This window comes from Streptomyces sp. NPDC101776 (assembly GCF_044766845.1).
Lineage (GTDB): Bacteria > Actinomycetota > Actinomycetes > Streptomycetales > Streptomycetaceae > Streptomyces.
Genome location: NZ_JBIWMV010000008.1, coordinates 148,799 through 262,054, shown reverse-complemented (window position 1 = coordinate 262,054; position 113,256 = coordinate 148,799). Strand labels below are relative to the sequence as shown.

Annotated in this window: 103 protein-coding genes, 4 tRNA genes, 4 pseudogenes and 1 riboswitch (2 of these 112 only partly in view); of the genes and pseudogenes, 58 read left to right on the top strand and 53 right to left on the bottom strand. The window is 69.6% G+C overall.

What is annotated here, in order from left to right:
* Positions 1–5 carry the final stretch of an NADH-quinone oxidoreductase subunit M gene (locus tag ACIRRY_RS25835; protein WP_403976796.1) on the top strand. It extends 1,567 nt beyond the left edge of the window, so 5 of the gene's 1,572 nt are visible here — the last part of the coding sequence; its start codon lies off the left edge, out of view; it ends in the stop codon at positions 3–5.
* Positions 2–1,660, top strand: a complete 1,659-nt coding sequence (gene nuoN / locus ACIRRY_RS25830; protein WP_403976794.1) for an NADH-quinone oxidoreductase subunit NuoN — start codon at positions 2–4, stop codon at positions 1,658–1,660. The genes ACIRRY_RS25835 and nuoN overlap by 4 nt, the downstream gene beginning before the upstream one ends.
* Positions 1,661–1,718: 58 nt before the next feature.
* On the opposite strand, the gene ACIRRY_RS25825 is transcribed toward nuoN, so the two are convergent.
* Positions 1,719–2,228, bottom strand: coding sequence for a hypothetical protein (locus ACIRRY_RS25825; RefSeq protein ID WP_403976792.1), 510 nt, complete (start codon positions 2,226–2,228; stop codon positions 1,719–1,721).
* 263 nt (positions 2,229–2,491) lie between these two features.
* Here ACIRRY_RS25825 and recQ point away from each other — a divergent pair, with 263 nt between their 5' ends.
* On the top strand, positions 2,492–4,552 hold the full coding sequence (gene recQ / locus ACIRRY_RS25820) for a DNA helicase RecQ (RefSeq protein WP_403976790.1): 2,061 nt from the start codon (positions 2,492–2,494) through the stop codon (positions 4,550–4,552).
* Between the two features lie 157 nt (positions 4,553–4,709).
* On the opposite strand, the gene ACIRRY_RS25815 is transcribed toward recQ, so the two are convergent.
* The 8 genes from ACIRRY_RS25815 to fahA all read right to left on the bottom strand — a co-directional run bounded on the left by ACIRRY_RS25815 (position 4,710) and on the right by fahA (position 15,027).
* The gene (locus ACIRRY_RS25815) at positions 4,710–7,760 is read right to left on the bottom strand and encodes a fumarate reductase/succinate dehydrogenase flavoprotein subunit (RefSeq protein WP_403976788.1); all 3,051 of its coding nucleotides are present in this window, start codon (positions 7,758–7,760) and stop codon (positions 4,710–4,712) included.
* 11 nt (positions 7,761–7,771) lie between these two features.
* On the bottom strand, positions 7,772–8,491 hold the full coding sequence (locus ACIRRY_RS25810) for an ABC transporter ATP-binding protein (RefSeq protein WP_403977002.1): 720 nt from the start codon (positions 8,489–8,491) through the stop codon (positions 7,772–7,774).
* A gap of 487 nt (positions 8,492–8,978) precedes the next feature.
* On the bottom strand, positions 8,979–9,917 hold the full coding sequence (locus tag ACIRRY_RS25805) for an ABC transporter permease (protein ID WP_403976786.1): 939 nt from the start codon (positions 9,915–9,917) through the stop codon (positions 8,979–8,981).
* The gene (locus tag ACIRRY_RS25800; RefSeq protein WP_403976784.1) at positions 9,914–11,260 is read right to left on the bottom strand and encodes an ABC transporter substrate-binding protein; all 1,347 of its coding nucleotides are present in this window, start codon (positions 11,258–11,260) and stop codon (positions 9,914–9,916) included. The genes ACIRRY_RS25805 and ACIRRY_RS25800 overlap by 4 nt, the downstream gene beginning before the upstream one ends.
* A 15-nt stretch (positions 11,261–11,275) precedes the next feature.
* Complete coding sequence (locus tag ACIRRY_RS25795) at positions 11,276–11,503, bottom strand: ferredoxin family protein (protein WP_010986276.1); 228 nt, start codon at positions 11,501–11,503, stop codon at positions 11,276–11,278.
* 39 nt (positions 11,504–11,542) lie between these two features.
* Positions 11,543–12,331, bottom strand: coding sequence for a GntR family transcriptional regulator (locus ACIRRY_RS25790; RefSeq protein WP_403976782.1), 789 nt, complete (start codon positions 12,329–12,331; stop codon positions 11,543–11,545).
* 301 nt (positions 12,332–12,632) lie between these two features.
* Positions 12,633–13,571 (bottom strand): M56 family metallopeptidase, encoded by a 939-nt coding sequence (locus ACIRRY_RS25785; RefSeq protein WP_403976780.1) that lies wholly within the window; start codon positions 13,569–13,571, stop codon positions 12,633–12,635.
* Between the two features lie 241 nt (positions 13,572–13,812).
* Positions 13,813–15,027, bottom strand: a complete 1,215-nt coding sequence (gene fahA / locus ACIRRY_RS25780) for a fumarylacetoacetase (RefSeq protein WP_403976778.1) — start codon at positions 15,025–15,027, stop codon at positions 13,813–13,815.
* Positions 15,028–15,244: 217 nt separating this feature from the next.
* On the opposite strand from fahA, the gene ACIRRY_RS25775 reads away from it, so the two are divergent.
* Positions 15,245–16,483 (top strand): ATP-grasp domain-containing protein, encoded by a 1,239-nt coding sequence (locus ACIRRY_RS25775; RefSeq protein ID WP_403977000.1) that lies wholly within the window; start codon positions 15,245–15,247, stop codon positions 16,481–16,483.
* Positions 16,484–16,565: 82 nt separating this feature from the next.
* Complete coding sequence (locus tag ACIRRY_RS25770; protein WP_403976776.1) at positions 16,566–17,768, top strand: NAD(P)-binding domain-containing protein; 1,203 nt, start codon at positions 16,566–16,568, stop codon at positions 17,766–17,768.
* An 11-nt stretch (positions 17,769–17,779) separates the two neighbouring features.
* Here ACIRRY_RS25770 and ACIRRY_RS25765 read toward each other — a convergent pair whose 3' ends face one another.
* Positions 17,780–18,466, bottom strand: coding sequence for a formylglycine-generating enzyme family protein (locus tag ACIRRY_RS25765; protein WP_403976774.1), 687 nt, complete (start codon positions 18,464–18,466; stop codon positions 17,780–17,782).
* Between the two features lie 115 nt (positions 18,467–18,581).
* The gene (locus ACIRRY_RS25760) at positions 18,582–19,202 is read right to left on the bottom strand and encodes a TetR/AcrR family transcriptional regulator (RefSeq protein WP_403976772.1); all 621 of its coding nucleotides are present in this window, start codon (positions 19,200–19,202) and stop codon (positions 18,582–18,584) included.
* A gap of 36 nt (positions 19,203–19,238) precedes the next feature.
* Between ACIRRY_RS25760 and ACIRRY_RS25755 the strand changes: the two genes are divergently transcribed.
* From ACIRRY_RS25755 to ACIRRY_RS25740, 4 genes and pseudogenes are all read left to right on the top strand, one after another.
* Positions 19,239–20,036 (top strand): alpha/beta fold hydrolase, encoded by a 798-nt coding sequence (locus ACIRRY_RS25755; RefSeq protein ID WP_403976770.1) that lies wholly within the window; start codon positions 19,239–19,241, stop codon positions 20,034–20,036.
* A pseudogene (locus ACIRRY_RS25750) lies at positions 20,033–20,497 on the top strand (leucine zipper domain-containing protein); the annotation flags it as partial. The gene ACIRRY_RS25755 and the pseudogene ACIRRY_RS25750, both read left to right, overlap by 4 nt.
* 139 nt (positions 20,498–20,636) lie before the next feature.
* On the top strand, positions 20,637–20,864 hold the full coding sequence (locus tag ACIRRY_RS25745; RefSeq protein WP_403976768.1) for a hypothetical protein: 228 nt from the start codon (positions 20,637–20,639) through the stop codon (positions 20,862–20,864).
* Between the two features lie 355 nt (positions 20,865–21,219).
* On the top strand, positions 21,220–21,768 hold the full coding sequence (locus ACIRRY_RS25740) for a hypothetical protein (protein ID WP_403976766.1): 549 nt from the start codon (positions 21,220–21,222) through the stop codon (positions 21,766–21,768).
* A 5-nt stretch (positions 21,769–21,773) separates the two neighbouring features.
* Here ACIRRY_RS25740 and ACIRRY_RS25735 read toward each other — a convergent pair whose 3' ends face one another.
* The 4 genes and pseudogenes from ACIRRY_RS25735 to ACIRRY_RS25720 all read right to left on the bottom strand — a co-directional run bounded on the left by ACIRRY_RS25735 (position 21,774) and on the right by ACIRRY_RS25720 (position 25,570).
* On the bottom strand, positions 21,774–21,986 hold the full coding sequence (locus ACIRRY_RS25735; protein WP_403976764.1) for a DUF397 domain-containing protein: 213 nt from the start codon (positions 21,984–21,986) through the stop codon (positions 21,774–21,776).
* A 26-nt stretch (positions 21,987–22,012) separates the two neighbouring features.
* Positions 22,013–22,216: pseudogene (locus ACIRRY_RS25730) on the bottom strand (helix-turn-helix domain-containing protein); the annotation flags it as partial.
* Between the two features lie 110 nt (positions 22,217–22,326).
* Complete coding sequence (locus ACIRRY_RS25725; protein ID WP_403976762.1) at positions 22,327–23,484, bottom strand: arabinogalactan endo-beta-1,4-galactanase; 1,158 nt, start codon at positions 23,482–23,484, stop codon at positions 22,327–22,329.
* A gap of 79 nt (positions 23,485–23,563) precedes the next feature.
* A complete protein-coding gene (locus ACIRRY_RS25720) occupies positions 23,564–25,570 on the bottom strand; it encodes a beta-galactosidase (RefSeq protein WP_403976760.1) in 2,007 nt (668 codons plus the stop codon).
* 208 nt (positions 25,571–25,778) lie between these two features.
* Between ACIRRY_RS25720 and ACIRRY_RS25715 the strand changes: the two genes are divergently transcribed.
* The 5 genes from ACIRRY_RS25715 (at position 25,779) to ACIRRY_RS25695 (ending at position 30,988) form a co-directional block, all read left to right on the top strand.
* Entirely contained in the window at positions 25,779–27,116 is a 1,338-nt protein-coding gene (locus tag ACIRRY_RS25715; protein WP_403976758.1) for an ABC transporter substrate-binding protein, read from the top strand.
* Complete coding sequence (locus tag ACIRRY_RS25710) at positions 27,113–28,102, top strand: carbohydrate ABC transporter permease (protein ID WP_403976756.1); 990 nt, start codon at positions 27,113–27,115, stop codon at positions 28,100–28,102. Before ACIRRY_RS25715 ends, ACIRRY_RS25710 begins: the two co-directional genes overlap by 4 nt.
* The gene (locus tag ACIRRY_RS25705; protein ID WP_403976754.1) at positions 28,099–28,977 is read left to right on the top strand and encodes a carbohydrate ABC transporter permease; all 879 of its coding nucleotides are present in this window, start codon (positions 28,099–28,101) and stop codon (positions 28,975–28,977) included. Before ACIRRY_RS25710 ends, ACIRRY_RS25705 begins: the two co-directional genes overlap by 4 nt.
* 57 nt (positions 28,978–29,034) lie before the next feature.
* A complete protein-coding gene (locus tag ACIRRY_RS25700; RefSeq protein WP_403976752.1) occupies positions 29,035–30,063 on the top strand; it encodes a LacI family DNA-binding transcriptional regulator in 1,029 nt (342 codons plus the stop codon).
* Positions 30,064–30,169: 106 nt separating this feature from the next.
* Entirely contained in the window at positions 30,170–30,988 is an 819-nt protein-coding gene (locus ACIRRY_RS25695; RefSeq protein ID WP_403976750.1) for an HAD family hydrolase, read from the top strand.
* On the opposite strand, the gene ACIRRY_RS25690 is transcribed toward ACIRRY_RS25695, so the two are convergent.
* From ACIRRY_RS25690 to ACIRRY_RS25680, 3 genes and pseudogenes are all read right to left on the bottom strand, one after another.
* On the bottom strand, positions 30,985–31,452 hold the full coding sequence (locus ACIRRY_RS25690; protein ID WP_403976748.1) for a transglycosylase SLT domain-containing protein: 468 nt from the start codon (positions 31,450–31,452) through the stop codon (positions 30,985–30,987). The two genes, ACIRRY_RS25695 and ACIRRY_RS25690, sit on opposite strands and share 4 nt — an antisense overlap.
* Before the next feature lie 5 nt (positions 31,453–31,457).
* Positions 31,458–31,659, bottom strand: a riboswitch (cyclic di-AMP (ydaO/yuaA leader).
* Positions 31,660–31,890: 231 nt separating this feature from the next.
* A complete protein-coding gene (locus ACIRRY_RS25685; RefSeq protein ID WP_403976746.1) occupies positions 31,891–33,885 on the bottom strand; it encodes a CocE/NonD family hydrolase in 1,995 nt (664 codons plus the stop codon).
* 28 nt (positions 33,886–33,913) lie between these two features.
* Positions 33,914–35,426, bottom strand: a pseudogene (locus tag ACIRRY_RS25680) (peptide MFS transporter).
* A 208-nt stretch (positions 35,427–35,634) separates the two neighbouring features.
* On the opposite strand from ACIRRY_RS25680, the gene ACIRRY_RS25675 reads away from it, so the two are divergent.
* The 4 genes from ACIRRY_RS25675 to ACIRRY_RS25660 all read left to right on the top strand — a co-directional run bounded on the left by ACIRRY_RS25675 (position 35,635) and on the right by ACIRRY_RS25660 (position 40,956).
* Positions 35,635–36,645, top strand: a complete 1,011-nt coding sequence (locus ACIRRY_RS25675) for a polyprenyl synthetase family protein (RefSeq protein ID WP_403976744.1) — start codon at positions 35,635–35,637, stop codon at positions 36,643–36,645.
* Positions 36,646–37,810: 1,165 nt separating this feature from the next.
* Positions 37,811–39,034, top strand: a complete 1,224-nt coding sequence (locus ACIRRY_RS25670) for an outer membrane lipoprotein carrier protein LolA (protein ID WP_403976742.1) — start codon at positions 37,811–37,813, stop codon at positions 39,032–39,034.
* A gap of 37 nt (positions 39,035–39,071) precedes the next feature.
* Positions 39,072–40,085: an ABC transporter ATP-binding protein gene (locus ACIRRY_RS25665; RefSeq protein WP_403976740.1), complete on the top strand. Its 1,014-nt coding sequence runs from the start codon at positions 39,072–39,074 to the stop codon at positions 40,083–40,085.
* Positions 40,072–40,956: an ABC transporter permease gene (locus ACIRRY_RS25660; protein WP_403976738.1), complete on the top strand. Its 885-nt coding sequence runs from the start codon at positions 40,072–40,074 to the stop codon at positions 40,954–40,956. The genes ACIRRY_RS25665 and ACIRRY_RS25660 overlap by 14 nt, the downstream gene beginning before the upstream one ends.
* Positions 40,957–41,007: 51 nt before the next feature.
* On the opposite strand, the gene ACIRRY_RS25655 is transcribed toward ACIRRY_RS25660, so the two are convergent.
* Positions 41,008–41,631 carry a flavodoxin family protein gene (locus ACIRRY_RS25655; RefSeq protein WP_403976736.1) on the bottom strand — a complete coding sequence of 208 codons (624 nt, stop codon included), beginning with the start codon at positions 41,629–41,631 and terminating at the stop codon, positions 41,008–41,010.
* A 75-nt stretch (positions 41,632–41,706) separates the two neighbouring features.
* Positions 41,707–42,258: a DUF6668 family protein gene (locus tag ACIRRY_RS25650; protein ID WP_403976734.1), complete on the bottom strand. Its 552-nt coding sequence runs from the start codon at positions 42,256–42,258 to the stop codon at positions 41,707–41,709.
* Between the two features lie 151 nt (positions 42,259–42,409).
* On the opposite strand from ACIRRY_RS25650, the gene ACIRRY_RS25645 reads away from it, so the two are divergent.
* Positions 42,410–44,071, top strand: coding sequence for a tetratricopeptide repeat protein (locus tag ACIRRY_RS25645; RefSeq protein ID WP_403976732.1), 1,662 nt, complete (start codon positions 42,410–42,412; stop codon positions 44,069–44,071).
* A gap of 25 nt (positions 44,072–44,096) precedes the next feature.
* Here ACIRRY_RS25645 and ACIRRY_RS25640 read toward each other — a convergent pair whose 3' ends face one another.
* The 3 genes from ACIRRY_RS25640 to ACIRRY_RS25630 form a co-directional block, all read right to left on the bottom strand.
* On the bottom strand, positions 44,097–44,561 hold the full coding sequence (locus tag ACIRRY_RS25640) for a VOC family protein (protein ID WP_403976730.1): 465 nt from the start codon (positions 44,559–44,561) through the stop codon (positions 44,097–44,099).
* Positions 44,562–44,599: 38 nt separating this feature from the next.
* Positions 44,600–45,601 (bottom strand): EamA family transporter RarD, encoded by a 1,002-nt coding sequence (rarD, locus tag ACIRRY_RS25635; RefSeq protein ID WP_403976728.1) that lies wholly within the window; start codon positions 45,599–45,601, stop codon positions 44,600–44,602.
* Positions 45,602–45,745: 144 nt separating this feature from the next.
* Positions 45,746–46,600, bottom strand: a complete 855-nt coding sequence (locus tag ACIRRY_RS25630; protein ID WP_403976726.1) for an SDR family oxidoreductase — start codon at positions 46,598–46,600, stop codon at positions 45,746–45,748.
* A 90-nt stretch (positions 46,601–46,690) separates the two neighbouring features.
* On the opposite strand from ACIRRY_RS25630, the gene ACIRRY_RS25625 reads away from it, so the two are divergent.
* Entirely contained in the window at positions 46,691–47,089 is a 399-nt protein-coding gene (locus tag ACIRRY_RS25625; RefSeq protein WP_403976724.1) for a winged helix-turn-helix transcriptional regulator, read from the top strand.
* A 61-nt stretch (positions 47,090–47,150) separates the two neighbouring features.
* On the opposite strand, the gene ACIRRY_RS25620 is transcribed toward ACIRRY_RS25625, so the two are convergent.
* From ACIRRY_RS25620 to ACIRRY_RS25600, 5 genes are all read right to left on the bottom strand, one after another.
* A complete protein-coding gene (locus tag ACIRRY_RS25620; RefSeq protein ID WP_403976722.1) occupies positions 47,151–48,230 on the bottom strand; it encodes a 2-oxoacid:ferredoxin oxidoreductase subunit beta in 1,080 nt (359 codons plus the stop codon).
* The gene (locus ACIRRY_RS25615) at positions 48,223–50,160 is read right to left on the bottom strand and encodes a 2-oxoacid:acceptor oxidoreductase subunit alpha (protein WP_403976720.1); all 1,938 of its coding nucleotides are present in this window, start codon (positions 50,158–50,160) and stop codon (positions 48,223–48,225) included. The genes ACIRRY_RS25620 and ACIRRY_RS25615 overlap by 8 nt, the downstream gene beginning before the upstream one ends.
* 340 nt (positions 50,161–50,500) lie before the next feature.
* Positions 50,501–51,160 carry a LuxR C-terminal-related transcriptional regulator gene (locus ACIRRY_RS25610; protein WP_403976998.1) on the bottom strand — a complete coding sequence of 220 codons (660 nt, stop codon included), beginning with the start codon at positions 51,158–51,160 and terminating at the stop codon, positions 50,501–50,503.
* Positions 51,161–51,630: 470 nt separating this feature from the next.
* On the bottom strand, positions 51,631–53,004 hold the full coding sequence (locus tag ACIRRY_RS25605) for a sensor histidine kinase (RefSeq protein WP_403976718.1): 1,374 nt from the start codon (positions 53,002–53,004) through the stop codon (positions 51,631–51,633).
* Between the two features lie 142 nt (positions 53,005–53,146).
* On the bottom strand, positions 53,147–54,364 hold the full coding sequence (locus tag ACIRRY_RS25600) for a sensor histidine kinase (protein ID WP_403976716.1): 1,218 nt from the start codon (positions 54,362–54,364) through the stop codon (positions 53,147–53,149).
* Positions 54,365–54,623: 259 nt separating this feature from the next.
* Between ACIRRY_RS25600 and ACIRRY_RS25595 the strand changes: the two genes are divergently transcribed.
* The 14 genes and pseudogenes from ACIRRY_RS25595 to ACIRRY_RS25530 all read left to right on the top strand — a co-directional run bounded on the left by ACIRRY_RS25595 (position 54,624) and on the right by ACIRRY_RS25530 (position 68,441).
* Positions 54,624–55,046 (top strand): NADH-quinone oxidoreductase subunit A, encoded by a 423-nt coding sequence (locus ACIRRY_RS25595; protein WP_403976996.1) that lies wholly within the window; start codon positions 54,624–54,626, stop codon positions 55,044–55,046.
* A complete protein-coding gene (locus tag ACIRRY_RS25590; RefSeq protein WP_403976714.1) occupies positions 55,037–55,810 on the top strand; it encodes an NADH-quinone oxidoreductase subunit B in 774 nt (257 codons plus the stop codon). Before ACIRRY_RS25595 ends, ACIRRY_RS25590 begins: the two co-directional genes overlap by 10 nt.
* Positions 55,807–57,591 (top strand): NADH-quinone oxidoreductase subunit C, encoded by a 1,785-nt coding sequence (locus ACIRRY_RS25585; protein WP_403976712.1) that lies wholly within the window; start codon positions 55,807–55,809, stop codon positions 57,589–57,591. The genes ACIRRY_RS25590 and ACIRRY_RS25585 overlap by 4 nt, the downstream gene beginning before the upstream one ends.
* Positions 57,588–58,556: an NADH-quinone oxidoreductase subunit H gene (locus ACIRRY_RS25580; RefSeq protein ID WP_403976710.1), complete on the top strand. Its 969-nt coding sequence runs from the start codon at positions 57,588–57,590 to the stop codon at positions 58,554–58,556. Before ACIRRY_RS25585 ends, ACIRRY_RS25580 begins: the two co-directional genes overlap by 4 nt.
* Positions 58,556–59,233 (top strand): annotated as a pseudogene (locus ACIRRY_RS25575) (NuoI/complex I 23 kDa subunit family protein); the annotation flags it as partial. The gene ACIRRY_RS25580 and the pseudogene ACIRRY_RS25575, both read left to right, overlap by 1 nt.
* A 182-nt stretch (positions 59,234–59,415) precedes the next feature.
* The gene (locus ACIRRY_RS25570) at positions 59,416–60,213 is read left to right on the top strand and encodes an NADH-quinone oxidoreductase subunit J (RefSeq protein ID WP_403976708.1); all 798 of its coding nucleotides are present in this window, start codon (positions 59,416–59,418) and stop codon (positions 60,211–60,213) included.
* Positions 60,213–60,617 (top strand): NADH-quinone oxidoreductase subunit NuoK, encoded by a 405-nt coding sequence (nuoK, locus tag ACIRRY_RS25565; RefSeq protein WP_403976706.1) that lies wholly within the window; start codon positions 60,213–60,215, stop codon positions 60,615–60,617. Before ACIRRY_RS25570 ends, nuoK begins: the two co-directional genes overlap by 1 nt.
* Positions 60,614–62,608 (top strand): NADH-quinone oxidoreductase subunit L, encoded by a 1,995-nt coding sequence (locus tag ACIRRY_RS25560; protein ID WP_403976704.1) that lies wholly within the window; start codon positions 60,614–60,616, stop codon positions 62,606–62,608. The genes nuoK and ACIRRY_RS25560 overlap by 4 nt, the downstream gene beginning before the upstream one ends.
* 6 nt (positions 62,609–62,614) lie before the next feature.
* A complete protein-coding gene (locus tag ACIRRY_RS25555; protein ID WP_403976702.1) occupies positions 62,615–64,189 on the top strand; it encodes a NuoM family protein in 1,575 nt (524 codons plus the stop codon).
* Positions 64,186–65,709, top strand: a complete 1,524-nt coding sequence (locus ACIRRY_RS25550; protein ID WP_403976700.1) for an NADH-quinone oxidoreductase subunit N — start codon at positions 64,186–64,188, stop codon at positions 65,707–65,709. Before ACIRRY_RS25555 ends, ACIRRY_RS25550 begins: the two co-directional genes overlap by 4 nt.
* A gap of 189 nt (positions 65,710–65,898) precedes the next feature.
* A complete protein-coding gene (htpX, locus tag ACIRRY_RS25545; protein ID WP_403976698.1) occupies positions 65,899–66,762 on the top strand; it encodes a zinc metalloprotease HtpX in 864 nt (287 codons plus the stop codon).
* Positions 66,759–67,151, top strand: coding sequence for a YccF domain-containing protein (locus ACIRRY_RS25540; RefSeq protein WP_403976696.1), 393 nt, complete (start codon positions 66,759–66,761; stop codon positions 67,149–67,151). Before htpX ends, ACIRRY_RS25540 begins: the two co-directional genes overlap by 4 nt.
* Before the next feature lie 167 nt (positions 67,152–67,318).
* Positions 67,319–67,885 carry an SMI1/KNR4 family protein gene (locus ACIRRY_RS25535; protein ID WP_403976694.1) on the top strand — a complete coding sequence of 189 codons (567 nt, stop codon included), beginning with the start codon at positions 67,319–67,321 and terminating at the stop codon, positions 67,883–67,885.
* 289 nt (positions 67,886–68,174) lie between these two features.
* Positions 68,175–68,441: a GlsB/YeaQ/YmgE family stress response membrane protein gene (locus ACIRRY_RS25530; protein WP_403976692.1), complete on the top strand. Its 267-nt coding sequence runs from the start codon at positions 68,175–68,177 to the stop codon at positions 68,439–68,441.
* Between the two features lie 230 nt (positions 68,442–68,671).
* Here ACIRRY_RS25530 and ACIRRY_RS25525 read toward each other — a convergent pair whose 3' ends face one another.
* Positions 68,672–69,160 (bottom strand): YajQ family cyclic di-GMP-binding protein, encoded by a 489-nt coding sequence (locus ACIRRY_RS25525; RefSeq protein WP_019061142.1) that lies wholly within the window; start codon positions 69,158–69,160, stop codon positions 68,672–68,674.
* 233 nt (positions 69,161–69,393) lie between these two features.
* Between ACIRRY_RS25525 and ACIRRY_RS25520 the strand changes: the two genes are divergently transcribed.
* The 3 genes from ACIRRY_RS25520 to ACIRRY_RS25510 all read left to right on the top strand — a co-directional run bounded on the left by ACIRRY_RS25520 (position 69,394) and on the right by ACIRRY_RS25510 (position 70,816).
* Positions 69,394–69,475, top strand: a tRNA-Tyr gene (locus ACIRRY_RS25520).
* Between the two features lie 268 nt (positions 69,476–69,743).
* Positions 69,744–70,556 carry a polysaccharide lyase family 7 protein gene (locus ACIRRY_RS25515; RefSeq protein WP_403976690.1) on the top strand — a complete coding sequence of 271 codons (813 nt, stop codon included), beginning with the start codon at positions 69,744–69,746 and terminating at the stop codon, positions 70,554–70,556.
* 47 nt (positions 70,557–70,603) lie between these two features.
* Positions 70,604–70,816, top strand: coding sequence for a hypothetical protein (locus ACIRRY_RS25510; protein ID WP_403976688.1), 213 nt, complete (start codon positions 70,604–70,606; stop codon positions 70,814–70,816).
* Positions 70,817–70,845: 29 nt separating this feature from the next.
* Here ACIRRY_RS25510 and ACIRRY_RS25505 read toward each other — a convergent pair whose 3' ends face one another.
* Together ACIRRY_RS25505 and ACIRRY_RS25500 are read right to left on the bottom strand one after the other, a co-directional pair.
* Positions 70,846–71,502, bottom strand: a complete 657-nt coding sequence (locus ACIRRY_RS25505; RefSeq protein ID WP_403976686.1) for an NAD(P)H-binding protein — start codon at positions 71,500–71,502, stop codon at positions 70,846–70,848.
* 143 nt (positions 71,503–71,645) lie between these two features.
* Positions 71,646–72,923, bottom strand: a complete 1,278-nt coding sequence (locus tag ACIRRY_RS25500) for an amidohydrolase family protein (RefSeq protein WP_403976684.1) — start codon at positions 72,921–72,923, stop codon at positions 71,646–71,648.
* Positions 72,924–73,192: 269 nt separating this feature from the next.
* Here ACIRRY_RS25500 and ACIRRY_RS25495 point away from each other — a divergent pair.
* The 9 genes from ACIRRY_RS25495 to ACIRRY_RS25455 all read left to right on the top strand — a co-directional run bounded on the left by ACIRRY_RS25495 (position 73,193) and on the right by ACIRRY_RS25455 (position 78,921).
* Positions 73,193–73,265: transfer RNA gene (locus ACIRRY_RS25495), tRNA-Thr, on the top strand.
* A 46-nt stretch (positions 73,266–73,311) separates the two neighbouring features.
* A tRNA-Met gene (locus ACIRRY_RS25490) sits at positions 73,312–73,384 on the top strand.
* 88 nt (positions 73,385–73,472) lie between these two features.
* Positions 73,473–73,637: a 50S ribosomal protein L33 gene (gene rpmG / locus ACIRRY_RS25485; RefSeq protein WP_003948671.1), complete on the top strand. Its 165-nt coding sequence runs from the start codon at positions 73,473–73,475 to the stop codon at positions 73,635–73,637.
* 115 nt (positions 73,638–73,752) lie between these two features.
* Positions 73,753–74,205 carry a MaoC family dehydratase N-terminal domain-containing protein gene (locus ACIRRY_RS25480; protein ID WP_403976682.1) on the top strand — a complete coding sequence of 151 codons (453 nt, stop codon included), beginning with the start codon at positions 73,753–73,755 and terminating at the stop codon, positions 74,203–74,205.
* 1 nt (position 74,206) lies between these two features.
* The gene (locus tag ACIRRY_RS25475) at positions 74,207–74,635 is read left to right on the top strand and encodes a MaoC family dehydratase (protein WP_403976680.1); all 429 of its coding nucleotides are present in this window, start codon (positions 74,207–74,209) and stop codon (positions 74,633–74,635) included.
* A 164-nt stretch (positions 74,636–74,799) separates the two neighbouring features.
* Positions 74,800–75,372 (top strand): TetR/AcrR family transcriptional regulator, encoded by a 573-nt coding sequence (locus tag ACIRRY_RS25470; protein WP_403976678.1) that lies wholly within the window; start codon positions 74,800–74,802, stop codon positions 75,370–75,372.
* Between the two features lie 94 nt (positions 75,373–75,466).
* Positions 75,467–76,945 carry an MFS transporter gene (locus tag ACIRRY_RS25465; protein WP_403976676.1) on the top strand — a complete coding sequence of 493 codons (1,479 nt, stop codon included), beginning with the start codon at positions 75,467–75,469 and terminating at the stop codon, positions 76,943–76,945.
* Between the two features lie 132 nt (positions 76,946–77,077).
* Entirely contained in the window at positions 77,078–78,133 is a 1,056-nt protein-coding gene (locus ACIRRY_RS25460; RefSeq protein WP_403976674.1) for a UDP-N-acetylmuramate dehydrogenase, read from the top strand.
* A 122-nt stretch (positions 78,134–78,255) separates the two neighbouring features.
* Positions 78,256–78,921 carry a hypothetical protein gene (locus tag ACIRRY_RS25455; RefSeq protein ID WP_403976672.1) on the top strand — a complete coding sequence of 222 codons (666 nt, stop codon included), beginning with the start codon at positions 78,256–78,258 and terminating at the stop codon, positions 78,919–78,921.
* Here ACIRRY_RS25455 and ACIRRY_RS25450 read toward each other — a convergent pair.
* Complete coding sequence (locus ACIRRY_RS25450; RefSeq protein ID WP_403976670.1) at positions 78,902–79,942, bottom strand: adenosine deaminase; 1,041 nt, start codon at positions 79,940–79,942, stop codon at positions 78,902–78,904. The two genes, ACIRRY_RS25455 and ACIRRY_RS25450, sit on opposite strands and share 20 nt — an antisense overlap.
* A gap of 130 nt (positions 79,943–80,072) precedes the next feature.
* Positions 80,073–81,299: a pyridoxal phosphate-dependent aminotransferase gene (locus ACIRRY_RS25445; protein WP_403976668.1), complete on the bottom strand. Its 1,227-nt coding sequence runs from the start codon at positions 81,297–81,299 to the stop codon at positions 80,073–80,075.
* Positions 81,300–81,569: 270 nt separating this feature from the next.
* On the opposite strand from ACIRRY_RS25445, the gene ACIRRY_RS25440 reads away from it, so the two are divergent.
* The 10 genes from ACIRRY_RS25440 to ACIRRY_RS25395 all read left to right on the top strand — a co-directional run bounded on the left by ACIRRY_RS25440 (position 81,570) and on the right by ACIRRY_RS25395 (position 95,093).
* Positions 81,570–81,642, top strand: a tRNA-Trp gene (locus tag ACIRRY_RS25440).
* 113 nt (positions 81,643–81,755) lie between these two features.
* Positions 81,756–82,043 (top strand): preprotein translocase subunit SecE, encoded by a 288-nt coding sequence (gene secE, locus ACIRRY_RS25435; protein ID WP_200679112.1) that lies wholly within the window; start codon positions 81,756–81,758, stop codon positions 82,041–82,043.
* A 78-nt stretch (positions 82,044–82,121) separates the two neighbouring features.
* Entirely contained in the window at positions 82,122–82,979 is an 858-nt protein-coding gene (gene nusG, locus ACIRRY_RS25430; protein ID WP_403976665.1) for a transcription termination/antitermination protein NusG, read from the top strand.
* Positions 82,980–83,147: 168 nt separating this feature from the next.
* Entirely contained in the window at positions 83,148–83,582 is a 435-nt protein-coding gene (rplK, locus tag ACIRRY_RS25425) for a 50S ribosomal protein L11 (protein WP_019072313.1), read from the top strand.
* 79 nt (positions 83,583–83,661) lie between these two features.
* The gene (gene rplA / locus ACIRRY_RS25420) at positions 83,662–84,387 is read left to right on the top strand and encodes a 50S ribosomal protein L1 (RefSeq protein WP_403976663.1); all 726 of its coding nucleotides are present in this window, start codon (positions 83,662–83,664) and stop codon (positions 84,385–84,387) included.
* A gap of 158 nt (positions 84,388–84,545) precedes the next feature.
* Entirely contained in the window at positions 84,546–85,487 is a 942-nt protein-coding gene (locus ACIRRY_RS25415) for a hypothetical protein (protein ID WP_403976661.1), read from the top strand.
* A gap of 488 nt (positions 85,488–85,975) precedes the next feature.
* A complete protein-coding gene (rplJ, locus tag ACIRRY_RS25410) occupies positions 85,976–86,506 on the top strand; it encodes a 50S ribosomal protein L10 (protein WP_329255840.1) in 531 nt (176 codons plus the stop codon).
* A gap of 109 nt (positions 86,507–86,615) precedes the next feature.
* Positions 86,616–86,999 (top strand): 50S ribosomal protein L7/L12, encoded by a 384-nt coding sequence (gene rplL, locus ACIRRY_RS25405; RefSeq protein ID WP_403976659.1) that lies wholly within the window; start codon positions 86,616–86,618, stop codon positions 86,997–86,999.
* Between the two features lie 614 nt (positions 87,000–87,613).
* A complete protein-coding gene (gene rpoB, locus ACIRRY_RS25400) occupies positions 87,614–91,099 on the top strand; it encodes a DNA-directed RNA polymerase subunit beta (RefSeq protein ID WP_403976658.1) in 3,486 nt (1,161 codons plus the stop codon).
* Positions 91,100–91,193: 94 nt separating this feature from the next.
* Positions 91,194–95,093 carry a DNA-directed RNA polymerase subunit beta' gene (locus ACIRRY_RS25395; RefSeq protein ID WP_327401958.1) on the top strand — a complete coding sequence of 1,300 codons (3,900 nt, stop codon included), beginning with the start codon at positions 91,194–91,196 and terminating at the stop codon, positions 95,091–95,093.
* A gap of 71 nt (positions 95,094–95,164) precedes the next feature.
* On the opposite strand, the gene ACIRRY_RS25390 is transcribed toward ACIRRY_RS25395, so the two are convergent.
* The 16 genes from ACIRRY_RS25390 to ACIRRY_RS25315 form a co-directional block, all read right to left on the bottom strand.
* The gene (locus ACIRRY_RS25390) at positions 95,165–95,428 is read right to left on the bottom strand and encodes a hypothetical protein (protein ID WP_403976657.1); all 264 of its coding nucleotides are present in this window, start codon (positions 95,426–95,428) and stop codon (positions 95,165–95,167) included.
* Positions 95,415–95,642, bottom strand: coding sequence for a hypothetical protein (locus ACIRRY_RS25385; protein ID WP_403976655.1), 228 nt, complete (start codon positions 95,640–95,642; stop codon positions 95,415–95,417). Before ACIRRY_RS25385 ends, ACIRRY_RS25390 begins: the two co-directional genes overlap by 14 nt.
* A gap of 25 nt (positions 95,643–95,667) precedes the next feature.
* Positions 95,668–96,537, bottom strand: a complete 870-nt coding sequence (locus ACIRRY_RS25380; protein ID WP_403976653.1) for a peptidoglycan-binding protein — start codon at positions 96,535–96,537, stop codon at positions 95,668–95,670.
* 283 nt (positions 96,538–96,820) lie between these two features.
* Positions 96,821–97,255 (bottom strand): ATP-binding protein, encoded by a 435-nt coding sequence (locus tag ACIRRY_RS25375; protein ID WP_403976651.1) that lies wholly within the window; start codon positions 97,253–97,255, stop codon positions 96,821–96,823.
* Between the two features lie 16 nt (positions 97,256–97,271).
* The gene (locus ACIRRY_RS25370) at positions 97,272–97,967 is read right to left on the bottom strand and encodes a hypothetical protein (protein WP_403976650.1); all 696 of its coding nucleotides are present in this window, start codon (positions 97,965–97,967) and stop codon (positions 97,272–97,274) included.
* The gene (locus ACIRRY_RS25365) at positions 97,967–99,100 is read right to left on the bottom strand and encodes a hypothetical protein (RefSeq protein WP_403976648.1); all 1,134 of its coding nucleotides are present in this window, start codon (positions 99,098–99,100) and stop codon (positions 97,967–97,969) included. The genes ACIRRY_RS25370 and ACIRRY_RS25365 overlap by 1 nt, the downstream gene beginning before the upstream one ends.
* Positions 99,097–100,197, bottom strand: a complete 1,101-nt coding sequence (locus tag ACIRRY_RS25360; RefSeq protein WP_403976646.1) for a hypothetical protein — start codon at positions 100,195–100,197, stop codon at positions 99,097–99,099. The genes ACIRRY_RS25365 and ACIRRY_RS25360 overlap by 4 nt, the downstream gene beginning before the upstream one ends.
* A 39-nt stretch (positions 100,198–100,236) precedes the next feature.
* On the bottom strand, positions 100,237–101,427 hold the full coding sequence (locus ACIRRY_RS25355; protein WP_403976644.1) for a hypothetical protein: 1,191 nt from the start codon (positions 101,425–101,427) through the stop codon (positions 100,237–100,239).
* A complete protein-coding gene (locus ACIRRY_RS25350) occupies positions 101,424–102,647 on the bottom strand; it encodes a hypothetical protein (RefSeq protein ID WP_403976642.1) in 1,224 nt (407 codons plus the stop codon). Before ACIRRY_RS25350 ends, ACIRRY_RS25355 begins: the two co-directional genes overlap by 4 nt.
* A 67-nt stretch (positions 102,648–102,714) precedes the next feature.
* On the bottom strand, positions 102,715–103,908 hold the full coding sequence (locus tag ACIRRY_RS25345) for a hypothetical protein (RefSeq protein WP_403976640.1): 1,194 nt from the start codon (positions 103,906–103,908) through the stop codon (positions 102,715–102,717).
* A gap of 4 nt (positions 103,909–103,912) precedes the next feature.
* A complete protein-coding gene (locus ACIRRY_RS25340) occupies positions 103,913–104,842 on the bottom strand; it encodes a phage distal tail protein (protein ID WP_403976638.1) in 930 nt (309 codons plus the stop codon).
* 55 nt (positions 104,843–104,897) lie between these two features.
* Entirely contained in the window at positions 104,898–106,160 is a 1,263-nt protein-coding gene (locus ACIRRY_RS25335; protein WP_403976636.1) for a tape-measure protein, read from the bottom strand.
* Positions 106,157–107,353: a phage tail protein gene (locus ACIRRY_RS25330; RefSeq protein WP_403976634.1), complete on the bottom strand. Its 1,197-nt coding sequence runs from the start codon at positions 107,351–107,353 to the stop codon at positions 106,157–106,159. Before ACIRRY_RS25330 ends, ACIRRY_RS25335 begins: the two co-directional genes overlap by 4 nt.
* Positions 107,354–107,380: 27 nt before the next feature.
* The gene (locus tag ACIRRY_RS25325) at positions 107,381–108,349 is read right to left on the bottom strand and encodes a hypothetical protein (RefSeq protein ID WP_403976632.1); all 969 of its coding nucleotides are present in this window, start codon (positions 108,347–108,349) and stop codon (positions 107,381–107,383) included.
* Positions 108,350–109,130: 781 nt separating this feature from the next.
* On the bottom strand, positions 109,131–109,325 hold the full coding sequence (locus tag ACIRRY_RS25320; protein ID WP_403976631.1) for a DUF397 domain-containing protein: 195 nt from the start codon (positions 109,323–109,325) through the stop codon (positions 109,131–109,133).
* 9 nt (positions 109,326–109,334) lie between these two features.
* On the bottom strand, positions 109,335–110,186 hold the full coding sequence (locus ACIRRY_RS25315; RefSeq protein WP_403976629.1) for a helix-turn-helix domain-containing protein: 852 nt from the start codon (positions 110,184–110,186) through the stop codon (positions 109,335–109,337).
* A 160-nt stretch (positions 110,187–110,346) separates the two neighbouring features.
* Here ACIRRY_RS25315 and ACIRRY_RS25310 point away from each other — a divergent pair, with 160 nt between their 5' ends.
* Positions 110,347–110,868, top strand: coding sequence for an ATP-binding protein (locus ACIRRY_RS25310; protein WP_403976627.1), 522 nt, complete (start codon positions 110,347–110,349; stop codon positions 110,866–110,868).
* A gap of 21 nt (positions 110,869–110,889) precedes the next feature.
* Here ACIRRY_RS25310 and ACIRRY_RS25305 read toward each other — a convergent pair whose 3' ends face one another.
* Together ACIRRY_RS25305 and ACIRRY_RS25300 are read right to left on the bottom strand one after the other, a co-directional pair.
* Positions 110,890–111,270 carry a phage holin family protein gene (locus tag ACIRRY_RS25305; protein WP_403976625.1) on the bottom strand — a complete coding sequence of 127 codons (381 nt, stop codon included), beginning with the start codon at positions 111,268–111,270 and terminating at the stop codon, positions 110,890–110,892.
* 70 nt (positions 111,271–111,340) lie between these two features.
* Positions 111,341–111,547: a hypothetical protein gene (locus ACIRRY_RS25300; protein WP_033279999.1), complete on the bottom strand. Its 207-nt coding sequence runs from the start codon at positions 111,545–111,547 to the stop codon at positions 111,341–111,343.
* Positions 111,548–111,900: 353 nt separating this feature from the next.
* On the opposite strand from ACIRRY_RS25300, the gene ACIRRY_RS25295 reads away from it, so the two are divergent.
* Positions 111,901–112,719, top strand: coding sequence for a hypothetical protein (locus ACIRRY_RS25295; protein WP_403976623.1), 819 nt, complete (start codon positions 111,901–111,903; stop codon positions 112,717–112,719).
* A gap of 3 nt (positions 112,720–112,722) precedes the next feature.
* Here the strand turns inward: ACIRRY_RS25295 and ACIRRY_RS25290 are convergent, their stop codons facing one another.
* Positions 112,723–113,079, bottom strand: coding sequence for a hypothetical protein (locus ACIRRY_RS25290; RefSeq protein WP_403976994.1), 357 nt, complete (start codon positions 113,077–113,079; stop codon positions 112,723–112,725).
* A 65-nt stretch (positions 113,080–113,144) separates the two neighbouring features.
* Positions 113,145–113,256, bottom strand: partial view of a hypothetical protein gene (locus ACIRRY_RS25285; protein ID WP_200691634.1) — the final stretch only. Its footprint extends 179 nt past the window's final position; only the last 112 of its 291 coding nucleotides appear in the window; the start codon falls outside the window, past its right edge — the gene reads right to left on this strand; the stop codon is at positions 113,145–113,147.

Genomic DNA, 113,256 nt, shown 5'->3' with positions numbered 1-113,256 from the left:
AGTGAGCGCAACAGCCGTCCACAGCCTGTGGACAACGGCGGCGACCGCGGCCGACCCGATCTCGAAGATCCCCACGCCGAAGATCGAGTACGGGCAGTTGTCGCCCACCTTGATCATCCTCGGCGCGGCGCTCATCGGGGTGCTGGTCGAAGCGTTCGTCCCGCGCAAGTCCCGTTACTACGCCCAGGTGTTCGTGTCCGTCGTAGCGCTCTGTGCCGCCTTCGCGGCGGTCCTGGCGCTCGCGGCGGACGGGTACGGCACCACCAAGGCGCACATCGCGGCCATGGGCGCGATCGCGGTCGACGGACCGTCCCTGTTCCTCCAGGGCGTGATCCTGCTCTCCGGACTGGTGGGCCTGTTCACCTTCGCGGAGCGGCGGCTCGACCCGGAGGCGCACGGCAAACGGGTCGACTCCTTCGCCGCGCAGGGCGCGTCCGTGCCCGGCAGCGACAGCGAGAAAGCCGCGGTCAAGGCCGGGTTCACCACCACGGAGGTGTTCCCGCTCCTGCTCTTCGCGGTCGCCGGAATGCTCGTCTTCCCGTCCGCCAACGACCTGTTGACCCTGTTCGTGGCCCTGGAAGTCTTCTCGCTCCCGCTCTACCTCCTGTGCGCCCTGGCCCGCCGCAAGCGGCTCCTCTCGCAGGAGGCCGCGGTCAAGTACTTCCTCCTCGGCGCCTTCGCCTCCGCGTTCACCCTGTTCGGCATCGCGCTGCTCTACGGCTACGCGGGCTCGATGTCGTACTCCACGATCGCGCAGGTCGTCGACGGCTCCATCACGAACATCAACCCGGCCCTCGCGGACACCATGGGCAACGACGCGCTGCTGCTCATCGGCGGCGCGATGATCGTCATGGGGCTGCTGTTCAAGGTGGGCGCGGTGCCGTTCCACATGTGGACACCCGACGTCTACCAGGGCGCGCCGACCCCGGTCACCGGCTTCATGGCCGCCGCGACCAAGGTGGCCGCCTTCGGGGCGCTGCTCCGCCTCCTCTACGTCGTGCTGCCGGGCCTGCGCTGGGACTGGCGGCCCGTCATGTGGGGCGTCGCGATCATCACGATGCTGGGCGGCGCGATCGTCGCGATCACCCAGACCGACATCAAGCGGCTCCTGGCGTACTCGTCGATCGCGCACGCGGGATTCATCCTCGCGGGCGTCATCGCGACCACCCGGGACGGCGTCTCGTCGGTCCTCTTCTACCTGGGTGCCTACTCGTTCGTGACGATCGGCGCCTTCGCGGTCGTCACGCTCGTACGGGACGCGGGTGGCGAGGCGACGCACCTGTCGAAGTGGGCGGGGCTCGGGCGCAGGTCGCCCCTGGTCGCGGCCGTCTTCGCGGTGTTCCTGCTGTCCTTCGCGGGCATTCCGCTGACCGCCGGTTTCGCCGGGAAGTTCGCCGTGTTCAAGGCGGCGGCGTCCGGCGGCGCGGCCCCGCTGGTCGTGGTCGGTGTGCTCTCCTCGGCCATCGCGGCGTTCTTCTACATCCGCGTGATCGTGCTCATGTTCTTCAGCGAGCCGAGGCCCGACGGCCCCACCGTCGCGGTCCCGTCCCCGCTGACCATGGCGACGATCGGAGTGGCCGTGGCGGCCACGCTCGTCCTCGGTGTGGCCCCGCAGTACTTCCTCCACCTGGCGAACCAGGCGGGGGTCTTCGTCCGCTGACCGCATGCCGAAGGCCCCGGTTCCCTTTGTGGGGGCCGGGGCCTTCGCGTATGCGCGGTCAGCCCGTCGGGCAGACGACGTCGGGGTTCCACGGCGAGAACAGGCCCTTGGGGTTGGGCTTGTAGATCCAGGCGTGCAGGGTGAAGACGTCGGGGAACTTCGGGTCCTTCTGGAAGTCCTGCCCGAACAGCGTCGGCGGGACCTTCTGGCCCGTGTCCTTCACGACCCACTCGACCCCGACCAGCCGGCGCCCCTCGACGAAGTCGGACCCGTCCGCGTACAGCAGGGCCGCCGGTTTCGCCGGATCGAGTGAGTCGATGTTCTTGGTGTTGAGGTAGTGGTAGCCCATGCCGCCCTCGTCCGGGTCGTCGACGCAGATGTCGGTCCCTGCGTAGCCGCCGCCCGGGGCGAACGCCTCGTACCCGTACTTCGAGGTGGCCTGGTACGTCTTGCTCAGCGTGGTCCACACGGACGGGTCGGGGGCGGGGTCGGACGCGGCGTGGGCCGGGGCGGCGGTCAGCGCGAAGGCGGCGGCGGTTACCACTGCGAGGACGGTCCGAGAGGACATGGTGGGACTCCTTGGACTTTCGGAACTTTCGGGAGGCGTCCACACACGCGGCGCCGTCCGTTCGAGGGCATGACGGGGCTTCGCGGTCCCGCCCGAGCAGCATGTTCCGGCCGTATCGGTCGCGCCATGTGACGGGAGCCATTCGAATGACCACACCCGGTCACCGCCACCAGCCTGTGGATAACTCCGACGCTGTCAGCGCGGACGCCTATCGTGGACGCAGTGGTCGAGGGACGACGTACGGGGGACGAGCGATGCACGGGATGGGCGGGACGGTTGTGACGACCGAAGTACGGACGCCGGCGGCACAGGGCGAGAGCGAGGCGCTGGCCACGCTCCACCGGGTCTTCGGGTACGACAGCTTCCGCGGAGAGCAGGAAGAGGTCATCGAGCATGTGGTGGCGGGCGGCGACGCCGTCGTCCTCATGCCGACCGGCGGCGGCAAGTCCCTGTGCTACCAGATTCCCGCCCTGGTCAGACCCGGTACGGGAGTCGTCGTCTCCCCGCTGATCGCGCTGATGCAGGACCAGGTGGACGCGCTGCGGGCGCTCGGGGTGCGCGCCGGGTTCATGAACTCGACGCAGGACTTCGACGAACGACGCGTGGTCGAGGCGGAGTTCCTCGCCGGCGAGCTGGACCTGATCTATCTCGCGCCGGAGCGGCTGCGGCTCGACGCCACGCTGAACCTGCTGTCGCGCGGCAAGATCTCGGTGTTCGCGATCGACGAGGCGCACTGCGTGTCCTCGTGGGGCCACGACTTCCGCCCCGACTACCTGTCCCTCTCCGTGCTCGGCGAGCGCTGGCCCGACGTCCCGCGGATCGCGCTCACGGCGACGGCCACGGACGCGACGCACAAGGAGATCACCCAGCGGCTGAACATGCCGAGCGCCCGGCACTTCGTGGCGAGCTTCGACCGGCCCAACATCCAGTACCGGATCGTGCCGAAGGCCGACCCCAAGAAGCAGTTGCTGAGCTTCCTGCGCGAGGAGCACGCGGGCGACGCGGGCATCGTGTACTGCCTGTCGCGCAGGTCTGTCGACACGACCGCCGAGTTCCTGTCGCGCAACGGCATCGAGGCGGTGCCGTACCACGCGGGCCTGGACTCGGGCACGCGCGCGGCACACCAGTCCCGGTTCCTGCGCGAGGACGACCTGGTCGTCGTCGCGACCATCGCCTTCGGCATGGGCATCGACAAGCCGGACGTACGATTCGTCGCCCACCTCGACCTGCCCAAGTCGGTGGAGGGCTACTACCAGGAGACGGGGCGTGCGGGGCGTGACGGATCACCCTCCACGGCGTGGATGGCGTACGGCCTGAACGACGTCATACAACAGCGCAAGATGATCCAGTCCAGCGAGGGCGACGAGGCGTTCCGCCGCCGGGCCGCCGCCCACCTGGAGGCCATGCTCGCGCTGTGCGAGACCGCGCAGTGCCGGCGGGGCCAACTGCTCGCCTACTTCGGGCAGGACCCGGACGCGGCGGGCTGCGGCAACTGCGACACGTGCCTCACCCCGCCGGAGACCTGGGACGGCACGGTCGCCGCGCAGAAGGTGCTGTCGACGGTGGTGCGGTTGCAGCGGGAGCGGGGCCAGAAGTTCGGCGCGGTGCAGATCGTCGACATCCTCATGGGGCGCCGGAGCGCCAAGGTGATCCAGTTCGACCACGACCAGTTGTCCGTGTTCGGCATCGGGGAGGATCTCGCCGAGGGTGAATGGCGGGGCGTCGTACGGCAGTTGCTGGCGCAGGGGCTGCTCGCGGTCGAGGGGGAGTACGGCACGCTGGTGCTCACCGAGGCGAGCGGCACGGTGTTGCGGCGCGAGCGGGAGGTGCCCCTGCGCAAGGAGCCGAAGAAGCCGGCGGCCTCGCGGTCGGGGTCGTCCTCTGGCCGGGGCGAGCGCAAGGCCAAGGCTCCGGCGGTGGAGTTGCCCGAGTCGTTGCAGCCCGCCTTCGAGGCCCTGCGCGCCTGGCGTGCGGAGCAGGCCCGCGAGCAGGGGGTTCCGGCGTACGTCATCTTCCACGACGCCACGCTTCGGGAGATCACGACGATCTGGCCCACGTCGGTGGGGCAGTTGGGGGAGATCAGCGGGGTCGGCGAGAAGAAGCTGGCGACGTACGGGGAGGGTGTGATCGGGGTACTGGCGGGGCTCGGTGGGGCGCCGGGCGGGGATTCGGGGGCAGTTCCGGCCGCAACTGCGGCTGCGGCTCCGGCTTCCGCCCCGGTACAGGGTTCGGTGCCCGCACCGGCCCGGGCGGCGAGCGATGATCCCGGTGCGGACTACTGGCCGGAGATGGATGCGGAGCCGGAGCCGGAGGACTGGATGTAGCTGGTCGGTGGTGAGGGGGCCGAGTCCGTTGGTCGGCCAGTCGGCCAGTCGGCCGATCGGCCAGTCGATCGGTCGGTCGGTCAGTCAGTCGGTCGGTCACGGTTCGCAAGAGCCGTGGTGGGCGCGGGACTTGTGGGCTGCGCCCTCTCCCCTTCCACTACAGCGCGCGGGTCGCGTACGCCCTGACGTCCGCGTCCGAGTCGGTGGTCGCCGTGGCGAGGGCCGCGCGGGCGTCGGTGGTGCGGTGCCGGGTCAGCGCGAGGACGGCCGCCTTGCGTACGTCGGCGTTCGGGTCGGCCAGGATCTTGGCCAGGGCGGGGACCGCTGTTTCGGGATCCGCGGCGGACAGCGCGGTCGCGGCACCGGCACGGACCTGCCAGGCCGGGTCGGCAAGGGCGGCTACGGCACGGGCCGCGAGGGGGGTCGGGCAGCCGGTAGTGCCCAGGGCGGCGTAGGCGGCGGCGCGGACCAGGGCGTCGGAGTCGCCGGCGAGGGTGGTGAGGGCGGTGCTGACCGCAGCGTGACCGGAGCCGGAGCCGGGGTTGGCCTGTGCGCTGTCGTCCAGGCGCCCCGCCGCCACCGTCCCCAGCGCCTTCGCGAAGGTGACGCGGACCTCGCGGGACGGGTCCGACGGTGCCGCGTGGGCCAGCTCGCCGGTGGCGTCGACCGAGACGAGGGCGCGGACGGCCTCGATACGGACGGTGGTGTCGGGGTCGGTGAGGGAGCGGGCGAAGAGGGTGGCGTCGCCGAGGCGCAGGGCGCGCAGGACATCCAGCGCGGCGGCGCGGACGACGGGGTCGGGCTCGGTCAGGGCGGCGGCGAGACCGTCGCGCAGGGCGGGTGAGGGGGGCAGCGTCTCGACCAGTTCGCGCAGTGAGGCCGCGGCGGCCGTGCGGACTTCGGTGGCGGGGTCGCGGAGGGACTCGGCGAGGGCGGGGCCCGTTCCGGGCGGGAGGGTTTCCGTCAGGACGGTGATCGCCTCGCGGCGGACGGCCGGGGCCGGGTCGGTCAAGTAGGGGCGCAGGGCATCGAGTTCGGGCTCTTCCTCGGCGAGGGCGACGAGTTCGAGGAGGCGGGAGGAGGACTGGCCTGGCGCGGGAGCGGGAGCGGGCGCCGGAGTGGGCGTGGGTGTCGGCGTGGGCGCCGGAGCGGAAGTGGAAGCGGGCGCGGTGCCGGGAGTGGTGATAGCCGGACCCTGGCCCGGACCCGGACCCGGACCCGGACCCGGACCCTGGCCCTGGCCCTGGCCCGGAGCCGGAGCCGGAGCCGTATCGGAACCGGTACGGGGCGCGGTGGCTCCTGGAGCCGTGCCGGGCACGGGAGTTGAGGTCGCCGGGATGGTCGAGCCCCGCTCGTCAGGCAGCTCGGGCTGCTCGGGTTGCTCGGGTTGCTCCGGCGGGGACGCCAGTGGGGCCAGGTCGCGGGGGCCGGCCGTAGCCACGTTCTCGGGGTGGACCTCGCCGAGTCGGCGGGAGGGGCCGCCGGTCGGGGTGAAGTCCTCGATCGGGACCACATAGGGGGCCACGGGTCGGGCCGTGAACTCCATCGGACCAGAGGGGGACTTGTGCAGGTCGAGGTGGTGGAACCAGGAGACGTCGTCGCGGGCCGGATGGTCGAGGCGGTCGTGGTAGAGGCCCCAGCGGGACTCCGTGCGGGCCAGGGAGGCGCGGGCGGCCATCTCCGCGCAGTCGCGGATGAAGGAGACCTCGGCGCAGCGCATCAGTTCGTGCGGGGTGCGGGCGCCCATCTCGGCGATGTCCGCGCGCATCCGCTCGAACGCCTCCAGGGCGATCGACAGTCGGGCGCCGGACTTCGGCGGGGCCACGTAGTCGTTCACGAAGCGGCGCAGTTTGTACTCGACCTGGGGCTGCGGCGGGCCGTCCGGATTGTGCAGCGGGCGGTAGATCAGCTCGTGCGCGTCACGGAGCTGGGAGAGCGGCAACTCACCCTCGTACGCGGAGTATTGGGCCGCGTCCGCGCCCGCGAGGTCGCCGAAGACGAACGCGCCGATCATGTAGTTGTGCGGGACGCAGGCGAGGTCGCCGGCGGCGTACAGGCGGGGGACGGTCGTACGGGCGTGGTCGTCGACCCGTACTCCCGAGGCCGAGTGGCCACCGCACAGGCCGATTTCGGAGATGTGCATCTCGACGTCGTGGGTGCGGTAGTCGTGGCCCCGGCCTTCGTGGAAGGTGCCGCGGGTGGGCCGTTCCGTCGAGTGCAGGATGGACTCCAGGGCGGAGATCGACTCCTCCGGGAGGTGGCTCAGCTTCAGGTACACGGGCCCGCGGTCGCTCGCCACCTCCGCCGCGAACTCGGCCATCATCTGGCCGGACCAGTAGTCGGAGTCGACGAAGCGTTCGCCGTGCCGGTTGACCTGGTAGCCGCCGAAGGGGTTGGCGACGTAGGCGCAGGCCGGACCGTTGTAGTCCTTGATCAGCGGGTTGATCTGGAAGCACTCGATGCCGGTGAGTTCGGCGCCCGCGTGGTACGCCATCGCGTAGCCGTCGCCCGCGTTCGTCGGGTTCTCGTACGTGCCGTACAGGTAGCCGGAGGCGGGCAGGCCGAGCCGGCCGCAGGCGCCGGTCGCGAGGATCACGGCGCCCGCGCGGACCGAGACGAAGCCGCCGGTACGGGTGTTGAAGCCCGCCGCGCCCACCGCGCGCCCCCCGGCGGTGAGTACGCGCACCGGCATCACCCGGTTCTCGATGCGGATCCGCTCCCGCATCTCGCGCCGCCGCAGTTGCCGGTACAGGACCTTCTTGACGTCCTTGCCCTCCGGCATCGGCAGCACGTAGGAGCCGGAGCGGTGGACCTGGCGGACCGCGTACTCGCCGTGCTCGTCCTTCTCGAACTTCACGCCGTACGACTCCAGTCGCTGCACCATCGCGAAGCCGCGGGTGGCGGTCTGGCGGACGGTGGACTGGTCGACGATGCCGTCGTTGGCGCGGGTGATCTCGGCGACGTAGTCGTCGGGCTCGGCGCGGCCGGGGATGACCGCGTTGTTGACGCCGTCCATGCCCATGGCGAGCGCGCCGGAGTGGCGGACGTGGGCCTTCTCCAGGAGGAGGACGTTCGCGCCGTGCTCGGCGGCGGTCAGGGCCGCCATGGTGCCGGCCGTGCCGCCGCCGATGACCAGGACGTCGCAGGTCAGCTCTTCGGCCTCGGCGAGCGAGGGGATCTCCAGGGGAGTGTGCACGGAGGTGGTCACCAGGGGGCCTTTCAGGAACCGAGCGAGGAGAGGACGTCGCGACGCAGTGCCACGCGCGCGGGATCGTCGTGCGCGGCACGGTCCCGTGGACGCGGTACCTCGCGTACGGCGACGAGTCGGCCCGCGCCGAGGAGGGCGACGCGGTCGCCGAGGTACAGGGCTTCGTCCACGTCATGGGTGACGAAGACGACCGTGGCGCCGGTGCCGCGCAACACCTCGACGAGCAGGTCCTGCATGCCGGCGCGGGTCTGGGCGTCGAGGGCGCCGAAGGGTTCGTCCATGAGGACGGCGCGGGGGGCTCCGGCGAGGGCGCGGGCCAGTTGGGCGCGCTGGCGTTGTCCGCCGGAGACGCGATGGGGCAACTGCCGTATGTGCGCGGCGAGTCCGACCCGGTCGAGCCAGTCATCGGCCTGGGCCCGGCGCTCGGTGCGCGACAACCCCTTGATGGCCAGCGGGAGTTCGACGTTGGCGCGCAGGGTGCGCCAGGGCAGGAGGGCGTCGTCCTGGAAGACCAGGGCGCGGTCGGCGGCGGGGCCCGTGAGGGGGTGGCCGTCCTGGGTGACCTCTCCGGCGAGGGGGGACAGCAGTCCGGCGAGGGTGCGGAGCAGCGTCGACTTGCCGCAGCCCGAGGGGCCTACGACGGTGAGGATCTCGCCGGGGGAGACGTCGAGGTCGATGTTGTCCAGGACGGGGGCATTGGGGCGGCCGAGGGTGGCGGAGCGCAGCGCCAGGGCCGCGCCGGTAGGGGAGTTGACCCGGGGGTCGGCCCAGGAGTCGGTCCGGGGGCCCGGCTGCGGGGCGGTCGGGGTGTCGGTTCCGCGGTTGGTCCGGGCGCGGGTCCGACCGCCGGTCCCGGGGGTGGTCCGGGCATCGGTCGGGTCGTGGGTCTCGGGGGTGGGTCGGGGGCCGGTTGGGTTGTGGGTTTCGGGGGTGGTCCGGGCATCGATCGGGCCGCCGGTCTCGGGGGTGGGTCGGGGGCCGGTTGGGTTGTGGGTTTCGGGGGTGGTCCGGGCATCGGTCCGGCCGCCGATCCCGGAGGCGGAGCGGGTATCGGCGCCCGCAACTGCTCCCGCAACTGCTCCCGCGTCGGCTCCCGTGCCGGAGCCCAAGTCGCCCCCGGAGACGGCCTTTTCCGCGCCATCGGAGTCGGCCCTCGCCTCGGTCCCGGCGTCGGTCCTCGCCTCGGTCCCGGAGTCCGTCCCGGACGGCGACCTGACCTCAGACGAGCTGTTCATGGGGCACGCCCTCCTGGGTTGTGGGGCTCGCCGGTGCGGTCGGTGTGCCTACTGGAGCGCCTGCCGCGGTACCGCTCGCACGGCGCGGAGCGCGGCCCGTCGGGACGTACGACGTGCGCGGGAGCCAGTGGGTCAGGCGGCGGCCGAGGAGTTCGACGGCCGTGGACGTGAGCCAGCCGAGCAGGCCGATCGTGACCATGCCGACGAAGACGCCCGGGTAGTCGACGACCGTGTAGTCCTGCCAGGTGCGGTAGCCGACGCCGTACTGGCCGGAGATCATCTCGGCGGAGATCACACAGATCCACGAGACGCCGATGCCGACCGACAGGCCGCCGAAGATGCCGGGCAGCGCGCCCGGCAGGACCACCGAGAAGAGGATCCGCCACCGGCCGCCGCCCATCGTGCGAACCGCCTCCTCCCATACGGGAGTCAGCGCGCGGACGGCGTGGCGGGTGGAGACCAGGACGGGGAAGAAGGCGGCCGTGCAGGTGATGAAGACGATGCCCTGTTCGTTGGAGGGGAAGAGGAGGATCGCGACGGGGACCAGGGCGATCGCGGGGATCGGGCGCAGGACCTCGACGAGCGGGCCGAGCAGGTCCTCGGCGAGGCGCGAGCGGGCCACGAGCACGCCCGCCGCCACGCCCAGGACAGCGGCCAGGGCGAAGCCGGTGAGGATGCGGGTGAGGCTGTCGGTGAGGTCCGTCCAGTAGTCGTCGCCGGTGACGCGGTCGGCGAAGGCGCGGGCCACGTCGGCGACGGTGGGGAACTGCGAGAAACGCACCCACAGGTTCACGTTCAGGCTGGTCAGCAACTGCCAGATGCCGAGGGCGCCGGCCAGCGAGCCGAGCCGGAGGGCGTAGCGGCCCGCCCGCCGTGGATATCGCGGCACGTACCGGCCCGCCCGATTCGGACTCCCGCTCACGACGCCCCCTCCAGAGCCTCGGCGTACGTCACGACCCGGGCGCCCCCGTGCGCGGCGACGTACGCCTGCGCGGTCGCCGGTGCGACGAACGGCAGCGACTTCGACCCATCGCTCACCCACACCGCCTTGTCGGCGAACCAGAGCGTGCCGGTGGTGGCGTCGGGGACGTAGGCGGCGCGGATGGTGGTGGGGTGCGCGGAGACGTAACTCAGCAGCTGAGAGGGGGACTTGAAGGTGAGGGTCTTCTCGGAGCCCTTGGGCCAGACCTCGCTCGCGGCGGCCGGTGGCTTCGCGGCGAGTCGGCGGGCGTAGGCAGTCGCGCCCAGGGCCTGCTTCACGTACTGGTCGTCCACGAAGGCATCGACGTCGACGTCCCCGACGAGCTTCGCCGACTTCAGGACCGCGACGTCCTGCTGGAGGGCGGAGACCAGTTGGGGCTTGAGGGCCGGGTCGAAGGTGGCGATGCCGTGGGCGCCGTTGTAGAGGTACACGACCTCGGCGGGCAGGCCGGTGGCCTTGGCGACCTTCTCGGCGGCGGTCACCGGGTGGGCGGTGAGGTAGTCGGTCGCCTGGGCCTGGGCTTTGAGGAACGCGTCGAGTACGGCGGGGTGTTGCTTCGCGAAGTTCTCGCGGGCGGTGACGCCGTGGAAGGTGGGGAGGTTCAGTTGGGCACCGTCGTAGAGGGCTTTCGCCCGGCCCTGGTAGGCGAGCAGGCCGGGCCAGGCGACGAACTGGGAGAGCGCGTCCGTGCTGCCCGCCGTGAGGGCCGAAGCACCCACCGCCGGCTGCTGGTTGAGCTTCTCGATGCCCTTGTCGGGGTCGATGCCGGCGCGTTGCAGGGCGCGGACGAGGGTGCCGTCGGCGGCGGAGCCGACACTCGTGGAGACCTTCTTGCCCTTGAGGTCCTTCAGGGAGGTGAGGTGCGAACTCGGCGCGGTGACAATGGTGTTGAGGCCGCCGCGCAGGTTGTAGCCGGTGACGGAGACGAGGCGCGTGGGCTGGCCGAGCTGTTTGCCGCGGGCCGCGTTGATGAGGAGCGGGAAGTCGCCCATCGAGCCGATGTCGATCTTCCCGGCGGTCATCTGCGCGGTGATGGGGGCGCCGGTCGCGTAGTCCTGCCAGTCGACCTTGTAGGTGTGGCCGTCGTACAGGGCGTTGAGCTGCTGCTCGAAGTAGCCGAGGGAGCGCAGGAGGGTGCCGGCGGTGACGGTGTTGATGGTCTTCGACTGGTAGCCGATGGTGACGGTGACCGTGCTGCCGCTACCGGCCTCCGCGCTGCCGCCGCAGCCGGACAGGGGGAGCAGCAGGGCGACTGCGGACAGGGCGACTGCCGTGCGTTTCATGGGAGTTCGGGCCTCTCACCGGAGCAGATAGGGCATGTTGACCGTGACGGCTCCGGTGGGACAGCGGGCCGCGCACGGGCCGCAGTACCAGCACTCGTCGACGTGCATGTAGGCCTTGCCGTTGCTCTCGTCGATGGCCAGGGAGTCCAGCGGGCACATGTCGACGCACAGGGTGCAGCCGTCGATGCACTTCGACTCGTCGATCGTCACGGGCACGTCGGCCCGCTGGGGCGCCAAGGGCATGGCTGTCTCCAGGGAGGTGCTTCAGAGAACGGGGTGAGGTCAGAGGGAGCGGTGCAGCAGGCCGCTCATGGTGATGCGGTCGCCGCGGAAGCGGATGAACTCCAGGTCGACCGGGCGGCCGTCGGCGAGGTGCGTGAGCCGTTCCAGCATCAGGACGGCGGCACCGCGCGGCGCTTCGAGTACGGCGGCGGAGTGCGCGTCCGCGTTGACGGCCTCCAGGGTGATCTCGGCGTGGCCGAGCCCCTGCCCGGTGATGGTCTCCAGGAGGCGGAAGACGTCGGTGTTCTCCAGGTCGGCGTCGAGCAGCGCGGTGCCGATGTCGAGCGGGAGGTAGGTGAGGTCGAGGGAGAGGGGGATGCCGTTCAGGCGGCGCAGGCGTTCGATGTAGAGGACGTCGGTGCCGGGCTGTACGTGGAGGCGTTCGGCGACGGGGGCCGGTGCGGGGGCGGGGCCCAGGGTGCGGACCTCGTTGGTGACCCGGCCGTGTTCGCGCAGGGTCTCCGCGAGGCCCATCAGCCGGTCCAGGCCGTGCGGGTACTTCCGTGCGACGACGACCGTGCCGACGCCGGGGAGCCGGTCGACGAGGCCTTCCGCGCGGAGCAGGTCCAGGGCCTGGCGGACCGTGTTGCGGGAGGCGCCGTAGTCCGTGGCGAGGGTGGACTCGTGCGGGAGTGTGCCGTCCGGGAACCCGTCGGCGAGGAGCTCGTGGCGCAGCAGATCGGCGAGCTGCCGGGCCTGGTCGGCACGCAGCCGGCGCCGCGCGCGGTGGGCGGCGACGGTGGTCGCGCCCTGTCCGGCGTGGTCGCGGATGCGGTCCGTGGGTGGCATGTCTCGAACCATAGCGAGCCGGTAGGGAACCGAGTGTTGCTGGAGTGTTGCGCCACCGGGGACTCCGGCGGTGGGGCGGTTGAGCTGGGCGGATGGTTGGTCGCGGGGGACATCTGCCACGTTCGGGGTGGGGGCGGAGTTGGACGGGCGCCGGGTTGGTGTGGTCGGCCCGGAGACGTCAGCCGAGGGGCAGCAGCAACGTCCGGCAGGTCACGAGTGTCTACTGCGGTGCGGTGCGGTGCCGTGCCGTGCGGTCGCGGCTGAAGCTGTCGCCGGGTGCTGTCCCGAATGCCGCCGGCCGTCAGCCCAGCGCCGTCAACCCCGGTGCGAACACGATCAGCAGGGGCAGCAGCGGGACCAGTGCCGCGACCGTAGTCGTCAGGGCGCGGCGTCGGCGGCCCAGTCTCGGTCGGGGGTCCAGGAGGCGGTCCACTCGTTCGCCGAGGAGGCGGTGGCTGGAGGCGCAGGAGAGGACGCCTCGGTGGTTGTTCAGTTCGATCAGGGCCAGTGCCGTGGTCAGGTGCCCGCACTGCCGGGAGGCCGTGTCGTCCGCGGCCAGCTCGACCAGCCGGTGGGTCTGGTCGCAGAAGTGGGTGAACACGGGGACGCGCGGGAAACCCGAGGCCAGCGCGGTCGACAGGTGCAGCAGCCAGTCGTGGTGGGCGCGGGCGTGACCGCGTTCGTGCGTGAGGACGGCGTCGAGCTGGTGGCCGGTGAGGCGGTGCAGGGCGCCCGTGGTGACGACGAGTTGGGGCGGATGGCCGGGCATCCACCAGGCGTCCGGGTACTCGTCCTCCAGGACCAGGAGGGGCCCGCGCGCCGGGGGCAGGCCGGCCGGCAGGTCGGGGGCGCGCTCGCGCAGATGCGCGCGGGCCTGGCCGCGACGGCGCCGGGCCTCGGCGAGTTCGCGGGCCAGCATCGCCGTCGTCCAGGCCGCCCCGCACGCCAGCGACAGCGTGAGGGCGACCGCCCAGACGGGGGCGGCGGAGAGGTCGTAGGCCGCGGTGACGGCGGGCGGCGCGGGGGCGAAGACATGGTCGCGGACGGTGTGGAAGACGGCGGCTGCGCCGAGGACCAGGGCGGCCAGGCAGCAGAGCAGGACCGTGGCGACCAGGCACTGCCACACCCACAGGCCGACCACGGGTTCCCGTTCGGGCCACACGGCCCGGGTCAGCGCGCGCGGAGCCGGAACGGCGGCCGAGAGGGCGACGACGCTCAGCAGGAGCAGGCAGACGGTCATGCCACGGGCTCCGGATCCTGGTCGGGGAACAAACAGAACAAACGGAAGGAAGAGAAAGGAAGGGAAAGGAGGAGAAGGGAGGAGAAGGGAAGAAAAGGGACTGAAGAGCGGGGTGCGAGAGGTACGGGTGCGGCTTACCCGAGGGCGAGCGCACTTCTCGTGTGTCGCCCGCCGTCAGTATGACTGCCCCGGCGCCCGGCGTCCCTGGGACGACGAGCACCGGGCACACCCGCGACCCGCCTCAGCCCCGCCCCACGATCCGCCCGGTCACCTCCCCCAGACCCACCCGCGTCCCGCCCACCCCCGGCGCCCACGCCGACAGGGTCACCACATCCCCGTCCTCCAGGAACGTCCGCTTGCCGTCCGGGAGTTCGAGGGTGTCGCGGCCGTTCCAGGTCAGCTCCAGCAGGGAACCCCGCTCGCGTTCCGTCGGTCCGCTGACCGTGCCCGAGCCGTACAGGTCGCCGGTGCGCAGGGACGCGCCGTTGGCCGTCATCTGGGCGAGTTGCTGCGCGGCCGTCCAGTACATGGTGGAGAACGGCGGCTCGGAGACGACATGGCCGTTGATCGCGACCGAGATGCGGAGGTCGTAGCCGCCGGGTTCCTCGGACGAGTCGTCCAGATAGGGGAGAAGGGTGTGTGTGCGCTCCGGCGGCGCCACCCGCGACTCCTCCAGCGCGTCCAGCGGGGTGATCCACGCCGACACCGACGTCGCGAAGGACTTGCCGAGGAACGGGCCGAGGGGGACGTACTCCCAGGCCTGGATGTCGCGTGCCGACCAGTCGTTGAGGAGGCACAGGCCGAAGACGTGTTCGCGGAAGTCGGCGAGGGCGACCGGCCGGCCCAGCTCCGACGGTGCGCCGACCACGAAACCGACCTCCGCCTCGATGTCCAGGCGGACGGACGGGCCGAAGACCGGCGCCGGGTCGGCCGGGGACTTCCGCTGCCCGGACGGTCGTACGACATCCGTGTCCGAGACCACGATCGTGCCCGCGCGGCCGTGGTAACCGATCGGCAGGTGCTTCCAGTTGGGGGTCAGGGAGTCGGGCGCGTCGGGGCGGAAGATGCGGCCGACGTTCCGGGCGTGGTTCTCCGAGGCGTAGAAGTCGACGTAGTCCGCGACCTCGAAGGGGAGGTGCAGGGTCACCGCGGAGAGGGGATGGAAGTACGGGGTGATCGTCTCCTGGTGGGACGGGACCGTCACCCATGCCGTCAGCGCGCGCCGGACGTCCGACCAGGCCGTGCGGCCCGCGGCGAGCAGCGGGCCCAGGCTCGGGTGCGCGAGGAGGGAGACGTACGGCGAGCCGAGCGCCTCCGCCGCCGCGCCCGCGTCGAGCACATGGTCGCCGAGCCGGACGCCGACGGTCCGCTGCTCCGAGCCCACGGGCGAGAAGACGCCGTAGGGCAGGTTGTGCGGGCCGAAAGGGTCGCCCTCGGGAAGATCGAAGGGGGGCATGGGTGCTGCCTCACTCTCGTACGTACTCGCATGTGGCCGCGCCACACGTTACGGGTGAGTTGCGGCAACCGGCAGTGTCTAAAGAGTTCGCAATGTCCGAATAGGCCTTGTCGGAAGGGGCAATTCCGGCTTAGCGTCCTTTGGGGGACATGGACGGGGTGGGTCCGGTCCGTAGGGGGGACACGTGGGGGGACCCGTGGCCGATCGCACCAGTGGCGTGCCTTTCGAGGCCGACCGCGAAGTGCCGGGCCTGATCGTCAAGTTCGGCGCCTATCCGCTGCATCACGGCGGCGTGGGCGCGATCCGCAGTCTGGGGCGCCTCGGCGTGCCGATGTATGCGATAACGGAGGACCGTTACACGCCGGCGGCCGCGTCCCGTTATCTGGAGCGCGCGTTCGTCTGGCCGACGACCGGCACGGAGGAACCAGGACGACTGGTCGAGGGACTGCTGCGCATCGGGCGCCGGATCGGCCGTCCGACCGTCCTCATCCCCACCGACGAGGAGGCCGCCGTCCTGATCGCCGAACACCAGGACGCGCTCGGCCACCGCTTCCTCTTCCCGCGTGTGGAACGGGAGTTACCCCGCCACCTCGCGAGCAAGCAGGGGCTGCACGAACTCTGCGTGGAACACGGCATACCCAGCCCCACGGCCGCCTTCCCGCGGTCGTACGACGACATCGTCGACTTCGCGGAGAAGGCCCGCTTCCCGATCGTGGCCAAGAACAGGGAGGCGTTCGTACGACGCTCCCGGCCGGCCGTCAGCGGTACGACGAGGATCGCGACCCGCGAGGGGCTGCTCGCGCTCGCCCGGGACTGGGGCGAGCACCCCGGGGTGATCCTCCAGGAGTACCTGCCGAGGGAGGACGCCGAGGACTGGATCGTGCACGCCTACTTCGACCAGGACTCCACCCCGCTCGCCATGTTCACCGGCGTCAAGGTCCGCTCCTGGCCGCCGCACGCGGGGATGACCGCAAATGCATACGTGGTCGACAATCCGGAACTCTCGGACCTCGCCGCCCGTTTCATCAAACAGATCGGCTTCACCGGAATCATCGACCTCGACCTGCGCTTCGACCGGCGCGACGGTCGGTACAAACTGCTCGACTTCAACCCCCGTATGGGCGCCCAGTTCCGGCTCTTCGAGAACGAGTCGGGGGTGGACGTCGTCCGCGCCATGCACCTCGACCTGACCGGCCGCTCCGTCCCGGAGGGGGAACAGCGCGCCGGCCACCGGTACATCGTGGAGAACATCGACCTGCCCGCCCTCCTCGCCTACCGCCGCAGCGGCTATACGACGCCGCACGCGCCGGCTAGGGCGAGCGGGACGGAGCTGGCCTGGCTCGCGGGTGACGACCTGCGGCCGTTCTTCACGATGCTCGCCCGCTTCGTACGGCCGGGCGCGAAGCATCTGTATCAGCTGTGGCGCACCAACCGCCGTGGCAGCGGCACGAGTTAGCAGCAGCAGCCCACAGCAGCCAATGACCTCTGGCAGCAGCACCAGAACGAAGTGACGAATTGACGTCCTGGGGAGGGACTTCGTGATTCAACCGGTAGCAATCATCGGCGCCGGGCCGTTCGGCCTGTCCACCGCCGCGCATCTGCGGGCGCGCGGCATTCCGGTCCGTGTCTTCGGCGAGCCCATGGTCAGTTGGCGTGACCACATGCCCGCCGGGATGCTTCTCAAGTCGACCCCGGCCGCCTCCAACTTCGACGCCCCGCAGCCCGGCCACAACCTCGTCGACTACTGCGACGCGGCCGGCATCCCCCGCCTGGTCACCGACGAGGACATCATCCCCATCGAGACCTTCATCGGCTACGGCGAGTGGTTCCAGCAGAAACTGGTGCCCGAGCTGGAGCGGGTACGGGTCGTCTCCGTGGATCAGAACAAGGGCGGCGGCTTCGAACTCAAGCTGGACTCGGGAGAGTTGTTCACGGCCCGCGCGGTCGTGGTCGCGACCGGGCTCTACGGCCTGGCCCACCTCCCGCCGGAGCTGGCGGCAGCGGCGGCCGACGGACCGACGCCCACCGGTCCCGTCTCGCACAGTTCCCAGCACCACGACCTGAGCGGGTTCAAGGGCAAGGACCTGATCGTCGTCGGCGCCGGGCAGTCCGCGCTGGAGACGGCGGCGCTCGCGGCGGAGGCGGGCGCGCAGGTCCGGATCGTCTCGCGCGGGCGCGGCCGGGTCGCCTTCGGCGCACCGCCGTGGGACCAGCCGAAGCTGCGCCCCGAGTCGCCCTTCGGGCGTGCCTGGTCGCTGTGGGCGCTGAGTTACTACCCCCAGCCGTACCGCTACCTCCCCGAGCAGACCCGCCACTACCTGGTGCGCCGGGTGCTCGGTCCGCTCGGCGCGTGGTGGCTCAAGGACCGGTTCCAGGGCAAGGTGCAGGTCAGCGAGGTCGACCGGATCGTACGGGCGGACGCGACGACCGGCAGCCCGGTCCTGACGGTCGCCGCGCCGGGCGGCGGCACCGAGCAACTCGCCGCCGACCACGTCATATCGGCGACGGGCTATCGGGTCGACATCGCGGCGATGGACTTCCTGGGGCACGAGCTGCGCACCCGACTCGCGGTGAGCCGGGGCACGCCGAAGCTCGGGGCCGGGTATGTGTCGTCCGTGCCGGGGGTGTACTTCACGGGGCTGCCGGCCGCGTCGTCGTACGGGCCGGTGATGCGGTTCGTGTGCGGCACGGAGTTCGCGTCACCGCGACTGGCGAAGCATCTGGCGGCGGCACACGGGTAGTTGACGGGCTGTCAGTTCCCTGCGGTCGACGATCGGGCGACGCGGAAGCCCACGTCGTCGACGCGGAAGGTCGGGTGGCTGCGGCGTCGTACGGAGGCGCGGCAGCTCCAGTGCTCGTCGAACCAGCCGCCGCCGCGCAGTACGCGGTAGCTGCCGTAGACCTCGGGGTCGTAGAGGTCCCAGCACCACTCCCACACGTTGCCCAGCATGTCGTGCAGGCCCCAGGGGTTGGGCAGTCGGCCGCCCGGTTCGTGGGGCCGCTCCTCGGAGTTGCCGCGATGCCAGGCGATGTCGTCGAGCGGTCCGTAGCGCGGGCCGCTCGTGCCGGCCCGGCAGGCGTACTCCCACTCGGCTTCGGTGGGGAGACGGTAGCCGTCGGCGGAGGGGTCCGCCCATGCGACGGCCTCGCCGTGGGCGTCCAGGGCGTACGCGGGCGTCAACTCCTCTTGCCGCGAAAGGGAGTTGCAGAACAACACCGCGTCCCGCCACGACACGGTCTCCACGGGGAGGTGGTCGCTGCCGTGCGCGGTGCTGGGGTGTTCGCCGGTGACCTGGGCGTACTGCGCCTGGGTGACGGGGAGGGTGCCGAGGTGGAAGGGGGCGAGGTCGACCGTCCAACTGCGTTCCGTGCGGCGGTCGGAGAGGGTGACCTGCCCGGACGGTACGGGGGTCAGCTCGATGTGCGGGGTGGTGCCCATGCGTTACGTCAGCTCCAGGAGCATCGGGCGGAGGCGGGTCGCCAACTCCGGTGCGGAAAGGTCCGGTTTGGCCGTGGCCGCAGTGATCGTCGCGGTCGGCGCGCGGTGTCGCGGGTCAGGGCGTTGGTGACGCGAGTTGTCGGCAGATCAGCTGGTGAGCGAGTTGTGCCGTCGCGAGCAGGTCCTCGCGAGGCGTGTCGACGTTGGACCGCACTGACAATCCGTGCCAGACGGATTGGATGAGCCCGGTCAGGACCGCTGCGTTGGTACCCGCGGCCAGTTCCCCGTCCTGGACCGCTCGTTGGATGCGTACGAGGAGGGCCTGCTCGTTCGAGCTGTGCAGGTCGGCGACGTAGGCGCTGGTATCGAGCGTGCTCGTGCTGTCGGTCATCACGGCGCTGCTGATGAGACATCCGGGGTGCGTGTCGCTGGGCCGGGTGAACTCGTGGACCGAGTCGGTGAGGATGCGTTCGATGACCGTCTGGATGTCCTTCTCGGCGACAGCCTGCTGGTAGATCTCGCGGTAGCGCTCGGCGTAGGTCCGCACCGCTTCCTCGAACAGTCCGGCCTTGCTGCCGAACGCGGCGTAGAGGCTGGAGGTGGAAAGCCCCAGGGTCGCGGCCAGGGTGCGGGTCGAGGTGCCGGAGTAGCCGCGTCGCCAGAAGAGGCGAGCGGCGTCAAGGACCGCACCGTCGCGGTCGAAGGCTCGGGGGCGTCCGCGGTTGCGTTCGGTCACGCTTGCATTGTAGATCGTTCGCTCCATAATGGATTTATGGAGCGAACGATTCAAAAGAAGCTTGCAGTCGGCGGGGACAGCTGGGTCACGGTCGATGTGTACGGGGAGCCGGATGCCCCGGGCCTCGTCGTCGTCCCGGGCGTGATGAGCGACGCGCATACGTGGCGCCACGTTGCGGGCGCCATCGACGCCTGGCCCTCAGTGGTAGTCGTAAACCGTCGGGGACGTGCCTCCTCAGGGCCGTTGACCGATTCCTACTCGCTGCGGACGGAGGTTGAGGACCTCGGCGTGGTCCTTGACGAGTTCGACAACGCGAGGGCCCTCTTCGGCTGGAGCTACGGCGGCTTGATCAGCTTGCTGGCAGCCAACGATCGCCCGATTCCCCAGGTGATCGCCTACGAGCCGGTGATGCGGCCATTCGGACGCCATGCACTGCCGGACCTGAAGAACGCGGCGGAGACCGCGGACTGGGATCGCTGCGTCGAGATCGTCAATCGGCAGATCTCCGGCTTCTCCGCCGCGCATGTCGAGGATCTCCGGGCCGACCGGCAGAGTTGGGCGATCCTGCGCCGCCTGAGCGGACCGCTGTACGCCGAACTCGGCGCGCTCAACACGGCACCGCCTCCGGATGCGATGGCGCGACAGGCGGATCAAGTCGACCTGATCATCGGGCAGAGCAACCGCGGAACGGCCCCCTACGGAGTGTCGTTCGACCACGTGCGAGAGCACGTCGCTCACGCCGGAGTCCACGAACTCCCCGGCCAGGGCCACCTGGCCCACATTCAGGCGCCGGCAGAGCTTGGCCACCTGCTCAACAACCTCGCCGCCGTCTGACGGGCACCCATGCCGACGCGCCGTTCTCCATTGAGGGCCGCAGACGACTCGTCGAACGATGCGTGTCACGTCCGATCGCCCACGGTGCCGCGGAGACGGGCATCTCCAGGGCATGCGCGTCCCAGTGGGTCAACCGGTACCGTCGGCATGGTCAGTTCGGCCCGCACGACCGGTCCTCCACACTCCACCGTCACCCCGCAGCCATACCGGGCGAGGTAGCCGAAACAGCGACCACCCCGGGCAGTCAGCCGGAACAACAAGAAGACCGGCCGTGGAGGGTATGTGTACCCACACCCCGCGATCGACGGGCACACCCGCCTCGCCTGCACCGAGCCAGGGCGTGGTTTGCCGCACACGGCATCACCCGCATCGAACGGTTCGTCACCGACAATGGCGCCTGCTGCGGCGCCGACGCGTTCACCCACGCCCTGCTCGGCTCACGGCACCAGCGGATCCGACCGCGGCGACACTCGGCCGGACCGTCACCGTGCTGATCGGGTTTGGCTTGTGCACCACGGCAGTTGGGCATTGTCGCCGGAGGTTGGGCACCAGTAGGTTCGGGCCACCGATGTTCGAGCGACGGGGAATGCGGGGCCTGGCGTGGCACTGCTGGACACACTGCTGACAACGGGCGTCGGGGCACTGTCCGCCACGGCCGGGGTCCTGGTCGGGGGCATCGTCACGCACCGGGCCCAGGACCGTCAGTGGCTGCGGGACAAGCAGCTGCTCGCCTACCAGGAACTGATCAGCCACTACGCCAAGTTCACGATGACCATCAGCCGCGCCCACGCCGGCCGGCAGGGATGGGACTACGACTGGAGCGAGTAGAGCGCGGCCCTGACCCGCGCCAGCCTGGTCGCCCCCGCGGCCGTCGCGACCGAGATCGACAACTTCGGCAAGGCCGTCAACGGGTTCCTGAACACGGTGGCGCGCGACCCGGCGCGCGACCCGACGCGTGATCCGTTGAGTCAGGAGGAGTTCACCCAGGCCGGCAGGGCGCCTGCCCGAGCGCAGGTGCAGTTGGTCAACGCCATACGACGCTCACTGAGCAAAGACCAAAAGGCATTGTCCTTCGGGATGGGCGGATCCCTCGCGGGCAGTTCCGACGACACCTGACAGACGCGGCACGGCCGGACGGTTCCCCTGTCCCGTCGTTGTCAGTGGGGCACGGCATGCTCCGGGGATGCGCTACCCGACGTGGACCTCGGATCGCATGTTCGTCTCCTACTGGCAGTACTGCCTACAGGGCGACGAATTCCTCGGCGAGTACGACGACGCCGACACGGTCAGGCGGATCTTCGAGGGAAACAGCCTGGCGGCAGGCGGCCCGGAACATCTCACGGTGCTCGCGGGCACCCACACCGGCTGGATACGCCTGACCACTCGGCAGTGCGCGGACGCACCCCCGCTGCCGGGTCAGGAGTGGGAGACCGTGGTGGACGTGAGCATCTGCAGTACGAGTGGCAGCCTGCGGTTGTTCCGGTGGGGCGGTGACGTCGAGGAGGACGCGGGGAACTTCGCGACGGCCGGGGCGGGTTGGTACCGGGTCCGTGTGCAGGCGCGGGAACGCGACGAGGGCGCCGGGCACGAAGGGGACACCCCGGTGGAGGAGCACTTCCTCGGCGTGTGGCCGGCGCCGCCCGAACCCGACACGGTGCATTGTGCGAACGACGCGTTCGGCCGCGGGCACTATGACCCAACTCGGGCTCCTGGCCGGCCTGTTCAGCCTTGAGCCGCTCAGATGCCGGACGCGTACGTCACGAAGTTCGTCCAGGTCGTGGCCGTGACGGTGAACTGGGGACCCTGGGTGTTGTGCTTGGAGTCGCGGACGTGGACGGTGGCGGGGGTGGTGGCCACCTCGACGCAGGAGTCGCGTTCGGTGCCGTCGCTGTAGCTGCTCTTGAACCACGCCGGTCCAGAGGTTGCGTCGGCTGAGGCCTTGCGGATCATGTTTCTCCCAGCAGTTGCTCGATGAACTCGACCTTGCGGACCATGTCCTCGCTGTACCCGACCCGCACCGCGAAGTCGACGACACGCATCCCCACCGACTCGCGCCGGAGCTTCAACTGCCGCCCGACCGTGGAGAGAACGGCGAGACCCCACTCGTCGTCCGGGTCGACCTCCCAACCCGGCTCGTCCGTCTCGCCGTTGACCCGCTCCGGCTCACTCTCGACACTCATCCCGCGCCCTCCGGCGTACGACCGTCCGCCGCGACGGCCCCTACCCGTACGAACTGTCCCACCAGTCAGGACAGCACCGGACAAACACCGGACAAGTCACCCCAGCAGCACTACGACCGGTAGCGCCCCAACGTCCTCAACCCCGGCAACGCCCTGTCCTGAAAGTCGAACAACGCCAGGTTCTCCCACGCGTTACCGGACGTCGGATCGCTCGGGTCCCAACCATCCCCCTTGCGGTAGGTCCAGACCCCTTCCCAGTAGCAGTAACCCAGCCCCTTACCCCCGGGCACATCCACCATCAGGTCCGCCACCGTCCGCAGCCACGCCGCCTGCCCCGCCGGTGTCGCCGGATACCCCTCCGTGAGCTGCGACGGGTCGTACATGATGTCGTTCGTCGCGTCCTCGCTCTCCAGCGTGAACGGATACGCCGCCTCCGCGATCAGCACAGGCTTGTCGTAACGCGCCGCCAGATCCGCCAAGTTGGCCGCCGCTGCCGCCGGGGTGCCGTGCCAGAACGGGTAGTAGGACTGGGCGATGATGTCGAAGTCGACCCCGTCGGCCACCACGTTGTCGTACCACCAGCGGGACGTGCCGTTGTCGCCGCCGGAGGCGATGTGGAGCATCGTGCGGATGCGGGGAGTGGTGTCGCGCGCCGCGTTCAGGCCCGCCTTCAGGAACGTCGTCAGGTTGCCCCAACCCCCGGCGTCGTCACCCCAGTTCTTGCCCGTGGGCCAGAGCAGACCGCCGTTGATCTCGTTGCCGATCTGCACCAGGTCCGCCGGAGTGCCCTGGCGGCGCAACGCGCCCAGCACGTCGGCGGTGTGGTCGTAGACCGCCCTGGTCAGGCCCGCCACATCCAGGTCCGCCCAAGCCGCCGGCTTCGTCTGGTGGGCCGGGTCCGCCCACGTGTCGGAGTAGTGGAAGTCGACCCAGATGCCGATCCCCGCCCGGCGCAACCGCTTCGCCAACGGCAGGATGTGCTTCTTGTTGTTGTAGCCGTCGGCCGGGTTCACCCAGACCTTGAGGCGGGCGTGGGTGACACCCGCGTCGGCCAGGATGCGGATCGGGTCGTCCCGGCGGCCGTCCGCACGGCGGTACACCGCGCCGTACGCCTCGTCCTTGGGCAGGGACGAGATGTCCATGCCCCGGATCTCCAGCCGGCGCCGGTCCGACCCGGTACCGGTGCTCGCCACCGCCGGTCCCGCACCCAACACCGGCACCGCGAGCGCGGCGGCCCCCGCCGCCGTAAGAACACTGCGTCTGCGCATCACAGAGCTTCCCTTCAGTAAGTGCCCCAAGAGGCAGAAGAACCAAGCGAGTCGAGCCGAGAAAGCGAGCGAGCCGAGATCAGCGAGGGTCCCTGAACACCTCCACCCCACCCCCCGGCACCGCGGCCCGGCTCCCGTCCGGCAGCACCACCTTCACCTCGCCCCCGGTGTGGTTCACCGCGAAGCGAAACGTCCCCGACTCGCCCTCCCGTACGACGAGTTCGACATCGCGCGGCAGATCGACCGGCGTGATCCCCGCGTCCGCGAGGGCGAGGTCCACCACGGCCGCCAGATCGGCACCGGTCAGCCGGGTCGCCAGGTACCACGCCGAACCCGACCCCACCGCATGCCGCGTCAGCGCCGCCCCGCCCGCCGTGCGACCGTCCGCGAACACCGCGACCGTCTCGCAGCCCGCACCCGGGATCACGACCTCCGACCACAGGTCGGCGGTGTACAGCGCGCCGTCCGTCCCCCGAACCGACACCACCTCCCCCGGCAACAGGGGATCGAACTCCTCGACAGTCAGGCCGAGTACGTCCCGCAGCGCCCCCGGATACGCGCCCGCATGCAATGTGTCGTTCTCGTCGACGATCCCGGAGAAGAAGGAGACCAGCAGAGTCCCGCCCCGCGACACGTAACGCTCCAGGTCCGCCCCCACCCCGACCGGCGCCGAGTACAACTGCGGTACCACCAGCAGCGGATACCGCGCGGGGTCCACGTCCCCCAACCCCGTCGGCGGCAGGAAGTCCACCGTCAAGTGCCGGTCGTAGAGCGCCTCGTAGAAGGAATCCAACCGTTCCCGCGCGTCCAGGTCCTGGCTCGGTCGCCACTCCAGGCTCTGTGCCCACCAGGAGTCCCACGACCACACCATCGCCACGTCACCGCGCGTCCGGGTGCCGCGCAGGCCCGCCTCGCTCAACTCACCGACCCGGCGGCCGAGTTCGGTCACCTCGCGCCAACCCCGGTTGTCCGTACCGGAGTTCGCCAGCATCGCTGTGTGGAACTTCTCCGCGCCCGACTGCGACTGCCGCCACTGGAAGAACATCGCGCCCTCGGAGCCCCGGGCCACATGCCCGAGTGAGTTGCGCGCCATCTCGCCGGAGCGCTTCGCGGGGTTGTACGGCTGCCAGTTGACCCCGGACGTGGCGTGTTCCAGCAGCAGCCAGGGGCCGCCGTTCGCCACCGAGCGCGTCAGGTCCGCCGCCAGCGCGAGGTTCACGTGGGTGCGGCGGCCGTCGGTCATCAGGTAGTGGTCGTTGGTGACCAGGTCGACCTCCTTGGCCCAGGCCCAGTAGTCGACGGTCCGGCCCTGGCTCGGCGCGACCATGAAGTTGGTGGTGACCGGGACGCCGGGGGAGAGGCGGTGCAGGATGTCCCGCTCGGCGACGAAGTTGGCGCGGGCCTGCGCGTCGGCGAAGCGGTGGTAGTCGAGTTGCTGGGTGGGATTGCATACGGACGGCGTCGCGCGGGGCGGAGTTATCTCCTCCCAGTCGCCGTACTGCTGGCCCCAGAACGCCGTTCCCCAGGCCTTGTTGAGGGTGTCGAGGGTGTCGTGGCGCGAGCGCAGCCACCCCCGGAAAGCCGCCGCGCACACCTCGCAGTAGCAGGCGAGGACCGGGGCGCCGTACTCGTTGTGGACGTGCCACAACACCACCGCCGGGTGGTCGCCGTAGCGCTCGGCCAGCGCCGTCGTGATCGTGGCCGCCGCCGACCGATAGGCCGGGTTGGAGTGGCAGATCGCGCCCCGCGAGCCGAAGGCGAGGCGCACGCCCTCGCGCGTCACCGGCAGGGCGTCTGGATGCGCGCGGTAGAACCACGCCGGCGGTACGACAGTTGGGGTCCCGAGGTTCACGGTGATGCCCGCCGCGTGCAGCAGGCCGATCGTCGTGTCCAGCCACTCCCAGTCGTACTCGCCGGGACGCGGCTCCATCCGGGCCCAGGAGAAGACGCCGAGGGAGACCGCCGTGACCCCGGCCTCCCGCATCAGCCGTACGTCCTCCTCCCAGACCTCCTGCGGCCACTGCTCGGGGTTGTAGTCACCTCCGAAGGCGAGCGGCAGACGGTCGTGGGGGGCGGGGGACGGCATGGGTTCACTCCCGGAGGATCGGCGACTGAGGCGACTGAGGGCGGCGAAAAACCAGGTGATTCTGTGATCGTGCACATGGATGGTCGCGGCTCACGCCCATCAGCAACAAGTAGGTAACCCCAGGCTTCATCCATTGACAAGGGTCCGAAACAATTCTCTACTGTGCACGGTCACAGAGCCGTGACCGGCTCGCACTCAGTCAGGGGAGATGAAGATGTCGATCCACCGCCACCAGTTCAGCAGGCGCAGCATTCTTGCCGGGGCGGCAGCCGTAGGCCTCACGGGCACCCTCGCCGCCTGCGGCGGTTCCGACGACGACGACTCCGGCAAGAGCAGCGGGCCGGTCAAGCTGACCTACTGGTCCTGGGCGCCGAACATGGACAAGGTCGCCGCGATCTGGAACAAGAAGAACCCGGACATCACGGTCACCGTCTCCAAGCAGGCCGCCGGCAAGGACATCGTCTCCAAGCTGATCACCGCGAAGAAGGCGGGCAACGCCCCCGACCTGATCCAGGTCGAGTACCAGTCGCTGCCGACGCTGGTGTCGAACGACGTGCTCGCGGACATCTCGAAGTACGCGAAGTCCACCAAGTCCCAGTTCGCCGAGGGACTTTGGGCCATGGTGACGCTCGGCACCGACGCCGTGTACGCGATACCGCAGGACTCCGGGCCGCTGATGTTCTTCTACCGCGAGGACCTGTTCAAGAAGCACGACCTGACCGTCCCCACCACCTGGGACGACTTCGCCAAGACCGCCCGCGCCGCCAAGAAGGCAGTGCCGGACGCCTACTTGACGACGTTCTCCGCCAACGACCCCGGATTGTTCGCCGGGTTGGCGCAGCAGGCCGGTGCCAAGTGGTGGACCGTGGGCGACGGCGGCAAGTGGACCGTCGGCATCGACGACGCGGCGACGAAGAAGGTCACCGACTTCTGGGGCGGGCTCGTCCAGGAGGGCGCGATCGACAACCAGCCGATGTACACGCCGGCTTGGAGCAGCGCCCTGAACAAGGGCACCCACCTCGCCTGGGTCTCCGCCGTGTGGGCGCCCGGCGTGCTGATCAGCTCGGCCCCCGACACCAAGGGCAAGTGGCGGATGGCGCCGCTGCCGCAGTGGAGCGCGGGCGAGGACGTCACCGGCAGCTGGGGCGGCTCCTCCACCGGTGTCTCCACCGACTCCAAGCACACCGAGGCCGCGACCAAGTTCGCGAACTGGCTGAACACCGACCCGGAGGCGCTCGCCGCCCTGGTCAAGGAGGCCGGAATCTACCCGGCGGCCACCAAGGGACAGTCCGGCTCGGTCCTCACCCCGCCCGCGTTCTTCCCGAACCAGACCGACTTCTACGACACGGCCGCGAAGATCGCCGCGACCACGGCCGCCTCCGCCTGGGGCCCGAACGTCCAGGTCGCCTACGACACCTTCAGCGACGCGTTCGGCAAGGCCAGCAAGGCGAAGAAGGCGGCCCAGTTCGACACCGCGCTCGCCACCATGCAGTCGTCGACCTTCACCGACATGAAGAAGCAGGGCTTCAAGGTGACCGAGGCATGACCGCCACTCCGCTCAAGGGCTCCGACCGCACGACGGCCGGGCCCTTGGCGGACGGCACCGCCACCACCGTCCGCCCCCGCCGCATCCGCCGCCGTGGCCGCAGCGCGCCGTACTGGTTCCTCTTTCCGGCCGTGCTCCTGTTCGCCGCCTTCACCGTCGTACCGATCGGGTACGCGGTGTGGCTCAGTCTCCACAAGGTCCAGGTCAAGGGCATCGGCCTCGGCAAGGGTGCCCGCCGGCAGGTCTGGAACGGCCTGGGCAACTACACCGACGTCCTGCACGACTCCGAGTTCGGCCACAGCGTCCTGCGCGCCTTCGGCTACGGCCTGATCGTCATCCCCACGATGCTCGGTCTGGCGCTGGTCTTCGCGCTGATGCTGGACACCCCGCAGGCGCGCAGCGCCAAGTTCGCCCGGCTCGCGATCTTCCTGCCGTACGCCGTCCCCGGCATCATCGCCGCCCTGATGTGGGGCTTCCTCTATCTGCCGGCGGTCAGCCCCTTCTACTACCTCCTGCGCGAGTTCGACCTCCCGCAGCCCGACCTGTTCGACGGCGGCAACCTCTACCTGTCCTTCGCGAACATCGCGGTGTGGGGCGGCACCGGCTTCAACATGATCGTCATCTACACCGCGCTGCGCGCGATCCCGCAGGAGATCTACGAGGCCGCGAAGATCGACGGCGCGTCCGACCTGAAGATCGCCCTGCGGATCAAGATCCCGATCGTGCTGCCCTCCCTCGTGCTCACGTTCTTCTTCTCGGTCATCGCCACGCTCCAGGTCTTCACCGAGCCCATGGCGCTCAAGCCGCTGACCAACGGCCTCTCCGGTTCCTGGAGTCCGCTGATGGCCATCTACGACGCCGCCTTCCTCAGGTCGGACATCTACGGCGCCTCCGCCACCGCGGTGGTGCTGGCCCTGGCGACCTTCGTGGTCTCCTTCACGCTGCTCCGCGTCTCCGACCGCTACACCCGGGAGGACCGGGCATGACCCCCCTCACCCTCACCGCCGACGCCAACCAGGGCCTCAGCAAGCCGAAGCGCACCGCGTGGGTGCCGACCCTGGTGCTGATCCTCGGCTCGCTGTACTGCCTGGTCCCCGTGATCTGGGTCGTCATCGCGGCGACCAAGGGCCGTAGCGAGCTCTTCTCCACGTTCACGTTCTCCCCGGGCACCGGATTCCTCGCCAACCTCAAGGAGTTGAGCTCCTACCGGGACGGCATCTACTGGCAGTGGATGGCCAACTCCCTCTTCTACGCGGGTTTCGGCGCCCTGCTCTCCGCCGCGGTCTCGGCCGCCGGCGGCTACGCACTGGGCCGATTCGCCTTCAAGGGACGGGAGTTCGTCTTCAAGCTGATGCTGGCGGGCGTGCTCGTGCCCAGCATCGTCCTGACGGTCCCGCAGTACCTGCTCCTGTCCAAGACGGGCCTGGCCGACTCGTACTGGTCGATGCTCCTGCCGTCGATCCTCTCTCCCTACGGCGTCTACCTCGTCCGTATCTACGCGGCGGCCGCCGTCCCCACCGAACTCCTCGAGGCCGCCCGCATGGACGGTGCGAGCGAGTGGCGGATCTTCTCGCGGATCGCGGTGCCGATGATGATGCCGGGGCTCATCACGGTGTTCCTGTTCCAGTTCGTCGGCATCTGGAACAACTTCCTGCTGCCGTACGTGATGCTCGCGGACGACACCAAGTTCCCGATCACGCTGGGCCTTTACACCCTGCTGACCCAGGGCGCCTCCCAACCGGCGCTCTACACCCTGGTCATCATGGGCTGCTTCCTCGCGATCCTGCCGCTGATCGCGCTCTTCCTGGTGATCCAGCGCTTCTGGTCCCTGGACCTGCTGAGCGGATCGGTCAAGGCGTGAGCTGTGAGTACTGAGCTGTGCCTCCCCCCACCGCACTGAACCGGCAGAACGAGGACCATGACCACCAGTCCGAACGGACGCCGTAAACCGCCCACCATCCACGACGTCGCCCGGGAGGCAGGGGTCTCCCGGGGGACCGTCTCCCGGTTCCTGAACGGCGGTCACTACGTCTCTCCGGCCGCCCGTACCGCCGTGGAGACGGCGATCAGGAAGACGGGCTACGTCGTCAACCGGCACGCCCGCTCCCTGAGCACCGGGCGGTCGGACTCGGTGGCGTTCCTCCTCACCGAGCCGCAGGAGAAGTTCTTCGAGGACCCCAACTTCAATGTCCTGCTGCGGGGTTGCACCGAACACCTGGCCCGCCACGACATCCCGCTGCTCCTGATGCTGGCCTCCTCACGGGACGAACGCCGCCGCCTCACGAGGTACATCACCTCGGGCCACGTCGACGGCGTCCTCCTCGTCTCCAACCACAGCGGCGACCCGGTGGCGGCCGAACTCCGGGACGCCGGGATCCCGTTGGTGGGCTGCGGCAAGCCGCTCGGCACCGCGTCCAAGTACAGCTATGTGGCCGCCGCCGACCGCGACGGCGCCCAGGAGATGGTCCGCCACCTCATCTCCCGGGGCAGACGCCGCATCGCCATGGTCACCGGCCCGCTGGACGCCCCCGGCGGCCCGGACCGCCTGGCCGGCTACCGGGACGTCCTCGCGGAGGCGGGCCTCCCGCACGACCCGACCCTCGTCGTGGAGGGCGACTACCGCCGCACGGGAGGCGAGGAGGCGGCCCGCAGACTCCTCACGCAGGCCCCCGACATAGACGCGGTATTCGTGGCGTCGGACCTGATGGCCCTCGGAGTGGTCAACACCCTTCAACAATCCGGCCGTTCGGTCCCGGATGACATCGCTGTCGGAGGCTTCGACGACTCGGCGGCGGCGACCTCCATCACTCCGGCCCTCACGACCATGCGCCAGCCTTACGACCGCATCAGTGCGGAAATGGTGCGAATGCTCCTCGCGCAGATCGCCGGCGAGGACACGGCCGGCGTGATCCTGCCCACCGAACTGGTGATCCGGGAGTCGGCATAACCGCCGTAACTGTCAAAGCAACCGGAACACGGGTCGACGCATGTGAAGGCAGGAGCCGTCCGGTTCGTGTCGAGTCGGTGGGGCGTTCCATCCGTATTCTCTGATCATGGCCGCACCCCTCGCATATGCACTGATCGCCACCGACCTGGACGGAACGCTGCTGCGCGGCGACGACACACTCTCCGACCGGTCCCGCATCGCACTCGCGAGGGTGACAGCGGCCGGCGCCCGGCACCTCGTCGTCACCGGCCGGCCCGCCCCGAGGGTGCGACCGCTCCTCGAAGACCTCGGCAGCAGGGGGCTCGCGGTGTGCGGACAGGGCGCGCAGTTGTACGACGCCGGCGCGGACCGTCTGCTCTGGTCGGTCACCCTGGACCGGGAGTTGGCGGAGACCGCGCTCGGCAAGATCGAGGCGGAGGTGGGCCAGGTGTACGCGGCGGTCGACCAGGACGGAGTGGACGGCCTCACGCTCATCGAGCCCGGCTACTTGATGCCGCACCCCACGCTGCCCGCGGTGCGGGTGGGGAAGCGCGACGACTTGTGGTGCGAACCGATCAGCAAGGTGTTGCTCCGTCACCCGGCCCTGGAGGACGACGAGTTGGCGGCAACGGCCCGCTCGGTGGTCGGTTCCCTGGCCTCGGTCACCATGTCGGGCCCCGGCACCGTCGAACTCCAGCCACTGGGCATCACCAAGGCAACAGGCCTCGCCCTCGCCGCCCGCCACTTGGGCCTGACCCCCTCGGACACCATCGCCTTCGGCGACATGCCGAACGACATCCCGATGTTCGACTGGGCGGCCCATGGCGTGGCCATGGCCAACGCCCACCCCGAACTCAAGGCAGTGGCCGACGAGGTGACGAAGTCGAACGAGGACGACGGCATCGCCGTCGTCCTCGAAAGACTGCTGTTCGCCGCCGGTTTCTAGTAGGCGCCGTACACGTTGTCGATGGACCCGTACACCGCCGCCGCGTAGTTGCACGCAGCCGTGATGTTCGCGACCGGGTCATACGAATCGAACGAAGTCCCGGCCACGTGATACGCGTTGAACGTCGGGTCGATCACCTGGAGCAACCCCTTCGACGGCGTACCGGCCGCCGCATTGGAGTCCCAGTTGTTGATCGCGTACGGGTTGCCGGACGACTCACGGATCACGTTCCGGTAGATCCCGTTGTACGTCCCCGGAATCCCCTTCTGCGCCATGATCGCGAGGGACTCACGAATCCACCCGTCAAGGGTGTTGGAGTACCCGGCGGCGGTGGTCGTGGAGGTCGTGGCCGCCGAGGCGGTGGTCGCCCCGACGATCGGCAGGGCGATGATCGCGGCACCCGTACCGGCGACGGCCAGCGTGCGGAAGAGACGGGTGCGGCGGGACTGAGCGGATGCAGGCATGACGAGGTTCCTCTCCGTCGCCTGCGAGGTGAGCTGTCGGGTTCGGGCTGGGAGGTGCCCGGCCGCGCCCTCACGGACGTGACTTAACCCCAAGCCGTCCCGGTCGACATGACCGGTCCGGCGACTTACCTGGTTCCCCCGCTCCTGCCGTGCGAGATGTTCGTGACTGGGATATCGGGCGGCGGCAGGATTCGGCGTTCCACCCGACAGGCCGGGAAACTATGCGAGAGCACATGTCCGGAACAAGTGGCGGAATCACACCTCACCCCTATTGACCTTGGTCTGAGGCGTATGGGGCACTTGATCCTTTGCGCGAGCCAAGGGTCAACTGGCAATCGCCGCAAGGGGAAACGCGAACACACAGGAACACAGGTCACGCACAGAAACGCGTGACCCAACTCACGGGAGGATTAAGAACGGCAAATCGGGCATTCGGCCTCAACTGGCAGTTCTCGGAATCCTTTTCTCCCATGTGCGATGAAAGATCACTTCTTCACCCTCGGTGCAGATGACCTCATTGGAGCTAATAAAGTCCGTTTCGTCGCAAGTAATCTCGGACCGCGTCCGCACGGTCGTGTCCCATCCCAGCTCCGGCCGGTGCAGCCGGATCGACCAGTCGGACCGCGTACGCGCCGACAACGGGTCGTCCTCGTCGATCGTGTACGTCTCCAGCGCGTCCTCGGTGAACTCCAGGCCGTCCGGATACACGCGCGTGCCGCCGTACCGGGGGTCGACTTCCAGCCGCCACTCGCCCTTCGCCACATCCCGTACGACCAGACGCTCGGGGCGGGGCTCGTCCAGCGTGGCGGGGTAGTTGACCCCGAGCGGCGCCGCCTCCTCGGGTTCTTCGAAGCGAATCCCGGCCGTCAACTCCCGCTCCCGCACAGGCAGTTCCAGCGCGCTCCCCTCCGGGTCCAGCGTGAACCCCGCCGCCGACTCCGGCTGCGGCCAGATCCACGGCCAGTACGCCGACGACACCGCGAGCCGGATGCGATGCCCGGGCGGGAACGCGTGCCCGATGCCGTTCAGCTCGAAGGTCACGTCCTCCGTGGCACCCGGAGTCCACGGCACCGCCCGGTCCCGTCCGTGCCGCGCCGACAGGTTCAGCACACCCCGGGTGACCAGCGTCGAGGCGCCGTCCGGGGCTACGTCGCACAGCCGGGCGATCACCTGCCCGCGCTCCACCTCACTCGTCAGCCGCAGCCGTACCCTCGGCCGCCCCAGCACCCATGTCTCGGCCGGCACCTCGAACTCGAAGCACGCGGAGCGCGCGTCCTCGTCCCGCTGGTCCGGCGGCAGGTCGGCGTCGTTCCCGAAGGGGAAGAAACGGCCCGCGTCCACACCGGTGTGCATGGGGGAGCGGACGATCACGGGTGCGCCCCGGAGGCCGTACGTCGTCGTCTTCACGTTCGGCGAGGGCCACGCGGGCTCGCCGACCCAACGGCCCGGCAGGGTGTCGTAGACCGTGGCCGGGGGATGCGAGTCGCTGACGTAGGCGCGCAGCAGTGGGTCGGTGGTGACGCCCGTGTCCTTGGCCTTCAGCCAGTGGTCCCACCAGCGGAGGGTCTCCTGGAGGAAGCCGATCGCGGGGCCCGGCGGCAGGCCCCGGTCCGGGTACTGGTGGGACCACGGGCCGATCAGGCCGCGCACCCGGTCGGGCGGGAGGTGGTGGACGAGCCGTAGGACCGTGTCGCGGTACGGGTCGTGCCAGCCGCCGACCGTGAGGACGGCCGCCTGGATCGCGCCGTAGTCCTCGCAGACGCTGCCGTGCTTCCAGTAGTCGTCGCGGATCTGGTGGGCGAGCCAGGTGTGGATGAACGGGTCGATCTGTTCGAGGCGTTTGAGCCACAGGTCGCGCCAGACCAGGCCCGCGTACTCGGGGTCCGGCGGACGTGCGACGAAGGCGAGCATCGTGGCGGCCCAGGCGTGCAGGTCGACCGCGAGGGCCGAACCGCCCATGTAGTGGACGTCGTTGTCGTAGCGGTCGTCGGTCGAGCAGACCGTGACGATCGCCTTCAGGGGTTCCGGCGCGAGGGCCGCGATCTGGAGGGAGTTGAAGCCGCCCCAGGAGATGCCGAACATGCCCACCTTGCCGGTGCACCAGGGTTGCGCGGCAAGCCAGTTGACGACCTCGACGCCGTCGGCGAGTTCCTGGGCGTCGTACTCGTCGCCGGGTGCGCCCTCGCTGTTGCCGTGGCCGCGCACGTCGACGCGGACGGAGGCGTAGCCGTGGCCCGCGTACCAGGGGTGGCGCTGGGCGTCCCGGGGCGCGGTCCAGTCGGTCAGGCGGTACGGGAGGTATTCGAGGAGCGCGGGCACGGGCTCGTCCGTCAGCGGGCGCCACACGCGCGCGTAGAGGCGTGTTCCGTCCGCAAGGGGGATGCGGAGGTCCTCATGGGTCGTCTCGTGGGGGAAGGACGTACGGATGCGCATGAGCGTGCCCCCTGGGGTTGTGTGGGCTTCAGTGGACCGGGTGCATGGTGCGGCGCAGCCAGGGCGCGGCGGCCATCACCGCGAGGCCGGCGGCCACCGCGATCGCGCCGTTGACGCCGAAGTAGGCCGGCTTGGAGACGTCGTCGTAGAGCTTCACCGTCTGGGCCTGGATGCCGTTCGCGAGCGCGAGGGACAGGAACCAGAGGGACCCAGAGGGACATCGTCTGGCTGGAGAAGGCGGCCGGGGCGAGCTTGGTGGTGGCGGACATGCCGGAGGTCTCCAGGAGGATGTCGCCGAGGCCGAGCAGGAAGTACGAGCCGACGATCCACCAGGCCGACATGCGGTAGGCGTCGCCGCTGTGCCCGCTGGTCGGCAGGACCATCAGGAGGAAGGAGAGGCCGCCGAGTACGACGCCGATCGCGATCTTGTTGGAGGCGTGCGGCTGGCGGCGGCCCATCCGGACCCAGAGCGCGGCGACGACGGGCGCGAGCCCGACCTCGAAGGCGCCGAGCGCGCTTGCGTACCGGCTCGCGGGGAAGTCGAAGCCCAGGATGGTCGTCTCGGCGTTCGACGCGGCCAGCAGCATCATCGTCGAATAGGCCTGGAAGAGAATGAAGTTGAAGACCGTCGAGGCGAGGAAGAGCACGATGTACGGGCGCAGTCGGCCGCGTTCGTCGACGGTCACCCGCGGGCTCGTGAACATCACCGTGAAGTACACGACGGGCGCGATGACCGAGATGACGGTGAGCAGGTCCACGAAGCGGCCCATCGTGAGCCGGCCGGCGAGGGCCAGCGCGGTCGCGAGCACGGCGGCCGCCAGGATGCCTACGACGATGAGCCGCACCGCGCGGCGCAGCGCGTCCGGTGCGAGTGCGAACTCCGCGGTGTTCTTGCGGCCCGCGAGGTGACGCCGTCCGGCGACGTACTGGATCAGCCCGAAGGTCATGCCGACCGCGGCGGCCGAGAAGCCCCAGTGCCAGCCCTCGTGGTCGCCGAGCCGGCCGGTGATCAGCGGGCCCGCGAAGGCGCCGATGTTGATCGCCATGTAGTAGAGGGCGAAACCGGCGTCCCGGCGCTCGTCGTCGGTGCGGTAGAGCCTGCCGACCATGGTGGCGACGTTGGGCTTGAGCAGGCCGGTGCCGGCGCTGATGAGGCCGAGGCCGACCCAGGTCATGGTGGAGGTCGGGACCGCCATCGCGTAGTGGCCGCAGGCGATCAGGATGCCGCCCCACAGCACCGCGCGGTACGAGCCGAGGATGCGGTCGGCGAGCCAGCCGCCCGCGACCGAGACGAGATAGACCAGTGTTCCGTAGGCTGCCGATACGGATGCGGCCGTTCCGGACGACATGCCCATGCCGCCGTGCGCGACGGTATCCGCGAAGTAGAGGACGAGGATGGCCTGCATGCCCAGGAACGAGAAGCGCTCCCAGACCTCCAGTCCGGAGAGCGTGAGCAGCCCCTTGGGCTGGCCGAAGAAGGCGTGGTCGTCCTCGGGAGGCGGTTTGTCGTCGGGCTCGGCTTCCAGGGCGGTTCGAGACACGATCCACTGCTTCCGCGTAAGTCGACAAATATCCGTTCTTATCAGGTGATCAAAAACATACCGGTCATGATCCGATACCGCCCCTGCTGGACGGGGTGGGCGGCATGGGTGATCGAAAGCCGACCGGATACGCTGACTTGAGTGATGCCAGCGACCTATCGACAAACCGTGTGACCGCCCAGGGACACCAGCAGACAGGAGACCCCTCGTGACCGTCGTCGGGCCGTTCGGGCTGAGCGTGCGGGACCAGGCTCTGGAAGCCGATGTCCAGGCCGGATTGGCGGCAGTCGAGGAGGGTCTGCTCGAAGCCACCAAGAGCGAGGTCCCCTTCATCACGGAGGCCGCTCAGCACCTCGTGCGCGCGGGCGGGAAGCGGTTCCGGCCGCTCCTCGTGATGCTCGCCGCGCAGTTCGGCGACCCGTACGCGCCGGGTGTGGTGCCCTCGGCGGTCGTCGTCGAGCTGACGCATCTCGCCACGCTGTACCACGACGACGTCATGGACGAGGCGGCCGTGCGCCGGGGCGTGGAGAGCGCCAACACCCGCTGGGGCAACTCGGTCGCGGTCCTCACCGGCGACTTCCTCTTCGCGCGCGCGTCGCACACGCTGGCCGACCTCGGGCCGGAGGCGGTCCGCGTGCAGGCCGAGGCGTTCGAACGCCTCGTCACCGGCCAGATCCTGGAGACCGCCGGCCCCTCCGACGGGCGCGACCCGGTCGAGCACTACCTCGACGTGCTCGGCGGCAAGACCGGCTCCCTGGTCGCGGTCGCGTGCCGCTTCGGCTCGATGATGGCCGGCTGCGACGACACGGTCGTGGACGTCCTCACGCAGTACGGCGAGCGGCTCGGCGTCGCCTTCCAGCTCGCCGACGACGTCCTGGACATCGCCTCCGACGGCCACGAGTCCGGCAAGACCCCGGGCACGGACCTGCGCGAGGGCATCCCCACGCTGCCGGTGCTGCGGCTCCGCGAGCGGGCGGACCGGCTCGGGCTGGCCGAGGACCGCGCCCTGTGCGAACTCCTCGACTCCGACCTCACGGACGACGCCCGCCTCGCCGAGGCCCTCACCCGCCTCCGCGCCCACCCGGCCCTGGAACAGGCCCGCCGCGACACCGTCCGCTACGTGGAGGACGCCCGCGCGGCCCTCGCCCCGCTCCCCGAGTGCGACGCGAAGGTCGCGCTGCTGGAGATGTGCGACGCGGTGGTGCACCGGGCTGGGTGAGGGGGTCGGCCGCGTTGGGCGGGTTGAGCGCGGTCGGGTGTCGTGGGCGGGGTGTGCTCGGTCGGCTGTGTTGCGTGGGCTGACCCTGGGCGATTGCGGTGAGTGGGCTGGGCGCGGTCGGTTGTCGTGGGCGGGGTGTGCTCGGTCGGCTGTGTTGCGTGGGTTGACCTTGGGTGCCTGCGGTGAGTGGGCTGGGCGCGGTCGCCTTCTTGGGGGGTTGAGCGCGGTCGGCTGTCGTGTGCGGGTTGTGTCCGGTGGGCTGTCGTGTGTGGCTTGAGCGTGGTCGCCTCCTGTGCGCGTGTGGAGCTTGGGCACTTGCGGTGTGTGGGTTGAGCATGCGCACCTGCGGTGGATGGGCTGGGTGCGGTGGCCTGCCTTGTGCGGGCTGAGCCTGGTCGCCTGTCGGGCGGGGGTGCCTCCGGTCGGCTGTCATGCGCCGGTTCAGCCTGGGCGTCTGCCTCGCGTGGGCTGAGTGCGGTCGGCTCCGTGCGTGGGCTGGGCTCGGTTGCTTGTCGTGTACGGGTTGAGCGTGGGCACTCGCGGTGGATGGGCTGAGTGTGGTCGCGTGGCTTGCGTGGGCTGAGCCTGGTCGGTCGTCGTGTGTGGGCTGGGCGCAGTCGCTTGTGGGCGGGCCGTGCCTCGGTACTCGTCGTGCGTGGGCCGGGTGCGGTGGCCTGTTGTGTGTGGGCTGAGCCGTGATCGCCTGTCGTGTGCGGGCTGAGCCGTGAGCGTCTGTCGTGTGCGGGCCAGAGCCCGGGCATCTGTTCTGTGCGGGCTGAGCTCGATCGCCCGTCGTGTGTGGGCTGTGTCCGGGCGGGTGCCGGGCGTGAGTTTGGAACCGGGCGCCTTCCCCGCGTGGGCCGTGCCCGGTCGCCTGTCCTGGGTGGGGGCGAGCGTGGTCAGCTGGTCTGTGTGGGCTGTGTCCCGTCAACTGCCTTGTCCGGGACGCGTCTTCCCCCTAGGGGATTGGGGAGGCGGTGGCTCCGGGTGTCATACCCCAGGTGTACGCGGAGTTGGCTCCCGGGTCTGACGCTTATCTCTCGGCGATTTGGTCAGATGGAGAACACGGAAAACACCACTCCTCACCGATTCGGGTGAGAATGGCGGCTGAGAGTGGGACCCGTACAGGGGGCAGGCCGCCGCCGACGACGGAGGTAAGGCAGACATGGCACCGTACGAAACCGACGACAGCGCGGACACCGGAGAGCGCGACGAGCTCCGGTCCGGGCGGCGCAGGGCGGCGCGGTACATCGTCCCGGTCACCGTGGTGGGGGTGGCGGCCGCGACCATCGGACTGGTCCCCGCGCTCGCCGACTCCGGTGACCCGAATCTCCCGAAGATCACCGCACAGCAGCTCCTCGACAAGGTCGCCGAGTCGGACGTCCAGCAGCTGTCCGGCACCGTGAAGATCAGCACGGACCTGGGCCTGCCCGACCTCGGCGGCCTGGAGAGCAACCTCATGTCGGGCGCCGCGAAGTCCGGCGACGGCTCCTCCGCCGATCCCACCGCCAAGCTCACCGAGCTGGCCACCGGCACCCACACCCTGCGCGTCGCGGCCGACGGCCCGGACAGGCAGAAGGTCTCCCTGCTGGAGAACGCGGCGGAGTACAGCCTCATCCACAACGGCAAGGACGTCTGGGGCTACGACAGCCAGTCGAACGAGGTCTACCACGCCACGACCACCGCCGACGCCTCCAAGAGCGACGAGACCCGGGCCACGCCCAAGGGCCTCACCGACGAGGCGCTGAAGTCGGTCGACGACACGACCTCGGTCACGGTCGACGGCACCGAGCACGTCGCGGGCCGCGACGCCTACAAGCTGCTGATCAAGCCCAAGCAGTCCGGTACGACGGTCGGCACGATCAGCGTCGCGGTGGACGCCAAGACCGGCCTGCCGCTGAAGTTCACGCTCACCCCGGCCACCGGCGGCGCGGCCGTCGTCGACGTCGGCTTCACCCAGCTCAGCCTCGCCAAGCCGGCCGCCTCGACCTTCGACTTCAAGACGCCCAAGGGCGCGAAGGTCACCACGGAGGACAGCGCCGGCGAGACGTCCAAGGCCCCGGCCCCGGACCGCTCCGGCACGTCCGACCCGGGCAAGTCCGGCAAGGACCTCGGCAAGGGCGCCGACGACCCGACGGTCCTCGGCAAGGGCTGGAACTCCATCGCCGTCTTCGAGACCGGCGGCCAGGGCATCCCGTCCGGCTCCTCGGCCGGCGGCGACCTCGGCGGCTTCCTCAGCTCGCTCGGCGACCAGGTGAAGGGCTCCTTCGGCTCGGGCACGGTCTACTCGACCCGGCTGATCAACGCCCTGGTCACCGACGACGGCAAGGTCTACGTCGGCGCGGTCACCAAGAGCGCCCTGGTGAAGGCGGCCGACGCGGCGAAGTAGGCAAGTACCTTCTGTAGAACGGGAATTGAGGGAGCCGATGGCCGAACCGTCCGCCACCGAGCCGGAGTCCGAGCAGGACCCCGGCCCGGCACGGGAGTCCGGGCAGGCGCACGAGGGTGACGGCGGCATCATCGCCACCCGCGGCCTCACCAAGCGCTTCCGCGGCGGACAGCTCGCCGTGGACGGTCTCGACCTGACCGTCCCGGCGGGCAGCGTCTTCGGCTTCCTCGGTCCCAACGGCTCGGGCAAGACCACCACCATCCGCATGCTGATGGGCCTGATCGAACCCACCTCCGGCACGGCCCGCGTCCTGGGCCGCCCGATGCCGAGATCCGTCCGCACCGTCCTGCCGCACGTCGGAGCACTGATCGAGGGCCCCGCCCTCTACGGCTTCCTCTCCGGCCGCGACAACCTCCTGCGCTACGACGCCGCCGACCCGACCGCCGACCCGCGCACGAGGCGGGACAGGGTCGCCGCCGCGCTCGACCGGGTGGGTCTGACGGCGGCCTCCGCGAAGAAGGCGAAGGCGTACTCCCTGGGCATGAAGCAGCGGCTGGGCCTCGCCTCCGCGCTGCTCCAGCCCCGCAAGCTGCTCGTCCTGGACGAGCCGACGAACGGCCTCGACCCGCAGGGCATGCGCGAAATCCGTTCCCTGATCCGGGAGTTGGCGTCCGACGGCACGACGGTCTTCCTCTCCTCCCACCTCCTCGACGAGATCGAGCAGGTCTGCACCCACGCGGCGGTGATGGCACAGGGCCGGCTGATCACCCAGGGCTCGGTGACCGAGCTCGCGGCGGGGAACAGGGGCAGGCTGTTCGTGGCGACGCCCGACACCGTGGATGCGGCACGGGTGCTGAAGGAACAGGGGCTGGCCGACGTGGTCGTAGCGGAGGAGCGGGTGACGGCGGAGCCGCCGGAGCGTGAACTCGCCGAGGTGAACAAGGCGTTGGTGACGGCCGGAGTCCGTGTGCGCGGCTTCGGGGTCGAACGGGCCTCGCTGGAGGACGCGTTCGTGGCGCTCACCGGGGAGGGCTTCGATGTCGCAGGCTGACCTCGCCGTACGGGCACCCCGGGCACCCCGCCTGATCTGGACCTTCGGACTGTTGCGCAGCGAGCTGGTGACGACGTTCCGGCGCTGGCGCACGCTCGCGCTGCTCGGGGTGCTGGCCGCCGTGCCGATCCTGGTCGGGATCGCGGTCAAGCTGGAGACGCAGGACGGGGCGGGTCCCGGGCGCGGGGACGGTGGGGGAGGGCCCGCCTTCATCGCGCAGATCACCAACAACGGCCTGTTCCTGGTGTTCACCGCGCTGGCCGCGACGCTCCCCTTCTTCCTCCCCATGGCCATCGGGGTCGTCGCGGGCGACGCGATCGCGGGCGAGGCGAGCGGGGGCACCCTGCGCTACCTCCTGGTGGCCCCGGCCGGCCGTACCCGGCTGCTGCTCACCAAGTACGCGACGGTGTTGACGTTCTGCCTGGTGGCGACCCTGGTCGTGGCGCTCTCGGCGCTGACGGTCGGGGCACTGCTGTTCCCGCTGGGCGACCTGACGACGATCTCCGGCACCCAGATCAGCTTCACGGAGGGCCTCGGCCGGGCCCTGCTGATCGCGCTGGCGGTCGCCGCGTCCCTCGTCGGCATCGCGGCGCTCGGCCTGTTCGTCTCGACGATGACGAGCAGCGGCATCGCGGCGATGGCGACGACCGTGGGCCTGCTGATCACCGTCCAGATCCTCGACCAGATCCCCCAACTGCACGCGCTCCAGCCGTACTTCTTCTCCCACTACTGGCTGTCCTTCGCCGACCTCATGCGCGAACCGGTCTACTGGGACGACCTCGTGAAGAACCTCGGGCTCCAGGCGCTGTACGCGGCGGTGTTCGGGTCGGCCGCGTGGGCGAGGTTCACGGCGAAGGACATCACGGCGTAGGGCGGCACGGCGAAGGACATCACGGCGTAGGCGGCACGGCGTAGGGACCGGTCAGTCTCCGGTGGTTTCGTGCGAGAAGCGGGCTGGAGGTGCTTCCCGCGCGAAGAACGTCTTCGCGCGGGACAGTGCCCGCTCGTCCTTCAGTACGTCGCCGCGACCGCTGCCGTTGCCCAGCAGGACCCCGCCGATGGGGGCACCGCCCACGCCCTTGAGGCAGTGGGGGAGCATCTTCAGGTACGCCGCCGAGTTGTTGAGGGTGCCGGTCAGCGGGTCGGCGACCCTCTCTTCCTCCTCGGCGAGGACCGAGACGCCCCAGAGGGTGCGGCCGGCCAGCGTGGCGCTGAAGTCGGCGCCGGGGACGCGCAGCCAGTCGGACCAGTAGTCCAGGTAGCGCTTGGTGAGCCCGGACAGGGAGTACCAGTAGACCGGCGAGGCGATCACGATGTCCGTCGCGGCGAGGGTGGCGTCGAGGAGCGCCTGGACGTCGTCGTTCGTGGGCGGGAGGACGACATCGCCGTGCTGGATGTCCACGAAGTCGGGGAGCGGGTGGTCGGCGAGCCGTATCCACTCCTGCTCGATGTCCGGGGGCAGCTGTTCGGCGGCCCTGCGGGCGAGGAACTCGGTGTTGCCCTCGGTGCGGGCGCTGCCCAGCACGAAGAGGAAACGGCGGGTCATGGGTCCCTCAGATGTGGTCACGGTTGATCGGCGCGCGCGGAATGCAGGTATGTGCATTATGTGCGCGTGCAATCATCACCTGTCCAGGGTCGCCCGTGTCAGCCGGGCCAGCGCCTCCGTCTCGCGGGGCGGTTCGCCGCTCAGGTCGCCGACGCGCCAGGCCGGTACCCACGGCACCCGGTACACGTCGATCACCGACTCGATGGCCTTGACGTACTGCGCGAGCTGGCGCGGCAGCCTTCCGGGCGCGTCCGCGACGAGGACGACGGCGTCCAGGTCGAGCCCGGCCGGTGCCTCGCCGCGCCGGAAGACCTCCAGGGCGCGGGCGACGGCGGCCAGCCCGGCGGCATGCGTGCGGGCGACGAGCAGGACCGACGGCGGGTCCTCGGGGGCGGGCCAGTCGCGTCCGCAGTCCCGGCCGCCGTAGACGGCGGCGAGGGTGGTGGCGCCGGTGCCGCCGTGGGTGGCGACCCAGGAGAAGCGGCGTGGGGCGACCGGGATACCGGTGGGGATGCCGACGGGGATACTGGAGGAGCGCTCGGGTGCTTCCGGTGCCGCCGCGTGCGGGCCGGTGTCCACCGGTCCGCGGAGCCAGATCTCCGGCCCCTGCCGTCCACCTGTCTGCATTGACCGAGCTCCTCACTCCTGGGACGAGGCTGTGACGTCGTGGTGACCCGAGAACCGGAAGGGAACGGCGAGACTCAACAGTACGCGTACGAACGGATCTTGACGCTGGGGAGCGCGGTCGGCCCCCCGGCGGATGCGAGTGAGGGAACCGATGACTCGACTCAGCCGCGAGAAGAAGCGGGAACAGAAGCGAGCCGCACGCTCGGCACCCGCGGCGTCACCTTTCGAGGTGCGGGTACCCGTGGACGGTCCGGGCGCCGGCGGCGCCTCCATCGGCGGCGTGCCGGTCACCGTGCCTCCCGGCGAGGAGATCCAGCACGTGGTCCTGAGCCACCTCCACCGCATCGCCACGGCCACCGGCCACCCCGTTCACGCCACGATCCACGACGACCGCATCGGGTACGTCGTCCCGCTCCAGATCGATCCGGACGGCTCCAGTCACTTCTCGGCGGAGCCGTGGGCGATGCCCGGCGCGGGGGATGGGGCGGCGCCCATGGGCGGGCCGCTGTCCCGCGAGCTTCCGCCCCCGCCGCCGCCCGCGCTTCCGCCGGCCGTGCCCGCCCCGCAGGACGCTCCCGCGGCGCCCGTGGCCGCCGTAGAACCGGAACGGGACGCCGGTGACCGGCGTCGACCCGCTGGTGATCCGGCGACTCATCGGCTGCGCGCGGTGGCGGCTCCGGAGGGGGAGGTGGTGCCGACCTTCCCGTTGCGGGCGGTGCCCGAGTCGGCCGGGGAGTCGGCGCCGACGTTCCCGCTGCACGCCGTGCCGGAGTCGGCGGCGGGTACGCCGCTGGGTTCGGTCCAGCCGCCGACGGGGGCGTTCGGCCCGCCGCCGGTGATGGACTCGGCGCCGGGCATCACGGACGGGCCGTCGGTCATGGACGTCCCGCCGTTCGTGGACGGGCGACCGGTCGCGGACGCGCGGCCGGGCATAGACGGACGGCCGGTCGCGGACGTCTCGCCGTTCGTGGACGGGCGGCCGGTCGCGGACGCGCCGCCGTTCGTGGACGCGAGGCCGGTCACAGACGTGCCGCCGGGCATGGACGGACAGCCGGTCGCGGACGTCTCGCCGGGCATGGAGGGGCGGCCGGTCGCGGACGCGCCGCCGTTCATCGATACGAGGCCCGTCGTGGCGGACGTGGCGGACACGGCGTACGCGCCCGGCCCGGCGTACGGTTCCGCTCCCGCGCCGCACGCCCCCCGTACTCCGGAACGCGCTCCCCGGCCCGCGCCCATCCCCGATCTCGCCCTCACCGCCCCGGAACCGGACCCCAAGCCGACGCCCGCGCGCGGGTTCGACGCCGTGGCCGAGGCCGTGCTGGGGGACGAACCGGTGACGACCGACGGGGCGGGGACCGCGTTTCTCGTCGAGCCGATGGTGCGGATCAACGAGGCCGTCAAGGCGGGCCGGATCGAGGAGGCGGCGGGGCTTGCGGAGCGGACCGTCGCGGACGCGGCGGGCGCGCTCGGACCCGAGCACTCCGAAGTCCTACGGCTGCGCGAACTCGCCGCGTACATCGCCTACTTGGCCGGTGACCCGGTGCACTCCTTCCGCCTCTCCCTCGACCTCGCGCACATCCGTCACCGTGCCCAGGACGCGGAGGCCGCCTACGGCAACGTGCAGAGCGCGGCCACGGCCTGGCGTGCCGTACGCGACCCGGAGCAGGGCCTGGCCCTCGGCCGCGACCTCATCGACCTGTGGACCGAACTCGCCGCCGAGGACGGGCCCGCCGTAGAGGACATAGAGCAACTGGAGTCCGCCCGCGCCCGGATGGGCCGCCTCACGGAACGTGCTCGCAGGGCCAACGACTGAGCCGGGTCGGCTACGCCAACTCCCCCTAGGCCACGCAGAATTCGTTGCCCTCGGGGTCCGTCATCACGACCCACGCGCCGGCCGGCTCCGACACCCGGCGCTGCACGCTCGCGCCCAGGGCCGTGAGGCGTTCCACCTCGGCCTCGCGTTGGTCCGGGCCGGGGTGGAGGTCGAGGTGGAGGCGGTTCTTGACGGTCTTCGCCTCCGGTACGCGCTGGAACAGCAGCCGGCGGCCGAGGCCGGTGCCGCGCTCCTTGTCGTAGGGGTCGTCGGGGTGCCGTACGGCGATCAGGTCGCGGAAGGCCGGGCGGCCGTGGAAGTCGACGGTCGCGGCGGCGGGCAACGCGCCCTGTTCCAGGAGCAGTTCGACGAGGGCGCTGTTGTCCTCGGCCTCGTAGTGGAGCGCGGCGGCCCAGAAGTCCGCCTGCGCGTGCGGGTCGGCGGCGTCGATGACCAGTTTCCAGTGGAGGGGCGTGGGCGTCTGCGTCATGCCGTTCACTCTGGCACCCGGAGGGTCGGGGCGCCGGGCTACGCGTCCACGACGTCCACCGGGTCCGTACTCGGGTCGGTGCTCGGTACGCCGGCCCTCTGCCGCGTGAGAGTCGCTGCCGCCGCCGTCGCCCTGCCCCTGCGGGCCGTGCGCCACGCGTCCGTCGTCAGCAGGACGAGGGCCAGCCACACCAGGCCGAAGCCCGCCCAGCGCGCGGGCGGCATCGACTCGTGGAAGTAGAGGATGCCGAGCAGGAACTGGAAGACCGGCGCCATGTACTGGAGCAGGCCCAGCGTCGACAACGGCACCCGGATCGCCGCCGCGCCGAAGCAGACCAGGGGGAGCGCGGTGACGATGCCGGTCGAGGCGAGGAGGAGGGCGTGGCCGGTGCCCTCGCTCGCGAAGGTCAGGTTCCCGTGGCCGCCCAGCCACAGCAGATAGCCGAGCGCGGGCAGGAACTGGACCGCGGTCTCCGCGGCCAGTGACTCGATGCCGCCGAGGTTGACCTTCTTCTTCACCAGGCCGTAGGTCGCGAAGGAGAAGGCGAGGCAGAGGGAGATCCACGGCGGCTGGCCGTAGCCGACGGTCAGGACGATCACGGCGGCGAGGCCGACGCCGACCGCGGTCCACTGCGCCGGGCGCAGCCGTTCCTTCAGGAGCAGGACGCCGATCGCGATGGTGACGAGGGGGTTGATGAAGTAGCCGAGGGAGGCCTCGACGACATGGCCGTTGTTGACGGCCCAGATGTAGACGCCCCAGTTGACGGTGATGAAGGCCGCGCCGATCGTGACGAGCCCCAACTTCTTTGGCTGGCGCAGCAGTTCACCGGCCCAGGCCCAGCGCCTGACCACCAGGAGCGCCACGGCGACGAAGGCGAGCGACCACACCATGCGGTGGGCGAGGATCTCGGCGGCGCCGGCGGGCTTGAGCAACGGCCAGAACAGGGGGACCAGGCCCCACATGCCGTAGGCCGCGAAGCCGTTGAGCAGTCCTATGTGGTGCTGTTCGCCCTTCGGCTTCCCGCTCGGCTTTCCGCTCACGGGCCCCTCCTTCGCGCGCCACGCCCGGCTGCGCGTGCGTGCAGCCAGCACGAAGGTAGCGCCGGGCGGCCCCGGCTGTCATGCCCGTATCGCTATACGGTCATGACAGCCGGGGCCGGGAGGGATGCGGGGATCCTCGTGGCCTCAGCCCTTGAGTGCGAGCGCGATCGTCTCGCTGATCGGCGTGGTCGGGCGGCCCGCCAGGCGGGACAGGTCACCGGTGGAGACGACGAGCTCGCCCTTCGCGATGGAGGCGTCGACGTCGGCGAGGATCACGGCGAACGGCTCGGGCAGGCCGGCGCCGGTGAGGATGCCGACGAGGGCGTCGGCGGGGACGTTGGTGAAGGCGATCTCCTTGCCGGTCTGGCGGCTCAGCTCGGCCGCGTACTCGGCGAAGCCCCAGGCCTCGTCGCCGCCCAGTTCGTACGTCTGGTTCTCGTGGCCCTCGCCGGTCAGTACGGCGACGGCGGCGGCGGCGTAGTCGGCGCGGGAGGCGGAGGAGACCCGGCCGTCACCGGCGGCGTTCACGACGGCGCTGTGCTCCAGGACCGGGGCGAGCTGCTCGGTGTAGTTCTCGTTGTACCAACCGTTGCGGAGCAGGGTGTACGGCAGACCGGAGGCGAGCAGTGCCTCCTCGGTGCCGTGGTGGTCGTCGGCGAGGGTGGCGGTGAGGGTGCCGGGGGCGCTGGTGTAGGCGAGGAGGGCCACACCGGCGGCCTTGGCGGCGTCGATGACGACCTGGTGCTGGCCGACGCGGCCCTTGTCGAACTCGTTGCCGGAGATCAGCAGCACCTTGTCGCCGGCGGCGAAGAGGGAGCCGAAGGTCTCGGGGGTGTTGTAGTCCGCGACCGCGATCTTCACCCCGCGCTCGGCGAAGTCGGCGGCCTTCTCCGGGGTGCGGACGACGGCGGTGACCTGGTCGGCCGGAACCTTCTCCAGCAACTGCTCCACTACGTGGCGGCCGAGGTGTCCGGTGGCTCCGGTGACGACGATGCTCATGGGTGACAACTCCTTGTGGGGTGCGGTGGCACTTACCCTAGGGGATGCGCTAACTCCGCGAAAGTACCCACTTTGAAGTAAGGTACCGGCATGTCGGTAAGTGATGAGGTGGCGAGCAGGAACGCCGTGGGCGAGGCGATGTGCCCGTACCGCCTGGTGATGGAGCACGTGACATCCCGCTGGGGCGTCCTGGTCCTGATCGAACTCCTCGACCGCCCCTACCGCTTCAGCGAACTCCGCCGGGCGATCGGGCAGGTGAAACAGGTGAGCGAGAAGATGCTGGCGCAGACACTCCAGACCCTGGAACGGGACGGCCTGGTCCACCGCGACGCGCGGCCGGTGATCCCGCCGCGGGTCGACTACTCCCTCACCGACCTCGGCCGCGAGGCGGCGGAACAGGTGCGGTCGCTGGCGCTCTGGACCGAGTCGCGGATGGGAGAGGTGGAGAGGGCGCGGGAGGCGTACGACGCGGCGAAGGAGCGGGGCTGACGTGGACAGGCAAGAGGGCCCGGGCATCGCGCCCAGGCCCTCCTTCGTGTGACCGGGGGCGTCAGCCCACGACCGTCCAGGTGTCCCCGCCCGCCAGCAGAGCGGCCAGGTCTCCCTTGCCGTTCTGCACGATCGCGGAGTCGAGCTGGTCGGCCATCTGGGTGTCGTAGACCGGGCGTCGGACCGAGCGCAGGACGCCGATCGGGGTGTGGTGCAGGGTGTCCGGGTCGGCCAGACGGGAGAGGGCGAAGGCGGTGGTCGGGGACGTCGCGTGGGCGTCGTGGACCAGGATCCGGGACTCGTTGTCCGGGGTCACGTCGACCACCTTCAGGTCGCCCGTGGCCGGGTCGCGGACCACGCCCCGCGCGGCGTCCGCGCCGAAGCGGATCGGCTGCCCGTGTTCCAGGCGGATCACCGCCTCCTCGGCCTGCTGCCGGTCCTTCAGCGCGTCGAAGGCGCCGTCGTTGAAGATGTTGCAGTTCTGGTAGATCTCGACCAGGGCCGTGCCGGGGTGGGCCGCCGCCTCGCGCAGGACCTGGGTCAGGTGCTTGCGGTCGGAGTCGATCGTGCGGGCCACGAAGGACGCCTCCGCGCCGATGGCCAGGGACACCGGGTTGAAGGGGGCGTCGAGGGAACCCATCGGCGTCGACTTGGTGATCTTCCCGACCTCGGAGGTCGGCGAGTACTGGCCCTTCGTCAGGCCGTAGATCCGGTTGTTGAAGAGCAGGATCTTCAGGTTGACGTTCCGGCGCAGGGCGTGGATCAGGTGGTTGCCGCCGATCGACAACGCGTCGCCGTCGCCCGTCACCACCCAGACGCTCAAGTCCCGCCTGGACGCGGCCAGTCCCGTCGCGATCGCCGGCGCGCGGCCGTGGATCGAGTGCATGCCGTACGTGTTCATGTAGTACGGGAAGCGGGAGGAGCAGCCGATGCCGGAGACGAAGACGATGTTCTCTTTGGCCAGGCCCAGTTCCGGCATGAAACCCTGCACCGCCGCGAGGATCGCGTAGTCACCGCAGCCGGGGCACCAGCGCACTTCCTGATCGGACTTGAAGTCCTTCATGGACTGCACTGCCTCGGCCTTGGGGACGAGCGAAAGTGCCTCGATCGTGCCCGTGCCTTCCGTGGACGTCTCAGCCATCGATGGCCTCCTTGAGAGCCGTGGCGAGCTGCTCAGCCTTGAACGGCATGCCGTTCACCTGGTTGTACGAGTGCGCGTCCACCAGGTACTTCGCCCGGACCAGCATGGCGAGCTGACCGAGGTTCATCTCGGGGATCACCACCCGGTCGTAGCGCTTCAGGACCGCGCCGAGGTTGCGGGGGAAGGGGTTGAGGTGGCGCAGGTGCGCCTGGGCGATGGCCTCGCCGGACGCGCGCAGGCGCCGTACCGCCGCGGTGATCGGTCCGAACGTCGAGCCCCAGCCGAGGACCAGCGTCCGCGCGCCGTGCGGGTCGTCGACCTCCAGATCCGGTACGTCGATGCCGTCGATCTTGGCCTGGCGGGTGCGGACCATGAAGTCGTGGTTGGCGGGGTCGTAGGAGATGTTGCCCGTGCCGTCCTGCTTCTCGATGCCGCCGATGCGGTGTTCCAGGCCGGGGGTGCCGGGGATCGCCCAGGGGCGGGCGAGGGTCTGGGGGTCGCGCTTGTAGGGCCAGAAGACTTCGCTGCCGTCGTCCAGCGTGTGGTTCGGGCCCTGTGCGAACTGGACGGTCAGGTCCGGGAGTTCGTCGATGTCGGGGACGCGCCAGGGCTCGCTGCCGTTGGCCAGGTACCCGTCCGAGAGGAGCATCACCGGGGTGCGGTAGGTCAGCGCGATCCGGGCCGCCTCGATCGCCGCGTCGAAGCAGTCGGCCGGTGTGCACGGGGCGACGATCGGGACCGGCGCCTCGCCGTTGCGCCCGAACATCGCCTGGAGGAGGTCGGCCTGTTCGGTCTTGGTCGGCAGACCGGTGGACGGGCCGCCGCGCTGGATGTCCAGGACGAGGAGGGGGAGTTCCATCGACACGGCGAGACCGATGGTCTCCGCCTTCAGGGCCACGCCGGGGCCGGAGGTCGTCGTCACCGCGAGCGAGCCGCCGAAGGCCGCGCCCAGGGCCGCGCCGATGCCGGCGATCTCGTCCTCGGCCTGGAAGGTCCGTACGCCGAAGTTCTTGTGCCGGCTCAACTCGTGCAGGATGTCGGAGGCCGGGGTGATGGGGTACGAGCCGAGGAAGAGTGGCAGGTCCGCCTGCTGGGACGCGGCGACCAGCCCGTAGGACAGGGCGAGGTTCCCGGAGATGTTGCGGTAGGTGCCGGTCGGGAACGCGGTGGCGGCCGGGGCGACCTCGTAGGAGACCGCGAAGTCCTCGGTGGTCTCGCCGAAGTTCCAACCCGCCCTGAAAGCGGCGATGTTGGCCGCCGCGATCTCCGGCTTCTTGGCGAACTTCGACTTGAGGAACTTCTCGGTGCCCTCGGTCGGCCGGTGGTACATCCACGACAGCAGGCCCAGCGCGAACATGTTCTTGCTGCGCTCGGCCTCCTTGCGGGTCAGGCCGAACTCCTTGAGCGCCTCTACGGTGAGGGTGGTGAGGGGGACGGGGTGGAGGCTGTAGCCGTCCAGTGAGCCGTCGTCGAGGGGCGAGGCGGAGTAACCCACCTTCTGAAGCGCCCGTTTGGTGAACTCGTCCGTGTTGACGATGATCTCCGCGCCGCGCGGCACATCGGCGATGTTCGCCTTCAGAGCGGCCGGATTCATCGCGACCAGCACGTTGGGCGCGTCGCCCGGGGTCAGGATGTCGTGGTCGGCGAAATGCAGCTGGAACGACGAAACCCCCGGCAGGGTGCCTGCGGGGGCGCGGATCTCGGCCGGGAAGTTCGGCAGTGTGGAGAGGTCGTTCCCGAAGGACGCCGTCTCCGAGGTGAAGCGGTCGCCGGTGAGCTGCATACCGTCACCCGAGTCACCGGCGAACCGGATGATCACCCGGTCCAGGCGCTGGACGTCTTTCACCCCCGCCGGTTTGCGTTGTTCTCCGACCAACGTGCTGTCGGCTCCGTCGGCCTGCTCCGCTGGGCTACTGACCTGGCTGGTCACTGAACTGGACCTCCTCTTCGAGGACGCTGTCCGGGCATGGTCGTCACGCCGACCCTCCCAGGATCAACCCTACGTCTGTAAGGGTCGCCTTCCTTCGGCCGTTCGCATGATGGACGCTGTTTTGAGACGGCCTGACGCCCTGACTTGTCATGATTTCCGGCCCCCGACGCTTCCCTTGAAGACGCTCCCTGTGCATTGTCCGGTTCTCGGTCTGGACCGGCGGCGGGCCGGCGACGGACCGATGGCGGACGGATGCTCGACTGTTGGTGGACGCGTGACGGCAGAGAACCGCCGGTCGGCGGTCAGACAGCTGACACAGTGTCAGTTTGTCAGCAATTTGTCAGGAGTTGAGGTAGGTGAGGACGGCCAGAACACGCCGGTGATCCCCGTCACTCGGCGACAGCCCCAGCTTCAGGAAGATATTGCTGACGTGCTTCTCCACCGCGCCGTCGCTCACCACGAGTTGCCGGGCTATCGCGGAGTTCGTCCGCCCCTCGGCCATCAGCCCCAGCACCTCGCGCTCCCGCGGGGTGAGCCGCACCAGCACGTCCTGCTTACGGCTGCGCCCGAGCAACTGCGCGACCACCTCCGGGTCGAGCGCCGTACCCCCCGAGGCCACCCGCACCACCGCGTCGACGAACTCCCGCACCTCGGCCACCCGGTCCTTGAGCAGATAGCCGACACCGTGCGTAGAACCGGCCAGCAGTTCGGTGGCGTAGCGCTCCTCCACGTACTGCGACAGCACGAGCACACCGAGACCGGGATACGTCTTGCGCAGCTCCACCGCCGCGCGCACGCCCTCGTCGGTATGCGTCGGCGGCATCCGTACGTCGGCCACGACCACGTCCGGCAACGCGTCCTGGTCCGCCAGCTCGGTGATCGTCTTCACCAGCGCGTCCCCGTCACCCACCCCGGCCACCACGTCGTGCCCGCGGTCGGTCAACAACCGGGTCAGGCCCTCCCTCAGCAGCACCGAATCCTCGGCGATGACCACCCGCACCCTGTCCTCCACGATGTTCGGCCCCCCACAGCCCACTCTGCCGTCCCACGCCGACCCACGCGGCTGCGCGTCCGTCCGCACGACACCGTCCAGCATTCCAGTATTTGGATGGGGGTGCGTCGGGGCTGTGGACAAAGGGGGGTGGAGGCCTGTGGAAAAGAGGGTGGGGAGGGGTGGGGCAGGGGGTCTGGCGTGCGCTTTTCACGAGGACGGGTGTTTCTCGGCCCGTGGGTGTTCGTATGTCGCGAGGGCGGCTGTTTCTCGGCCCGTGCGCGTTCGCTTGTCACGAGGGTCGGCGTTTCTTGGCTCGTGCGCGTTCGCTTTTCACGAGGGCCGGCATCATCCAGCCCGTCCGGCGTTTGAGGACGAGGCCGTTCAGGCCGACGCGGGGGTCTGGGGGCGCAGCCCCCAGAGGGCCGGGCAGGGGGCGCTCACCCTCTCAACTCCGCCCGCCCTCGACACCCTCGCCCTCAGCCCCGCCAGGGCAGCTCCGCCGTGATCCGGGTAGGCCCACCCGCCGGTGAGTCGACCACCAGAATCCCGTCCACCGCATCCAACCGCCCGGCAAGACCGGCCAACCCCGAACCGCCGGAGGCATCCGCTCCGCCGACCCCGTTGTCCACGACCTGCAACATCAGCCGGTTCTCCACCCGCCACACATCGACCGCCGCCCACGTCGCCTTCGCGTGCTTGCTGATGTTCTGCAGCAGCTCGGAGACGGTGAAGTACGCGATCCCCTCGATCGCGGCCGCCGGCCGGGCCGGCAGATCCACGTCCACCTGTACCGGCACCGTGCACCGCGAGGCGATGGAGGACAGGGCCGCGTCCAGCCCCCGATCGGTCAGCACCGCCGGATGGATCCCGCGTGCCAGGTCCCGCAGCTCCTGCAACGCCGTCTTGACCTCACCGTGCGCCTCGCCCACCATCCGCGCCGCCGCCTGCGGGTCCTCCGTCAGCTTCTCCTTCGCCAGCCCCAGGTCCATGGCCAGCGCCACCAGCCGGGCCTGCGCCCCGTCGTGCAGGTCGCGCTCGATCCGCCGTAGATCCGCAGCCGCCGTGTCGACCACGACACCCCGGTCCGACTCCAGCTCCACGACCCGCGTCGCCAGCGTCGACGGGCCCAGCAGCCCGTGCACCATCACCCGGTCCACCATCGTCAGCGCCCGTACGATCCACGGCGTGGCCAGTGTGAACAGCAGTCCCACCAGCGCCGTCACCGTGATCTCGAACGGGTTGTCCAGATAGATCTGGTGCTGCCCGTCGCCGTAGAGCTGAAGGCCGCCCTGGCCGCCGTACATGGGGAACAGCCAGAACCACAGCGGGTACGTCAGCAGGGCCCAGCCGTACGCCCAGAAGTTGAGGGCGACGACGAAGGAGAAGACCGCCCAGGGGAAGTGCAGGATCGCGTACAGCAGATGGCGCCAGGACGCGCCGCTCTTGAGGACGGCGCCCATCCAGGCCATCGGGCCGTTCTTCTTCATGCGCAGCGGCTCGGGGGCGGCGACGTCCAGGTCGAGCAGCCGGCGGGCCCGCGCCCGTTCCAGCGCGCCGAAGCCGCGGCAGCCGGCCAGCGCGCCCGCCAGGACCGGCACGCCGAGGAACGTGATCAGCAGGCCCGCCCCCAGCGAGACCATCGTCACCGCGTAGGTGAAGAGCAGGATGCTGATCGGCAGGCTGAGCAGTACGTAGCCGAACTCGCGCCAGCTGCGCGCCTCCAGGGGTGCGCGCAGCACGGTCGGCAGCCGGTGCGGGCGCCCGCGCCGCTCGTCGAGGTCGAACGCGCCCTGCGATCCGTACCCCTGCCCGTATCCCTGTCCGTGCCCCTGCCCGTACTCCGTGGCCATTGACGTCGTCCCGTTCTACTCGATTCGCAGCCGCGCTGGCGTATGTCCGCTGTCGTATCTCCAGACTGCTCGGCCGCAGGTCCGTGGACCATGGAGTCCGTCGGCCTCTGGGGAGGGGGGTTTTCCCTACCCCGGCTTCCCGCTAGTTGCGGCCCGGCTCGGCGGTCCGCTCGCGCCAGGGAAGCTCCGCGGTGACCGTCGTGGGGCCGCCGGGCGGGGAGTCGAGGACGAACAGGCCGTCCACGGCGCCCAGTCGGTCGGCGAGGCCGCGCATGCCGGTGCCGCCGTCGAGGCGCGCCCCGCCGCGGCCGTCGTCCCACACCTGGATCAGCAGCCGGTCCTCCGACCGCCACACGTCCACCGACGCGGTACGGGCGCCGCTGTGCTTGCTGATGTTCTGCAGCAGCTCGGAGACGGTGAAGTACGCGATGCCCTCGATGGCGGCGGCCGGCCGCGCGCCCAGATCGGCCGTCACCTTCACCGGCACCGTGCAGCGTGTGGCGACGGAGGACAGGGCGGCGTCCAGCCCGCGGTCCGTGAGCACGGCGGGATGGATGCCGCGCGCCAGGTCCCGCAGTTCCTGGAGCGCCAGCTTCACCTCACCGTGCGCCTCGTCGACCATCGCGGCCACCTGCTCGTCGGCCTGCCCCTCCAGCAGCTTCTCCTTGGCCAGGCCGAGCCCCATGGCCAGATTGACCAGCCGGGCCTGCGCCCCGTCGTGCAGATCGCGCTCGATCCGCCGTAGATCGGCCGCCGCCGTGTCGACCACGACCCCGCGGTCGGACTCCAACTCGGCGATACGGCGCTCCAGTTCGTCGGAGGGGGAGAGCAGGCCGCGGACCATCGCCCGGTCCGCGTTCGCCAGCCCGCGCGCGATGAACGGCAGTACCGGCCACAGCACGAACAGCGAGGCCAGCGTGACGGTGAAGGTGACGATGCCCCACGGCAGGCGCATCCCGTCGTACAGCACCGTCCGCCAGCCCACCGGGTCCTTCAGCGCCATCCACACCCGCTGCAGCAGCCCGCCGCCCTTGCGCCACGGCAACGGGCTCGGCTCGTCGATCCGCACCCCGAGCAGCCGCCGGGCCCGGCCCCGCTCGAACTTCCCGATCAGCCGCGCGCCCATCAGCCCCAGCGCGAGCAGCGGGAACCCGACCACGGTGACGGTCATCCCGGCGCTGACGGCCAGCATCGTCACCACGTACACGAAGCCGAACACCGACATCGGCAGGTTCGTCAGGAGATGCGCGATCTCCTTCCAGGTGTGTCTGTCATAGGCGAAGCGGGCGGGCGGCAGCGGCTCGTCGTACTCGTCGCCGCCGGATGCCGCCGAGTCGGTGTAGGGGATGCGTACGGTCATATGGGCCAGCGTGCCGGGTGGCGGGCCCCGACGCCATGAGGTCCGCCGCCCCGGTCTCCTGGGGAAAACCCCACCCCCGCCTCCGCCCTGTCATTTCGAGCGAGTCTCAAGACCCGACGGGCTGCTTACGGTCCCTTTAACAGGGCCTAGACTCCCGTGCGTACGGATCGTCGAACACAGAGTTCACTTGGGTCACCGAGGCATCGGAGCGGGCCTGTAGCGGGCCTGCGGGGAAGAGGAGGGGTCGGACTTGCGGGAGATGGTGCAGGGGGCCTTGCCGGTGACCTTGCGGGAACCGACCGTGGTCGTCGCTGCGGACTACTTCCGGTCCTACTCCGTCGTGGGGCTGCTCGCCGTCGTCGGCGTGCTCTTCGTCGCCGTGGCCTTCGGCGCGGGCCGGCTGCTGCGCCCGGTCGTCCCCACCCCCGAGAAACTCATGACGTACGAGTGCGGGGTCGACCCCGTCGGCGAGGGCTGGGCCCACACCCAAGTCCGGTACTACGTCTACGCGTTCCTGTACGTCATCTTCGCCGTCGACTCGATCTTCCTCTTCCCCTGGGCCACGGTCTTCGCCGCCCCGGGCTACGGCGCGGCCACCCTCGTCGAGATGTTCGTCTTCCTCGGCTTCCTCGCCGTGGGCCTGCTGTACGCCTACAAGAAGGGCGTCCTGACGTGGACGTGACCCCCGAGCCCGTCCCGCTGCCGGAGCCGAAACGGCTGGGCACCCTCGCCCGCCTCGCCCCCGAGCCGATGAAGGTGGTCCTCAACTGGGGCCGCCGCTACTCCCTCTGGGTCTTCAACTTCGGCCTCGCCTGCTGCGCCATCGAGTTCATCGCCGCGTCCATGGCCCGCCACGACTTCATCCGCCTCGGCGTCATCCCCTTCGCCCCGGGCCCGCGCCAGGCCGACCTGATGGTCGTCTCCGGCACGGTCACGGACAAGATGGCCCCCGCCGTGAAACGCCTCTACGAGCAGATGCCCGAGCCCAAGTACGTCATCTCCTTCGGCGCGTGCAGCAACTGCGGCGGCCCGTACTGGGACTCGTACTCGGTCACGAAGGGCGTCGACCAGATCATCCCGGTCGACGTCTACGTCCCCGGCTGCCCGCCCCGCCCCGAAGCCCTCCTCCAGGGCATCCTCAAACTCCAGGAGAAGATCGCCCGGGAGTCGTTGGGGGAGCGGTACGGGGTCGCCGGCGCTCGGCCTTCGACGGCGGCGCTGCAGAGTGGGCTGGTGGCGGGGCCGGGGTCGGGCTCGGGCTCGGGATCGGGATCGGGATCGGGGGCAGCGCCGGTGGTTGGTGGGGGTTCGGAGGGAGAGGGCGAGGGTGATGGCGAGGGTGTGAAGGGCGCGGGTTCGTCCGCCGACTCAGGTTCCGGTTCCGGTTCCGGCTCGGGCTCGGGCTCCGACTCCGGCTCCAACTCCGGCCCGGGGGATGCCCGATGACCGCCGTCGGCTGGCTGCCCGGTCCGGTCGAGGAACTCTTCGGTACGGAGGCCACGGCCGAGGAGTCCTACGACCTCCTCACGGTCGACGTACCCCCCACCACCTGGCTCGCCGCCCTGCTCGCCGCCCGTGACGATCTGGGCTGCACCTACTTCGACTGGCTGAGCGCGGTCGACGAACCGGGCACCGGCTTCCGCGTCTCCGCCCATGTCGTGGCGCTGTCACCGGTACGCCGACTCCTCGTCCGTACGACGGTCCCGCACGAGACCCCCGTACTCCCCACCGCCGTCGACGTCTACGCGGGCGCCGCCTGGCACGAACGCGAGACCCATGAGATGTTCGGCGTCGACTTCGAGGGCCACCCGGCACTGGACCACCTCCTCCTCCCGGAAACCTTCGAAGGCCACCCCCTCCGCAAGGACTTCGTCCTCGCAGCCCGGGTCGCCAAGGCCTGGCCCGGCGCGAAGGAACCCGGCGAGTCCGACCACGGCGCCCCCAAACGCCGCCAGATGCTCCCGCCGGGCGTCCCCGACCCGAACGAGTGGGGCCCCCTGAAGGGCCAACTCCCCGCAGCCCCGACCCGCCCCGCCCGCGGCACGGCACGAGCAGCGGGCGAGCGTCCGGTGCGGGCGGCACGGGGGGAGGGTGAGCGTCCGGCGCGGGCGGCACGGGTGGAAGGTGAGCGTCCGACGCGGGCGGAGGGTGATCGTCCGGTACGTGCGGAGGGCGAGTCTCCCGGGCGTGCGGCGGGTGAGTCCGCGGGTCGTGCGGGGGGTGACCGTCCGGTACGTGCGGTGGGCGACCGCCCTGTGCGGCGGGCTCGTTCGGCTTCGGAGGGGTCGGCGAGTCAGGGGGGAGTGGCTGGGGGTGGAGAGCCTTCGGTTGGGGGTGCGGTGCCGTCAACTGGAGGTTCGGAGCCTTCGGGTGAGGGCGGAGTGTCGTCTGGCGAGGGCGCAGCACCGTCGGTTGAGGGCGCGGTGCCATCGGCTGGAGGCGCGGTGCCGTCGGCTGGGGGTGTGAAGCCGTCGGCCGGGAGTGCGGTGCCCTCGGGGAGTGAGGTGCCCTCGGTTGGGGGTGCGGTGCCCTCGGCCGGGAGCGAGGTGTCCTCGGTCGGGAGTGCGGTGCCGTCGGCTGGAGGCGCGGTGCCGTCGGCCGGGAGTGAAGTGTCCCCGGTTGAGAGGGCAGCGCCGGCGAGTGAGGGTGCGGTGCCGTCGACCGAGGGGCAGGCTCAGTCGGCCGAGGGTGTACGTGCCCCCGGGGTGCCGCCTGCTGGGCCGCGCCGGGTGCGCAGCGCGAGCGAGGGTTCGGCGAGTCAACAGGGGACGGGCGCGGCAACCCCTCGCCGGTCGCGCAGCGCGAGCGACGGCTCGGCATCGCAACAGGCCCAGGCACCGGCACCGGCACCTGAGGTGGTACCGGAATCGACACCTCCGGCGGAACCGTCGCCGGGTCCGGCGTCAGCACCGGGTCCTGGATCAGCACGAGAGGGCAACACCGCCCAGCCCCCGACCGCACCCCGCAGCGCGGACGCACCGTGGCACAACGCCCGCCCGGCCTTTGACGAGCCCGGGGCCGAGTCCGGGACCGAGCCTGAGCCCGGGGCTCGACCCGATTCGCCCGCCCCCGAGCCGGACCCGGAAGCAACTGCACCTGACTCAGAGGCAGTTGACCAACCCGATTCGCCCCCGGCCTCCGACGACCCCACACCTCAAGACCCCACACCTCAAGACCCCACACCCCAAGACCCAACCCCCGACACCCCCGCAGGAGGCCCGCAGTGAACGACGCGCTCGACGTCGCCCTGCGACTCCTGATCGTCTTCGTCGTCTTCCTCACCTTCCCCCTGATCGTCGGTCAGACCGAGCACAAGGTGATGGCCCACATGCAGGGCCGCCTCGGTCCCATGTACGCCGGCGGCTTCCACGGCTGGGCCCAACTCGTCGCGGACGGCGTGAAGTTCGCACAGAAGGAAGACATCGTTCCGACGGGTGCGGACCGTCGTGTCTTCCAACTCGCCCCCGCCGTAGCCCTCCTTCCGTACCTCCTCGTCCTCCTCGCCATCCCCATCGGCCCGAGCGAGGGCGCCGTCGGCCAGGTCCTGGACGCGGGCATCTTCTTCGTCCTCGCGGTGATGGGCGTGAGCGTCCTCGGCTCCCTCATGGCCGGCTGGGCCTCCGCCAACAAGTTCTCCCTCCTCGGCGGCCTCCGCACCGCCGCACAGCTCCTCGCCTACGAACTCCCCATGCTGCTCACCGCCGCCTCCGTGGCGATGGCGGCCGGCACGGTCTCCCTCCCCGGCATCCTCGACGCCTTCCACTGGTGGTGGCTGCCCTGGCAGATCGTCGGCGCGATCGTCTTCTTCGTGGCGGGACTGGCCGAACTCCAGCGCCCTCCCTTCGACATGCCCGTCGCCGACTCCGAGATCATCTTCGGCGCCTACACCGAGTACACCGGTCTCCGCTTCGCCCTCTTCCTCCTCGCCGAGTACGCCGGAATCGTCGTCCTGTGCGGCCTGACCACCGTCCTCTTCCTGGGCGGCTGGCACGGCCCGTGGGGCGCGGACGGCCTCGGCTGGGTGTGGACCCTGCTGAAGACCGCACTCCTCGCCTTCGTCGTCATCTGGCTCCGCGTCACCTATCCCCGCCTGCGCGAGGACCAGCTCCAGAAGCTCTCCTGGACTCTCCTCGTCCCCCTCTCCCTCGCTCAGATCGCCCTCACCGGCATCGTGAAGGTGGTGTTCCTCTGATGGCCCCGATCCCCGGCTCAGGCCTGGCCAAGGGCCTGGCCGTCACCCTCCGCACGATGACGAAGAAGACCGTCACCGAGCAGTACCCGGACACCCAGCCCGACCTCCCGCCCCGCACCCGCGGAGTCATCGGCCTGTTCGAGGAGAACTGCACGGTCTGCATGCTCTGCGCCCGTGAGTGCCCCGACTGGTGCATCTACATCGACTCCCACAAGGAGACGGTGCCGGCGGCTGTCCCCGGCGGTCGCGAGCGCAGCCGCAACGTCCTCGACCGCTTCGCCATCGACTTCTCCCTGTGCATGTACTGCGGTATCTGCATCGAGGTCTGTCCTTTCGACGCGCTGTTCTGGTCCCCCGAGTTCGAGTACGCCGAGACCGACATCCACGAACTCACCCACGAACGCGACAAGCTCCGCGAGTGGATGTGGACCGTCCCGGCCCCACCCGCCCTCGACCCCGGTGCCGAGGAACCCAAGGAGATCGCCGCCGCCCACAAAACCGCGGAGAAGCTGGCCGCGGCTCAGGCGGCGACCCAGGCGGCGAACCAGTCAGCACAGGCCGCGGAAGCCGCAGACGCTGCGCACGCTGCACCGGCGACGCAGACCGCGGAAGCCGCAAAGGCCTCGCGGACGGCGGAACCCACAGGTGCAGCAGAGGCCGCGCAGACCGGGCCGGCGGAGGTCACGCAAGGTCCAGAGGTCACCGGGCCCGTGCAGAGCAAGCGTGCCGAGGGCGCGGAGACCGCACAGACCAACCCCGCCGAGGTCGCGCAGACCGAGCCCATCGACTCAACCGTGCCCAAGGACCCGACCGACCCCGCTGAGCCCGTCGACCCCACCGAGCCGCCGGAGGGACGATCGTGACCCTCGCCGAAACCGTCACCACCACGGCAGCCCTCGCCGCCACCCACCCCCACGGCTTCCTCTCCCCGACCGGTGTCGAGATCGCCTTCCTTCTCGTCGGACTGGTCACCTTCGGCGCCGCTCTCGTCACCGTCACGACCAAGCAGCTGGTGCACGCCGCCCTGTGGCTGGTAGTGACGCTCGGTGGTCTCGCCGTCGAATACCTCCTCCTCACCGCTGAGTTCATCGCCTGGGTGCAGGTCCTCATCTATGTCGGTTCCGTTGTCGTTCTCCTTCTCTTCGGTCTGATGCTCACCAAGGCCCCCATCGGCCGCTCCCCGGACGCCGACTCCGGCAACCGCTGGGCCGCCCTCGTCGTGGCCGTCGCCGCCGCGGCGGCCCTGGTCTGGGTCGTCGTCGATGCCTTCCGCGCGACCTGGATGGACCTGGACGGTCCGGCCGCCGGCTCGACCGCGGTGACCGGCGCGAGCCTGTTCCAGAACTGGGTCCTCCCCTTCGAGGCCCTCTCCGTGCTTCTCCTCGCGGCCCTGGTCGGCGCGATCGTCCTGTCCCGCAAGACGAAGTCGGAGCTGAGCTCTCCCCCTCTGAACTCCCGAGGTGCGAGCGGTAGTTCCCCATCCGTCCCGGATTCCCGCAATCACACGTTCAGGCGAAATGCCCGGTCTCAAGGCAACGATCCGACCGAGCGGAACACCCCGACCGAGCGGAACACCGCCACCGAGCGGAACGACTCGACCGAGCAGGTCAACCCCGCCGAACAGACCAACCCCGCCGAACAGAAGGGAGCCCGCTGATGCACCTCGTCTATCCCGCCGTGCTCGCCGCCCTCCTCTTCTGCACGGGCATCTACGGCGTCCTCGCCCGCCGCAACGCGATCCTCGTCCTGATGTCGGTCGAGCTGATGCTCAACGCCGTCAACCTGAACCTCGTCGCCTTCGACGTCTGGCTCAGCCGGACCGCCGAGGAGAAGCTGCACTCCGGCCAGGCCCTGACCCTGTTCACCATCGCCATCGCCGCCGCCGAGATCGGCATCGGCCTGGCGATCGTCCTGGCCGTCTACCGAGCCCGCGGCACCTCGGACATCGACAAGCTCCGCGACACCGCCGAGGGCCACGAATCCGACGGTCCCGACAGTGACCCCGCCGGCAGCGGCCGCACCGAGCCCCCCGCGGCCGAGAAGGCTGAGGCCACCGCGTGACCACGACCACCCTCGCCGTCCTCGTCCCCCTCCTCCCGTTCCTGGGCGCCGCGGCCGGCCTGTTCCTCGGCCGCACCGCCCCCGGCTTCGTCCGCCCGCTCGCCGTTCTGCCGCCGCTCGCCGCGCTCGCGCTGGCCGCGATCGTCGCCGTACGCCAGGGCGGTGACGCGGCCGTCGACTCCGCGACCGAGCTCACGCCCACCGGCTCGGTCCCGATCGAACTCGCCCTGCACATCGACGGCTTCGCCGCGCTCGTCGCCGTTCTGGTCGCCTTCGTCGCCACCTGCGTGCAGGTCTACTCGACGGGCTATCTGCGCGACGACCCGCGCTACCCCTCGTACGCCGCGCTCGTCTCCCTCTTCACCTCCGCGATGCTCCTCGTCGTCTACTCTGGCGACCTGATCGTGCTGCTGGTCGGCTGGGAAGTCATGGGCATCTGCTCCTACTTCCTCGTCGGCCACTACTGGGAGACCCCGGAGGCACGCGCCGCCTCCATCAAGGCCTTCCTCGTCACCAAACTCGGCGATGTCCCCTTCCTGATCGGCCTGTTCGCGCTCGCGACCGACGCCGGGTCCTTCCGCGTCACCAAGATCCTGAGCACCGTCGCGAGTGGCGGGCTGCACCACCCGACGCTGATCGCCCTGCTGCTCCTGGCCAGCGTGGCGGGCAAGTCGGCGCAGTTCCCGCTGCACACCTGGCTCCCCGACGCGATGGCCGGTCCGACCCCCGTGTCCGCGCTGATCCACGCCGCGACGATGGTCGCCGCCGGTGTCTACTTCATCGCCCGTCTCCTCCCGGTCTTCGAGGCATCCTCGGCCGCGATGGTCGTCCTCGCCGTCATGGCCGCCGTGACGATGGCCGGCTCGGGCCTCGCCGCGCTCGCCCAGGACGACATCAAGCGCGTCCTCGCCTACTCGACGATCGGCCAACTCGGCTACATGACCGGCGCCCTCGCCGTCGGCGACCGCGGTGCGGCCGTCTTCCACCTTCTGTCGCACGGCGCCTTCAAGGCGCTGCTCTTCCTCGCGGCCGGCGTGATCATCCACGCCTCCGGCACCAACTCCCTGGCCGCCATGTCCCGCATGGGCAACCTGCGCGCCCGCGTCCCCGACGCCTTCTGGACGATGACCGTGGCGCTCCTCGCGCTCGCCGCGATCCCGCCCTTCAGCGGCTTCTTCTCCAAGGAGTCCGTCCTCGGCGCCGCCGAACACGCGGCCACCGGGGACACCGCGCACATCCCCGGCGCCGCGGGCTGGATCGTCCTCGTCGCCGGCCTGCTCGCGGCCCTGCTCACCGCCGCGTACGCGACACGCCTGTGGCTGCTCGCCTTCAACGGCCGGGGCGCCGAGGCCCCCGACCACGGCAGGCAGCCCGTGGCGATGAACGCCGTGCTGTGGGTGCTCGCCGTCCCGTCCCTCGCCCTCGGCGGACTCGCCTACCGCGTGCTGCCCGACTGGTTCGACGGCCGCGACCTCACCCCGACGCTCACCGCGTCCGTCCTCGGTACGGGCGTCGCCCTCGTCGGCGGCATCGTCACCTACGGCGCCTGGCGGCACACCAGCGCGCTCGCGGCCCGCACACCGCTGGGCGCGGTCGCGGCCCACCCGGAGGGCGACGCCGGACTCGTCGAGGCCGAGGCCATCGCGAGTCACACGGCCGCCTACGGAGACGTGGCCTCGGCACCCGACCCGGCGGACCCGGGCCGCCTGCTGCTCGGCCCGCTGCACCGCCACGCGGCCGGCGGCTTCCACCTGGACGCCGTGTACGCGGCCCTGTTCGTCCGCCCGGTGATGGCGGCGGCGAGTCTCGTCCGGTTCCTCGACCGCGAGGTCGTCGACACCTATGTACGCGGTGCGGGCACCCTGCCCCGCCTCCTCGGAGCCGCCGTACGGCGCGCCCAGACCGGCAATCTCCAGACCTATGTGAGCGCGCTGCTCGCCGGCACCGTCGTCCTGACGGTCGCCGTCCTCCTCGTCGCCACCGGAGCGTGAGCAGGCGTGATCGATATCAACGAGTCCGTGATGCAGGTCCTTCTGGCGTTCGTCGTCGTCGGCCCGCTCCTCGGCGCCGTCGCCGCTCTCCTGCCCGCCCCGCCCGGGCTGAAGGGGAAGTCGCCTGAGCAGGCCGTCCTACGGCACGGCGTCACCGTGACCGGCGTGATCCTCACCGCCGCGATCGTCCTCGCGCTCGGCTTCGACCACGACCATCCGTCGAAGATGCAGGCCACGACCGACATCAGCTGGATCCCCGCACTCGACGTGCGCATCCACCTCGGCATCGACGGCATCTCCCTCCCCCTCCTGGTCCTGACCGCGCTGCTGACCTTCCTCTGCGCGCTCTACTCCTACTTCAAGATGCCTGCGGGCCCGTCCCCGAAGGCCTTCGTCGCCCTGATCCTCGTCCTGGAGTCCGGCACCCTCGCCACCTTCGCCGTCCTCGACCTGATCCTCTTCTTCCTCGCCTTCGAGACCGTCCTCATCCCGATGTACTTCCTCATCGCCCGCTGGGGCGGTGCCCAACGGACCCAGGCCGCCTGGAAGTTCATCCTCTTCACGCTGCTCGGATCCGTCGTCATGCTGCTCGGCCTGCTCCTGATCGGAATCAAGGCGGGCACATTCGACATGGTGGCACTCGCCACTGACAACGGCCGGTCGCTGACCACATCGGTGCAGGTCATCGCCGTTCTGGCGGTCGGGATCGGGCTCGCGGTCAAGACGCCGATGTGGCCGCTGCACAGCTGGCTGCCCGACGCCCACACCGCCGCCCCGACCGTCGGCTCGGTCCTGCTGGCCGGCGTGATGCTGAAGATGGGCACATACGGCTTCGTCCGCATCCTGCTGCCGATCGCACCGGACGGCATGCACACCTTCGCGCCGTACCTCGCCGCCTTCGCCGTCGTCGGGATCATCTACGGATCCCTGGCCTGCCTCGCCCTCGCGAAACAGGGCGCGAAGGGCGACCTCAAGCGCCTCATCGCGTACTCCTCCGTCGGCCACATGGGCTTCGTCCTGCTCGGCATCTCGACGATGACCCCGACCGGCGTGAACGGCGCCCTCTTCGCCAACATCGCCCACGGCCTCATCACCGGCCTGCTGTTCTTCCTCGTCGGCGCCCTCAAGGACCGCACGGGAACGACCGATCTGGACACGCTGGCCGAGGAGACCGGAGCGGCCCTCTACGGGAAGGCCCCGCGCCTCGGCGGCCTGCTCGCCTTCGCCGCCGTCGCCTCGCTCGGACTGCCCGGACTCGCCGGATTCTGGGGCGAGATGCTGGCGCTGTTCGGCGCGTTCAGGCCCGCCGCCGACCTCAGCCGCCCGGCGTTCCTCACCTTCATGGCGATCGCGGCCTTCGGCACCCTGCTGACCGCCGCCTACATGCTCGCCGTAGTCCGCCGCGTCTGCATGGGCGCCGTGGCGCAGGAAGCGCCGAAGCTCGCCGACGTCCAGACGTACGAGTTCGCCGCCTGGACCCCGCTCGTCGCCCTCACCGTCGCCGCAGGCCTGTGGCCGAAGGCACTCCTCGGCCTGACCGACCCGGCCGTCCAGCAGCTCCTCGCAGGAGGCACCCGATGAGCGCCACGGCCCAGCCTCTCGCGGAGTCGATGGTCCAGTCCGTCGACTGGCTCGCGATCGCACCGCCCACCATCACGGCGGTCGTCGGCCTGGTGGTCCTCGTCGCCGACCTGTTCCTCCAGGACGCCAAAAAGGCACTCCTGGGCTGGGTTTCGGTCGCGGGCCTGGCCGCTTCCGCGCTCATGCTGCTGCCCCTCCTGGACGGCGACCGCGCCACCTTCTGCCTGACCGGCGACGCGACCGCCTGCAGCTATACGGCGGACCGCTTCACCCTGGTCATCCAGTTCCTGGTCCTCGGCGGGGCTCTCCTCGCGGCCCTCCTGTCGATCACCACCCTGAAGGACGCCGACAAGGGACTCCCCGAAGGGGAGTACTGGTTCCTGCTGCTGTCCTCCGCCGCGGGCGCCGCCCTCCTGCCCGCCTCCCGCGACCTCGCGACCCTGATCGTCGCCCTGGAGGTCGCCTCCCTGCCCGCGTTCGCCCTCGTCGGCATCCGGCACGGCGACAAGAAGTCCGCCGAAGCGGCCCTCAAGTTCTTCCTGTCCTCGGTCACCGCGACCGCGGTCAGCCTGATGGGCGTCAGCTTCGTCTACGCCACCACAGGCACCCTGTACCTGACCCGGATCGCCGACCGCATCCAGCATGTCGACGCTCAGTTCCACACTCTGGCCCAGACCGGCGTCGTCCTCACTCTCATCGGCTTCGCCTTCAAGACGGCGGCCGTCCCCTTCCACTTCTGGGTACCCGACACCTACGTAGGAGCGCCCCTCCCGATCGCCGCCTACTTGTCGGTCGTCGGCAAGGCGGTCGGCTTCTCCGGCCTGATCCTCGTCACCGTCGTCGCCTTCCCGTCGTACGCCGACGTGTGGGGTCCCGCGCTCGCCGCACTGGCCGCCCTCACCATGACGGTCGGCAACCTGGGCGCCCTGCGCCAACAGACCACGCGCGCGTACAGCGCCGTACGACTGCTCGCCTGGTCGTCGGTCGGACAGGCCGGCTACCTCCTGGTGCCGATCGCCGCCGCCGCGTATTCCAAGGACGCCCAGAAGTCGATCGGCTCCACCGTCGCCTACGCCCTCATGTACGCGTCCGTGAACCTCGGCGCCTTCGCGGTGGCCGCGCTGGTGGGCCGCAGCAGAGCTCTGAACCGCATCAGCGACTACCGGGGCCTGTACGCGTCGAACCCGTTGGCCGCGCTGCTCCTGGCCTTCTTCCTGCTGTGCCTCGCCGGACTGCCGCCGGGTGTCATCGGGCTCTTCGCGAAGGTCACCGTGTTCTCGGCGGCCGTCGACGCGGGTCTGGGCTGGCTGGCCGTCGTCATGGCTGTGAACGTGGTGATCGCGCTCTTCTACTACCTCCAGTGGACGGCCCTGCTGTTCCGGACACCCGAGGGCGAGCACGGCAAGCACCGCGTTCCCGCGCCCCTCACCGCCGCGATCGCCCTCACCGGCGCCCTCGGCATCGCCCTCTCCGGAGCACCTCAACTGGTCCTGCGCTTCGCCGACACCGGACTCTTCTGAGCCGCCGGCACATACCGCCGTCCTCACCCGGACGGCCCACCCCCGTCGCCGCACGCACAAGGGAACTTGAGCCCCCCGCCTGGCGTTGACCAGTACGGGAGGGTCCACTGGACGTGACACCACGACACCAGTGGCATCAGAGATCAGCAAACAAAGGGTTCCCCTGCCGCACGATTTGGAGGGCGTACCGTGCACCGCCGGCACAACGGGCTCAGGACCGCAGTTCTCCTCGGGGGACTGTCCGCACTCATCATCGTCATCGGCAGCTTCTTCGGCCGCATGGGGCTTGTCGTAGCGGTCGTGATCGCGCTGGGCACGAACGCGTACGCGTACTGGAACAGCGACAAACTGGCGCTACGCGCGATGCGCGCCCGCCCGGTGAGCGAGTTCGAGGCCCCGGCCCTGTACCGAATGGTCCGCGACCTCAGCACCCAGGCCCGCCAACCCATGCCGCGCCTGTACATCTCGCCCACGGAGGCCCCCAACGCCTTCGCGACGGGCCGCAACCCGCGCAACGCCGCCGTCTGCTGCACGGAAGGCATCCTGCGCATCCTGGACGAGCGGGAGCTGCGCGGAGTCATCGGCCACGAGCTGAGCCATGTCTACAACCGCGACATCCTGATCTCGTCGGTCGCCGGCGCCCTTGCCTCGGTGATCATGTTCCTGGTCAACTTCGCCTGGCTGATCCCGATCGGCCGATCGAACGACGACGACGGCCCCGGCATCCTGGGCATGCTGCTGATCATGATCCTGGGTCCCCTCGCGGCCACCGTCATCCAACTGGCCATCAGCCGCTCCAGGGAGTACGAGGCGGACGCGTCCGGCGCCCAGCTCACCGGAGACCCCCTCGCCCTCGCGAGCGCGCTGCGCAAGCTCGACGCCGGCACCAAGCAGCTTCCGCTGCCCCCGGAGCCCCGCATCGAGACCGCGAGCCACATGATGATCGCGAACCCCTTCCGTCCGGGCCAGGGACTCTCCAAGATGTTCTCGACACACCCGCCGATGGCGGAGCGCATCGCCCGGCTCGAGAAGATGGCAGGTCGCCCTCAGTGAAAACCATCCTGAACGTCATTTGGCTCGTCCTGAGCGGCTTCTGGCTGTTCCTCGGATACCTCTTCGCGGGCGCGCTGCTGTGCATCACGATCATCGGCATCCCGTTCGGCATCGCCGCGTTCCGTATCGGCGTCTACGCCCTGTGGCCCTTCGGGTACACGACGGTCGAGCGCCGGGACGCGGGCGCCCCGTCCTGCGTCGGCAACGTCCTGTGGCTGGTCCTCGCGGGCTGGTGGCTGACCCTCGCCCACATCGTCACCGGCATCGCCATGTGCATCACGATCATCGGCATCCCGTTCGGCATCGCCAACTTCAAGCTGATCCCTGTCTCGCTGTTCCCCCTGGGCCGCGAAATCGTGCCCACGGACCAGCCGTTCGCGACCCGCTGACGAAGCGCAGGGGGCCCTGCGCGGGAGATGTGCGGACTGCCCGGCTGCCCGCCCGAGGGCGGACTGCGAATCAGCTGACTCCCGGCTCACGACCAGCAGGTTTTCCACAACCGCCGGGTTGTCCACAGGCCGGCCCGATTGTCAGTGGCGGGCGGCACCATGAAGCCATGACCGAGAACGAGCAGCAACTGCTGACACGGGTGGCCGCCGAGGCCCGCAACACCCGCCCGTGGGGCTGGACTTCACTCCCCGCCCCTGTGGACGAGGCCACGGTGACCCGCGCCGAGGCTGCCCTAAGCTTCCGTCTGCCCCCGCTGCTCGTGGCGCTCTATTCGCGCATAGGAGACGGCGGATTCGGCCCGGAGTACGGCCTGTTGCCCCTCCTCGACAACCCACCGGCTGGCGAGCCCGCCGCCGTCACGCAGTACCTCGCCAACCGCGCGAGCGGACAACAAGACCCCGACTGGCCCTGGCCCGAGGGTGTCCTGCCGATATCCCACTGGGGCTGCGCGATGTACGCGTGCGTGGACTGCCGAACCCCGCAAGCCACGGTTCTCCTCTACGAGCCGAACGCCGACGAGGCCGACCACGCGTGGTACGTCGACGCACCCAGCCTCGCCGACTGGCTGCGCTCCTGGCTCGACGGCACGGGCTGGTACGAGGACCACGAAGGCGACGCCGAACCGACGCCGTGGACCGACTTCCGCACCCGCACGACGGCACAGGCATCCTGAGCGGCTCCGGGTCCGGGTCCGACTTCGGACCCGGCACTGATTCCCGCACCGGTCACCACCAGAGCGCCCGCGCACCGGTGACCACCAGGGCACACCCGCCACCGATCACCACCACCGCGCCCGCCACCGATGCCTGCAACCACCACACGCATCCATGACGTCCTGTTCATCGACACGGCAGAACATGCAGCGAGAGGCCGTGCGCAAGGGCCAACGAACACAGCCTGTCCGGGCGGAATTCACAGCTCCGGATCAGTGCAAGCACAGCGTGAGAGGGCAGGTTCACGGCATGGGCATCATCAGCTGGATCATCCTGGGACTGTTGGCCGGAGCCATCGCCAAATTCCTGCTGCCGGGCCGCGACCCGGGCGGCTTCATCGGCACGACCGTCATCGGTGTCGCAGGCGCGTTCATCGGCGGCTGGATCTCGGCCCGTTGGCTCGACCACCCGGTCGCCAAGAACTTCTACGACGGTGCCACGTGGGCCTCGGCGATAGGCGGCGCGCTGGTCCTCCTGATCGCCTACCGCATCTTCTTCGGCAACTCGCGCAACTAGGGGCTGTCCGGCGGACCATGCCGCCACGTCGTGCCCGGCGGCGGCCGCTGGCGTCAACGTCTCCTCAGCCTCGCAGCCGCACACACCAGACCCAGACCCCGCTCACCGGCACTGATCAGGCGCCCCTGCTTTCCCGCGACCTGATCCGCCGGCAGGCGGGAAGGGTGGGCACCGACGGGTGCCCACCCTTCCCGCGAAGCTCGCGCGCGGCGGACGTGCGAGGTGCGGTTCTACCGGTAGTTCACATACTGCAGCGCGAAGTCGAAGTCCTTGCCCTTGAGCAGGGCCTGCACGGCCTGAAGGTCGTCACGGCTCTTCGAGCTGACCCGCAGTTCGTCGCCCTGCACCTGGGCCTTCACGCCCTTGGGACCCTCGTCGCGAATGATCTTCGCCACCTTCTTCGCGTTGTCCTGGGAGATGCCCTCCTCGATCGACGCGAAGATCTTGTACTCCTTGCCGGAGAGCTGAGGCTCACCGGCGTCCAGCGCCTTCAGCGAGATGCCGCGCTTGATCAGCTTGGACTGGAAGACGTCGAGGATCGCCTTGACCCGCTCCTCGGAGTTCGCCTCCATGAGGATCTTCTCGGCGGACCAGGCGATCGACGCACCCACGCCCTTGAAGTCGTAGCGCTGCGAGATCTCCTTGGCGGCCTGGTTGAGGGCGTTGTCGACCTCCTGCCGCTCGACCTTCGAGACGATGTCGAAACTGGAGTCGGCCATGTCCTGTGGCTCCTTGTATCAGGGTGCGTATCGATGCGTGTCACTGCGTATCGGCGGCGTGGGGGCAGCCGCCGAGCCCGGTGTAGGCCCCGGGCCGCATCCGCATAAGCGTAGCCACCCCCTCCCCTCCGAGCGCCGGTCAATCGGGTGGCGAAGCACCCCTGGGCATCGGGTATCGTTTACGTCGTTGCCACGGAGCACCGCCGAAAAGCGGTTCGAGAGGCAGCATCCCCGGCGGTGTGCCCGAGTGGCCAAAGGGAGCAGACTGTAAATCTGCCGGCTTAGCCTACCCAGGTTCGAACCCTGGCGCCGCCACATGATCGAAGGGTCTGTGATCAGCAGCAATGCTGATCACAGACCCTTTCGTCGTTTCCGGAGCTTCCTCGGCGCATCCCCGGAGCTTCCCGCGAGCCTTCTGCCCCGGCGTCCCCCACCCCGGCCCCCAGTCTTGACGTGCCCGTGCCACGGTCCTACTGTCGCGACACCGCGTTCATGTTGAAACACGAAGTTCATCCATGTGAACACCGTGAACACATGGGCGTGCGCCAACCGAGTCCATAGAGCAGACAGGAAGGCACCCCCCATGCGCATGCGTACGCTGCTCACCTCCCTGGCCACCGTCGTCGCCGTAACCGGCGGCCTCGCCCTCACGGCTCCTGCCGCGTCGGGCAGTACCGGCGCCGCACACGTCGTCGCCGCACCCCTCGCGGACCCCTCCGTCGCCCCCGGCGGGAACTTCGACCTGGGGGTGTGGCAGCTCCAGGAGCCGATAGGTTCCCCGGGTTCGCCCACGACGATCTCATCGTCGCGGCTCCAAGGCGCCAACGGGTTCCAGGACGCGTACTTCTACACGGACACCCGCGACGGCGCGATGACCTTCTGGGCGCCCGAAAAGGGCGTCACCACCCCGAACTCGAACTGCGCCCGCTCCGAACTGCGGGAGATGAACCGCAGCGGCAGCGCCGCCAACTGGTCGCTCAGCGGCACCCACACGATGAAGGCGACGCTGCGGGTCGTGTCCGTCACGTCGAACGTCTGCGTCGGCCAGATCCACCTCGGCACCGGAGGCACGTCCACCAAGCCGCTGCTGGAGCTGTACTACCGGTCGAGCGGCGACATCGTCCTCGGCACCGAGAACTCGCCCTCAGGAGGGCAGACCCTGCACACCGTCGGCAACGTGGCGGTCGGCAAGACGTGGAGCTACACGATCGGCGTCTCGGGCGGAAACACCATCAATCTCACGGTCAACGGGAGCACCACGCACTACGCCATCCCGTCGTCGTTCAACGCCTACAAGCAGTACTTCAAGGCCGGTTCGTACAACCAGTCGTCCTCGGACAGCACCACCAAGGGCGCCCGGGTCGCCTTCTACGGCCTCACCGTCGCCCACAGCTGAGCGAGCCCAGGCAGCCAACTGGACCTGCGGCGGGGCAGACTGATCCCATGTCGTCACGCCGCAGAAGCTGCCCCGAGTGCCGTCGTGAAATCGCCGTCGTGGCCGGCCGGTACGCGCGGCACGACCCGCCAGGCGCGCGGGAGAGCGGCGACCTCGTGTCCTGCCCCGGGTCCCGCCGACAGGCGGAACTCGGGGCGGCACAGCCCGCGTTGGACGGGTACGTGGTGCCCGACTTCCCCGGCCAGATGCCGCTGTTCTAGGCAGCGGGGCAACTGCCCGGCGGGAAACCTCAGTTCCCCGCCACCGACTTCACCGCCACCGACACCGGCGCGGACCCTCCGATCAGCTCCAGCGTCAGGCCGGCCGTCGCCGGGGTCTCCACCAACTCCAGGAGTACGGCGGCCACATCGTCGCGCGGGATCGAACCGAGACCGGTGTGGGCCTCCAGCCGGACCAGACCGGCACCGGCGTCGTTCGTCAGGGAACCGGGGCGCAGAATCGTCCAGTCCAGCGCGTCCAGGCCGCGCACATACGCGTCGGCCTCGCCCTTGGCCCGCAGATACACGTCGAAGACGCCGTCCCCGGAGTGCGTCGGATCCGCGCCCATCGAGGACACGACGACATGACGTCGTACGCCCGCCAGGACCGCCGCGTCGGCGAACAGCACCGCCGAACCCCGGTCCACCGTGTCCTTGCGGGCCGTGCCGCTGTTCGGGCCCGCGCCTGCCGCGAAGACCGCCGCGTCCGCGCCCCGCAGCAGCGCCGCGACCTCCTCGACCGAGGCCGACTCCAGGTCGAGCACGAGCGGTTCGGCGCCGGCCGCCCGTAGATCGTCGCTCTGTTCGGCGTTGCGGATGATGCCCGCGACCTCTTCACCGCGTGCGGCGAGCAGGCGCTCCAGCCGCAGCGCGATCTGACCATGACCTCCAGCGATGACAATGCGCATGCCTCCGACCGTACGCCCGGACGGCCGCACGCGCCGCATGACTTCGGCCGCGTCCCGGCAGCGCACACCGGCGTCGGACGCGCCGGGCGCGCGGACCCGAGCCATGGCGCCTCAGGCGTGCGCCCCCGCGCAGTCCGGGCGGCTCACGACAACTCACCCCGTCCCTGCCGGGGCAGCCCCAACTCCGAGCCCGCCGCCGTGTTGCAGTACTCCCGTACCGCGCTCGTCCGTGCCACCACGCGCCCCCGGTGCACCACGATCCGGCTGTACGCCAGCGAGAGCGCACCCGCGAGTCGGTTGCCGCGCACCGCGAGCAGTTCGGCCGGAAATCCCGCCTCGACCCGTACCTCGGGCAGACCGAGCGCCGCGCGTGCCGATGAACTCACCGTGTCGTAGGCGTCCTCGGACCGCATCCCGTGCCGCGAGGCCAGCAGGTAGGCCGCCTCCAAAGGGTCTCCGCGGCCCACCGGGTTGGACACGTCACGCAGGGCGCCGCTGCCCGCGGCCACCTGGACGCCGGCCGTGCGCAGCAGTCGTACGGGAGCCGTGCCCCGGCGGTCGACGCCGCCGCAGCCGCCCTGCGGCAGGCAGACCACCGTCACGCCGGCCGCGGCCAGTTGGTCCGCGATCCGTGTGACCGTGTCCGCAGGCAGCCGTCCCAGACCGCCGCACGGGCCGAGCGTCACCCCGGGGCGCATCCCGCCCGCGACCGCCGCCAGCCGGGCCAGGCGGGTCGGGTCGGCGGCGTCCGTGTGCAGGTCGACCGGGCAGCCGTGCTCGGACGCGACCTCCAGGACTGCCTCCACGTACCCCGTCGGATCGGGGTCCAGATCTGGACAACCGCCCACTACGGAGGCACCCATTTTCAATGCGTCCCGAAGCATCGCGAGCCCGTCCGCCCCCGCCACCCCGGTCAGCAGCCGGGGCATCGCCACCGCCGTCAACTCCGCCAGCCCGCGCAGCGCCCGCCGCGCCTGCAGTACGGCGGCCAGCGCGCCCAGTCCTTGAACGTCCCCCACGCGCACGTGTGCCCGCTGCGCCGTGGCCCCGTGCCCGAGTTGCAGGAGGGCGGCCTCCGTCGCGCGGCGCTGGACGTCCTCGGGGTCGTAGGAGACCGGTCCGCAGCTCTCGGCCGACAGGGCGGTGTCACTGTGCGTGTGCGGCTCGGCCGGGGCCGGGAGGAGGAGATAGCCGCTGAGGTCCACGCGCGACCCGCACGCGCGCGTGGCGTCCGTCGCCAGGCTGCCGGCCGTGCCGACCGCCTCGATGCGCCCGCCGCCCAGCCGTACGTCCACGGTCCGGCCGTCGGTCAGCCGGGCGCCGCACAACAGGAGCGCGGCCGGGTCGGCCGGTCCCGACGAGCCTGAGGAACCCGACGGGCCGGACGAGGAGTGGGACGGCTGGGGCTGACTGTCGGGCATCGCGCTCCAGGGGCTCAGGGCTTCGCGGGCTCGGGGCTTCGGGGCTCAGGACTGAGGCTGCGCAAAGGGGCGCAAGATCACACAGAGTGAGTCGAGCCTAGGGCGGTGATCCGCTCGCGGCCGGGAGGAGCGCAATAGTCGTACCGGTGTGGTTCCCCCGTACGGGAGGGGGTCCCGAGGCCTCTGGGAGGGCCGTGGAAGCGGCTGGAGCGGTGCCGCGAAACGGATTTGGGCGAACGGCGACGGAGCGTGTAATGTCTTCATCGCTCGCCCCAATAGCTCAGTCGGTAGAGCGTCTCCATGGTAAGGAGAAGGTCTACGGTTCGATTCCGTATTGGGGCTCTGGTGTGAAAGGTTCCCGTCGCGAGACGGGAGCTGATCGCATCTCAGCGGTGTAGCTCAGTCGGTAGAGCAAGCGGCTCATAATCGCTGTGTCACCGGTTCAAGTCCGGTCACCGCTACTGACAGTAGCCGATTGCGGGGTCGGTCCTTCGATCGGCTACTCTGTTATGCGTTCATAGTCCCATCCGTTCGTCAAGGAGCACTCCTGTGGCTGCCACCGACGTCCGCCCGAAGATCACGCTGGCCTGCGTGGAGTGCAAGGAGCGGAACTACATCACCAAGAAGAACCGGCGTAACAACCCGGACCGACTGGAGATGAAGAAGCACTGCCCGCGTTGCAATGCGCACACCGCGCACCGCGAAACGCGATAAGTATCAGGCTCGTACACGAGGCCGTCCCCGAAGTTCTGGGGGCGGCCTCGCGTCGTTCTCCACACGGCAGGCCGCACACAGGCCACACGGCAGCAGCATCAGGAGGTAGCGGGCCATGGCGCTCGACCAGTCCTTCGTGGGGCGGACCTACCCGCCCACCGACCCCTACGAAGTGGGCCGGGAGAAGATCCGTGAGTTCGCGGAGGCGGTGGGGGACACCAACCCGGCGTACACGGACCCGGAGGCCGCCAAGGCGTTCGGTCACTCCGATGTGATCGCCCCGCCGACCTTCGTCTTCTCCATCACGTTCAAGGCCGCCGGACAGGTCGTCCAGGACCCGCAGCTCGGCCTCGACTACAGCCGGGTCGTGCACGGCGACCAGAAGTTCGTCTACGTCCGCCCCGTACGCGCCGGTGACCGTCTCACGGTCACCTCCACGATCGAGGCGATCAAGTCGATGGCGGGCAACGACATCCTGGACATCCGCGGTGAGGTCCACGACGAGGCGGGCGAGCACGTCGTGACCGCCTGGACCAAGCTCGTGGCCCGCGCGGCGGAGGAGAGCTGACATGACGGCGAAGATCGCGTACGACGACGTCGAGGTCGGCACCGAGCTGCCCGCCCAGGCCTTCCCCGTGACCCGCGCCGCCCTCGTCCAGTACGCGGGCGCCTCCGGGGACTTCAACCCGATCCACTGGAACGAGAAGTTCGCCAAGGAGGTCGGACTCCCGGACGTCATCGCGCACGGCATGTTCACCATGGCCGAGGCGATCCGCGTGGTCACCGACTGGGCCGGCGACCCGGGCGCGGTCGTCGAGTACGGCGTCCGCTTCACCAAGCCGGTCGTCGTCCCGAACGACGACCAGGGCGCGACCGTCGAGGTCAGCGCCAAGGTCGCGGTCAAACTCGACGACAACACGGTCCGCGTGGACCTGGTGGCGACGAGCGTCGGCCAGAAGGTGCTCGGGATGTCACGAGCGGTCGTACGACTGGCGTGAGCCGAGGTAAGGGGCGTCCGTCATTGCGTGCGCCCCTTACATGAAGGCCGGTCCGGGCCGATTCGGTGACTGGCTGTGACGTCGGCGGGCCCGGGGCCCGCCCGCTTGTGTGCGGTGGCCCACACCTCTTGACCAAGTTAGTGATTGAGTACTAACTTTCTCGCATGGTCAGGATGAGCGCAGAAGAGAGGCGCGAGAGCGTCGTCCGCGCGGCGATCGCCGAGTTCGCGCAGCGGGGGTACTACGGCACCTCCACCGAGGCGATCGCCAAGCGTGTCGGTGTCTCCCAGCCGTATCTCTTCCGGCTCTTCCCGGGCAAGAAGGCGATGTTCGCGGCGGCCGCGCTCAGGTGTGTCGAGGACGTGTGCCGGGTCATGGAGGAGTCGTCCAAGGGGCTGGAGGGCGAAGAGGCCCTGCATGCCATGGCCGACGCCTACGTGCGGCTCATCACGGAGCATCCCGAGAAGCTCCAGATGCAGATGCAGACGTACATCACGGTGGCCGCCGCCGAGGCGGAGGGCGACCACGAGTTCGGCGACGCCGTGCGCAAGGGCTGGATGAGGCTCTGGGACATCGTGCGGGTGTCCATGGGGGCGGATGTGGGCGAGACCGCGACCTTCATGGGGCACGGAATGCTGATCAACACCCTTGTGGCCATGGGTTTTCCGCCCGAGCACAGGGTCTGGGAGGGGATGTACCCGCAGGCCCGTGTCACCGGTCGGCTGGAGAAGTCGTAGCGGCGGGCGAGAGGCGGATTTCCGCGCCTTTTCATGACCGTCAAAGTTAGTCATCAATAACTAATCATCGGTACGAGCACCCTCTGGGGGAGCGATGTCACAGCCAACGGAACGCCGCGGGGGAATGGTCTGGGCCCTCGTCATCACCAGCGTCGCCGGATTCATGGCGGCCCTGGACAACCTGGTCGTCACCACCGCCCTGCCGTCCATCCGCAAGGACCTCGGGGGCGCGCTGGGCGACCTGGAATGGACCGTGAGCGCCTACACGCTCACCTTCGCCGTCCTGCTGATGTTCGGCGCGGCGCTCGGCGACCGGTTCGGCCGCCGCCGGCTCTTCCTCGTCGGCATCACGATATTCACCGGCGCCTCCGCCGCCGCGGCCATGGCGCCCGGAATCGACTCCCTGATCGCCGCCCGCGCGGTGCAGGGTGTCGGCGCGGCGATCATGATGCCGCTGACACTGACCCTGCTGACGGCGGCCGTTCCCGCGGCCAAGCGCGGAATGGCGTTCGGCATCTGGGGAGCCGTGAACGGACTCGCCGTGGCCTCCGGGCCGCTCATCGGCGGCAGCCTCACCGAGCACATCTCCTGGCACTGGATCTTCTGGCTGAACGTCCCGCTCGGCCTGGCCCTGCTGCCGCTCGCCCGCCTGCGCCTGTCCGAGTCGCACGGCACCGGCGCCCCGCTCGACTTCCCCGGCACCCTCCTCGTCAGCGGCGGCCTCTTCGGCATCGTCTACGGCCTGGTCCGCGGGCCCGCCGACGGCTGGACCAGCCCGCTCGTCCTCACCGGGCTGTTCGCGGGCAGCGCGCTGTTCGCCGGGTTCGTCGTCTACAGCGTCAACGCCAAGAACCCCATGCTCCCGATGCGGCTGTTCCGCTCCCGCGCCTTCTCCGGGATCAACGCGGCGAGCCTGCTGATGTTCCTCGGGATGTTCGGCTCGATCTTCCTGCTCAGCCAGTACATGCAGGGCGTCCTCGGCTACTCGCCCACCGAGGCGGGCCTGCGCATGCTCCCCTGGACCGGCATGCCGATGCTCGTCGCCCCCATCGCCGGCATCCTCTCCGACCGCATCGGCGGCCGCCCGGTCGTCGCCGCGGGCCTCTTTCTCCAGGCCGCAGGCCTCGGCTACATGTCCTACATCGTCACCACCGACGTCTCCTACGGCGCTCAGCTGCCCGGCCTGATCCTCAGCGGCATCGGCATGGCCCTGTTCTTCGCGCCGGCCTCCAACCTGGTCATGTCCAGCGTCCGCCCCCAGGAACAGGGCATCGCGTCCGGCGCCAACAACGCGCTCCGTGAGGTGGGCGGCGCGCTCGGCATCGCCGTCATGGCGTCCATCTTCTCGGCCCAGGGCGGCTACCAGACCGCACAGACCTTCGTCGACGGCCTGAAGCCCGCACTGGTCACCGGCGCGGCGGTGGTCGCCCTCGCCGGGGTCGCGACGCTGCTGATCCCGACGCGGCGGCGGGCCGCCCAACTCGCGGCGGGGGAGTCGTCCTTGACGGCGAGCAGCGGTGAGCCCACAGAGGCTGCCGAGCCCGACTCGGTCCTGGAGAACGCCGGTCGCTGACCGGAACACCTCGCACGCACGCGTGGAGCCCCGCCTTTGCCGGTGGGGCTCCACGCGTGCGTGCCGCGCGCCGAACGGCCGGTCACCCCTGCCGACCCGGACCTGTCAGTCCCGTCTCGTACGCTTGGGCCCGTGCAGGAACTCCACGACGCTCCCCTCGCCCCCCTCACCACCTTCCGCCTGGGCGGTCCCGCGACCCGGTTGGTCACCGCAGGCACCGACGCCGAGGTGATCGACGTCGTGCGCGAGGCCGATGACACCGGGACGCCGCTGCTGGTCATCGGGGGTGGGTCGAACCTCGTCATCGGGGACAAGGGGTTCGAGGGCACGGCCCTGCGCATCGCCACCCGCGGCTTCGAACTCGACGGCACGCGGCTGGAGTTGGCGGCCGGTGAGGTGTGGACCGACGCGGTCGCCCGCACCGTGGCGGCCGGTCTCGCCGGGGTCGAGTGCCTCGCCGGGATTCCCGGGTCGGCCGGCGCGACCCCGATCCAGAACGTGGGGGCGTACGGCCAGGAGGTCTCCGCCACCATCACCGAGGTCGTCGCCTACGACCGCACCACCCGCGAGACGGTCACCCTCACCAACGAGGAGTGCGCCTTCTCCTACCGGCACAGCCGGTTCAAGGCCGAGCCCGAGCGCTATGTCGTGCTCCGGGTCCGCTTCGAGCTGGAGGACGCGGACGGGCTGTCGGCGCCCGTGAAGTACGCCGAGACGGCCCGGGTGCTCGGTGTCGAGCCCGGTGACCGGGTGCCGCTCGCGCGGGCCCGGGAGACCGTTCTCGCGCTGCGCGCCGGCAAGGGCATGGTCCTGGACCCCGAGGACCACGACACCTGGTCGGCCGGTTCTTTCTTCACCAACCCGATCCTCACCGACGAGCAGTTCACCGCGTTCCACGCGCGCGTGGGGGAGCGTCTCGGGGGCGGCGTGGAGCCGCCCGCGTACCCGGCGGGGGAAGGCCACACCAAGACTTCCGCCGCCTGGCTGATCGACAAGGCGGGCTTCACCAAGGGGTACGGCAGCGGGCCCGCCCGCATCTCCACCAAGCACACCCTCGCGCTCACCAACCGCGGCGAGGCGACCACCGAGGACCTCCTCACCCTGGCCCGCGAAGTCGTCGCCGGCGTCCACGACACCTTCGGGGTCACCCTGGTCAACGAACCGGTCACGATCGGCGTCAGCCTCTGAGCGTGCCCTCCGTAGGGGTTCAACAGCGCCCTCCGTAGCGCCTCGACAGGCCGTCCCCGCGCGGAATCTCCGTTGCCGAGGCCCCCTCCTGACCGGGACCATCGCCCCATGAGGCACCCCACATGGAGCTGAGACTCAGCGAATTCAGACCCCGGATCGGTCCGCACGAACACCGTGTCGTCCAGCCCCGACGACCCCTGCGCCACACCTCACTGCGCGACCCGGCGCCGTACGGAACGCTCCTGGGGGATCACGACGGGCTGAACCGGCTCGCGGGGCTGTTCTCGTTCGCGGCCCACTCGCGGCACACCGTCGTGCACATCCCGTTGCGGGACGGGGTGCCGCCCCAGGAGGGGTGCGGGGAGCTGGTGGATCTGGTGCTGGCCCACTCGGAGGCGGGGCTGCGGCCCTCCAAGTGGCCCGAACTGCGGCGGGCGCTCGGGCGCGGCAGACCGCTCACCGTGCGCACGGACGAGGCCCGTACCGAGCGGCACGCGCGTGCGTGGGCCGAGCAGCCGTACGCGCAGGGGCAGTTGCGGCACACCACGCACGCGCGTACGTACTTCCTCATCGGCGACCGTGACGTCCTCGCCACCGCCGCCACCCACTTCTCCTACGCGGCCGGCTGGGGGCCGCGGGAGAAGCGGGTCGTCAAAGGGCACTCGGCGTTCGTGACCTCCCTGAGCAGCGAACTGGTCCCCTACCCGGACGGCTCGCGCTGCCCCGAGGTCGCGATCTGTTTCAAGCCATATCCGCCCTACGCGCACTTCAGGCGACCGGGGCGCTGAGCCAGTCGTCGATGCCCGACAGGAGCTTCGCCTTCATGTCCTCCGGGGCCGCCGATCCCCGCACCGACTGCCGGGCCAGTTCGGCCAGTTCGCGGTCCGAGAAGGCGTGGTAGCGGCGGGCGATCTCGTACTGGGCCGCCAGCCGGGAGCCGAACAGGAGGGGGTCGTCGGCGCCGAGCGCCAGGGGGACGCCCGCTTCGAAGAGGGTCCTCAGGGGCACGTCCTCGTGCTTCTCGTAGACGCCCAGCGCCACGTTCGAGGCGGGGCACACCTCGCAGGTGATGCCCCGGTCGGCGAGCCGCTTCAGCAGCCGCGGGTCCTCCGCGGCGCGCACCCCGTGGCCGATCCGGGTCGCGTGCAGGTCGTCCAGGCAGTCCCGCACCGAGGCCGGGCCCGCCAGTTCGCCGCCATGCGGGGCGGACAGCAGGCCGCCCTCCTGGGCGATCGTGAAGGCCCGGTCGAAGTCCCGTGCCATACCCCGGCGTTCGTCGTTCGAGAGGCCGAAACCGACCACACCCCTGTCCGCGTACCGCACGGCCAGCCGGGCCAGCGTGCGCGCGTCCAGCGGGTGCTTCATCCGGTTCGCGGCCACCAGCACCCGCATCCCGAGCCCGGTCTCGCGGGAGGTCGTCTCCACCGCGTCCAGGATGACCTCCAGCGCCGGGATCAGCCCGCCCAGGCGCGGTGCGTACGACGTCGGGTCCACCTGGATCTCCAGCCAGCCCGAGCCGTCCCTGACGTCCTCCTCGGCGGCCTCGCGCACCAGCCGCTGGATGTCCTCGGGTTCCCGCAGGCACGACCGCGCCGCGTCGTACAGCCGCTGGAAACGGAACCAGCCCCGCTCGTCCGTCGCGCGCAGCTTCGGCGGCTCCCCGCTGGTCAGTGCGTCGGTCAGGGCTTCCGGCAGTCGTACGCCGTACTTGTCGGCCAGCTCCAGCACGGTGGTCGGCCGCATCGACCCGGTGAAGTGCAGGTGCAGATGGGCTTTCGGCAGTTCAGAGACATCACGTACACGCTCCATCTGGGAATCCTGCCGCACGTTCCCGCCGTGCCGGTACCACTTTCCCCGATAGTGGTCTTGCTCGCACAAAGCAGCGGGCCGCTTCCCGGGAGGGAAACGGCCCGCACACACGCGTGGAGCACGAAAAACGTCAGTCCTGGGCCTCCGCCAGCAGCTTCTGGATGCGGCTGACGCCCTCGACGAGGTCCTCGTCACCCAGGGCGTACGACAGCCGCAGGTAACCGGGGGTCCCGAAGGCCTCGCCCGGGACGACCGCGACCTCGGCCTCCTCCAGGATCAGCGCGGCCAGCTCGACCGAGTCCTGCGGGCGCCTGCCGCGGATCTCCTTGCCGAGCAGCGGCTTGACCGACGGGTAGACGTAGAACGCGCCCTCGGGCTCCGGGCAGAGCACGCCGTCGATCTCGTTCAACATGCGCACGATCGTCTTGCGGCGGCGGTCGAAGGCCTCGCGCATCTCCGCCACGGCCGTCAGGTCACCGGAGACGGCGGCCAGCGCGGCGACCTGGGCGACGTTCGAGACGTTCGACGTGGCGTGCGACTGCAGGTTGGTCGCGGCCTTGACGACGTCCTTCGGGCCGATGATCCAGCCCACCCGCCAGCCGGTCATGGCGTACGTCTTGGCGACGCCGTTGACCACGATGCACTTGTCGCGCAGCTCGGGGAGGATCGCGGGGAGCGAGGTGAACTTCGCCTCTCCGTAGACGAGGTGCTCGTAGATCTCGTCCGTCATGACCCACAGGCCGTGCTCGACGGCCCAGCGGCCGATCGCCTCGGCCTCGGCCTCGCTGTAGACGGCGCCGGTCGGGTTGGACGGCGAGACGAACAGGACGACCTTGGTGTTCTCGGTGCGGGCCGCCTCCAGCTGCTCGACCGTGACGCGGTATCCGGTCGTCTCGTCGGCGACGACGTCCACGGGGACACCGCCCGCGAGCCGGATCGACTCCGGGTACGTCGTCCAGTACGGCGCCGGGACGATGACCTCGTCGCCCGGGTCGAGGATCGCCGCGAAGGCTTCGTAGATGGCCTGCTTGCCGCCGTTGGTGACCAGGATCTGGGAGGCGTCCACCTCGTAGCCCGAGTCGCGCAGCGTCTTCGCGGCGATCGCGGCCTTCAGCTCCGGCAGACCGCCGGCCGGGGTGTAGCGGTGGTACTTCGGGTTCGAGCAGGCCTCGATCGCGGCCTGGACGACGTAGTCCGGAGTCGGGAAGTCCGGTTCACCCGCGCCGAAGCCGATCACCGGACGCCCGGCGGCCTTGAGGGCCTTGGCCTTGGCGTCCACGGCGAGGGTGGCGGACTCGGAGATCGCGCCGACTCGGGCGGAGACCCGGCGCTCGGTGGGAGGGGTTGAGGCGCTCATGGACCCATCGTTTCAGACCGGAAACCCGCCCGGCACACCGGTTTCACAGACTGAACCGGATCGGGAGGACATCGGGCGGACATTGAACAACCGTCCGGTTTCCGGCCCCGGCCTGGGCGATCTTCCTCCGCCAATCCCCGTACAGGCACTTTCTGTTCGACGACCGGCCCCGGAGCACGTACACTCCTAGCTCGTTGGCCTTCAGCAGCCGCGCCCTACTTGGTGCACACCGAGCACCCGGGTGGATGCGGTACGTTGGGGACGTCACAAAGGGTCGTAGCTCAATTGGTAGAGCACCGGTCTCCAAAACCGGCGGTTGGGGGTTCAAGTCCCTCCGGCCCTGCTACACACTCCTTCGCCAGGATGTGTGCGCAGCGCATGTTTACACAGCAATGCACCGCCGTGCAGCTCAGACCGGGCGCGGCACGGCCACGACCCGGGAACAGGTGAGGACGAATGGCGGACGCCGTGGGCTCCATCGACATGCCTGATGCCCAGGACGAGGTGTCGGAGTCCAAGAAGAAGGCCCGCAAGGGCGGCAAGCGCGCCAAGAAGGGCCCGCTGAAGCGGCTCGGCATCTTCTACCGCCAGATCATTGCGGAGCTCCGCAAGGTCGTCTGGCCCACGCGCAACCAGCTGACGACGTACACGACGGTTGTCATCGTCTTCGTCGTCATCATGATCGGTCTGGTGACCGTGATTGACTATGGACTCAATCACGCCGCGAAGTACGTCTTCGGCTGAGGCCGGAAGCGAAGGGCGCCCTGACCGGCGCCCCTTTCGCGTGTTCCACCCCCATGTATCCAGGAAGAAGCAGCCACCGTGTCTGACCCGAAGCTGAACGAGGCCGTCGAGCCGGACGAGTCCGTGGAAGACGAACTCGACATCGTCGAGGGCGCGGACGAGGACCTGGACGAGGCCGAGGCTGCAGACGCCGACGCGGGCGAGCCCGCCGAGGAAGCCGCCGTACACGTCGAGGACGAGGACGCGGAAGCGACCGAGGACCTCGACGACGAGGCCGCCGCTGAGGACGACGAGGAAGAGGCCGAGCCGGCCGAGCCCGTCGACCCTGTTGTGGCCCTGCGCGAGGAACTGCGTCTCCTTCCCGGCGAGTGGTACGTCATCCACACGTACGCCGGTTACGAGAACCGCGTGAAGACCAACCTGGAGCAGCGCGCCGTCTCGCTGAACGTCGAGGACTACATCTTCGCGGCCGAGGTGCCGCAAGAAGAGGTCGTCCAGATCAAGAACGGCGACCGCAAGACCATCAAGCAGAACAAGCTCCCGGGCTACGTCCTGGTCCGCATGGACCTGACGAACGAGTCCTGGGGCGTCGTCCGCAACACCCCCGGCGTCACCGGCTTCGTGGGCAACGCCTACGACCCGTACCCGCTGACCCTGGACGAGATCGTCAAGATGCTCGCCCCGGAGGCCGAGGAGAAGGCCGCGCGTGAGGCCGCCGAGGCCGAGGGCAAGCCGGTTCCGCAGCGCAAGGTCGAGGTCCAGGTGCTGGACTTCGAGGTCGGCGACTCGGTCACCGTCACCGACGGCCCGTTCGCGACGCTGCAGGCGACCATCAACGAGATCAACGCCGACTCGAAGAAGGTCAAGGGTCTCGTCGAGATCTTCGGCCGGGAGACGCCGGTGGAGCTCTCCTTCGACCAGATCCAGAAGAACTAGTTCTTCCTGGACGTACGTCTTCCGAGCAGGTCAGACGGGCTGTCAAAAGCCTCTCTGACCTGCTCGGTTTTTGGCCGCGCACAGATACCCGTTATCGTTGTGCGGTATGCCTCCATCCGGATTAACCGGACGGCGGCCGAACACTCTCACTAGGACCCGGAGAGAGCAATGCCTCCCAAGAAGAAGAAGGTCACGGGGCTTATCAAGCTCCAGATCAACGCCGGTGCGGCGAACCCGGCCCCGCCGGTCGGCCCCGCGCTCGGCCAGCACGGCGTCAACATCATGGAGTTCTGCAAGGCCTACAACGCGGCCACCGAGTCGCAGCGCGGCTGGGTGATCCCGGTGGAGATCACGGTCTACGAAGACCGCTCCTTCACCTTCGTCACCAAGACCCCGCCGGCCGCGAAGATGATCCTCAAGGCCGCCGGTGTCGAGAAGGGCTCGGGCGAGCCGCACAAGACCAAGGTCGCCAAGATCACCCAGGCGCAGGTCCGCGAGATCGCCACGACCAAGCTCCCCGACCTGAACGCCAACGACCTGGACGCCGCGTCGAAGATCATCGCTGGCACCGCCCGCTCCATGGGCATCACGGTCGAGGGCTGACCTTCACCTCGTAGGAAAGACCGTGGCAGGGCCTGCTCGGCCCACACCACGACTCCTCAGAACACACACAGGAGCAGTAGTGAGCAAGCGCAGCAAGTCTCTCCGCGCTGCGGACGCCAAGATCGACCGGGACAAGCTCTACGCCCCGCTCGAGGCCGTGCGTCTCGCCAAGGAGACCTCCACCTCCAAGTTCGACGGCACCGTCGAGGTCGCCTTCCGTCTGGGTGTCGACCCGCGCAAGGCCGACCAGATGGTCCGTGGCACCGTGAACCTCCCGCACGGCACCGGCAAGACCGCCCGGGTCCTGGTCTTCGCGACCGGTGACCGTGCCGAGGCCGCGCTCGCCGCGGGCGCCGACATCGTCGGCTCCGACGAACTCATCGACGAGGTGGCGAAGGGCCGGCTGGACTTCGACGCCGTCGTCGCCACCCCGGACCTCATGGGCAAGGTCGGCCGTCTCGGCCGCGTGCTCGGTCCCCGTGGTCTCATGCCGAACCCCAAGACCGGCACCGTGACGCCGGACGTGGTCAAGGCCGTCAACGAGATCAAGGGCGGCAAGATCGAGTTCCGCGTCGACAAGCACTCGAACCTGCACTTCATCATCGGCAAGTCGTCCTTCGACGACACCCAGCTGGTGGAGAACTACGGCGCGGCCCTGGACGAGATCCTCCGTCTGAAGCCGTCCGCCGCCAAGGGTCGTTACATCAGGAAGGCCGCGATCAGCACCACGATCGGCCCCGGCATTCCGCTCGACCCGAACCGCACCCGCAACCTCCTCGTCGAGGAGGACCCGGCCTCCGTCTGAGCCCCGCGCTCACCCCGGTAGCCGCGTCGCGTACGCGTAAGAAGTCGGACGAGCCCCGCAACCTTCGAGGTGCGGGGCTCGTCCCTTTTCGTACCGGGTGTCAGTGCGCTGCGCTAGCGTTTTGGGCAGGCACAGCAATCGCATAGGGGTGGGGACGAATGAAGAGCACGACCGTGCGCCGGATGGGCCTCTCGATCGCGGTGGCGACCGCATTGGCCTCGGTGGCCGCCTGTGGTTCCTCGGCCTCCTCCGGGGGGTCCGGCAAGGACGACAAGGCCGCGGGGAAGGGCTCGACCCGGGTGAGCCCCATAGCGGCCCTGCGCAGCGCCGAGCGGTCCACCGACAAGGCGGACTCCGCGAAGGTCGAGTCCTCCACCGTGATGGGCTCCCTGATGTCCATGGACGCCAAGGGCAGCCTCGGCTGGGGCGACGGCATCACCGGAACACTCACGATGACGTACACCGGCGGCACGATGGCGCAGACGATGCGCGCGGCCGGCAGCACGTCGATGGAGGCCCGCTATCTGCCGGACGCCTACTACGCGAAGATGGGCGAGAAGTTCGCCGCGCAGGCGGGCGGCAAGCACTGGCTGAAGTACGCGTACGACGACCTGGCCAAGCTCGGCGGCAGCTCCGGCGCGTACCTCAAGGACCAGATGCAGAACTCGACGCCGAACCAGTCGGTGAAGCTCCTGCTCGCCTCCGGGGACGTCAAGAAGGTCGGTACGGAGTCGGTGCGCGGCCAGCGGACCACGCACTACTCGGGCACGGTGGACGTCGCCGACCTCGCCGCCAAGAACTCCAGCCTCACCGCGAGCCAGCTCGCCGGCCTCAAGAAGCAGCTCACCCAGGCCGGTGTCTCGACCGAGCAGGTCGACATCTGGGTCAACTCCCAGGACCTCCTGGTGAAGAAGGTCGAGAAGGGCGAGATGACCTCGGGCCAGTACACCCAGACCGCCTACTACAGCGACTACGGCGTGAAGGTCGACGCGACCGTGCCTCCGGCGAGCGACACCGAGGACTTCACGGCACTGCTGAAGCAGCAGGGCCTGACCCCGGGCAGTGGTGACACGGCGACGGGGTCCGGCACGAGTTCCTGAGGCGCTGTCGGGCTCCAACTCGGCTGAGGGGCAAGGGGGTTCGGGGGCTTCCGTACGGGGTTCCGGGTGCCGTCGCCGAGGCGGTGAAGAAGACACAGCACGCCCCCTCGCTCCGCTACCGGGTGACCGGCGAGGGGACTGCCAGGGCCGAGGCGGCGAAGACGCTGGCCACAATTCATGCCGCACCACCGACCCCGCCCAGCCGATCAAGGGCGCCCAGGACTACGCCGTACGGGCGGATTTGCTTGGGCGTGTGTGGGTCCCGTACTCTTCGGGAGAAGCCAAAGACCGCTGGTCGTTGCCGTGTGCACGTAGGGCACGGTGACCGAAGGATCCGCTGAACAGTGGACGACCCGCGCAGGTGAACTGGATGTGCTCCCGGGAACTGTGTTTCCGGTCGAGCTACGCCCCGTGCGCCTGCGCCGGGGCGTTTTGTTTGTCCCAGCCCCTTCTGAGCGGTCCTCATCACCCGGAAGGAGGCCACGCTTATGGCAAGGCCCGACAAGGCTGCCGCGGTAGCCGAGCTCGCGGACCAGTTCCGCGGCTCGAACGCCGCCGTGCTGACCGAGTACCGGGGTCTCACCGTGGCGCAGCTCAAGACGCTGCGTCGTTCGCTCGGTGAAGACGCCCAGTACGCCGTGGTGAAGAACACGCTGACCAAGATTGCGGCCAACGAGGCCGGGATCTCCACGCTCGACGACCTGTTCAACGGTCCGACGGCGGTCGCCTTCATCACCGGTGACCCGGTGGTGTCGGCGAAGGGTCTTCGTGACTTCGCCAAGGACAACCCGAACCTCGTCATCAAGGGCGGTGTCCTTGACGGCAAGGCGCTGTCCGCCGACGAGATCAAGAAGCTCGCGGACCTCGAGTCCCGCGAGGTTCTGCTCGCCAAGCTGGCGGGTGCCTTCAAGGGCAAGCAGACCCAGACTGCGCAGCTCTTCAAGGCGCTTCCCTCGAAGTTCGTCCGCACCGCGGAGGCGCTTCGTGCCAAGCAGGCCGAGCAGGGCGGTGCCGAGTAATTCGGCTCGCGCATTGACCGCCGCCCAGGCAGCGGTCGCAGCGGGCCGTTAGTACGCCCGCCTCACCCGTACATCCGGCACCAGCCGAATTAGTGGAAGGATCGCCCACATGGCGACGAAGCTGTCCCAGGAAGAGCTGCTCGAGCAGTTCGAGACCCTCACCCTCATCGAGCTCTCCGAGTTCGTGAAGGCGTTCGAGGAGAAGTTCGACGTCACCGCCGCCGCCGCGGTTGCCGCCGCCCCCGCCGGCCCGGCCGCCGCCGCCGAGGCCGTCGAGGAGCAGGACGAGTTCGACGTCATCCTCACGGGTGCCGGCGAGAAGAAGATCCAGGTCATCAAGGTCGTGCGTGAGCTGACCTCGCTGGGTCTGAAGGAGGCCAAGGACCTCGTGGACGGCGCTCCGAAGCCGGTCCTCGAGAAGGTCGCCAAGGACGCCGCCGAGAAGGCCGCCGAGTCCCTCAAGGGCGCCGGCGCCTCCGTCGAGGTCAAGTAACACCTTCGAGGCCCCCGCAGGGCCTCTGCGCGCCGATACGGCCCGAGAGGGCTGTAACGCGACCGCACCGAAGAGCGATCATCCATCCGGGTGGTCGCTCTTCGGCGTATCCGAGGGTCGGGTGGCGACTTCCTTGCACCAAGGGGTCCGCGGAGTATGGTGATCTTCGTCGTGCCCTCGAGGACCCCTGGTGGCAGGCTGCAACGTGACGATGGCAGCACCCGGTTTGGGCAAGAGAGGCCTTGACGAACCGCACGCGGCGCGCAATTCTCAGGACGCGTCGCCAGAACGGTCCGGATCCGAGGCATGGATCGGCGACGAAGAGGGCAGTATCAACGTGCATTGAGGGCGTGGGCTTGCGCAGGTGTCGAGAACAACGAGGGTCTCAAAAAACCCGCACTGGACATCAGTGTGCCTTGTGGCTACACTGACCCTTTGCGCTGCCTGTTAGCTGTCCCCTGCCCGTCACCAGGGGCATGCCCTCCCTTGAGCATCGATGACCGGACCAACTCTGACCTGGCCTTTCCGGGCCGTCTCAGGAAGTCCATGTCTCTTTGCCCCTGAGAGGGGCCGGTACGCGCGTAGTGAGTCCGAGCCCTCGGAAGGACCCCCTCTTGGCCGCCTCGCGCACTGCCTCGACCGCGAATATGAACAACGGCGCCAGCACCGCCCCGCTGCGCATCTCCTTTGCAAAGATCAAGGAGCCCCTCGAGGTTCCCAACCTGCTCGCGTTGCAGACCGAGAGCTTCGACTGGCTGCTCGGCAACTCCGCCTGGCAGAGTCGGGTCGAGGCGGCTCTGGAGTCAGGTCAGGACGTCCCCACCAAGTCCGGTCTGGAGGAGATCTTCGAGGAGATCTCTCCGATCGAGGACTTCTCCGGGTCGATGTCGCTGACGTTCCGCGACCACCGTTTCGAACCTCCCAAGAACAGCATCGACGAGTGCAAGGAGCGCGACTTCACGTACGCCGCCCCACTCTTCGTGACCGCTGAGTTCACCAACAACGAGACCGGCGAGATCAAGTCCCAGACGGTCTTCATGGGCGACTTCCCGCTCATGACCAACAAGGGCACCTTCGTCATCAACGGCACCGAGCGTGTCGTCGTGTCGCAGCTGGTCCGTTCGCCGGGTGTCTACTTCGACTCCTCCATCGACAAGACGTCCGACAAGGACATCTTCTCGACCAAGGTCATCCCGTCCCGGGGTGCCTGGCTGGAGATGGAGATCGACAAGCGCGACATGGTCGGTGTCCGCATCGACCGCAAGCGCAAGCAGTCCGTCACCGTCCTGCTCAAGGCTCTCGGTTGGACCACCGAGCAGATCCTGGAGGAGTTCGGCGAGTACGAGTCCATGCGCGCCACCCTGGAGAAGGACCACACCCAGGGCCAGGACGACGCGCTCCTCGACATCTACCGCAAGCTGCGTCCGGGCGAGCCCCCGACCCGCGAGGCCGCGCAGACGCTTCTGGAGAACCTCTACTTCAACCCGAAGCGCTACGACCTCGCCAAGGTCGGCCGGTACAAGGTCAACAAGAAGCTGGGCAGCGAAGCCCCGCTGGACGCCGGTGTGCTGACCGTCGAGGACATCATCTCGTCGATCAAGTACCTGGTGAAGCTGCACGCCGGCGAGACCGAGACCGTTGGTGACAACGGCGCCTCGATCGTCGTCGAGACCGACGACATCGACCACTTCGGCAACCGCCGTCTGCGCAACGTCGGCGAGCTCATCCAGAACCAGGTCCGTACGGGCCTGGCGCGTATGGAGCGAGTCGTCCGCGAGCGGATGACGACCCAGGACGTCGAGGCGATCACGCCGCAGACCCTGATCAACATCCGGCCGGTCGTCGCCTCCATCAAGGAGTTCTTCGGCACCAGCCAGCTCTCGCAGTTCATGGACCAGAACAACCCGCTGTCGGGTCTCACCCACAAGCGCCGTCTGTCGGCGCTCGGCCCGGGTGGTCTCTCCCGCGAGCGGGCCGGCTTCGAGGTCCGTGACGTGCACCCCTCGCACTACGGCCGCATGTGCCCGATCGAGACCCCCGAAGGCCCGAACATCGGCCTGATCGGCTCGCTCGCCTCCTACGGCCGGGTCAACGCGTTCGGTTTCGTCGAGACGCCGTACCGCCGGGTCACCGGTGGTGTCGTCACCGACGAGGTCGACTACCTGACGGCCGACGAAGAGGACCGATTCGTCATCGCGCAGGCCAACGCGCCGCTCAGCGACGAGTTCCGGTTCGAGGAGTCCCGCGTCCTGGTCCGCCGTCGTGGCGGAGAGGTGGACTACGTCCCCGGTGACGACGTCGACTACATGGACGTCTCCCCGCGCCAGATGGTGTCCGTCGCGACCGCGATGATCCCCTTCCTGGAGCACGACGACGCCAACCGTGCCCTCATGGGCGCGAACATGATGCGTCAGGCCGTGCCCCTCATCAAGTCCGAGGCGCCGCTGGTCGGCACCGGCATGGAGTACCGCTGCGCGGTCGACGCCGGTGACGTCCTGAAGTCGGAGAAGGACGGTGTGGTCCAGGAGGTCTCCGCGGACTACATCACCACCGCCAACGACGACGGCACGTACACCACGTACCGCCTCGCGAAGTTCTCCCGCTCCAACCAGGGCACCTCCGTCAACCAGAAGGTTGTCGTGGACGAGGGCGCCCGGGTCATCGCCGGCCAGGTACTGGCCGACGGCCCGGCGACCGAGTTCGGCGAGATGGCGCTCGGCAAGAACCTGCTCGTGGCGTTCATGCCCTGGGAGGGTCACAACTACGAGGACGCGATCATCCTGTCGCAGCGCCTCGTACAGGACGACGTCCTCTCCTCGATCCACATCGAGGAGCACGAGGTCGACGCCCGTGACACCAAGCTCGGCCCCGAGGAGATCACCCGGGACATCCCGAACGTCTCCGAGGAGGTCCTCGCCGACCTCGACGAGCGCGGCATCATCCGTATCGGTGCCGAGGTCGTCGCCGGTGACATCCTCGTCGGCAAGGTCACGCCCAAGGGCGAGACCGAGCTGACCCCCGAGGAGCGCCTGCTCCGCGCGATCTTCGGTGAGAAGGCGCGCGAAGTGCGCGACACCTCGCTGAAGGTGCCGCACGGCGAGATCGGCAAGGTCATCGGCGTCCGCGTCTTCGACCGCGAGGAGGGCGACGAACTGCCGCCCGGCGTCAACCAGTTGGTCCGGGTGTATGTTGCGCAGAAGCGCAAGATCACCGACGGCGACAAGCTGGCCGGCCGTCACGGCAACAAGGGTGTCATCTCGAAGATCCTGCCCATCGAGGACATGCCGTTCCTCGAGGACGGGACTCCGGTCGACATCATCCTGAACCCGCTGGGTGTCCCGTCCCGAATGAACCCGGGACAGGTCCTGGAGATCCACCTCGGCTGGCTCGCCAGCCGCGGCTGGGACGTCTCCGGCTTCAGCGAGGACTGGGCGCGACGCCTCCAGGTCATCGGCGCCGACCAGGTCGCCCCGGGTACCAACGTCGCGACCCCGGTCTTCGACGGTGCCCGCGAGGACGAGATCTCCGGTCTCTTCCAGGCCACGATCCCGAACCGCGACGGGGACCGCCTGGTCCAGCCCTCCGGCAAGGCCAACCTGTTCGACGGCCGCTCCGGCGAGCCGTTCCCGGAGCCGGTCTCGATCGGCTACATGTACATCCTGAAGCTGCACCACCTGGTCGACGACAAGCTGCACGCCCGTTCGACCGGTCCGTACTCGATGATCACCCAGCAGCCGCTGGGTGGTAAGGCGCAGTTCGGTGGTCAGCGCTTCGGCGAGATGGAGGTGTGGGCGCTTGAGGCTTATGGCGCCGCTTACGCCCTCCAGGAACTGCTGACGATCAAGTCCGACGACGTCACCGGCCGCGTGAAGGTCTACGAGGCCATCGTCAAGGGCGAGAACATCCCTGAGCCCGGCATCCCCGAGTCCTTCAAGGTGCTCATCAAGGAGATGCAGTCGCTCTGCCTGAACGTGGAGGTGCTGTCCAGTGACGGTATGTCCATCGAGATGCGTGACACCGACGAGGATGTCTTCCGCGCAGCGGAGGAGCTCGGCATCGACCTGTCCCGGCGTGAGCCGAGCAGCGTCGAAGAGGTCTGACGGGAGTCCGGAGACCTGCGCCACGCAGGTCTCCGGCCCCAGGACCCCCGTATCAGACCCCAAGACTTACAACCCTGAGAGGGATTGACGCATAGTGCTCGACGTCAACTTCTTCGATGAGCTCCGGATCGGTCTGGCCACCGCTGACGACATCCGTCAGTGGAGCCACGGCGAGGTCAAGAAGCCTGAGACCATCAACTACCGCACGCTCAAGCCCGAAAAGGACGGACTCTTCTGCGAGAAGATCTTCGGTCCGACCCGGGACTGGGAGTGCTACTGCGGCAAGTACAAGCGCGTTCGCTTCAAGGGCATCATCTGTGAGCGCTGCGGCGTCGAGGTGACCCGCGCCAAGGTGCGCCGTGAGCGGATGGGCCACATCGAACTGGCCGCGCCCGTCACGCACATCTGGTACTTCAAGGGTGTCCCGTCACGACTGGGCTACCTGCTCGACCTCGCCCCGAAGGACCTCGAGAAGGTCATCTACTTCGCGGCGTACATGATCACGTTCGTCGACGAGGAGCGCCGTACGCGCGACCTGCCCTCCCTGGAGGCGCATGTCTCCGTGGAGCGTCAGCAGGTCGAGAACCGGCGTGACTCCGACCTCGAAGCCCGTGCCAAGAAGCTCGAGACCGACCTGGCCGAGCTCGAGGCCGAGGGTGCCAAGGCCGATGTGCGCCGTAAGGTGCGCGAAGGCGCCGAGCGGGAGATGAAGCAGCTGCGCGACCGTGCGCAGCGCGAGATCGACCGCCTGGACGAGGTGTGGACCCGGTTCAAGAACCTCAAGGTCCAGGACCTCGAAGGTGACGAGCTGCTCTACCGCGAGCTGCGTGACCGCTTCGGCACGTACTTCGACGGTTCGATGGGTGCCGCGGCGCTGCAGAAGCGCCTGGAGTCCTTCGACCTGGATGAAGAGGCCGAGCGGCTTCGCGAGATCATCCGTACCGGCAAGGGCCAGAAGAAGACCCGTGCGCTGAAGCGGCTGAAGGTCGTGTCTGCGTTCCTGCAGACCTCCAACAGCCCCAAGGGCATGGTCCTCGACTGCGTCCCGGTCATCCCGCCGGACCTTCGCCCGATGGTGCAGCTGGACGGTGGCCGCTTCGCGACCTCCGACCTGAACGACCTGTACCGCCGTGTGATCAACCGCAACAACCGCCTGAAGCGCCTTCTCGACCTCGGTGCCCCCGAGATCATCGTGAACAACGAGAAGCGCATGCTTCAGGAGGCCGTCGACGCGCTCTTCGACAACGGCCGTCGTGGCCGCCCGGTGACGGGCCCCGGCAACCGTCCGCTGAAGTCGCTGTCCGACATGCTCAAGGGCAAGCAGGGTCGCTTCCGTCAGAACCTGCTCGGCAAGCGTGTGGACTACTCCGCGCGTTCCGTGATCGTCGTCGGCCCGCAGCTCAAGCTGCACCAGTGCGGTCTGCCGAAGGCCATGGCGCTGGAGCTCTTCAAGCCGTTCGTGATGAAGCGCCTGGTGGACCTGAACCACGCGCAGAACATCAAGTCGGCCAAGCGCATGGTCGAGCGCGGCCGCACGGTCGTGTACGACGTGCTGGAAGAGGTCATCGCGGAGCACCCGGTTCTGCTGAACCGTGCGCCCACGCTGCACCGTCTCGGCATCCAGGCCTTCGAGCCGCAGCTGGTCGAGGGCAAGGCCATCCAGATCCACCCGCTCGTCTGCACCGCGTTCAACGCGGACTTCGACGGTGACCAGATGGCCGTGCACCTGCCGCTCTCCGCGGAGGCGCAGGCCGAGGCCCGCATCCTGATGCTGTCCTCGAACAACATCCTGAAGCCGGCCGACGGTCGTCCCGTCACCATGCCGACCCAGGACATGGTGCTGGGTCTGTTCTTCCTCACCACCGACGGCGAGCTCCGTGACGTCAAGGGCGAGGGCCGCGCGTTCGGCTCCACGGCCGAGGCGACCATGGCGTTCGACGGTGGCGAGCTGGCGCTCCAGTCGGCCGTCGACATCCGCTTCCCGGTGGGCACCATCCCGCCGCGTGGCTGGGTGCCGCCGGTCCGCGAGGAGGGCGAGCCCGAGTGGCAGCAGGGTGACACCTTCCGCCTGAAGACGACCCTGGGCCGCGCGCTCTTCAACGAGCTGCTGCCCGAGGACTACCCGTTCGTCGACTACTCGGTGGGCAAGAAGCAGCTCTCCGAGATCGTCAACGACCTGGCCGAGCGCTACCCCAAGGTCATCGTGGCGGCGACGCTCGACAACCTGAAGGCGGCCGGCTTCTTCTGGGCGACCCGTTCCGGTGTCACCGTGGCCATCTCCGACGTCGTCGTTCCCGAGGCGAAGAAGGAGATCGTCAAGGGCTACGAGGCGCAGGACGAGAAGGTCCAGAAGCAGTACGAGCGTGGTCTGATCACCAAGGAAGAGCGCACTCAGGAGCTCATCGCGATCTGGACCAAGGCGACCAACGAGGTCGCCGAGGCGATGAACGCGAACTTCCCGAAGACCAACCCCATCTTCATGATGGTCGACTCGGGTGCCCGAGGAAACATGATGCAGATGCGTCAGATCGCGGGTATGCGTGGTCTGGTGTCGAACGCCAAGAACGAGACGATTCCCCGTCCCATCAAGGCGTCCTTCCGTGAAGGCCTGTCCGTGCTGGAGTACTTCATCTCCACCCACGGTGCCCGTAAGGGTCTGGCGGACACGGCTCTGCGTACCGCCGACTCGGGTTACCTCACCCGTCGTCTCGTCGACGTCTCCCAGGACGTCATCATCCGCGAGGAGGACTGCGGCACCGACCGCGGCCTCAAGCTGCACATCGCGGAGCGCGGCGCGGACGGTGTCCTGCGCAAGGCCGACAACGTCGAGACCAGCGTGTACGCCCGTGCGCTGGCCGAGGACATCACCGTCGACGGCAAGGTGCTGGCCCCGGCCAACACCGACCTCGGCGACGTCCTCATCGACGAGCTGGTCAAGCACGGCATCGAGACGGTCAAGACCCGCTCGGTCCTGACCTGCGAGTCCGCCGTCGGCACCTGCGCCATGTGCTACGGCCGCTCGCTGGCCACCGGCAAGCTGGTCGACATCGGTGAGGCGGTCGGCATCATCGCCGCCCAGTCCATCGGTGAGCCCGGCACGCAGCTGACGATGCGTACCTTCCACACCGGTGGTGTGGCCGGTGACGACATCACCCAGGGTCTGCCCCGTGTCGTCGAGCTCTTCGAGGCTCGTACGCCGAAGGGTGTCGCCCCGATCTCCGAGGCCCAGGGCCGCGTGCGGATCGAGGAGACCGAGAAGACCAAGAAGCTCGTCGTCACCCCGGACGACGGCAGCGAAGAGACGGCGTTCCCGATCTCCAAGCGTGCCCGTCTCCTGGTCAGCGAGGGCGAGCACGTCGAGGTGGGCCAGAAGCTCACCGTGGGTGCCACCAACCCGCACGACGTGCTGCGCATCCTGGGTCAGCGTGCCGTCCAGGTCCACCTGGTCGGCGAGGTCCAGAAGGTCTACAACTCGCAGGGTGTGTCGATCCACGACAAGCACATCGAGATCATCATCCGGCAGATGCTCCGCCGTGTGACGATCATCGAGTCCGGCGACGCCGAGCTGCTGCCCGGCGAGCTGGTCGAGCGCTCCCGCTTCGAGCAGGAGAACCGTCGTGTGGTGCAGGAGAGCGGTCACCCCGCCTCCGGTCGTCCGCAGCTCATGGGTATCACCAAGGCCTCGCTGGCCACGGAGTCCTGGCTGTCGGCGGCGTCCTTCCAGGAGACGACCAGGGTGCTGACGGACGCGGCGATCAACGCCAAGTCCGACTCCCTGATCGGCCTCAAGGAGAACGTCATCATCGGTAAGCTCATCCCGGCCGGTACGGGCCTGTCCCGCTACCGCAACATCCGGGTCGAGCCGACCGAGGAAGCCAAGGCCGCGATGTACTCGGCCGTCGGCTACGACGACATCGACTACTCGCCGTTCGGCACGGGCTCCGGCCAGGCCGTCCCGCTGGAGGACTACGACTACGGTCCGTACAACCAGTAAGCGAGCAGGCTGAGTCGAACCGAAGGGCGGTCACCCCGTTTCGTACGGGGTGGCCGCCCTTCGGCGTTGTCTCAGCGTGCGGTGATCTCCAGACCGGTGACCACGACCGTCGCTACGGCGGCCAGCGCGCCGATGCTCGCCAGTGGCCAGCGGGAGCGCTCCAGGGCGTCCAACCGCTGTTCGTGATCGGCGAGTTGCTTGTCGGTCTGGTCGCTGCGCTGGACCAGCAGCGCGAGGGAGCCGTCGACCCGGGCGAACCCGGCCTCCAACGAGCCGCGCAGCCGCTCCAGTTCGAGGGCGACGGTCATCGCGTCGTTCGGATCAGTGTCGTTCATCGGCGCCTCCGGTCCGCAGCCACGCGGGCAGCAGCGCCTCTACGGCGGGCAGCGCCATGACCCTGGTGACCCCGGCGGCGACGGCCAGGGCGCCGGCCACCCACGGGATCGTCTCGGACACGCCGGCGGCTGCGACGACCGTCGGCAGCAGGACGCACAGGCCGACGGCGGTCTGGACGGCGGTGCGGAGGGTGCGCTTCGCGGCCTCTGACATGGGTGACCTCGCTTTCTTGTGGAGCTCAGGAGCTGTACGGGACCTTCAGCGCGGCCCAGGAGGTGGCCCCCGGCCAGCCGTCGGCGGCGGTGCCGGTGTAGCCGAGCTTGCGCTGCCACTTGGCGTAGGAGGCCTTGTCGGCGGTGGTCCACTGGGGGCCGGGGCCGGAGGTGTACGCGCCGCAGCCGAGGGCCACGAGCCGTTTGCCCATCGCCGTGACGATCGCGGACTTGGGGTTCTTCCTGAACCAGTCGGCGCCGGGGAAGGGCTGGTGGGTGGGCGGCTTGCCGGGTGTGACCTCGGTGCCCAGGCGGGTCGCGACCCGGGTGCGGAAGTCGGCCATGGTGAAGCCGCGCGGGTCGATCTTGGTGTTCGTCCACTCCTTGTGGCCGATGACGGAGTGGGCGTTCCAGCCGTGGGCGCGGCAGAGCGCGGCCGCGGCGCGGACCATCGCGTCCGACTGGGCTGCCGGCCAGGGGTCCTTGCCGTCGCCGAGGTTGACGCACTCGAAGCCGTAGAAGTGGACGTTGCCGTCCGTGTTGTTCTGGTTCGGGGCGGGGAGGGTGGCGCTCTGGGCGATGACCGCGTTCAGTACGTCGCCGTCGCCGCTGCCCGCGTGGTTGGCCCGGCCGTTGCCGACCAGGTGGACCGTGCCGTCCTTGGCGATGACTCCGTGGCAGAGGGGGCCGGGGAGTTCTGAGTGGCCGTTGAAGCAGAGGTTGACTGAGGCGGTGGTGCCGGTGGTCACGGTGTGGTGGATGACCACGCCGTTCACCGGGCCCCAACTGCCCTTGGTGTTGCGGTTGTTGGTGCGCCAGCCGGGGTGTTCGATCACGGTGACGCCCTCTTTGCGGAGTGCGGTGATCAGGGCGTCGGGGGAGAGGGGTGTGGCCATGGGGTGCCTTTTCGGGGTTGGGGGTGGGCATGAAAAAACCCGGGCCGGGGGTGGGGGCTCGGGTTGTGTGCGGTGTGCGGGTTCGGTGGGGGCTGGTCGCGCAGTTCCCCGCGCCCCTGGGGGGTTTGGGTGGGGCAGGGTGAGAGGGCTGGGCGCGTCCGCGCGGCGGTAGCCGCATGTTCGATGCAGCCTCGCGCCCCTAGGGGGTTGGGGTGGGGCGGATTGAGAGGGTTGGGCGTGTCCGCGTGGCGGCAGCCGCATGTTCGATGCAGCCTCGCGCCCCTTAGGGGGTTGCGCTGTCCGGGGTTTCACCGTCCCCGGAACCGCCATCCCCTCCGTCGTCGCCCGAACCCCCGTCGTCCGGTGTCCACTTGGCGCTCAGCGCCGTATAGGCCGCCGTGTTGTCCACGAAGTTGGCCAGGGCCGCGGCGACCACGTTCTGGATCGCTGTCTGGTCGGGGACGACCATCGCTGTGCCGATGGGCATGATCGTGGTGCGGGCGCTGCCGCGGATGGCGGAGCCGTTGGCGCCGGTTTCGGTGAACTGGGCGGCCACCGTCACGGGGGCGTAGGTGCCGCTGACCGAGTCGGGGGCGATGATGCTGTTGTAGCTGCTGTCGGAGACGTTGACGTAGACGGTGTGGCCGGCCTCGACGATGGTGGCGCGGCCCGCGAAGTCGATGGCCAGGCCCCAGGGCTGGGTGGTGTCGATGTCCATGGGTGGTGTCCTTTCGTCAGGTCTGGCGGCCGTACATGAGGATGGGGTTGGCGTAGACCGTGCCGGAGGCGCTGGTGACCTGGGCCTGGACCTCGACCTTGAGCTGGGTGCCGTAGACTGAGCCGAAGTCGGAGCTGATCAGGGCCTCGTAGATGAAGTCCGTGCCGGCGGCCACCGTGCTGCCCCACTGGGCGCCGTTGACGAGGACCTGGACGGAGCCGGTGGCGCCGGAGCTGGCGCGGGTGTTCATGACCAGGCGCATCTTCGGCTGCCAGACGACGTTGTAGGACATCGCGATCGTCGTCATCGTGGTGAGGGAGGTCTGCGGCCAGCGGGCCGTGTTCGCGTCCTGGGGCGGCAGCATGTTCAGCCAGGGGCGGGCCAGGCCGCCGGTGCCGATGTCGTCGGAGACGATCTCGCGCTCCGCCTTGTCGTACAGGCGCAGGGGTTGCAGGGAGCCGGCGGTGCCGTCGCCGTTGTACATGCTCAGCGCCAACTGGCCGGTCTGGCGGCGGAGTTCGACGCGGTACTCGTTGGTGCCGGGCCACTTGCCGACCTTGAAGACGGGGGACCCGGTCGCCGGGCCGACCTCCAGGGTGCCGCCCGAGACCGTGTTCAGGGCGGGGCGGGTGTTGACGGCGGTGGAGAGCTGCTGGATGCGGCGTTCCATCTGGGTGAGCCGGTCGATGATGTCTTCGGGGAGCTGGGGCATCAGACCTCCTCCAGGTAGAGGTCGGCGGTGTCGGGGCGGCCGCGCTGGGCGGGGCTGACCTTGACGCCGATGATCCGGTAGCGGGTGTCGAGGCCCTCGGCGTACCACTCGTCGGTGATCCGGATCCGGACGGTCCGGCCGATCAGCGCGGCCGGAACCAGGTCGTCGAGGCGCACGCTGATCTCGGGGATCACCACCGCGCCGGTGGCCGCGGCCAGTTCGGTGCGGGCGAGCGCGGTCAGGGTGCTCGCGTCGGTGATGTCGTTGTGGTCCGAGGTGAGGTCGATGCGCGGGTAGCCCGCCTGTCCGATCAGGTCGTCGGCCACCGCGACCGTCGAGCAGAGCGGGCGGGACTCGCTGGCCTGGTCGGTGTTGGTGGAGGCGCCCCGGGCGCGGTCGGTGGTGCCGCCGCGGGTCGCGTCGCGCGGGAAGGAGTACGACAGGATCGCGCCCGGCCGGTCCATCACCAGGTCGGTGGCCCCGGTGAGGATCCTCGGGCTGCCGAGCCGCAGGCGGCGTACGCGGGCGCCGGTGGTCGGGTCCGTGTAGACCGAGATGTAGTGCTCGAAGCCGTTCTCCAGCGCGGCCAGGGCGTCCAGCGCGTCCAGATAGACCGTCTCGTCGCCGTCGCGGTAGCTCGCCGCGCGGGTCACCCCGGAGGCCTCGGTGCCGTAGCTGACGCCGATGTCGCCGCCGGGGAGCGCGGTCTGGAGGTCCGTCCACAGGGCCCGGGCCACGTCCAACTGGTCGCCGGTCAGAGCCAGTTCGTAGTCGGGGTCGTACTCGGGGGTGGTCGCCCGGATCAGGCGCCTTCCCGCGTACGACTCGAAGGTCGCCGCCTGGACGCCGAGGGTGAGGACGCCCTGGTCGTCGCTCTGGAGGGTGCTCGTCCAGACGATGCCGCCCCACCACAGGTCGTTGCCGCGCTGGAGGTAGACCGAGGTGCGGCCCTCCTCGATACGGCGGACCCGGGCGGCCATCGCCGCGTCCGGGACGGGGACGGTGCCGGAGAGTGAGCCGGCCTTGCCGATGTAGTCGTCGACGGTGACGTCCCGTAGGGGGAGGATGTCGATCGTGCTGTCGGTGCGCAGATCGCAGAAGATCGCCCGGTAGGGCGTGTTGACGGTCGTCATGCGGCGGCCTCGTAGGTCGCCGAGCCGAAGATGGTGTAGCCGCTCGCCCAGGTCCACGGGGTGAGGGAGTCCACTCCGCCGGTGTTGGCGAGGGCGACGGCGGTCGGCTGGCCCGAGGCGGTGACGAGTTCGAAGGTCCCCGTGGCGGAGGGGTAGATGCGGGCCATGACGCGGTTGTTCGCGGTGTTGGCCGACATCTCGGCGAAGCCGATCGACATACGGGTCGCGGCGGCGGAGACCGGCAGCGAGAAGCGCCAGCCGTCGCTGATGGTGGGGCTGGTGCCGAAGGAGGTGGTGCTGCCGAAGACGATCTGGAAGTTCAGGTGCACGGTCGTCCCGAACTTCACATACCGGCAGCTCAGGCTCGCGTTGCCGAAGGACGGGGTCGCCAGTCCGGTGGTGGTGGTCCAGGTCGGGGTCCAGCTCTGCCAGGTCGGCAGGACCGGGTAGTCGGCCCAGGCGGTACCGCTCCAGCGCTGCAACTGGCCGTTCAGGTCGCGGTACTGGCCGGGGTAGGAGCCGTTGGCGGTGTCGGTGGTGATCGGGAGGATGCCGCCGACACCGACCGTGGCGGTGCGCCGGCCGGTGAGAGCGGTGGTCCAGGGGATGCCGCCGGTGCCCGAGCTCGTGCCGGCCGGCACGACGACCTCGTACAGCGGCAGCGCGAGATCCGGGACGGCGGGCACGGCCGGGGTGGCGGCCGGGGTGCCCCGGACGATCTCGACGACGGCCTCGGTGCGGCCCGAGCCGTCGTAGACGTCGTCGTAGATCCGCAGGACGAGCAGGTCGATCCGGCCGAACAGGGCGTCGCCGTCCGCGAACGTCACGTTCTCGTACTCGGTCAGCGCGAGCGGGTAGGCACCCCGGCTGTCGGTGGACTGGACGAGCGCGCGGCCGGGGCTGACGGTGCCGCTCATGGTGCCGGTGGTGCCGGTCAGGGTGAAACCGTTGATGCGGAACTGGCCGGTGGCCGAGCCCGGCAGGATGCCGGAGCGGACCTGGACGGCCGAGGTCGAAGTGAGGGCGCCGAGCGAGACGAGCCGGGTGTCCTCACGGGACTGACTGTCGGGGGAGAGCCAGCCGGAGCGTACGGGCATGGTCGGACTCCATTCGGGAGGAGGGGAGTTGATGGGGCGTCAGGCGATCGGGTCGACGCGGAGGTAGATGGTGTCGAACCAGCACGTGACGGTCGACGACGTGGAGCGGTGCATCGCGGTGACCGTGTAGGTCGAGCCCGTGGTGAGGGAGTTGAGCCGCAGCTGGGTCGAGACCGACTTGCTCACGGCGCCCGAACCGGACGCGGCCCGTTCGTCGTCCGCCGCCCAGACCACCGTGGTGCCGAGGGCGACCTGCGGGGACATGTGCGCGGTCGTGGTCTCGCTGCTCGTCGTGTAGACGCGTGCGCCGAGGTTGACGATCACCGAACCGGACGGCGGCGCCGTGAAGTTGAGCGTCAGCGCGGTGACGGCGGTGTCCGTGAGCGCGGCCGTGTACGTCGTCGACGTGGTGTAGCCGGCGTCCAGCGACTGCGCGAACACCGGCCCCGGTACAGCCGGTTGCCAGGCGGTGCCGTTCCAGCGCTGGAGCTGACCGGCCGAACTGTCCCGGTACTGCCCGTAGTAGCCGCCGGTGGTCAGCGCGCCCGCCGGGGCGATCCCGCCGAGCCCCTTCGGATACGGCACCCAGGCCGAGCTGCTCCAGCGCTGGAGGGTGTCGGTGATGTCCCGGTAGTGGCCGGGGTAGCCGCCCGCCGCGGTGTCGTCGGAGCGGGTCGGCAGGATGCCGCCCAGCGGGACGGTCGTCGGACGCAGATCGGTGCTCGCGGTGGTCCAGGCGATACCGCCGCTGCCCGTACTGGTGTTGGCGGGCACCGCGACCGTGAACAGCAGCAGCGAGACGTCCGGCACCGCGGGCGCGACCGGCACGGCGGCCGGGATGCCCCGCACGATCTCGACGGCGGCCTCGCTGCGGCCGGAGCCGTCGGCCTCGTCGTCGTAGATCCGCAGGACGACCAGGTCGATCCGGCCGTACAGGGCGTCGCCGTCGGTGAAGGTGAGCGGGACCGGGTCGGTGACGGCGACCGGGTAGGCGCCCCGGGCGATCGTCGACTGGACGACGGCCCGGCCCACGCTCACCGTGCCGCTCATGGTGCCCGTGGTGCCGGCCAGCCACAGTCCGGTCACGCGGTAGACCCCGCCCTCGGAGCCCGGCAGGACTCCGGAGCGGCCCTTGATGTCGGTGACCGGGGTGAGCGCGCCGATCTGGTTGGCGCGCGTCTCGGCCCGGGTCTGGCCGTCCGGGGACAGCCACGCGGAGGTGACGGTCACGGCGCACACTCGTAGGTGCCGTGGATGGACAGCACGTCGCTGGTGCCCCAGGCGACGGGGGCCGTCTTGTCCCAGATGTCGCCGCTCACCGCGAGGGTGTCGCGCATCGAGCGGACGTAGCCGATGCTGCCGGTCACCGCGAGCAGGCCGCTGCCCTGGTAGAGCAGGTTGCCCGAGGAGTCGAAGCACTCCGCGTTCAGGACCCGGCCGTCCAGCTTCCACACGGGGGTGGCGACCGGCAGGACCGGAAGCCGGAACGTCCAGTTGGCGTTGGTGTCCTGGGTGGTCAGGTTCGTCGTCGAACCGATCTTCAGATAGATCCGGACGTGTACGACCGTTCCGAGCTTTGTGTACGACCCCGCCAGCGTTCCGTTGCCGATCGACGGCGCGGTGCCGTTCTCGGCGCCCCACACCGGTGTGTAGTCGGTCCAGGTCGGCGCCGGCAGGTAGGACACCCAGGTCGTGCCGTTCCAGCGTTGCAGCACCCCGGCGGAGGTGTCCCGGTACTGGCCCGTGTAGCTCGCGGTGGTGACCGCGCCGGCCGGGGCGATACCGCCCAGCGCGCTGGGGTACGACACCCACGCCGAGCCGTCCCAGCGCTGGAGCGCGCCGCCGGAGTCGCGGAACTGGCCCGGGTAGGCGCCGTTGCCGGTCTCGCCGTACGCGGGCAGGATGCCGCCGACCGCGACGACGGGCGTGCGCAGGTCGGTGACGTCGGTGCTCCAGTTGATGCCGCCCTTGCCGGCGCTGATGCCCGCGGCGACCTTGACCTGGTAGAGGGCGAGTCCGGTGCCGGGGACCAGGGGAGCGGTCGGGGTGGCTGCCGGGGTGCCCTTGACGATCTCCAGGGTGGCCTTCGTCTGGCCGGAGTTGTCGTAGAGGGAGTCGTAGATCCTGAGGACGACGAGGTCGATACGGGGGTTGGTCGCGTCGCCGTCGGCGAAGGCCAGGGGGGTCGGTTCGGGGAGGGTGACCGGGTAGGCGCCCCGGGTGGCGCCGGCCGCGACTACCGCGCGGCCCTCGTGGACGGTCACCGTCATCGCGCCCGAGGCGCCCTCCATCCAGAAGCCGGACATCCGGTTGAGGCCGTCGTAGGACCCCGGGAGGATGCCGGAGCGGACTTCGAGGGGGTTGGCGGGGGTGGTCGCGCCGAGCTGGGTCAGTCGGGTGTCCTCGCGGGTCTGACCGGTCTCGGCCACCCATGAGCTGCGGAGGTTCATGTGCGGGTCTCCTGTGGTGGGCGGGGTGGAGTGGGGAGGGAGTAACTGGCCGTGTGAGGGCCGGAGTTCAGGAGCGGAGCCACTCGGCCGTGAGGTTGGTGGCGTAGCCGGAGCCGCCCAGGGTGGTGAGCGTGGAACCCGAGTTCTGCAGCCCGTACAGCGCGAGCTTGTCGCCGGCCGCGCACTTGAGGAGGGTGCCGCCGCCGACGCTCGTCGCGCCCGGGCCGGCGCCGATCAGCCAGGTGGCGCGGGGGACTCCGGTGCCGTTCTGATAGATCCGGGCGCCGCGCGAGCCCGTGGTCGACTCGTTGAACCAGGTCAGGGCGCAGTCCACCCGCCACCAACCGGCCCTCGGCACGGTGTAGTTGTTCGACCCGGACCAGCCGGTGACGTCGTCGACGTCCGTCGTCTGGAGCGTGATCTGCGTCCAGGTCCCGGTCGCCACGGACTGCGCGGTGGTCTGCTCGACGCTCAGCAGGATGGTCGAACGGCCCTCCGCGTACTGCCAGTTGGCCCCGTCCCAGCGTTGTAGTAACCCCGCCGCGTTCTCCTGGTACTGCCCGGTGTAACTCCCCGTGCTCAGCGCGCCGATCGGGGCGATCCCGCCGACCGCCTTGGGGTACGACACCCACGCCGAGCCGTCCCAGCGCTGGAAGGTGCCCGGGGTGTCCCGGTACTGGCCCGCGTACGCGCCGTTGAAGCCGGACGCGGGCACGATGCCGCCCAACGCCGCTGTCGGATAACGCAGGTTGGTGACCGCGGTGTCCCAGGCGAGCCCGCCGTTTCCGGCCGAGGCACCGGCCGGCACCGCGATCCGGTACAGCGGGAGGGCGTTGCCGTTCGGGGTGCCCGGCACGGTGGGCGTGGCCGCCGGGGTGCCCTGAACGAGCCGTACCAATACGGCAGTTGTGCCCGTGCCGTCGTACTCGTCGTCCAGCACGGCGAGTTCGACCAGGTCGATCCGGCCGTACTGGGCGTCGCCGGCCGGCACGGTCAGGGTCTCCGGGTCGGTCACCGCGACCGGGTAGGTGCCCTGGAGGATCCGCCCGCTCTGCACGAAGGCCCGCCCGGTGCCGATCGTGAACGTCATCGTCCCGGCGCCGCCGGTGAGCGCGAACCCGCCCGGGACGATGCCGCCGCGCGCCTTGAGCGGGATGTTCTCGGCCGCGCCGGCGTTGACGGTGAGCAGGCCGGAGAGGGTGAGCCGGGTGTCCTGGCGGGTCTGGTCGCCCGCGCTGAGCCAGGCCGCTGTGACCGTCACGCCCTCACCACTCCGCCGAGCGCCAGCGCACCGAGAGCTGCGCGCCCGTGTCGTAGGTGTCCGGGCGGAACGCCAGCTCGGCGCGGCCCGGTTCGAAGGCGAACAGTTCCTCGGGGCTGCTGTCGGCGGCGGCGGTGTGGCGGCGCGAGGCGGTGGAGTTGAGGGTGACGGTCCCGGCCGCCGTGTCGACGACCAGCTCGTCACCGGCCGCGAGCCCGATCTCGTAGCGCAGTCGCCGTCCCGAAGTCCGGTCGGTGACCGTGGGGTTGGTGCAGGGGCCGGTGAAGACGAGGATCGGATGGGTGGGCGCGGAACCGGAGTTGTCGGCGCCCACGTCACCGGTGGACGAGGCCTGGCCCCAGTTCAGCGGCCAGGTCAGCGGCCAGGTGAGCCCGCTCTCCGGCTGCGGGGCGCCGGTGACGGCGGTCTGCTCGTCGACGGTGTAGCGGCGCGGATCGGTGGCGTACCACTGCACGGACGCCTTGGCGACGCCCTGGGTGGTGTACGTCCGGTCGGCGGCGAGCACGCGCTGGCTGACCCGCGCCCGGACGGCGAGGATCTCGCCGTGCAGCCGTACCGCCAGCCAGCGTTCGGAGTCGCCGAGCAGCAGGGCCTGGCGCAGGGTGCGCATCGCGGAGAGGGAGGACGCGCTGTCGTCGCTCGTCGGTACGGTCCACACCGAGCCGCCGACCTTGCGGGGCTTGGCGTAGCGCGCGCCCGGCCAGGCGCCGTGCGCGGTCGGGTGGTCGGCGTCGGTCGTGTCGTAGTCCGGCAGGTCCTCCCATCCGGTCAGGCCGTCACTGCCGATCTCGTACGGCGTGCCGGGGCCGAGCAGCAGTCCGGCCCACTGCATCTGCCCGTCGCGGGTGATGAGTGAGCCGGGGGGAACGTCTTCGGTGGACGTGGTGGATGTGATGGTCGTCAGATCGGCCATGGGGCCGTCACCTCACTGGGGTGGGCGGGTGTCGGTGGCTGCGGCTTCGGGTGCCTCACGCGTGGGCGTGGGCGGAGGCCAGGAAGAGGAGGTCGGCCGCGGTGCCGTGGGCGCCGGTGCCGTTGCTCTCGTGGAACTCCCTGATGCGGTGGGCGGGTCGGGCGCTTCTGGCGGCCGCCCGGCCGCGCTGTCGTTCCAGGGCGGTGAGGGACAGGACGCGGCCGGTGCGTGCGCCGGGGACAGCGATGCCGCCCTCCGCGAGCATCGGGATCTTGCTCAGATGCACGCCGAACTTCTTGCCGAGGATGCTGAAGCTGAGCTTGTTCAGCCCGTCGATCACCCAGTTCGCGAAGGCCACGAGCCCCTCGATCGGGCCCTTCACGACCCCGGCGACGGTCTGGGCGCCGGTGGTGACGAACTGCCCCATCGCGCGCAGGGTGTTGGAGGTGGCGGTCCTGACCCGGGTGAACCCGGCCGGGATCTCCTTGGTGATCCAGTTCAGCACCGGCTTCACGGCGTTCTTGAACCCGCTCCAGATCGCGGACACCCTGCCGCTGAGGGCCCGGGTGTCGCCGGTGGTCAGCGCCTTGAGGGCGGCGAAGCCGGTGCCGATGACGGTGCCGAGGACGGAGAGGGTGGTGGTGATCAGGGTGAGATAGCCGGTGACGTAGGTGTTCACGGCGCTCGCGATGAGCTTCAGCACCGGCCCGAGGATCGTCAGGTAACTCTCGACGTACTTCAGTACCAGCGTGGCCAGTTGGTCGATCAGCCGCTGCCCCGTCTCCGAGTTCAGCGCGATGTCCAGCAGCCAGCCGGCCAGCGGGAGCAGGATGCCGAGGACGAAGCCGAGGGGGTTGGCGCGGGTGAGGGCGTTGACGATGATCATCACGCCGGAGCCGATGGTCATGGCGGTGCCGAAGGTGTCGAGCAGTCCGCCGAGGACACCTGAGGCGGCGATGAGAGTGCCGACCACGGCGAAGACACCGCCGAGGCCGGTGCTGAGCCTGCCGAGGGACTTCTTGGCGGAACTGCCCCTGATGCCCGTGGACTTGATGCCGGAGACGGCACCCGTGGCGGCCTGACCGGTCCTGGTGACGGAACGCGCGGCGGTGTCGGCGTTCGTCTTGAGCTGCTGGACGGCGGTGGAGCCCTGGGCGGCGGGGGCGGTGACGCGGTCGAGATCGGCGGCGGCGCCCGTGACGCGCTCGGTGAGGGACCGCAGACCGGTCTGGGTCTGCTCCACCTTGCTCCGGAAGGAGCGCAGGACGGGGGCGGCACCGGCGAGCGGATTGCGCAGGGCGGTGACCGCGCCGCTCATCCGCGTGCCTTCGCCAGAAACATCAGCGCGTCGGCGGTGCGCTGCGGGCTGCTGGTCTCGGCCGCGTAGTAGTGCTCGATGTGCAGCGCGCTGCCGTCGGCGCCGGACGTCCCGGCGTACGCCCGCCCGCGCGAGGCCGCTGTCCTGAGCAGCCGGTCGAGCTTGCTGAGCGGCAGTACGGCCTCCGCCTCACCGGCCTCGGCGAGGAGCGCGGGGACACCGCCGGAGCGGGGCATGACGACACCGCCGGTGGCCAGCGCGGGGATCCTCGGCAGGCTGACGCCGAAGGTCTTGCCGCCGACCATCGGCACCCAGCCGGGGATGGAGACGTGGATGCCGTTGAGAGCGCCGATCGCGCGGTTGATGAGACCGATGACGGCGTTGATCGGGTCGCGGACCGCGCCCTTGATGCCGTTGAAGGCCTGGCCGGCGATTCCCTTGAGCCCGCCCCAGATGCTGGACAGCCGGTCCTTCACGGCCCGGAAGGCGTCCGGGATCGCGGACCTGACCCAGCTGACGACCGGCGAGATGACGGCCTTGATGCCCCTCCAGACGTTGGAGACGACCGTGCTGATCGCCTTCAGGACGCCGGTGATGATGGACTTCCACACGTTGACGTAGGTCCTGATGACCGTGGCGACGGCCTTGACGATGTTCGTGATCGCCGTCTTGATGCCGCTCCACACCGACTTGATCAGCTTGCCGGCGTTCTTCATGATCGGCTCGATGGCCTTCATGACGTTGCTGATCACGGACTTGATGACTTCGAAGGCTTGCTTCAGGACCTTCTGCATGGTCTTCGAGTTGGTCACCATGTCGATGACCTTCGAGATGAGCGGCTGGAGCAGGCTCATGAGCAGGCCGAAGAAGTTGCCCTTCATCGACTTGTTCATCTTGTCCTGGCCCTTGGCAGCCTTGCCGGCCCCGGTTTCGTACTTACCGAGGTTGGTGCCGGCGCTGGAACCGGTCTTGCCGGCCTTGCCGAGGGACTTCTCGGCCTGGTCCGACGCGGTCCTGAGATCCTTCAACTCCTTGCCGGAACCGTCGGCGGCGGTCTTGAGGGCCTTGAGCTGATCGGCGCCTTTCTGACTGTTGCTGCCGATCCCCTTGGCCGCGGTACCGGCACCGGACGCCTTGGACTTGAAGTCGTCGAGGGAGCCGGAGGCTTTCTTGAGAGAACTGACGAGACTCATTGCACACCTCCTTCGGGGAGAGCGGGATCAGGCGCCGATGGAGTCAGCGGCACGGGTGGACGCGGTGGCGAGGTTCTGGAACATCTCCTTGACCTTGTCCCCGTTGGCGTGAAGCTCTTTGGCCGCCTTGGAGATGTCTCGCAGCGCTCCGGGCTTGGGGAGTTTCTCGTGATCGAAGGCGGACATCTTCTGCGTGAGCCGGCCCGTGGCTTCGGTCAGATCATCGAGTTCCGCAGGACGCAGTCGTTCGGTCACCTTCTCCAGCGCTTCGCTCAATCGGTTCGTCGCGCTCGCCGTCCGCTTCATCTTGGCCGCGGAGGGGAGTTTCGACTTGAGCCTGTCGAAAGCCTCGATTCCGCTGTTGACCCTGCTCATGGCCTGCCCGAGAGCCTGCGCGCCGCCGGCCGAGGGCACGCCCGAGGTGCCGCGGCCGAGCTGTCCCGTCCGTTGACGGAACTGCCGACTGGCTGCCTGCTGTGCCTGCCGCATCTCCCCAGAGGTACGTTCCGGACGGAGTCCCAGTCGGCCGTTGTCGTCGCGTCCGATGTACCGGCGATCTCCTCCCGGGAGCCGGCCCGTGACATTCAGCATCAGGTTCTTCAACGCCGTCAGGGCGCCTTTGATTTTCTCGACGAAACCGGTGATCAGCGTGCGAACCTTGCCGACGAGAGCGACGGCGGCGCCGACAACGCCGACGGCCAGGATGATCTGCGACAGAAGGTCCTTGCCCTGGAAAACAGCCACGATCTGCTTGAAAAACGCGAGAATTTCACTGACGAGCGGCTGTTCCTTGAGGAGTTCCCAACCGCTCGGGTTCTTGTCCTCTTTCTTTTCGGCCGATCCGGAGGAATTTGTGCCCTTCTCGATCGCTGCCTTCAGGTCGGCAATCTTCGAGTCGAAGTGACCTGTGGTGACGTCGGACCTGGAGTTCTCTTCGAGCCTCTGTTTTACCTCGGCAAGACGGTCGTACACCTCGTCCGTGGTGTGCTTTCCCATGGATCTGCTCCTCGTTGGCATCTCTCACTTGCGGTTTTGTCCCGTTCTGGGTCTTGCTCGTGTGGCGGATTCTCGGTACCCTCGAAGATCCAATATGAGAATATGGGGTTGAGGGGGAGAGATGATGGGTTTCCTTTTCTGGGTTATCGGTAGCTGTTTCCTCATTGCTGGACTGCTTTGTTTCTACTTTGCTTTCGCGTTTTTCCTCGGATGGCGACAGCGGCTGACCGGGTATTCGTTCATGAGGTTCTTTCTGTGCGCCGCCGCGGGGGTCGCCGCTGAGGGGCTCATGGTGGTTTTCTTTACATTCAAACCCTGAACCTTCGGCGTAACAGGAAGTCGCGTGCGGAAACCCCGCGGCGGAAGAGGGAAGTTCAGCGATTAACGGAGTCCGAGTTTCCGGAGGGCGCAGGAGTCCGGCCCACCGCTATGGCATCGTGCTCAGTCGGCCTGACCGCGGGGCGTCCGGGAACTCCGTCCGGGTTTCCCGGCGCGCGACGGCTCGGGGCCGAGGTTCTTGGCAGAGGCGCTGCCGGCCCTGGTCCGCTGGGGATTCGTGCGGAAATCGGCGCTTCGAGGGTGCGCAACGGCCCCGCCGTAGGTGATCGGCGGATATGGGCCATCGGCGATCCCGGGCATGCCCGCTCACGGCTGTCGAAGCCGGCTTGTATCTGCCCGTCGCCGATCCGGGCGACGGGCGGCGCCGCGGTGTCGACGGCTCAAGCACCGCTCGATTTCGGAGACTTACTGTGGATGTGACGAGCGGGGACCCTTCATCCGCTCAGCGCTTGGGCAGGTCGCCGGTACCCAAGGCGCCGGTGAACTCCGTCCACGCCGCCCGGCTCACGGTGGCCCACGGCAGTTCCGGGTGCTTCGAGTCGCGGAGCGCGATGCGGGGGCCGGCCTCAGCCATCTCGACGCAGGCGTTGGCGGATGCCTCGGAGTACGAGGACTTGCGCCACTTCGGCTCGGACACGGGCACCTCTTACAGGTCGTCGGCGATCGAGAGGATGAGGTCTCTCGACTTGTTCGGATTCAACGCGACCCGTTCGACCAAGTCCAGCCGTCGCCGGAAGTTGGCCAGTTGGGTGGGTGAGTCGAAGAACACCGCGCCGATGGGGGAGTCCACCTCGACCGTGTCCAGGTGGGGACTGGCGGCGGAGACGTACATCAACGTGTCGCCGGCCATGGGGAACCCCTCGGCGGTGAACGGAATCACGAGCAGTCGGACGTTGGGGCGCTCGCTCTCCTCCAGCAGCCGGCCGAGTTGGGCCTTGGCGACCCGGCGGCCGCCGGTGTGCATGCGCAGCGCCGTTTCGTGGACCATGCCGATGTAGGGAACGCCCGGGGCATCGGCGACCACGGCGTGGCGCGCCAGGCGTTGGGCGATCCTCAACTCGACCTCCAGGCGCGGCAGTGCCGGGATGAAGAGGTCGAACAGTGCCCGTGCGTGCTCCTCGGTCTGGAAGAGACCGGGGATGTGGGCGGTCTGCAACGTGCGCAGGCCGGTGGCGTGATGTTCGAGTTCCGCCAGGTCCAGGAAGTCCGGCGGGATCTTGCCCCGGTACTCGTCCCACCAGCCCTTCGAACGTCCGCCGGTCATCGAGGCGAGGGCGTCGATCAGTTCGGTGTCGTCGCACTCGTAGATGCTCGCGAGACGGCGGAGGCGCTCCTCGCTGATGCCGAATCGGCCGGCCTCGATGTTGGAGATCATCGTCCGGTCGGCGCCGAGCCGTTCGCCCGCGACCGGGGCGGACATGCCGACGCCCTCACGCAGTCTGCGCAGCTCGGCGCCGAAGCGCCGTTGGCGAATGGTGGGGGTCTGTCGGGGTGCCATGGATCAACTCCTCGCTCGCGCGCACAGTTTGCCGACCGATGGGCACGGCGTCCACCCAGTTGGAGATTAGTACCCGTTTTAGTGAACTAGGTAGCACGCGTTTTAGATTGCCCGGTAGCTTGTGAGGCACGCCACTCATCGACTCCCCGCGAGGTGAACGATGGATCTCCCTCCCTTCAACACCACCCCCACCCGCGTCGGTTGGGACACCTCAGCCCTCGACCCCCTTCGCCCCGTCGCCGAAGCCCGGCACCGCACCCGCGTATGGCTCCAAGACCATTGGGGACTGGGCGAGTTGGTCGATTCCGTCGAGCTCGCCGTGGGGGAGCTGTGCACGAATGCCGTACGGCACGGGGGCGGGCTGGCCGGGCTGGAGTTGACGCTCGGGACCGGGCGGCAGTTCGCTCCGCCGGTGCTGCGGGTGATGGTCAACGACCACGCTCCCGGGCGGGTGCCCGAACTCCCCCTGGATGCCGACCCGTTCAGCGAGGGCGGACGAGGGCTGCGGCTCGTCGAGGCGTTGGCGCGGCGGTGGGGATGGCATCGCACCGGGTTCGACGAGAAGCAGGTCTGGTGCAGCTTCGCCCTCGTGCCCGGAGACTCCCTCACGTCCGGATCCACCCGCAACGGATCGGCGGATCCGGACAGTTCACCTCACCGGGCTCACCGGGCTCACCGATGAGGTCCGGTCGAGGCCGGCTGGCTACGGCGTTCGCTCCGTCGGTCGTGGGCCAAGTGCCAGCAGGACCAGGACAGTTGCCCGGACGATGACGCCGCCCAGCAGCGCCGCCAGGAAGCCGTCGACATGGAAGCCGGCCTGCATCTTGCCGCTCAGCCAGGAGACGAGCAGCCAGATCAGGGTGTCCTGCACGATGCCGACCACGCCGAGGACCAGCAGCACGATCGGGTGGGTGCCCCTGATGTCGTCGGGGTAGCCGTAGATCAACTGGTTCACGGCGACGAATACGATGCCGGCCACCAGTACGTCGAAGAGTGCGGATATCGCTATCGCGTGGATGCCCGACGACAGGGCGGCGGCAAGGCCCACCCCCACGTACGTGCCCAGTATTCGTCTGCCTTTCACGGCGATCCCCCAGTCGCAGAAAAGTAGGGGCAGGGTGCATCGACCAGGCCGGGGGTGCACCGGAGATCGGCTACGGCCGCCCGCCCCGCCCCCGCCCCGCCTCCGTGAGCGCGTCCGTCCACCCCGCCGCGTATGCCCGCGACTCCCGCGTGAGCAACTCCTCGTACAGCCGGTCGAGCAGGGCCGTGCGGTCGGGGGCCGGGGAGTGCAGGAGGTGGGCGAGGCGGGTGTAGGTGTCGATCGGCTGCTGCGGGGAGTGACTCGTGCCAGTCGCCATGTCGTCGTCCTGCTTTCCTGTCTGTCCGCTCGGCTGGTGGTACAGGTGGCGCTCCCGAGGCGTCCGAAGCGTCTGTTCGAACTAGTGTACGAGTAATCCCGGAGTGCCGTTCCGTGTTTGCCGAAGACCGCCACCCGCTCAGCGGTCCGGACCTGCGGTGATGCGAGGTGCGGTGGCAGTTGTGCCAGGTTGGTGAAGTAGGATCCGGCCGTTCTCCCGTCGGTGAATGAAAGGTGAATTACCGGGCCCTGCGAGGCATGTGAGGGCCCGTCTACGACGGTGGGCGGCCGACAGGGCGGCCGTCCTCGCGCTGGGGGGCGCGGTGGGGCAGGGACGAGAGCAAGGCCTACGGGGTGGATGGGAACGCGAGCGACGCGCGGCAGACGCATGTGATCGACTGGCTTGAACAGGCTCCCGACCTACCACATCTCATCGCCCGACTCTCCGAACTCGTGCTACGGCTCGGCCATGCCCCCGACGAGCTGGTGATCCTGCCCCGTGCCGAACTCGACCGGCGTGAACTGGCCGCCTACAGCGCGGGTTGGGCCGACGTCGTCGACGAGCAACTCCCGGCCGTGCGGCGGGCGTACGAGCAGCGGATCACCGCCGCCTACCTCCAGGGGCAGGAGGACGCCCGCACCGGACGCCGGCCGCGCCGCACCCGTGAGTACGGGAGCGGTGGCAGTGGGGGTGGTGAGGTCATTCAGCTTCCCTACGTCCAACTGCTGCGCCCTCCCACCGAGTTGACGCGGGTAGAAGAGCGCGGTGAGCGGGAGCGGGTCGTCGCGGACGGGACAGCGTCACCCCTGCCGGACGCGGATACGGACGTACCGGATACGGACGTACCGGATGCGGACAAGGACGTAGCGGACGCGGAGGCCGAAGGTCCCCTTGTCACCTCCCGCGACATGCGGGAGAAGCGTGCCGCACCCGCCGAACGGCGTTCGGTCGTACGGCGCAACGGGCGGCCCAGCGTGCCTCCGCTGAACGCCGGCACCGGGCGCGACAAGGGACGTAGAACGGAGTCGTCCGAACCCTCGCCCGCCCCGCCCGGCGCCCGGAGTGAGAAACGTCCCCTGCTCTCCTCCGCCAAGGCCCGTGCCCTCGCGGACGAGTTGGAGGGACGGGCCTCGGGCGGGCGCCGGGACGAGGAGACGGGATCGGCGGACTGACAATCAGCCGAAGAAACGGGCGAGTTGGACCGTCGACGGCGTCGCGTCCGCGGCCGGCGTCTTCTCGGTCTGCCCGTCCGGTGTCTCCTCGTCCCCGGTCTCCGGCTGCTCGTAGGAAGGGCGCGGTACCGGTGCCGGTGGCTCCGGCTGGTCGCCCTCCTCGGAGTTGACGGAGGCGAACATCCAGTTCGCGGCGGCGAGATGGTCCACGGCGGCGGCCAGCAGATGGTCGGTCACCGACCAGTCGGCGGCCTCGCCGTGCAGCTCCCGGTTGAGGGCGCTGTCGTGCGGCAACTGCCGTACGAGCACGGTGAGTCGGCGCGCGGAGAGCCGGTCACGGTGCCAGTCGAGCAGATCGATGCCGTAATAGCGGAGCAGGTCCGCTTCGAGGGCCTCGGCGTGTTCGTCGACGAACCCGACGAGGCTCAGCCTTCCCCCAGGCCGAGCCCGGTCTCCTTGCCGTAGGCCTCCAGGATGGCGGCGATGTCCTGCATCGTGACCTCGTGCTGCTCGAAGCGGGTGAACTGCTTCTCGCCC

Excerpts from the sequence above, each read along its gene's own strand:
- ACIRRY_RS25825 (WP_403976792.1), bottom strand. The coding sequence starts at position 2,228 with ATGTCCTCTCGGACCGTCCTCGCAGTGGTAACCGCCGCCGCCTTCGCG.
- recQ (WP_403976790.1), top strand. The coding sequence starts at position 2,492 with ATGGGCGGGACGGTTGTGACGACCGAAGTACGGACGCCGGCGGCACAG.
- ACIRRY_RS25800 (WP_403976784.1), bottom strand. The coding sequence starts at position 11,260 with ATGAAACGCACGGCAGTCGCCCTGTCCGCAGTCGCCCTGCTGCTCCCC.
- ACIRRY_RS25795 (WP_010986276.1), bottom strand. The coding sequence starts at position 11,503 with ATGCCCTTGGCGCCCCAGCGGGCCGACGTGCCCGTGACGATCGACGAG.
- ACIRRY_RS25790 (WP_403976782.1), bottom strand. The coding sequence starts at position 12,331 with ATGCCACCCACGGACCGCATCCGCGACCACGCCGGACAGGGCGCGACC.
- ACIRRY_RS25785 (WP_403976780.1), bottom strand. The coding sequence starts at position 13,571 with ATGACCGTCTGCCTGCTCCTGCTGAGCGTCGTCGCCCTCTCGGCCGCC.
- fahA (WP_403976778.1), bottom strand. The coding sequence starts at position 15,027 with ATGCCCCCCTTCGATCTTCCCGAGGGCGACCCTTTCGGCCCGCACAAC.
- ACIRRY_RS25765 (WP_403976774.1), bottom strand. The coding sequence starts at position 18,466 with ATGGGCACCACCCCGCACATCGAGCTGACCCCCGTACCGTCCGGGCAG.
- ACIRRY_RS25755 (WP_403976770.1), top strand. The coding sequence starts at position 19,239 with ATGGAGCGAACGATTCAAAAGAAGCTTGCAGTCGGCGGGGACAGCTGG.
- ACIRRY_RS25740 (WP_403976766.1), top strand. The coding sequence starts at position 21,220 with ATGCGCTACCCGACGTGGACCTCGGATCGCATGTTCGTCTCCTACTGG.
- ACIRRY_RS25735 (WP_403976764.1), bottom strand. The coding sequence starts at position 21,986 with ATGATCCGCAAGGCCTCAGCCGACGCAACCTCTGGACCGGCGTGGTTC.
- ACIRRY_RS25725 (WP_403976762.1), bottom strand. The coding sequence starts at position 23,484 with ATGCGCAGACGCAGTGTTCTTACGGCGGCGGGGGCCGCCGCGCTCGCG.
- ACIRRY_RS25720 (WP_403976760.1), bottom strand. The coding sequence starts at position 25,570 with ATGCCGTCCCCCGCCCCCCACGACCGTCTGCCGCTCGCCTTCGGAGGT.
- ACIRRY_RS25715 (WP_403976758.1), top strand. The coding sequence starts at position 25,779 with ATGAAGATGTCGATCCACCGCCACCAGTTCAGCAGGCGCAGCATTCTT.
- ACIRRY_RS25710 (WP_403976756.1), top strand. The coding sequence starts at position 27,113 with ATGACCGCCACTCCGCTCAAGGGCTCCGACCGCACGACGGCCGGGCCC.
- ACIRRY_RS25705 (WP_403976754.1), top strand. The coding sequence starts at position 28,099 with ATGACCCCCCTCACCCTCACCGCCGACGCCAACCAGGGCCTCAGCAAG.
- ACIRRY_RS25700 (WP_403976752.1), top strand. The coding sequence starts at position 29,035 with ATGACCACCAGTCCGAACGGACGCCGTAAACCGCCCACCATCCACGAC.
- ACIRRY_RS25695 (WP_403976750.1), top strand. The coding sequence starts at position 30,170 with ATGGCCGCACCCCTCGCATATGCACTGATCGCCACCGACCTGGACGGA.
- ACIRRY_RS25690 (WP_403976748.1), bottom strand. The coding sequence starts at position 31,452 with ATGCCTGCATCCGCTCAGTCCCGCCGCACCCGTCTCTTCCGCACGCTG.
- ACIRRY_RS25685 (WP_403976746.1), bottom strand. The coding sequence starts at position 33,885 with ATGCGCATCCGTACGTCCTTCCCCCACGAGACGACCCATGAGGACCTC.
- ACIRRY_RS25670 (WP_403976742.1), top strand. The coding sequence starts at position 37,811 with ATGGCACCGTACGAAACCGACGACAGCGCGGACACCGGAGAGCGCGAC.
- ACIRRY_RS25665 (WP_403976740.1), top strand. The coding sequence starts at position 39,072 with ATGGCCGAACCGTCCGCCACCGAGCCGGAGTCCGAGCAGGACCCCGGC.
- ACIRRY_RS25660 (WP_403976738.1), top strand. The coding sequence starts at position 40,072 with ATGTCGCAGGCTGACCTCGCCGTACGGGCACCCCGGGCACCCCGCCTG.
- ACIRRY_RS25655 (WP_403976736.1), bottom strand. The coding sequence starts at position 41,631 with ATGACCCGCCGTTTCCTCTTCGTGCTGGGCAGCGCCCGCACCGAGGGC.
- ACIRRY_RS25650 (WP_403976734.1), bottom strand. The coding sequence starts at position 42,258 with ATGCAGACAGGTGGACGGCAGGGGCCGGAGATCTGGCTCCGCGGACCG.
- ACIRRY_RS25645 (WP_403976732.1), top strand. The coding sequence starts at position 42,410 with ATGACTCGACTCAGCCGCGAGAAGAAGCGGGAACAGAAGCGAGCCGCA.
- ACIRRY_RS25640 (WP_403976730.1), bottom strand. The coding sequence starts at position 44,561 with ATGACGCAGACGCCCACGCCCCTCCACTGGAAACTGGTCATCGACGCC.
- ACIRRY_RS25630 (WP_403976726.1), bottom strand. The coding sequence starts at position 46,600 with ATGAGCATCGTCGTCACCGGAGCCACCGGACACCTCGGCCGCCACGTA.
- ACIRRY_RS25625 (WP_403976724.1), top strand. The coding sequence starts at position 46,691 with ATGTCGGTAAGTGATGAGGTGGCGAGCAGGAACGCCGTGGGCGAGGCG.
- ACIRRY_RS25620 (WP_403976722.1), bottom strand. The coding sequence starts at position 48,230 with ATGGCTGAGACGTCCACGGAAGGCACGGGCACGATCGAGGCACTTTCG.
- ACIRRY_RS25605 (WP_403976718.1), bottom strand. The coding sequence starts at position 53,004 with ATGGCCACGGAGTACGGGCAGGGGCACGGACAGGGATACGGGCAGGGG.
- ACIRRY_RS25600 (WP_403976716.1), bottom strand. The coding sequence starts at position 54,364 with ATGACCGTACGCATCCCCTACACCGACTCGGCGGCATCCGGCGGCGAC.
- ACIRRY_RS25595 (WP_403976996.1), top strand. The coding sequence starts at position 54,624 with ATGGTGCAGGGGGCCTTGCCGGTGACCTTGCGGGAACCGACCGTGGTC.
- ACIRRY_RS25585 (WP_403976712.1), top strand. The coding sequence starts at position 55,807 with ATGACCGCCGTCGGCTGGCTGCCCGGTCCGGTCGAGGAACTCTTCGGT.
- nuoK (WP_403976706.1), top strand. The coding sequence starts at position 60,213 with ATGCACCTCGTCTATCCCGCCGTGCTCGCCGCCCTCCTCTTCTGCACG.
- ACIRRY_RS25550 (WP_403976700.1), top strand. The coding sequence starts at position 64,186 with ATGAGCGCCACGGCCCAGCCTCTCGCGGAGTCGATGGTCCAGTCCGTC.
- ACIRRY_RS25535 (WP_403976694.1), top strand. The coding sequence starts at position 67,319 with ATGACCGAGAACGAGCAGCAACTGCTGACACGGGTGGCCGCCGAGGCC.
- ACIRRY_RS25530 (WP_403976692.1), top strand. The coding sequence starts at position 68,175 with ATGGGCATCATCAGCTGGATCATCCTGGGACTGTTGGCCGGAGCCATC.
- ACIRRY_RS25525 (WP_019061142.1), bottom strand. The coding sequence starts at position 69,160 with ATGGCCGACTCCAGTTTCGACATCGTCTCGAAGGTCGAGCGGCAGGAG.
- ACIRRY_RS25515 (WP_403976690.1), top strand. The coding sequence starts at position 69,744 with ATGCGCATGCGTACGCTGCTCACCTCCCTGGCCACCGTCGTCGCCGTA.
- ACIRRY_RS25510 (WP_403976688.1), top strand. The coding sequence starts at position 70,604 with ATGTCGTCACGCCGCAGAAGCTGCCCCGAGTGCCGTCGTGAAATCGCC.
- ACIRRY_RS25505 (WP_403976686.1), bottom strand. The coding sequence starts at position 71,502 with ATGCGCATTGTCATCGCTGGAGGTCATGGTCAGATCGCGCTGCGGCTG.
- ACIRRY_RS25500 (WP_403976684.1), bottom strand. The coding sequence starts at position 72,923 with ATGCCCGACAGTCAGCCCCAGCCGTCCCACTCCTCGTCCGGCCCGTCG.
- ACIRRY_RS25480 (WP_403976682.1), top strand. The coding sequence starts at position 73,753 with ATGGCGCTCGACCAGTCCTTCGTGGGGCGGACCTACCCGCCCACCGAC.
- ACIRRY_RS25475 (WP_403976680.1), top strand. The coding sequence starts at position 74,207 with ATGACGGCGAAGATCGCGTACGACGACGTCGAGGTCGGCACCGAGCTG.
- ACIRRY_RS25470 (WP_403976678.1), top strand. The coding sequence starts at position 74,800 with ATGGTCAGGATGAGCGCAGAAGAGAGGCGCGAGAGCGTCGTCCGCGCG.
- ACIRRY_RS25465 (WP_403976676.1), top strand. The coding sequence starts at position 75,467 with ATGTCACAGCCAACGGAACGCCGCGGGGGAATGGTCTGGGCCCTCGTC.
- ACIRRY_RS25455 (WP_403976672.1), top strand. The coding sequence starts at position 78,256 with ATGGAGCTGAGACTCAGCGAATTCAGACCCCGGATCGGTCCGCACGAA.
- ACIRRY_RS25450 (WP_403976670.1), bottom strand. The coding sequence starts at position 79,942 with ATGGAGCGTGTACGTGATGTCTCTGAACTGCCGAAAGCCCATCTGCAC.
- ACIRRY_RS25445 (WP_403976668.1), bottom strand. The coding sequence starts at position 81,299 with ATGAGCGCCTCAACCCCTCCCACCGAGCGCCGGGTCTCCGCCCGAGTC.
- secE (WP_200679112.1), top strand. The coding sequence starts at position 81,756 with ATGGCGGACGCCGTGGGCTCCATCGACATGCCTGATGCCCAGGACGAG.
- rplK (WP_019072313.1), top strand. The coding sequence starts at position 83,148 with ATGCCTCCCAAGAAGAAGAAGGTCACGGGGCTTATCAAGCTCCAGATC.
- ACIRRY_RS25415 (WP_403976661.1), top strand. The coding sequence starts at position 84,546 with ATGAAGAGCACGACCGTGCGCCGGATGGGCCTCTCGATCGCGGTGGCG.
- rplJ (WP_329255840.1), top strand. The coding sequence starts at position 85,976 with ATGGCAAGGCCCGACAAGGCTGCCGCGGTAGCCGAGCTCGCGGACCAG.
- rplL (WP_403976659.1), top strand. The coding sequence starts at position 86,616 with ATGGCGACGAAGCTGTCCCAGGAAGAGCTGCTCGAGCAGTTCGAGACC.
- ACIRRY_RS25390 (WP_403976657.1), bottom strand. The coding sequence starts at position 95,428 with ATGAACGACACTGATCCGAACGACGCGATGACCGTCGCCCTCGAACTG.
- ACIRRY_RS25385 (WP_403976655.1), bottom strand. The coding sequence starts at position 95,642 with ATGTCAGAGGCCGCGAAGCGCACCCTCCGCACCGCCGTCCAGACCGCC.
- ACIRRY_RS25380 (WP_403976653.1), bottom strand. The coding sequence starts at position 96,537 with ATGGCCACACCCCTCTCCCCCGACGCCCTGATCACCGCACTCCGCAAA.
- ACIRRY_RS25375 (WP_403976651.1), bottom strand. The coding sequence starts at position 97,255 with ATGGACATCGACACCACCCAGCCCTGGGGCCTGGCCATCGACTTCGCG.
- ACIRRY_RS25370 (WP_403976650.1), bottom strand. The coding sequence starts at position 97,967 with ATGCCCCAGCTCCCCGAAGACATCATCGACCGGCTCACCCAGATGGAA.
- ACIRRY_RS25365 (WP_403976648.1), bottom strand. The coding sequence starts at position 99,100 with ATGACGACCGTCAACACGCCCTACCGGGCGATCTTCTGCGATCTGCGC.
- ACIRRY_RS25360 (WP_403976646.1), bottom strand. The coding sequence starts at position 100,197 with ATGCCCGTACGCTCCGGCTGGCTCTCCCCCGACAGTCAGTCCCGTGAG.
- ACIRRY_RS25350 (WP_403976642.1), bottom strand. The coding sequence starts at position 102,647 with ATGAACCTCCGCAGCTCATGGGTGGCCGAGACCGGTCAGACCCGCGAG.
- ACIRRY_RS25340 (WP_403976638.1), bottom strand. The coding sequence starts at position 104,842 with ATGGCCGATCTGACGACCATCACATCCACCACGTCCACCGAAGACGTT.
- ACIRRY_RS25335 (WP_403976636.1), bottom strand. The coding sequence starts at position 106,160 with ATGAGCGGCGCGGTCACCGCCCTGCGCAATCCGCTCGCCGGTGCCGCC.
- ACIRRY_RS25330 (WP_403976634.1), bottom strand. The coding sequence starts at position 107,353 with ATGAGTCTCGTCAGTTCTCTCAAGAAAGCCTCCGGCTCCCTCGACGAC.
- ACIRRY_RS25325 (WP_403976632.1), bottom strand. The coding sequence starts at position 108,349 with ATGGGAAAGCACACCACGGACGAGGTGTACGACCGTCTTGCCGAGGTA.
- ACIRRY_RS25315 (WP_403976629.1), bottom strand. The coding sequence starts at position 110,186 with ATGGCACCCCGACAGACCCCCACCATTCGCCAACGGCGCTTCGGCGCC.
- ACIRRY_RS25310 (WP_403976627.1), top strand. The coding sequence starts at position 110,347 with ATGGATCTCCCTCCCTTCAACACCACCCCCACCCGCGTCGGTTGGGAC.
- ACIRRY_RS25300 (WP_033279999.1), bottom strand. The coding sequence starts at position 111,547 with ATGGCGACTGGCACGAGTCACTCCCCGCAGCAGCCGATCGACACCTAC.